Origin of the sequence: Psychroserpens sp., from assembly GCF_047633235.1 — a bacterium.
Taxonomy (GTDB): Bacteria; Bacteroidota; Bacteroidia; order Flavobacteriales; family Flavobacteriaceae; genus Psychroserpens.
This window is the reverse complement of the sequence record NZ_JBLIET010000006.1, coordinates 1-115,343: the sequence shown is the minus strand read 5'-3', so window position 1 is coordinate 115,343 and position 115,343 is coordinate 1. Positions and strand designations below refer to the sequence as shown.

Genomic DNA, 115,343 nt, shown 5'->3' with positions numbered 1-115,343 from the left:
GATTTGGTGACAGATTCTGCCGTGCGACGTTTGGTTTTTGATGCCGGAGATTTTGTGGAAGATTTGATGGTATTGTGTGAAGCAGATATCACGACTAAAAATTCTAAGAAATTTAATAAGTATCATAACAATTTTAAAATAGTGCGTCAAAAAATTGATGAAGTTGAAGCTAGAGATCATGTTCGTAATTTTCAACCACCAATTTCTGGAGAGGAAATTATGACCACTTTTAGTTTGAAACCATCTCGAGAGATTGGACAAATTAAAGAATTGATTAAAGAAGCAATTTTGGAAGGCGATATTCCAAATGAATATGATGCTGCTTATGAATTGATGCTGAAGGAGGGAAAACGCTTAGGATTAAAAGTAAACGTATAATTATGATTAAAATCATACGAACAGATTCAAAAAATAGAGATTTTAACAAGTTGGTTAAAGAATTAGATGCGTATCTAAAAATAACAGATGGCGACGAACACGACTTCTACAACCAATTTAACGGTATTGATATTTCAAATAATGTCCTCGTTGCCTATGTCAATGACGTACCAGCAGGTTGTGGTGCTTTTAAAGAATTTGAGAGCTTAAATGTTGAAATAAAGCGCATGTTTACCAAGTCTGAAATGAGAGGCAACGGAATAGCTTCGGAAATTTTAAAAGCATTAGAACTTTGGGCTTCAGAATTAAACTATAAGGCTTGTGTTCTCGAAACAGGTATTCGTCAAAAGGAAGCAGTTGCTTTTTATAAAAAGAATAACTATAAGAGTATTACAAACTATGGTCAATATGTAGATATGGAAAATAGTTTATGTTTTAAAAAGATAATTTAAAGTATGCAAAAACCGTTTATAAAATCCGCAAAAATAGCATTAGTTCTGGTTTACTTAGTAATCATTGCTGGAGCAGTTGTTCGCATGACAGGTTCTGGAATGGGTTGTCCAGACTGGCCAAAATGTTTTGGCTATTATATTCCGCCAACAGAAATTTCAGAATTACAATTCAAACCCAATCACGCTTACGATAAAGGTATAATCATCATTAAAGATGAGGCCTTGTTAGTGGCTACTGAGCATTTCAATTCTTCGGAAATTCTAAATCTAAATAATTGGGAATCTTACACAGCACACGATTACGCCCAATTTAATGCCACACATACTTGGGTTGAATATATCAACAGATTGCTAGGTGCATTATCTGGAATTCCGATTTTAATATTTACTATTTTATCATTTTGGTTATGGCGAAAAAACAAATGGTTGACCATCTTATCAATCGCCACAGTTTTTGGAATGGCATTTCAAGCGTGGTTGGGAAAAACAGTTGTTGATTCTAATTTAGCGCCTTTTAAAATAACTATTCACATGGTCATGGCAATGGTTATTGTTGCCATTATTTTATACTTGATTTACGCATCAAAACTCACCTATAGAAATCAGGTATTTGATATGGCCTTTAGAAATGTAATCTTAGTAGCTCTTACCTTATCGTTAGTTCAAATCGTGTTAGGTACTCAAGTGAGACAGCATATCGACGAACGTGTTAAAGATATTGGTTATATAAAATCCCTATGGATGGAGAATCCAACCTTGCAATTTTATGTGCATCGTAGTTTTTCTGTTGTAATCCTTGTGATCAATGGCTGGCTCTTTTTTAGAAGTAAAAAATTAAATTTAGGCTACGTGAAGACCTATCTTTTGATGTTGTGTATCCTTGCTGAAATCATTTCAGGAATTGCCATGTTCTACTTTGATTTCCCGTTTTTATCACAACCTTTACATTTAGTTATTGCGCTGATAATGTTTGGAATACAGTTTTATATTTATTTAGAAAGCAAGCGTAAAAAAGCGCTTCTAACATAAAACTTATTTGTACATTAACAGTACCTTTGTAATCTAATTAATGAACATGATTTACAGATTTAGAGCCATACTTGACAACGATACAGAAGACGATATTTTTAGAGATATTGAAATTCGGGAAACCGACTCTTTAGAAGATTTACATAATGCTATTACACAATCTTTTGGTTTTGAAGGATTAGAAATGGCCTCTTTTTATATAAGCAATGAAGATTGGGAACAAGGTGAGGAAATCTCGATGTATGATGTTAGTGAAGGTCATAATGACACGAGAACGATGAGCGAAACGATCCTCAATACTGTTCTTGACCAATCACAAACCAAACTTATTTATGTGTATGACTTTCTAAGCATGTGGACGTTTCTCGTCGAACTTGCTGAAATTGTTGAAGAAACAGAAGGCACAGACTATCCTAATCTCATGTTTGTTCATGGCCAAATACCAGACTCAGCTCCAGAAAAAACTTTTGAAGCCGAAAATTTTGATGACGATTTAAACGAATTTAATGACGACGAGCTAGATGTCGACGATTATAGCGATCTCGATTTTGATGAGAATTGGAATTAAGTATTTCTAATCTATGACTGATTTTTGGTTTTACTTAAAAGAGGGCATCATTCATATTTTAGACCTTGATGGCCTTGACCATTTCTATTTCATACTTTCATTTTGTATTCTTTTCTCATTTAAAGACTGGAAGAAAATTATAGGTTTAATTACTGCGTTTACCTTTGGTCATTGCATCACTTTATTTCTTTCTGGATTAGAATTGATGACCATTAATGCAGATACAATAGAACTCCTCATTCCTATTACCATTCTACTGAGTTGTATTAATAATTTTTATATACTGCTGAAAGACAAGCAGTCTAAACAACAATTAGTCGTTACTTATATCATTTTGTTAATCTTTGGATTAATCCATGGTTTAGGATTTTCAAACTATATCAAAATGATGCTGTTTGACGGTGAGTCTATTGTATTACCCCTTTTAGGTTTTAATGTTGGGATCGAATTAGCACAATTACTAATTGTGACTGGTTTATTGATTGTATTATCTGTATTTCAACTGCTTTTGAAATCTAAAATGAGATGGGTAAGATTGGTAATTAATACGATTATTTTTGTTTTAGTGGTTATGATGACGCTTTAATTGTGACATCTAATTTAAAGGTTGCTTATTTTTTCTGTAACAATTCCTGCATATGCTCGTCGTATTGATATAATCAACCACTGCTGAAAACTTTTCCGTAGAAAAATCAATCAAATTTTGGAACCAATTTTAACCATTACTAATCTCACCAAAAAATTTGGCTACCTCACTGCTGTCAAAGATTTATCATTTACCATTAATAAAGGCAATGTATACGGAATTCTAGGACCAAATGGAAGTGGAAAATCAACAACTCTAGGAATCGTTTTAAACGTTGTCAATAAAACCGAAGGGAGTTTCCATTGGTTTGATGGTAATACCACAACTCATGATGCGCTTAAAAAAGTAGGTGCCATTATTGAACGACCAAACTTTTATCCTTACATGACAGCTGAGCAAAACTTAAGGTTAGTTTGTAGGATAAAAGGTGTTGATAGAAGTAAAATAATAGAAAAGCTAGAGGTTGTAGGACTTTTAGACAGAAAAGACCATAAGTTTAGCACCTACTCGTTAGGTATGAAACAGCGTTTGGCAATTGCTTCGGCGTTGCTAAATGAGCCAGAGATCTTAATTCTTGATGAACCTACAAATGGTCTTGATCCTCAAGGGATTCATCAAATTCGTAAAATCATTAAAGATATAGCAAGCAAAGGCACAACCATACTATTGGCTTCACACCTGCTCGATGAAGTTGAAAAAGTGTGTTCTCATGTTGTTGTATTAAGAAAAGGTGAGAAGTTATATTCTGGTCGTGTGGACGAGATGATATCGAGTCATGGCTTCTTTGAACTTAAAGCAAAAAAGCATGATGAGCTTATCAAATTATTAGAAAATCATACATCCTTCGGAAATATAAAAGTTGAAGACCAGCTAATCACTGCGTTTTTAAATATTCCTATGGATGCTCCAGAATTTAACACGCTCATGTTTGAAAAGGGCATTATCCTTTCTCACCTTGTTAAACGCAAAGAAAGCTTAGAAGAACAATTCTTGCAATTAACAGACCACACAGAATTATAATCGTCAACCATAAAGCGTTCTGAATATTTTTTACTTCAGAATAAAAAAATCAACCACCATGTTAAGATTACTGCAACTAGAACTTCAAAAATTACTGCTTAATAGAGCTAGTAAGGTTCTCATTTTTATATCGTTTGTACTGCCGTTTTTTATTATTCTACTATCCTCTATACGATTTAATGTATTTAATTATTTCACTCTAGAAGTAGGACATTATGGCGTTTTTAATTTCCCTATTGTATGGCATATTGTAACCTTTTTTGCATCACAATTTAAACTCTTCTTTGCCATTGTCGTTGTAAGTATGGTTGGTAACGAATACAGCAACAAAACCATTAAGCAAAATTTAATTGACGGCTTGAGCAAAAAAGAATTCATACTCTCTAAATTTTATACCATTATTTTCTTTTCTGCATTGGCAACGCTGTTAGTGTTTATCATCTGTTTATTAGTCGGCTTATTTTACTCGAGCATTGACGAAGTACATCTTATTTTTAGAGACACAGAATTTCTTTTCGCCTATTTCATAAAACTAGTCGGCTTTTTCAGTTTATGCTTATTCTTAGGTATGTTAGTAAAACGGTCGGCTTTCGCATTGGCATTCTTATTCGTATTGTTCATTTTAGAGTGGATTATCTACGGGATATTAGCATGGAAAATTGACGAAAGTACTGCAACTAAAATTCAGAATTTCTTTCCATTAAAATCCATGTATAAACTTATTGACCAACCGTTTCAACGTATCGCCATCTCAAAAGCACCAAACGGTCAAGATTTTTTATATGACTTTGGAGTACATTGGTATGAAATAGCCATCGTTATGGCTTGGACTGCTTTATTTATCTTTTTATCGTATAGATTATTAAAGAAGCGAGATTTGTAATACCTTTAGAGGGTTAGTATTTTTGAAAAAGAAACTGTCTTGATTGATTAAAATGTCCGAAGAAAAAGTAGGAATTTTACGTAGTTAACTGTTCTATCAATAGACTTTCTAAGTTAATTGCGACGATTGCATGAAAAAAAAATCCCTCATATTATTAGTAGCACTCCTCTGCATTGCCTATACCTTTGCACAACAAGAAGCCTCCTACTGGTATTTTGGGCAAAATGCTGGATTGCGATTTAATGCAGGTAACGGGACGGTTACTGCAATCACCGACGGACAAATAGATACACTTGAAGGCTGTACTTCAATATCTGATACTACCGGCGAACTTTTATTTTATACTGACGGAAGAACGGTATGGAACCAAAACCACGACATCATGGCGAATGGTGACTACTTTGGTGGTACAGGACTTTTAGGTGACCCATCAAGCACCTCGTCAGGATTGATTGTACCAAAACCACAAGACCCAACGCAATACTATATTTTTACTGTTGATGAACCTCATCAATTAAATGCAGGTGCTTTTCCTAATCAATATACAGGAACATATCAAGGAGGAACTACTGCACCTGAAGCGGATGATGGTTTTAATAATGGTTTTGCTTACTCATTAGTCGATATTACTTTGGATGGTGGTTTGGGAGATGCAGTTGATACAGAAAAAAACATTCCGCTCATAACTTATGACATCACAAATCCTCTCGAAGAAGCCTACAAATGTTCAGAAAAAATCACTGCAGTAAAGGCTGATGACTGCTCTTCGTTTTGGGTAATTACACATTTTGTAGATAAATTTTATGCCTTTAAAGTAGATACCGCAGGAGTAGACACAACTCCAGTAGTGTCTACTGTTGGACCAGAAGTCCCAATTTCTGGATATCGTAGAAATGCTTTAGGATATCTTAAAGCATCGCCAGATGGATCAAAATTAGCAGTGGCTCATTTTGGTTTTGCTACAGTAGAAGGCGGCAATGCTGCAGGTGGTGTCTATTTATTAGATTTTGATAATGATACTGGTGTTGTTTCAAATTCTGTTGAATTATATAGCCCTACTGAAGACGATAGTCCTTATGGAGTTGAGTTTTCGTCGGAAAACAGAAAAGTTTATGCTAGCGTTAATGAAGGTATTGCAGGTAATGGAGCTAGCAGTATACATCAATGGGACCTCGAAAGTGCAGATATTCCTGGTTCTAAAATGCCAATTAATAGTTCTCCTACTCCTACTGCTGGAGCTTTACAACTAGGATTAGATAAACGTATTTATAGAGCACAATTTAGTTTTAGTAATGCTGAAACTTCTAAGTACATTGGTATCATCGAAAACCCAGAAGCTGCAGCAAATGAAGTTATTTATGATAGTCAGGGCATCTTGTTAGATGTGGATGATAACTTTACACATTTAAGTCAAATAGGTTTACCACCTTTTATACAGTCTTTATTCAATTCGCAAATTGATATCATCCAAAATGGGATTAGCACAACAGAACTTAAATTATGTGAAGGTGACAGTTATACTCTAACTGCTGAAGAAGTTGCTGGAGGTGATTATACATGGACAAAAGACGGTTTAGAATTAACCGAAACCACCTTTGAATTAGATATTAGTGGTCCAGGATTTTATGAGGTCTTTATAGAGCCCAATAATGGGGAATGTCCTATAGAGGGTGAAGCTTTTGTAGGTATATTTGATATCCCAACTGCAACACAACCTCAAGACATGGTCAATTGTGATGCTACCGTAGTTTCAGTTTTTGATCTTACCACCCAAGATACAGATATTTTAGATTCACAAGATCCCTTGCAATATGCTGTTCATTATTTTACTTCACAGGAAGATGCAGATAATAATACCAATGAAATTATTGGTGATTTTACAACGACTGAGAATCTGCAAACCATTTACGCTCGTGTAGATAATAATGATAACGCTAATTGTTACGCAACGACATCTTTTACACTGACAGTTTCTATTACACCAGTAATAAGTGCCCTTGATGACATAACAGTTTGTGATACCGATTTTAATGGGAATAATATGGACGGTTTTACGACCTTAACTTTAGATGAACTCAATGCAGGAATTCTATTTACACAAGACCCCTTGTTATACGCGATAACATTTCATCCATCGCAGCAAGATGCAGATGATAACACCAATATTTTTCTAAATTCTTATACAAATACAACAGCTTATACAGAAGAAATATTTGTGAGAATAGAGAATAATGCAAATACAGATTGTTTCTCTACAGGTTCATTTATTCTGACTATAAACGATGCTCCCGACGCTATTGACACCACATTAATACAATGTGATGAAGATGGGATTCCAGAAGGCTTCACAACCTTTGATCTCAATCAAGTATTTGATGATATTACTGGTGGTGGTGCTAATAGAACGATTCAGTTTTATGTGTCGCTAACAGATTTAGAAAATAACGAAGATGAACTCAATGCAGATGCTTTTGAGAATTATTTTAATCCGCATATTATTTATGCCTTAGTGACTAATACAGATACGGGTTGTACTAACATTGCTGAGCTTAGCTTGCAGGCGAGTTCTACATCTTCATATAGTACCACAATTGAAGTTTGTGATGATGATGGTACTGAAGATGGGTTCTATAATTTTAATCTCACCAATGCTTTAGACGCTATTCTTTTCGGAATTTCTTCAGATTTAGAGGTAACGTTCTATGACACCTATCAGGATGCGTTATTAGAAGATAATCCTTTGGGTAACAATTTCACAAATACAATAGCTTACAACCAAACTATCTATGCTCGCGTTGAAAACATGAATGCTTGCTTTGGAATAAGTAATATAGAACTCACTGTTTTTGAATTGCCTAATATCATCATCCAAGAAGATCTATATTATTGTTTAAATACATTCCCACAAACCATAATATTGACAGGAGGGTTAATTGATGATACGCCTAATAATTACTATTACGATTGGTCAACTGGTGAAGATGAATTTGAAATTGAAGTCAATGAGCCTGGAACTTACACAGTGAGAGTGACCTCTACAGAGGGTTGTTTTAAAGATAGAACGATTAATGTATTGGCATCAGATATAGCAACATTCGCAGAAATACAAGTGACAGACGCGACCTCAAATAACACCATTTCAGTCTTTGTAACTGGTGAAGGTGTTTATGACTATGCATTGGATAACCCTGCAGGTCCTTACCAAGAAAGTAATATTTTTGAGAATGTAAGTTTTGGATTTCATACTGTTTTTGTTCGCGATATAGAAAATGATTGCGGAACCGTTAACGAGATTATTTCAGTAATAGGGTTTCCTAAGTTTTTTACACCAAATGGAGATACTTTTAATCCTACTTGGCAAGTCAAAGGGATTTCTAGCAATTTTCAACCTAACTCCCAAGTTCTAATTTTTGATCGTTATGGAAAATTATTAGCTGAGATTGACCCACTCGGTCCCGGATGGGATGGTACATTTAATGGTTTCAATATGCCTGCAAGTGACTATTGGTTTGTTGTATCCTTAGAGGATGGTCGTACTTTTAAAAGCCATTTTGCATTAAAACGATGAACCCATCATGAACAAACTATTTTCAATTTTACTTTTATTTTTATTTTTTTCAACTACAGTTTTTTCTCAAACTCCTAACGATTGTATAAATGCAATTCAAATTTGCGGAAATTCTAATATTGATTTAGATGTTGCTGGTGTGGGGATTCAAGAATCTTTTTCTAATGCCTGCGGAATGGTTGAAAATAACACCATTTGGTTTAGATTAACGTTTGAACAAGCTGGTAATTTTGGTTTCATTTTGACTCCAAATAGTACTGCAATAACGGAAGATTATGACTTTTCTCTATTTGGTCCAACAGACTCCTGCTCTAATTTAGGTGCTGCTATTCGTTGCTCAACAACAAACCCACAAGCCGCTAACCAAGGTAATAATCTTACTGGCATGAATACGACTGAAACTGACGTATCTGAGGGTCCTGGAGTAGATGGAGATAGTTTTGTAAACGAAATTGAAGTACTAAATGGTGAAACGTATTATCTACTTATTGATAGACCAGTTGGAAATAGTCCGTTTAGTCTAGAATGGACTGGTTCTTCGCAGTTTCCAAATCCGCCAGAAAATCAATTGTCATTTGATGATGTCATCAATTTAAACGCATGTGACACCATAGCTCCCTTTGGAGATGGGATCACACAATTTGATTTAGAAATTAATACATTAGCGCTTGCTGGAAATCAAACTAATATTGTGGTTTCTTATCATGACTCAGAAGAAAATGCTGTTTTAGGTCTCAATCCCTTAGCAAGCCCATACACGAATACCAGTAACTCGCAAGCCATCTATGCAAGAATTCTAAACACCATTTCTTTGTGTTTTATTACTTCTAGAATAAATTTAAATGTCACTGAAATAGGTATCGTAACCCCTTCTGATTTTGAGCTTTGCGATAATGCTAATTTACCTAGTGGTATCTCAGAATTTAACTTAGCACTAAAAATTCCAGAAATATTAAACGGATTAAATCCTGATGAATATACATTTTCATTTCATGTAACTGAGGATAATGCCGCAACTAACTCTAACCCTATTCCATCAAATTTTCAAAACACAGCTCCTGAGATACAAGAAGTCTTCGCTCGAGTAGAAGAAATTACGACGCAATGTTTTGGATACGTAGCTATAAATTTAATTATAATCCCTCCTCCAGATGCTTTTGACACCACAATAATACAATGTGATGAAGATGGCATACCAGAAGGATTTACAACTTTTGACCTCAACCAGATCTTTGACGATATCACTGATGGTGCTTCAAATAGGACAGTCCAATTCTACGTATCGCTTGCCGATTTAGAAAATAACGAAGATGAACTCAATGCCGATGCTTTTGAGAATTATTTTAATCCGCATATTATTTACGCACTCGTTACAAATACGATTACAGATTGCTCTAATATTGCTGAGATCACACTTCAAGCCATTTCTACATCTTCAAATAGTACCACAATTGAAGTTTGTGATGATGATGGTACTGAAGATGGATTCTATAATTTCAACTTAAACGACACACTAAATGATATTCTCTTCGGCATTTCTCCAGGTCTAGAGGTTACTTTTTATGACAGCTATGAAGGTGCTTTAATTGAAGATAATCCATTAGAAAACAACTTTACCAATACCGTACCTTATCAACAAACCATTTATGCTCGTATAGAAAACATGAATGCTTGCTTTGGTATAAGTAATATAGAACTCACTGTTTTTAAATTGCCTAATATCGTCATTCAAGAAGATCTATATTATTGTTTAAATACATTCCCACAAACTATAATATTGACAGGAGGATTAATTGATGATACGCCTAACAATTACTATTACGATTGGTCTACAGGTGAAGATGAATTTGAAATCGAAGTTAATGAGCCAGGAACTTATACTGTGAGAGTCACTTCAACACAGGGTTGTTTTAAGGACAGAACGATTAATGTATTCGCATCAGACATCGCAACAGTCACAGAAATACAAGTCACAGATGCGACTTCAAATAACACCATTTCAGTATTTGTAACTGGAGAAGGTGTTTATGACTATGCATTGGATAATCCAGAAGGTCCTTATCAAGAAAGTAATATTTTTCAAAATGTAAGTTTTGGATTCCATACTGTTTATGTTCGCGATATAGAAAATGACTGCGGTACCGTTAGCGAGATTGTTTCGGTTATAGGGTTTCCGAAGTTTTTTACACCAAATGGAGATACTTTTAATCCCAGATGGCAAGTTCGAGGGGTTTCTAATGATTTTCAACCGAACTCTCAAGTTTTAATTTTTGATCGCTTTGGTAAATTAATAGCCGAAGTTGATCCATTAGGTCCTGGATGGGATGGCACCTTTAATGGTTTTACGATGCCTGCTAGTGATTATTGGTTCGTCATATCGTTACAAGATGGTAGAAGATTCACAGGCCATTTTGCACTTAAACGTTAAGAGTATTAGTGTAAAATAATTTATGTACTTTTAAAAATATCAATTACTTTCAATGAGGTTTATCAAATTTATACAAATCGTATTCCTATTTGTTTTTACAATACCCTCTTATGCGCAAGACATTGAATTATTCGAGCAGTTTAATGGTCGTTATGATTACACTGCTATTGGCAATACACTGAATCCTTTTGAGAATAATTTAGATGATAGTTTTTGCTTTCCATTAGAATCTTCGAGTGCTGATTTAGAGTTATCAGACTCGACAGTAATTACAGCTGCCTATTTATATTGGGCTGGTTCTGGGACTGGTGATACTAATGTAATGCTTAACGGATTTTCAGTTGATGCCGATGACACTTATACTGTTGACTATGTAGAAGTAGGTGGAACATTAACTTATTTTTCTTGTTACGCTGACATTACGAGTTTTATAATTTCCGAAGGAAATACAACCTACGAATTATCTAATCTTGACATCACAGAAGCCCTAACAACCAATGACCGTTACTGCAGCAATCGTACAAATTTTGCAGGTTGGAGTATTTATATCGTATATGAAAATGCTTCGCTACCATTAAACCAGGTGAACTTATATCAAGGTTTAGAAATCATCAATAGAAATAATCAGGAAAAAATTATCAATATTGATAATCTCAATGTTATTGACAATGTTGGAGCTAAAATCGGATTCCTGGCCTGGGAAGGTGACAACAGTTTGAATTTTGGAGAAAGTCTATCTATAAATAATAATATTATTGCCAATCCTCCTTTAAATTTAAGTGATAACGCTTTTAATGGTACTAATACGTTTACGAACTCTAACACTTTCTATAATTGTGATTTAGATGTTTATGATATTCAGGATAATATCGCTATTGGAGATACTAGTGCCTCTATTAAATTAACTACTGGTGATTTTGATGACAACGGTCAATTTAGAGCTGACTTGATTATTATTAATAATATAATCACGGTTTTAAATAGTCAGCTACCAGATGCCACAATTGTTTTAGAGGATTACAATGTTGATTGTGGTGATAGAACTATTTTGGCGGATTACATTGTATTTAACGTGAACAGCACAGAACTATTACCTGCAAACACACCAATTGCCTTTTATGCTGAAGGCACAATCATTGGGCAATCACAAACTCAAAATGACATTGCTATCGGTGGTTCCGAAAGTGGTACCATTTCATTAACACTACCAGATGAAATAGGTGACATTATCTTATTAACATTAGCTGTAGATGACGATGGATCAGGAAATGGTATTGTTGCTGAAATCACAGAAACAAATAATATTGATGATGTTATTTTAGAATTGTTAGTCCTACCTCCTGTACAAATTTTACCCAACCAAATTGGTTGTAATGAAGGTTTTAATAGCGCTACTTTTAATTTAATTGACATTTTTTTGATTTCAGAAAGCTCATTAACTGATATTATATTTTATGAATCATTTGAAGATTTGCAAGCAAATACAAACGAAATTATTAACCCAGAAAGTTATTCTAACGTTAACAACCCACAAACCCTATTTGTAAAAGTTGATAACTCACCTTGTTATGATATTTATGAGTTTCAAGTTTCTGTAGACAATTGTCCGCCTTTTGTTCCTCAGGGTTTTTCACCTAACGATGATGGCTCCAACGACTGGTTTAATATTCAAGGACTTTATGATATTTTTGAACATCATGAACTTAAAATTTTTAATCGCTACGGAACTTTAATTTTTGAAGGTAATAATGATAATAAATGGTATGGACGCGTCAATAGAGGATTAAATAATGATGGTAAGATAGTTCCTGTTGGGACATATTTCTATATTCTTAATCCTAATGAGACTAACTTTAGACCTCAAATGGGTTGGGTTTATGTAAATTATTAGGAGTTTAAAGTATTACCGTATTCTTTACTATTTATTGACCTCGCCAAATAAGAAACCATATATGTAGCAGTTTTCTTCTAATTTATCATACATATTTATTGCTCCAAAATGTCCTGTTCTTTTTTGTGTCCATAATAAAATAGGATGTTCTTGAGATGGATTATTTTGAAGTCTAGCAGCGAACTTAAATGAATGTAGAGGAGGTACTCGATTGTCATAAAGTCCAGTAGTAATTAACATTGATGGATAATTCACGTTGTTGTCAATATTATGATAGGGAGAATATGAATAGAGATTATCAAAATCTTGTTGATTTTCGACATCTCCGAATTCTAAAATATTTGTGAGACTAGCTCCAACGGTAAAATTTGAAAGTCTGAGCATGTCTAAAGCTCCAACATTAACTTCTACTGCTCCAAAAAGATCTGGTCGCTTTACGGCAGAGGCAGCAATTATGAGTCCTCCATGAGAGCTACCACGAATGGCTATCTTTTTTGCTGCTGTATATTTCTGTTGTATTAAAAACTCTGCTGCTGATATAAAATCTTGAATTCCGTTTTGTTTGTTTAGCCCTTTACCCTTTTCCCACCATTGCTTACCGAGCGTTCCACTTCCTCTAATATCAACATATGCAAAAGCACCGCCATTTTCAATAAAATATACAATACCTGGATCATATGATGATGAACTCACACTGCCATATCCACCATAGGTACTCATTAAAAAGGGTGTTACAGAATTTTGGGAGAGACTATCCTTATACACAATAGTGATGGGAACCTCTGCTCCATCTTTAGACGTAAAAGTTTTTTTCATAAACTTATATCCTTTAGGATCAAAGCCGACTTTAGTTTGATTAACAAGGTCGTAATTAAAAGTATCTAAATCTAGTTTATATAATACACTTGGGATGGTAAAAGATTGTAAATAAAAGAAGAACTCTTTAAAGGTGGTATTATAACTCATCCCATCAACAGATAAACCATTTGGTGTTTTTGTTTCTTTTATAACGCGCCCATCACGATCTACCAATGAAAAAAGATTACCCTCTTTAGTTAGGTACAACGACAAGATATTATCCTCGAGAACTCTAAACTCTAAAAAAATGGCGTCATCGTAGACTGCAGAGATCACTTTAAACTTAGTCGGTTCATTTTTAGGTATGGAAATAACTTGCTTTTTATCGCCAAGATATGTCGTTGCATAAATTTGATTCCCTTTAAAATTAAACCCTTCTAAATCATACTTAATATTCATTAAAAAGGGTTTGAAATTCAAATCATTATCAATAGCATCAAGGTAGAAATAACTAAAAATATGAGTCTCGATATTTTCCTTTTTAATAATGAAGAAGGACTCGTCTGGAGCTCCATACATACTAATATAATCGCTCTCTCTCCTTGATTTAAAAATGAGAACATCATCAGAAGGGTTTGAATCAATCTTATGATACATTATTGCTGGTTTTTGTGTCTTCGCTCTCAACGAATCAAATGGGAATTTCTCATAAAAAAAACCATTTCTTAACCAATGTAAATTAGATGATTTTGTGTGTTTTATAATTTCAGAATAAGAACGTCTTTTTTTTACTTTGACAATTCTAATCTCTTTCCAGTCACTACCATTGCGATTGTATTGAAATGCCACATGACCATTGGTCCTAGAAGGCTTATAATACGAAATATCTATGTCGCCTTTGGAAGGTATAGAAGAGGATTTCACCAAAACATCATAATCATCATCTAAGCCATATTTATAACATAGCGATCTTGTTGAGCCTGTACTTGTATAGCATGTCGAAAAATAAATTCGATCCTTAGAAGATTCGTCGAAATTTTGACCAGAATACCCTCCTGTTCTCTTAAACATTAATTTATTCATTTGAGGTTCAATCTCTGCTTGTCTAGATATTTTTCTCAAAAATCTTAGTGACAACTTATTTTGCGCCTTTATCCAATCTTTCACCTCATCAGTTTCTTGTGATTCTAACCATTGATAATCATCAATGACCTCAAGATTATGATATGTATTAATAACTGGTTGTTTCGGTGATTCTGGATATTCTATCTGAGAAATCACAAATTGTGGCAATAAAAAAATCAAAAATAATAAGGAATGTCTCATCAGTAGTTTGGAATAAAAATTCGAAAAACAAATATCAAAAAAATAATAAGCAATTAACTAATTGTTTCTAAATTGTATTCTAAATCTTCTAAAAATTACATAAATGTTAAAGTTTAATGCATTTCACCGTGTTAATTAGTATTTCGTCTTAAATAATGCTATTTTCACACTCGAATAGAAATGTTGTATAACACCCCAAATTATAATAGCGATAATGCTATAATTTAACCGCTTACAGATGATATTTTTAAAAAGATCCCTCAGTACTATCTTGTGCTTATTATGTTACGTAGTAAGTTCTCAACAGATTAGTGTCGATAATTCATTTACAGAGCAACAACTTGTAGAAAACAGTCTTTCTCTAGGATGTGTTGAAACGTCCAATATTCAATCATTAGTTAACGGCCAAGTCAACGGGTTTCAAAGTTTTGCATATTTTGAACGTGCTGGTTCCAACTTTCCTTTTGAGAACGGAATCATGCTGTCCACAGGAAATGCAACTTCTGGAGGAAACACTCAAAATACGGCTGTACTAAATGAAGGACAACCAGATTGGGCTACCGATCCAGATCTTGAAACTGCTTTAGGTATTACGGGAACTCTTAATGCAACATCAATAGAATTTGATTTTGCTTCTGTATCTAACCAAATACAATTTAATTACATACTAGCTTCTGAAGAGTACTTTGGAGATTTCCCTTGTAACTACTCTGATGGTTTTGCATTTCTAATTAAAGAGGCTGGCACTAGCGATCCTTATATAAATATTGCTATAATTCCAGGTACAACTACTCCTGTTAACACAAGTACCATTCATGACGAAATTGTAGGATTTTGTAGTGCTTCAAACGAGGATTTTTTTGAAGGTTATAATATTGGCGACACCAATTATAACGGTCGTACTAGTGTAATGACAGCCACAGCTAGTATTACGCCTAATGTAACCTACCATATTAAATTAGTTATCGCAGATCAAACAGATAAAAATTATGATTCTACAGTATTCATTGAAGGTAATAGCTTTAATGCTAGTGTTGATTTAGGCACCGATATTCAAACCTGTGCAGATACAGTTACACTTGATGGTAATATTGAAAATCCTTTAGCAACCTACTCATGGTTTCTAAACAATACTTTAATTACTGCAGAAACACAAGCTACTATTAATACAGCACAATCTGGTACTTATCGCGTTGAAATACAAATTCCGTTAGCAGGTTCTAATTGTCTTATAGAAGATGAGATTATAGTCACCTTAAGTTCTACGCAAGCGGCTCTACCTATTTCAAATTATGAATTATGTGATGACGCAAGTGGAGATGGTATTGAAATGTTCGATTTATCTACCAAAGATGCAGATGTATTAGCGTCAGTCCCCGCTTCTAGTTATAATATGTCTTATCATTTATCAGCAATAGATGCTCAAACTGGAACGAGTGCTGTGTCTGGCTCATTTCAGAATACATCAAACCCACAAACAATATTTGTTAGAATTGAAGACATTATAAATGGTTGTTTAGCGTTTCAAAACTTTGATTTAGTCGTCAATCCATTACCAGTTATTACGGCACCAACTATTTTAATTGAATGTGATGATATCACAGCAGACGGATTTACAACTATTGATTTATCTCAAAAAGATGATGAAATTACAAACGGAAATTTAGACTTAGTAGTTACGTATCACTTTACGCAAAACGATGCAGACGATGGAATGAATGCGATCCCATTACCCTATGTAAATACAAATCCCAATGAAACACTTTTTGTAAATGTTACTAATAGCATTACCGGTTGCTCTATAACGACAACATTAAATATTGAAGTACTTAATAATCCCGTTATTAATACAGACGAACACTATATTGATGCTTGTGACGCAGATCTAGACGGTTTTGCTATTTTTGATTTAACATCGATTATTGATGATGTTCTAGAAGGTTTAACTGGCGTAAATGTTACGTTTCATGACACACAAGAAGATGCTGATTTAGGAGTTAACCCTATTGCAGATGACACTAATTATACCAATATAATTATTAATGAACAACTCCTTTACATACGGGTTGAAAATGCGACTACGGGCTGTGCTTCTATAACACCTATTGAAATACACACTAATTTATTACTAACAGCTACAGATATTAAAGATTTCCGTGCCTGCGATGAGGACAATGATGGTCAAGAAGAATTTTATCTCCTTGATATCACTGAAGATATTCTTGATAATTTAGAAGGTATTATGGATTACGATATTGATATCGATTTTTATTTAACGGAAGACGATAGAGACAATCAAACCAATCCAATTGATACATCGGTTTCTTTTGAACCCACATCAAACCCACAAATTTTATACATTACATTAACAAGTCCTACTTGTCAAGAAGTATCGCAAATTGAACTTTATATCGATCCCATTCAAGTTTTTGATCCTATTGGTCCTCAGAACGATTGTGATACAGATCAAGACGGTTTTACGAGTATAAATTTAAGTCAGTTTGATAGTTTAATCACTAATGATCTGACAGATTTTACGGTTACTTATTTTTCTTCGGAAGCTGACGCAGAGGCAAATACAAACGCATTACCTACATTCTATACGAACATCTCTAATCCAGAAACATTTTATGCGAGAATTACTTTTGGAGAAACAGGTTGCTCAGATATTAATAGCTTTGACATTGAAGTGTTGCCTGCTCCGTTATCTAATGAGCCATCAAGTATTATCATTTGCGATGATAACCAAGACGGGGTTTCTAATATAGACTTAGACATCAAAGTTTCAGAAATTGTTAATGATACAACCAATAGGAGTATCACATTCCATAATACTATATCTGACGCACAAACAGCATCCAATCCAATTGCGACAACCTCATCTTATCCAGCAGTAACCGAAACAGTTTTTATAAGAATTGAAAATACAATTACAGGATGTTACTCAAATGAAAGTTTTGAAGTTATTGTAAATACACTTCCAAATTTTATACCGATCTCTAACTACAAAATCTGTGAAGATTCGAGTGATGACATTGGTGATTTTGTATTTTCCACTAAAGATATTGAAATTTTAAATGGTCAAACTGGTAAAGACGTATTTTACTTTTTAAATCAAACAGATGCAGATACTCATACAAATGCAATCGATAAAAATACAGCTTTTCAAAACACTTCAAATCCACAAACAATTTTTGTTCGTGTAGAAAACACTTCAGATTCAGACTGCTATGGTACTTCATCTCTCACGATAGAAGTTGGAACTAATCCCGTTATCAATGAACCTACAAACTGGTTTGTTTGTGATGATATTTTAAATGATGGTAGTGAATTATTTGATCTTAATGTTAAGGTAGAAGAAATTTCAGAAGGCATAAGTGAAGATTTAGACGTGACATTCTACGCTACATTAGCAAATGCAGAAAATTTAACAAATGCGCTTCCACTTCAATATGCTAATACGCTTAATCCACAACGTATTTTTGTCGTTGTAGACAATGGGACCATTTGTAATTCCATAACAAGTTTTGAACTCAATGTGATACAAGTGCCCGAAGTAAATCTTGCCCAGCCTATTGTGATGTGTGATGATAACTACGACGGTATTGTAGTATTCAATCTTACACAATCTGAGTTTGAAATTCTAGATGTGAGACACGATAATATTACAGTAACTTATTTTGAAACTATGGCCAATTTGGCTGCCGATACGAACCCTATTCAAAATCCAAGTACCTATAGCAATACTGCAAACCCACAAACGGTATTCATAAAAATTACCAATACAATTTCAAATTGCTTTGCCGTGGTTCCTTTGGAACTTATTGTTAATTTACCACCAGTAATTAATGATTTTCAAACCTTTGAAATTTGTGATAACGATTCCAATAGTTTTAATTTAAATACTATCCAACCTGAATTAGTAGATGATTCAACAGATAAGAATTTTAGCTATTACAGTAATTTAGCAGATGCTCAAGCCATGACAAATGCTTTAGATGCTAATTACACGTACGTAACAACAAGTGATTCTATATTTATTCGTGTATCCTTTATTTCTACGTCTTGTTTTGCTATTTATAATTTTAATTTAATGATTAATCCTTTACCAGTAGCTAATCACCCTGCAGACTTGCAAGCCTGTGATGATCAGTTAAATGACAATGTAGAAGGGTTTAATTTATACTCACAAAATAATGAAATTCTAGGTGCTCAAAACGCCTCTAACTTTACAGTGAGCTATTATTTAAATACAACCGAAGCCAATAACGCCTCCAATGCATTACCAAATAGTTTTACTGGACAAGCTGGACAAACAATTTTTGCTAGAGTAGAAAATAATATTACAGGATGTTACAGTATAACTCAATTTGATTTGATTGTTAATAGGTATCCTAACCAACCTAATGCATTACAAATGTGTGATGCAAACTTTGATGGATTTACAAGTTTTGATTTGACACAATCTGAAGTCGATTTATTTACCACAATAAATCCAGATATTATTATTACCTATTTTGAAACACAAGACGAATTGGATGCAAATAGTAATGCTATTTCAAATCCAAGTGATTATACAAACACTTCTAACCCACAAACAGTATTTATAAAAGTTTATAACCAAGCAGCAGATTGTACTACCTCTGTAAGTTTCGATTTAGATGTCAATTTGCCACCTGCTATTAATGCCTTTGAGGTTTACCAAGCTTGTGAAAACAATTCTAATACTACTGATTTAACCAACATTAATACTACGTTACTCGAGCAAACAGCAAATGTATTAGTTAGTTATTTTTCTTCTGAAAATGATGCTCGAAATCAAGAAAATATTTTAAACACAGATTACACATATCTTAGTAATAATGACACGCTTTTTGCTAGAGTTGAGTTTTCTACCACACATTGCTTCGTCATTCATCAATTCACATTACAAATCAACCCATCACCAATTGCAAACCAACCTAATGATATAGAAGCTTGTGATGATGATTTTGATGGTTTCTTTGAATTTAATTTAGCACAACAAAACGCTCAAATTTTAGGTAGTCAAAACCCAAATAACTTCACATTAACATTTTATCTGGATGCTATTTTAGCAGAAGAAGGAACAGATGATTTAGGAGTTACATACGAGGCTTTAACTGGTGAAACTATTCATACAAGAGTAGAAAATAATACGACTGGTTGTTTTAGTATAACCTCCTTTATGACAGTTGTATTTCAAAAACCTTTGGTAGAGGTTGGTGATCAAGTCATTTGCTTAGAAAACCTACCACTTATGGTAAGTGCGAATACAAATAATACTGGAGATTCGTACCAATGGTCAACTAATGAGGCAACATCAGAAATTGAAATAACAGAAATAGGTACCTACTCTGTGACGGTAACCACACCAAACGGTTGCGAAACAACAGAAGTTTTTACAGTTACAGAGTCTGAAGCTGCAACAATTGAAATAACAGAAACTATTGATTTCTCAGACCCAAACAATATTACAGTTACGGTTAGTGGAATTGGAAGCTATCTATATCAATTAGATAATGATCCACCTCAAGAATCTAATATTTTTGAAAATGTAAGCTTAGGGTATCATACGTTGAGAATTATAGATTTAAACGGTTGTGCAGAAGTCACCAAAGAAATTGTTGTTATTGATGCACCTAAATTTTTTACACCAAATAACGATTCATACTTTGATACATGGCATATTACAGGCGTAGAAACCTTAACTGGGACCATAATCTATATCTATAATCGTTATGGTAAATTATTGACTACATTAGATTCTAATTCTAGAGGTTGGGACGGCTTATATAACGGAAATCTAATGCCTGCTTCAGATTACTGGTTTGTTGCAGACGTTAAAAAAGGCAATATTGCTTTCCAAGTGAAAGGTCATTTCTCTTTACGTTTATAATCTTAACATTTTTTAAAGCATAACATTTCAATCTATACCTATCTTTACAATTGGAAAATTGTAAATGAATACAACCATTAAAATCTTATGCTTTCTATCTACTATATTGACTTTTGGTCAAAATATGATAGTAGACAGTCAATCTTTTACAGCACAAGAGTTAATTGAAAACATTCTAATTGATAGTAACTGTATTGATAATGTGACTGTTACCAATGTCGTAGGCGGTAATTTTTCTTCATCAGATCAAAGCTATGGTTATTTTGACGCTACAGGAACAACGTTCCCGTTTGATACTGGTATCGTTATGAGTACTGGGCGATTATCAAATGTACCAGGACCTAATACAACACTTAGTGACGACGATGCACCAAATTGGACCGGCGATACTGAGTTAGAAACTATCCTAAACGAAACCAATACAACCAACGCAACCATTTTGGAGTTTGATTTCACATCTGTCGCAACAGAAATTAGTTTTCGCTATATTTTTGCTTCTGAAGAATATCAAGAAGGCAACCCAAATACCTGCAATTTCTCAGATTTATTTGGCTTTTTAATTCGTCCTATTACCAGCACTCAGTATACGAATATAGCCTTAGTTCCAGGCACTAATACACCTGTAAAAGTAACCACCGTGCATCCTGAGATCCCTGGTGGTTGTCCTGCAGAAAATGAAGCTTACTTTGAAAGCTTTAACCCTTCTGACGCTCCAATAAATTTTAACGGACAAACAAAAATATTAACTGCTACCGCTCAAACGATGCCTAATGAAACCTACCATGTAAAATTAGTAATTGCAGACGAGCAGAATTTTAGATATGACTCTGCAGTATTTTTAGAAGCTGGAAGCTTTAGACTCTCAACAGATTTAGGTCCAAATTTATTAATAGAAAGTGGAAATGCTATTTGCGGTGATGTCACCTTCACTATTCAAACAAATGAACCAGGAACAAATAATACCTTCAAATGGTTTAAAGATGGTGTTGAACTTATTGGTGAAATTAATGACAACTTAGAGGTTTCTGAAACTGGAATATATTCTGTAGAACTCACAAAAGACACCTGTGTTTTATTTGGTGAAGTTACTATCGAGTATGCAGAGAATCCTATAGTTTTCGATTCGATTTTAGTTGAATGTGCTCTAAACCTAAACGGATTAGCATTTTATAACCTATTTGATAGCAATGATGAGGTCACTAATAATGATTCTTCAATTTTTATTTCAGATTTTTTCTTAACGGTAGGTGACGCAGAACAAGACATCAATGCGATTGTTGGCGCTAATAATTTTGAAAATTCGAATACGTTTCAAACGGTTTATGCACGTGTTGAAAATCAAGCTAATTGTTATAGTATTGCAGAAGTAGAACTTCAGGTCACCAACAACACTAATTTTATTCCAGCTCTAGAAGCTTGTGATGGTGCTATTGTAGATGGTTTCGCAGATTTCAATTTAAATGATATTACGAGCGCTATTGCAGATCAACTTCCGGCAGATGCCACAGTTACTTTTTATGCTAGCGAAATGGATCTTTCTACAGAAATCAATAACATCTCTGGCACATTTCAGAATACAATACCAAACACACAAACTCTATTTGTAAAAATAGAAAGCAACAATCAATGTAACTCTATTTCTACTGTAGAATTAATTGTTTTATATACACCTGTTTTATTAGAAGATGAATCCTTTATATACTGCTTAAACAGTTTTCCAGAAACCATTACTTTAATTGGAGGTGTTCTTAATGATGCGCCTAACAACTATTATTACGAATGGTTATTTAACGATACGACTACAGAAGTAAACACGACTTTCAATGACATCAACGAAGTTGGGAATTACACCGTCATCGTAACAGATCCAAATGGGTGTTCGTCTAGTAGAACGTTAACCGTTTTACCCTCTAGTAATCCAATGATTGAAGATGTGATTATAACGGAAGGCACACAAAATAGCACAGTTACTATTATCGCTTCTGGTGATGGTGATTTTGAATATGCCTTAGATGATCCAGATGGTGCTTTTCAAACTGAAAACACGTTTACCAGTGTCACTGCTGGTTTTCATACCATTTTTGTTCGCGATACTAATAGTTGCGGAATGACAGAACAAGTGATTTCTGTATTAGGATTCCCTAAGTATTTTACGCCTAATGGTGATACTTATAATGAGAGATGGCAAGTCAAGGGCGTGAATGCAGACTTTAATCAAGGTACCGCTATTACCATTTTTAATCGCTACGGAAAATTGCTTACGCAGTTCACCAACGAAAGTGCTGGATGGAATGGCACTTTAAATGGGCAACCTCTACCAAGTGATGATTACTGGTTTGTCGTAACACTTTTAGATGGAAGAACATTTACGGGTCACTTTGCGTTGAGACGATAATTAACTAACTTTACATATCCTTTTTTAACAGTATTATTTATTAAAAAAGTCATTCCTTAAAAGCACTTAACGTAGTCTAGGAACGATAAGGAATCGACATAAACATTTTTAAATTCTGCATAGAGAAGCAGAATGAATAACTATATGAAATTTAAAGTACAATCAGAATTCAAACCTACAGGAGATCAACCAGAAGCCATCAAACAATTAGTTAATGGTATAAACTCCAAAGAAAAGTTTCAAACCTTACTTGGTGTGACAGGTTCTGGTAAAACATTTACAGTAGCGAATGTTATCGAAGAAGTACAGCGCCCTACTTTAGTTTTGGCACATAATAAAACATTGGCTGCTCAATTATATTCTGAGTTTAAACAGTTCTTTCCAGAAAATGCTGTCGAGTATTTTGTGTCTTATTATGATTATTATCAACCTGAAGCTTACATCCCTACTTCTGGTGTGTATATAGAAAAAGATTTATCTATTAACGAAGAAATTGAGAAGATGCGTTTAAGTACAACCTCTTCACTACTCTCTGGTCGTCGTGATGTAATCGTCGTGGCTTCGGTATCGTGTTTATATGGTATTGGAAACCCTGTAGAATTTCAAAAGAATGTGATTTCGTTGGAAACGAATCAAGAAATTTCGAGAACAGATTTACTACATAAACTCGTACAAAGCTTATATTCTAGAACAGAAGCAGACTTCAAGCATGGAAATTTCAGAATAAAAGGAGACACCGTTGATATTTTTCCCAGTTATGCAGACGACGCGTTTCGCATTCACTTTTTTGGAGATGAGATTGAGGATATTGAGCAGTTTAATATTCAAACCAATGAGGTTATTGAACATTATGATCGACTCACCATCTATCCTGCAAATATGTTTGTCACGTCACCTGATATTTTGCAAGGTGCCATTCGCGGAATTCAAGATGACTTAGTAGAACAACACGACTATTTTAAAGAAATAGGTAAACACTTAGAAGCCAAACGCTTAAAAGAACGTACAGAATTTGATCTAGAAATGATTCGTGAATTAGGATATTGCTCTGGGATTGAGAACTACTCTCGTTATCTCGACGGTAGACAACCAGGTACGAGGCCATTCTGTTTATTAGACTATTTTCCAGAAGATTTTTTGATGGTTGTTGACGAAAGTCACGTCACCCTTTCTCAAGTACACGCCATGTATGGAGGTGATAGAAGCAGAAAAGTGAATTTGGTAGATTACGGATTTAGATTGCCCGCAGCCATGGACAACAGGCCTCTAAAATTTGAGGAATTTGAAGCGTTACAAAACCAAGTCATTTATGTAAGTGCAACGCCTGCTGATTACGAATTACAAAAAACAGATGGTGTCTTTGTAGAGCAAGTGATTAGACCTACGGGATTATTAGATCCAATTATTGAAGTTCGTCCAAGTTTAAATCAAATAGATGATTTAGTTGAAGAAATACACCAACGCATAGAAAAAGATGAGCGTACCTTAGTGACTACGTTGACTAAACGTATGGCTGAGGAATTAGCCAAATACCTAGACCGTGTTCAAATTAGATGTCGTTATATTCATAGTGATGTAGATACTTTAGAGCGTGTAGAAATTATGCAAGATTTGAGAAAAGGCGTGTTTGATGTTCTTGTTGGTGTTAATTTACTACGTGAAGGTTTAGATCTCCCTGAAGTATCCTTGGTTGCTATTTTAGATGCCGATAAAGAAGGGTTTTTACGCTCTAATCGCTCACTTACTCAAACTGTAGGTAGAGCCGCTAGAAACCTTAATGGTAAAGCCATTATGTATGCAGATAAAATCACCAATAGTATGCAAAAAACAATGGATGAAACCGAATACAGACGTGGGAAACAAATCGCCTATAATACAAAGCATAATCTCGTTCCAACTGCCTTGAAGAAAAGTCTAGCTAGTGCATTATCCAAAAACTCTGTGAGTACTTACAGTTACGAACTGGAAGCTGCTAGAGCTGCTGAACCTGAAAGTGAATACTTAACTAAGGGTGAATTGGAAAAAAAAATTCGTGAAAAACGTAAACTAATGGAGCAAGCGGCTAAAGCCTTAGATTTTATTATTGCTGCAAAATTGAGAGATGAACTAAAAGGCTATCAAGATAAACTGGAGAAGTTGAAGGTTAGTTAGCCTTTTTGACAAACACACGACGTGAATTTGGTTGCTGCCATTATAATGTATACTCCTTAAATTGACAAATTGAATAACTTCCTCTCTTTATAAGACATAAAATGCTCTATAATTAAAATTATAGAGCATTTTATTGCAGTTCTTAAGATTCTTTGAGACTCTATGAGATACAATCTGGAAAACTAATTATACTGAACTTTAAATATATCAATCAAGAAATCTGGCGGAACCATTCTGTTAGGAAAACTTTCCATTAAATCTAAAACACGATTAATAGAGTCATGACTTAAACCCATTCGTAATCCGAAATTATGTAGTTTAACTAATTTTTTTCTTGAGATATCACTATCAAGATTTGTAAGTAACACTAATCTATGAAACTGCACAATACGCTCACTGTGCGATTTTAAATTTACGTTTGTTACTGGGTGCTGACATAAATAGTCAAAGTCATCTTTTGAGATTTCTAATTGTTTGGCAATACTAAACAAAAATTTATATTCAAAGGATTTTATAGGATCGTCAGCTTTTGCAAAGGCTATCATTTCAGACAGCAGGCTTAATTTTTCAACGCGATTTATCATATTCGAGGGATTCTTCTTATTTTCTTTTATAAATTTACTTTGTTTGTTTCGATTATAATCATGTATAAATAGTCGCTTGTCGAAAAAAAGCACGCCATTCGTCGTGTTTTTCTTACATTTCTACTAAATTACAGCTTAAACAACTGATTTACAGCATTATAAAAACATTCTACCGTTCGTCGATTTTTAAACTTTCAAAATTAATTATCGATGAACTGCACCGTTAGTAATTATTAAAATTTATGTACTTTCGTTTTAATTACAAATTATGATCCACAGAGGCTCTAAAAAGAAAATATAAAGAGCTTTAAATTTCACATCAACAACACAATAGAGACCTTTTTAAAGGGCATATAAATCAAAATTGAGATGACAAACAACGATATATTCAAAAAATTAAGAGTCGCACATAAACTTCGTGATGATGATATTGTAAAAATATTAGAACTCGTTGATTTTAGAATTACTAAAAGTGAGCTTAATGCTATGTTTAGGCGTGAAGACCATCCTAATTATATGGAGTGTGGTGATCAAGTACTAAGAAATTTTCTTAATGCATTGATCATTCATTTACGCGGTCCAATGCCAAAACCTCAAAAAAAGAAGCCTTAAGTCATCAAAAGCATAAAAATTTTACACCACTACATAGTCTTCGGAAATGTATCGTAACTTCCCATATTATATTGAATCCCTATGTTCGAAACAACCTCAGTAAAAAAAGTCATTCCTAATATTTCAGAAGCAGAAATTAAAGCACTTAACAAAACGTACAAACGGTTATCTGCGACGGATCGTATAATACAATTATATAAAGATTTTGAGGTTTCTGAAGTGATGCTCACCAGTTCTTTTGCAGCAACATCTGCTTTCTTATTGAAGCTGTTTTCCGAAGTAAATAAAAATCAAACTGTCTTTTTTATTGATACGGGCTATCATTTTGAAGAGACACTGAAATACAAAGAAGAACTGACACAACGTTACGGATTAAAAGTAGCGTCTATTAGTGCTTTAAAAGAAGAGCACGAATTTACAACCAAAGACGAAACCTGGACAAAGCATCCAGATTTTTGTTGCTCTATAAACAAAGTAAAACCTTTAGACATAATTAAAAACCAATACAAAGTATGGGTTTCTGGTTTAATGGAATGGCAAAGTGATCATCGTTCTACACTTGATGTTTTTGAATTACGTGGTGATATTTTAAAGTTTTATCCTTTGCTGGATATTTCAAAACAACAACGTGACGCTTACATAGCAGCACATGATTTACCCTTTCATCCTTTAGTTGCAAAGGGATATAATTCTATTGGTTGTAAGCATTGTACAGTTCCTGGTGATGATCGTAATGGTCGTTGGAATAATAATCCTAAGACGGAGTGTGGATTACATTTATAATTAAAAACGAATCTAAAAAAGAACCATTTGGTCACATCTACAAACTAGTTAAACAGAAAATAAACGACTAGAATTCTTATTTAAAACTAGTTTAGGAGACTTAATAAAAAAAACACTTCATTAGGAACTGCTTCTATTTTAAAGTTTCTCATACTTTTCTTGGCAAGCCTCAATACATGCATAAGACAAAACGAAGTTTGAGCCTGTAATTTCAAAAAACAGTGTTGGTGGTATCATATCACAACCAGAAACTGAAATTATCATATCAGTTTCAAAGAAAGTCCCTGTTGACGAATCACCGATTTCTGAAAACATAAAGCATAAATCAGCATTTGAATTTATTGTTCCGCTAGATAAAAAAGTAAGTGTTTTTTCGCTATCGATACTTGTAAAATCTCCACTTCCATCACCTGGATCTGAGTAAACTTCTGAGAGTTTCCAAGTTCCTAATAATTCGATTTCTATACGTTTTGTCTTGTCATCATCTGAGCACGCCAATAAAGAGAATACATGACAATCCATACGCTACTATTTATCATGACTTGATTATTTTACTATAGATACAGAAAGATAAAAAAGGTTCCGTAAAAAAAACCTGTTACGTTAAAAACGTAACAGGTCAATATTATAAGATGCTTAGCTTTCGCACTTTAACTATGCTCAGTGCGACACTAGGAATGATAATAGTTTTAAGCTAAAACTTGCTGTACTTTATCTGCTGCTTCTTGAAATTCTGTAGCACTCATGACATCTAATCCAGAATCATCAATCAATTTTTTAGCGATGTCTGCATTTGTCCCTTGTAAACGAACAATAATTGGTACAGTAATGTTACCCATGTTTTTATAAGCATCAATAACACCTTGAGCAACGCGATCACAACGAACGATACCTCCAAAGATATTAATCAATATGGCTTTTACTGCTGGATCTCTTAAAATAAGCTCAAATGCAATTTCTACTCTTGCAGCATCTGCAGTACCTCCAACATCTAAAAAATTAGCGGGTTCTCCACCTGCTTGCTTAATTAAATCCATAGTAGCCATTGCTAAACCCGCACCATTAACCATGCAACCAACATTGCCGTCGAGGTCTACATAATTTAATCCATGTTCTCCAGCTTCTACTTCAATAGGATTCTCTTCACGTAAATCACGTAAATCTGCTAAATCTTTATGTCTAAACAAAGCATTGTCATCTATAGACACTTTTGCATCTACTGCCATAATTTTATCATCACTTGTCTTTAACACTGGGTTAATTTCAAATAATGACGAATCAGATTTGTCATAGGCGGTATATAACGCCGTAACAAATTTTGTCATGTCTTTAAATGCTGCTCCAGATAATCCTAAATTAAAAGCAATTTTACGTGCTTGAAATGGTAATATTCCCGTTGAAGGATCTATTTCTTCATGGAAAATTAAATGAGGAGTTTCCTCGGCAACAGTTTCAATATCCATACCTCCTTCTGTAGAATACATGATCATATTACGACCTGTTGCTCTATTTAAAAGAACAGACATATAATATTCTTCGGGCTCAGAATCTCCAGGATAATAAACATCTTCTGTAACCAATACTTGGTGTACACGTTTACCTTCGGCAGATGTTTGAGGTGTCACTAAGTCCATCCCAATAATCTGCTCTGTTATTGTTTTTACTTCATCAAGGCTTTTTGCTAGCTTAACTCCGCCACCTTTCCCACGTCCACCTGCATGAACTTGTGCTTTAATCACGTGCCAACCTGTACCTGTATCTTCGGTTAATTTCTTTGCCGCAGCCACTGCTTCATCAGCATTTTGTGCAACAATACCACGTTGAATACGTACGCCGAAGCTGCTTAATAATTCTTTTCCTTGATATTCGTGTAAATTCATAATAAATAATCAATTTATGTTATCCCTGAAATAGGAAATATTTTAAAATTTATGTTTTGGCTTCGCTAAAATTTCCGAAGTCAATATATTCATTGTTTTGGCTACAAAAATAAACATACTTAAGGTTTTTACCAATAGTTTTTATAGTGAAGTGATTTAAACTTTTTATTTTGCTTTAAATTCATCTTATTTACTCTGATTTGGGCATTTTCTCGTAACTTAACTAAGGCTTTGCTATTACAAAAAGGCTAAGTCAAAATAAAAGTTCTATAATTTTGGCTACCCTACAAAAAGTCTAAATCACCTTAAAGCCCTTAACTTTTATAATTTGAATAAAGAGAACACAGTAAGTATTGAATTTTATTTCACCAAAAGCAGGTTATTCCTTTAATCTTTTAATTACTGAAAATGCTTTATCAACCAAGTCGTCTTCGACCACAATTGTGAACTCATTCGTCGTAGAGACGACCTCATATAAGGTAATATTCTCCCATGCTAAACGCTTAAAAATTTGGTAATACAAACCGGCAATCCTTGAATTACCACTTGGCAAATAAAGACTAATAGCAGATAGTTTTTCCTGAAATCCTATTTGTGTTTCATTTTTGAACGCATTGAAAACACTCTCTTTTTCAGACGTTGATATAATTATATTGCTCTCAAACATACCTCTAGTAAACGCATAAAAAACTTGATGATTTGTGCTGATATGGTTCAAAACTTGAGAATGACTATCTATTAAAGTTTTAGAATTTTGAAATGTAAAATCACTTAAATTTGAACGTACAGTAATATCTCCTAATTGATTAAAAGTCTTTCTTAAACGCTTCGAATTTTCAAGATGAGATGGTTGCTGATAGCGTCTTAATGCCATCATTATCGCTCCATCTTTTACAGGTTTGCGTAGCATCTCAGAAATAGGCTGATTCAAGTCTTTTGCTAAGGCAGAAAAATTAATGATTTGCCTAGATAATCCTTCTTCTAAAAAAGGACTCGATACGATGATGTCTTGCACGCAAGAAGCTATTGTTCTCAATTTGTTAATTATTTAACATTTTGTGCAAAAATAGTAATTTTCTTTTATTTTTTATGTTTTGAGTAAGGATTACTTTTATTTTGACTCCTTAAACACCTTGAATATTAAGACTAAAAATCATGGAACACAACACCTTATTACAAATTGCTAAAGACTATGGAAGTCCGCTTTATGTTTATGACGCTGAAAAAATAAAATTTCAGTACAAACGTTTAACATCTGCATTTGGGAAGGTAAAACAGTTAAAGCTAAACTATGCTATGAAGGCATTGTCTAATATTTCGGTTTTAAAATTATTTAATCAATTGGGATCTGGGTTGGATACCGTTTCTATACAGGAAGTTCAATTAGGTTTAAAAGCAGGTTTTAAGCCTGAGCAAATTATTTTCACTCCAAATGGTGTTTCCCTAGCCGAAATAGAAAAAGCGGCAAGTTTTGGCGTTCAAATTAATATTGATAATTTATCAGTCTTAGAGCAATTTGGAACGAAACATCCAGAAACTCCGGTTTGTATAAGGATTAACCCACATGTAATGGCTGGTGGCAACACGAATATTTCCGTAGGACATATTGACAGTAAATTTGGGATTTCTATTCATCAAATTCCGCATTTATTAAGGATCGTTGAGAATACAAAAATGAATATCAACGGAATTCACATGCACACAGGAAGCGATATATTAGATATTGATGTTTTTTTATATGCTAGTGAAATACTCTTTGATACTGCTAAAAACTTCAAGAATTTAGAATTTATCGATTTTGGATCTGGCTTTAAAGTCCCTTATAAATTAGGAGATATTGAAACTAATATTGAAGAATTAGGAGAAAAACTCTCCATACGTTTTAATGAATTTTGTAAAGACTATGGGAAACCATTAACCCTAGCTTTTGAACCTGGAAAATTCTTAGTGAGCGAAGCTGGTTATTTTTTAACAAAAGTGAATGTGGTAAAACAAACCACCTCAACGGTTTTTGCTCAAGTAGATTCTGGTTTCAATCATTTAATTAGACCAATGCTTTATGGGTCACAACATGAAATTATTAATATTTCTAACCCAAATGGTCGCGAACGGTTCTACTCTGTTGTAGGCTACATCTGTGAGACAGATACATTTGCGAATAATAGACGAATTAATGAAATCACCGAAGATGATATCTTGGCGTTTAAAAATGCAGGAGCCTATTGCTACTCGATGGCTTCAAATTATAATTCACGTTATCGTCCTGCCGAAGTATTATGGTATGATAAAAAAGCGCATCTTATTAGAAAGCAAGAGACCTTTGATGATATCTTACACAATCAAATTGAAATAGATTTATAATCTAAAACGCAAGACGTACATCTTGCGTTTTTTAGTATCAAAATAGGATATGTAATTAAAACTTAATCCCTGAAAATCTTCTGTTTTAAGACTACCATAACACTACATATTTCTCCAACAAGTTAAGCTATTTCTGACGATCAATAAAATTAGTTCCCAAATTATATCTAAATAAGATCTTTTTAAAAACCGAAAATAACTTATTGTTTAACAGTTCCTTTAAAGTGGTTTACATTGGGATTGATAGGGTTTCCTGAAGCTCTTCTAAAAGATGCCAACTGCCCACAATGCCATATTGCGTCTGCTATAGGACCATTAATTTGATTCCAAAAAGGAATCTCATTCTCGCCAAAAATGATTTTATACTGCGAAACATCATCACTAGCTCTTAAAATATCTGCAGCAGTTTTTAAATTGATTAGAGCCTGTTCACGTTTATCTTCATAAGTCATTTTTGATTTATCGATGTCACCGTTAGTCTTTTTTAATGTCGAATTTACGATCACATAAGATAGATCTAAAATATGATCTATAGTTTCATCAGCAGAACGCACGTCATCATTTGGCTGATAGACTAAATCTTTTTCTACTAAGCCTTCACTAGACCAATAAAATCTAAAGCCTAGGGCATCCACCATGCGAGCAGCCATAGTTCCCGCTGTGAATTCATTGGCATATTCTGGAACTTCATAATAAGGGATTTCCTTATGTTTTGAATCTTGTGAAGACATCATCGTTGTTATTAAAATTGTTATTACTAAGCAAATATATTTCATTCAAATTGTGTTTTATTTCCTATTGTAATGTCGTCTTTCGTATTTGGAGTTTTATCTTTTCCGAAGGAAAACAAAGGACAACTCATGCGATCATCTGATAATTGATAGTTAATCTCATTATTCCAGTAGTCTTTAGTTACCTCTTTTAATAAAGGATTATTCCTAATAATAGTTTTCAATACTATGGGATATCCTCCTATATCTTTTTTCTCTTTTTCTAATAACCTTGCTATTTTTAAAAGTTGTTTTTCTGTTCTATTGTGAGGACTATCGGCAGATTTAAAGATCACAAAAGCAGAAGCAAAAAACAAAATCACAATAGCATAAATAAGAGACAACTTCTGAGAAGGATATCGCATTGTTTTCTTCGGAAGATGATACTCCTTATCGAGTTTTCGTCGTTTTCGTCGTTTTCGTCGTTTTCGTTTCTTAAACCAGTGCTTAATGTCAAGAAACCACAACCATAATTCGGCTAATATTTCAGCAAAAAAACTATGTAAATTTTGATATTAATTTTTTAATTCAACGTTGTTAGAAAGAGTCTCAGTTCCATATGTATCTATCAAATAAATTAAGGCTGTCATAGAGGCAGCTCCTAATTCTAATTCACGTTTATTCACGTGTTCAAACGTGTCGTTGGCTGCATGATGATGATCAAAATAACGCTGTGAATCTGGTCGCAAACCAGCTAAGACGATATTGTCATCTTTTAAAGGACCTATATCTGCTCCACTTCCACCTTTTTCAAAATAGTGGATTAAATACGGTTTGAATAACGGCTTCCAACTTTCAATTTTTGCAAACATAATATCACTACAATCAAAACTAAAGCCTCTAGGTGTAAATCCTCCAGAATCACTCTCTAGAGCAAATACATGCTTTTCTTTTTTTGATTTTGCAACCTCAGCATATTTTTTACCGCCTCTTAATCCATTTTCTTCATTCATGAACAAAACAGCTCTTATAGTGCGTTTTGGACGAATCCCACTTGCCTTTAACAATCGTAAAACATCCATAGATTGCACTACTCCTGCGCCATCATCATGAGAGCCATCACCTAAATCCCAAGAGTCTAAATGTCCACCAACAACCATGATTTCGTTAGGGAATTCACTTCCAGTAAGTTCACCTATGACGTTATAGGATTGTACATCTTCTAGTTGTTTACAATTCTGACTAAAAAAGAAATTAATATTGCCATTTAGTGCTAAAATTCCGCTTAATAATTCGGCATCATTAGTACTAATTGCAGCCGAAGGAATTCGTTTACTATTTGGTAAATCGCCGTAGCCCATACTTCCAGTATGCGGAAAATCATCCAGTCTTAAATTTAAAGATCTCACAATGGTCCCAACAGCTCCATACTTTGCAGCTTCTGCAGCACCAGCGTACCGCTCAACAGAACAACCACCATAAGCTTCAAAAGTATTTATCAAATCAGCTTGCATTGGTCTATTGATAAATACAATTTTCCCTTTTACTTTATCGGCTCCCAAAGCCTCTATTTCTGTATAACTTCCAACTTCAATGATTTTAGCTTTCAAACCGCCAGCAGGTGTTGCAACAGAACCACCAAGCGCACAAATATTCACATTTGTAGTGACTCCTGGTGAGGTTTCAAAGTATGCAAACTCAGGAGCACCTCTTACCCAACGAGGCACCATAACGGGTTGCAACCAAACCTTGTCCAAGCCTAACTTATCAAACTCTTCTTTGGTATATTGTACTGCTAATTCTGCATTTAATGAGCCTGACAACCGTCCACCAATTTGGTTTGACAAATGATCTAACCATTGATAACTCATTCCATCTGTTAGAGAATTTGTATAGATTTTTTTAAGATTCTCAGCATCTGTTTGTGCAGAGAATTGAACCGTTGTAAAAAGAAATACAACAATGAGTATATGCTTCATAAGATCGTTTTTTTCATTGAAGCTGAAAGATACTATTTTAAATATTTAGTAATTAAAAAGAAAACTTAAAAATGAACTAGTCGTTTTCTAATTGTTCTCTATAGAGATGTAAATTGGCTTTCACAGCGTCATCCATTTCTGGCTCCTTAATATCCTTATACATTTTTAAAGTATCTAATAAGGTTTTTGCCAAAATATATCTCGCCGTTGGTTTATCATCTGCAGGAATGGCATACCATGGCGCATGCGCCTTTGATGTTCTATTTAAAGCCTCTTCATAACAGTCTTGATAGCGGTCCCAAAGTTCGCGTTCTTTTAAATCTCCTGGTGAGAACTTCCAGTTTTTTTCTGGTTTATCTAAACGTCTTAATAGCCTACTTTTTTGTTCGTCTTTAGATAAGTGTAAAAAGAATTTAAAGATGATAGTTCCGTTTTCTGCAATATGTTTTTCAAAGTTATTAATCTGCTTAAAACGTTTATCCCAAAAAGAATCGTTTACGTCACTAACAGCGTTAACATCGGGTAAATTCTCGCCCATAATATATTCTGGATGTACACGTGTTACTAATACGTTTTCATAATGTGTGCGATTAAAAACACCAAATTTTCCGCGCGCTGGTAGTGCTAAATAGTGACGCCATAAGTAGTCGTGTTTGAGTTCTATTTCCGTAGGAACCTTAAAACTATGAACCACGACACCTCTTGCATTTAGGGCTTTAAAGACTTCACGAATTAAACTGTCCTTTCCCGCTGTATCCATTCCTTGAATACAAATAAGAACCGCGTACTTACCATGAGCATACATGGCATTTTGAATTTTTGCCAAATCTTTACAAACACCTTCTAATTCGTCTTCAATTTCATCTTTATCAGCGTCGAGATGATAGGTTGTGGCTATATCCTTTAACTGAATTGGTGTCCTTATTTTAAACTCATTTGTATTGATATTTTTTTTCATGATAGGACTATTTAGATGCAAATAATTTCACATCATTTTCACTCACTTCTTTTTCCCCTAAAATAATTAAACGTTCCACAACATTTCGCAATTCACGAATATTGCCAGTCCAATCATAATCTTGAAGTAATCTTATAGCTTTATCAGAAAATTCTTTTTTTGCTGTGCCCTGTTCTTCCGAAATTTTACCCAAAAAATGATTAATCAACAACGGAATATCCTCGCGTCTATCATTTAAAGCTGGCACTTTAATTAATATAACAGCAAGTCTATGGTACAAATCTTCTCTAAACCGACCTTCGGCAATTTCCTTTTTTAAATCTTTATTGGTCGCTGCGACAACACGAACATCAACTTTAATATCTTTATCGTTACCTACACGTTGGATGCGACTTTCTTGTAAGGCTCTTAATACTTTAGCTTGCGCCGAAAGACTCATATCTCCAATTTCATCTAGAAAAATCGTGCCACCATTAGCAGCTTCAAACTTTCCAGCTCTATCTTTAACTGCACTCGTAAAAGCACCTTTAACGTGACCAAATAACTCACTTTCAATTAACTCAGACGGTATCGCGGCACAATTAACCTCTATTAAAGGACCTTTAGCGCGATCACTTTTCTCATGCAGCCAATGCGCTACTAGCTCTTTACCTGTGCCATTTGGACCAGTAATCAAGACTCTTGCATCTGTAGCTGATACTTTTTCAATCATATCTTTAATTTGAGCAATGGCATCACTTTCACCTATCATCTCATACTTTTTGCTGACTTTCTTTTTAAGCATTTTATTTTCAACAACTAAAACTTTAGTATCGAGTGCTATTCTAACAGTATTGAGTAATCTATTTAAATCTGGTGGTTTAGAAATATAATCAAATGCGCCTAAACGCATCGTATTAACTGCAGTATCTAAATCACCATGTCCAGAAATCATCACCATGGGTATTTCTGGCTTTATTTTTTTTACAGCTTCTAAAACTTCAACACCATCCATTTTTGGCATCTTAATATCACAAAGGACTAAATCAAAATCTTCTTTTTTAATTTTTTCTATGCCGACTAATCCATCCTCTGCTTCATAAACTTCATAAGCGTCATTTTCTTCAGAAAGTATTTTAACCAATACTCTTCTGATCGCTGCTTCGTCTTCAATAACTAAAATCTTCGCCATTTTTATATTTTAAATTTTATACCTGTTCTTAGATAAAATGCATTTACATCATCTAATTTAAAAACTTCATCTTTATTTCCATCACGTAATACATTATTTAATCTAAATGTATAACCAGCGTACATGTATGCCACTAAATTCTTAGTGAAACAATATTCGTATCCAAGTCCACCTACCGCAACTGATAAGGAAATATTCTCCACTTGGCGCCCCTGAATAGCCAATGGCTCTTGTACATGTGCAAAATACCCGTCTAGACCTATAAACGTTTGTAACATGCTACTTTCAGTAAAAAAATACTTTATATTAGATTTTGGCACACCTGCTGAAAATGACCACCTTTCGTTAACTCGTCTAAAATAGCTAACAAATGGCAACGGGAAAGGAACTCCTGTAGTAGCATTGAATGTTAGTCCTAGAATTAGACGATAAGGTCTTTTGGAACTCTCATCTTTTGTTCTATCACTGATAGCAAATGCACCGCCATTAATAAAAAAATCATCAGATGTTATTTTTGTCGTCAGTGTTGAAGCTATTCTAGGATTAAATTTAAAACCTAAACGCCATTTTTCACTAGTCTTAAATGTATAGCCAAAATTTAAATCTATTATATTAATAGTTTTTAAACGAGACTTATCAAAAGGATAATCATCCTCTAAATTTAATATAATACGGTTATATTCTGCACCAATTATCAAATAGGAATCCTCTTTTGTTTGGATAGGATAATTAACCAATGCTCTTAACCTGGTGTATTGATCTTCTGAATTACTCTTAGGAATAAATGAATATTCTAATCTAGCTAAATCTGTAAGTTGTGCATTAGCGAGCTGTGATAAAAAACAGAATACCATTACAGATAATAACCTACTTGATTTATTACTCATATTTTTTATTCGTTCTAATTTAACCTTATTTCAACTCCGGTTTTTGAATGATATGAATATCTCTCTGAGGAAAAGGAATAGAAACGTTATGCTCTCTAAACAATCTATCAATTTCAAAACGTATATCACTCTTGGGAAATTGTGCTTTAAAACTATCTCCTAATGAAAAGATAAGTTTAAAGTCTAAAGAGCTCTCTCCAAAGTTCGTAAAAACGACAATAGGCTCAGGAGAACTAATGACATCTGGATGCGTGCTAGCCGCTTGTAATAATATTTTTTTCACCAACTGAATATCACTTCCATACGCCACTCCTACTTGTACATTTTCTCTTGTTACAGTTCCGTTTTGTGTCCAATTGTATAAACTGTTTTCTAAGTACAAATGATTTGGTATTACCAATACTTTATTATCAATAGTTACGGCCCTTGTAGTTCTCAATTTTATTTCTTCAACACGTCCAACCTTACCATCAATCTCAATAATATCTCCAACATGTACCGTCTGGTCTATTAAAATAAACACACCCGAAATAATGTCTTGAAATAAGGTTTGTAATGCTAAACCAACACCAATTAATAGTGCTGCAGAGGCAGCAAAAACAGCTGTAACATTAATACCTACCGTATGCAAGGTAACTAGTAAAATCACGACATAGATTAACCATCTAAAATAACTAAAAACAACATTAAATTTCCCTTTGTCAATTGGCGGAAGATTTCTTGTAATAATTCTCAAAACGAGTCTAAGAATTAGAGTTGTTATAAAAATGACAGTTATAACAATCACAACATCAAAAATAGAAATACTTATATCTTTTCCAAATTCGACATGCTGTTTCATAAATGCTTGAGTATTTCCCCAAACAGAGCTATCAGTTATCGCTTCTTCTATTGTAGAAAAGTCTTGAATCATATTTAATATTTAATCCATTTATACAATTCTTTATAACTAGGCTTCTTACCATACATCAAAATACCTACTCTATATATTTTAGCGGCGAACCATACTGTAAACACGAATGTACAAACCAATATAGCAAACGATAAGACTTGTTGCCAAATGGGAACACCAAAGGGGATACGCATTAACATGACAACTGGAGAGGTAAATGGTATAAAGGAAAACACAGTAGACACTGTGCCATGAGGATCTTCAATTACAGTAAAAATTCCAACATAAACTGCTAGAATTAATGGCATTAAAATTGGCATCATAAATTGTTGCGTATCTGTTTCATTATCCACTGCTGCTCCAACTGCTGCATACAAAGAACTATACAATAAATATCCACCTATAAAAAAGAACATAAAAGCAACAACTAAATTACCAATTGGTAAATTAAAGAAAGACTGCAACCCTAGTTGTATCTCATTAGCAATTTTAGGATTTTGCATTGCTTCGTTCATGATGTCTTGCTGCGGTGTTTGTAATTCCGTTATACTTACCCCAAGAATAGCAGACAATACGAGCATCAATACACTTCCCAAGAGAACCCAAATCGCAAATTGTGTAATTCCTGCTAGAGAGGTTCCTATAATTTTACCCATCATCAATTGTATTGGTTTTACCGATGAAATGATGACTTCAATTATTCTACTCGTCTTTTCTTCGATAACACTTCGCATGATCATGTTTCCGTAGATAATAATAAACATAAACAACAAGTATCCTGCTGCTCCACCAAAAGCGAGTTTCAAATAGCTATCAATTTTAGATGTTTTTTCGCCCGTGAATGTTTCTTGCGCAATAGTTATACTTGTTTTGGAAGCGGCTATCTTTTCTAAATCAACACCATCATTAAACAATTTATTATCTGATAATTTCTTTTCTATTTTCTCTTCCAAACTGGACATGATACCCAATGAAGGTGACTCATCTGAAAAAAACTGCACACGAGATAATACATTTGTAGGATCACTACTTTTTTCAATATAAAGTAAGCCAAAATCTTCTTTAGACTTTGTGAGTTCTTTAGCTATTTCCAAACTTGTATCGGTTAAGATTGTATACGTAGTATGCTCGGTATTTGCAAAAACATCACTTAAAACTCCTGTTTCGTCCAATACAGCGATAGTACGCTCTTTATCATTATTTAATTGAGATAAATATGCGACAACCGCAATTAAAGCGACCATAACTAAGGGACTTACAAACGTCATGATAATGAACGACTTGTTCTTCACCTTTGTGAGATACTCTCTTTTAATAATGAGTGGTAAATGGTTCATATTAGTTGTTCTTTACAGTTTGAATAAAAATATCACTTGCACTCGGAATCACTTCTACAAAATGATGTACCTGTGCTCTAGACGTAAGAAATGACAATAAATCATTAGAGGTATCTGTCCCATTAAGTTTAATATTAAGCTTTACATCATCATTGAGGTTTCTAAATGTTGCTGGTAATACTTCAAACTTTTCTTTTATAGTGTTAGTTACCATTTCAACCGTATCTGTTTGCAATCCTACCTCAAACGTATTGGTTTTAAATTGACGTTTAATATCTGTTAATTTGCCATCCAATACTTTATTAGATTTATGAATTAAGGCAATATGATCACATAATTCTTCTACTGATTCCATGCGATGTGTTGAAAAAATAACAGTAGCTCCTTCTTCTCTTAACTGGAGAATTTCATCTTTAATCAAATTGGCATTTATAGGATCAAACCCTGAAAACGGTTCGTCAAAAATCAATAGCTTAGGTTGGTGTAAAACCGTTACAATAAATTGAATTTTTTGCGCCTGACCTTTACTCAATTCCTGTATTTTTTTATTCCACCAACCTCCAATTTCTAATTTATCAAACCAATATTTTAAACGTTCTTTTGCTTCTGTTTTTGACAAGCCTTTGAGCTGTGCAAGATATAAAGCTTGCTCACCGACTTTCATAGACTTATAAAGCCCACGTTCTTCTGGTAGATATCCTATATTTCTAACATGCTCAGGTTTTAAAAGCTCACCATCTAATAAAACGCGACCTGTATCAGGCATCATAATTTGATTAATAATTCTAATAAGTGTCGTTTTACCTGCACCGTTAGGCCCCAATAATCCAAAAATACTTCCTTTTGGAACTGAAATAGAAACGTCGTTAAGCGCTCTAAAATCTCCAAAGTTTTTAGATACTGAATCAGCAACTAATAGGTCATTCATATATTATTTTAAATTGATTGATTGTAATAGCCGTAAAGATAAAAATGTTAATGACGTAAAGTATCCTTATTAACTTAATTTTTTTGACTGTATTAGTATTATGCCAGAGAAAAAATATGAATCTAAGGTCTCACACTTACAGCCATTTATACCTAAAAACAAAACCCACCCTCAAAACAAATTAAGGATGGGAAAAAAATTGCTATGAAAAAGAAAAATTACCACTAATCGAAATTAGTAGTGAATCAAATATAGTGTTTTTTATTAAAAATTGTCTTTTTTATGAAAACATATCTTTTACTTTTTCAAAAAATGATTTATCTGTACTTTCTGGCTTTGGGTCAAAATGCTCATCATTTTTCATACTTTCAAAAAAATCTTTTTGCTCTTTATTCAATGTTTTTGGTGTCCAGACATTAACGTGAACTAATAAATCTCCACTTCCATAACCATTAATACTCGGGATTCCTTTACCACGTAAGCGTAAAATTTTACCCGATTGCACTCCAGCATCTACCTTAATTCTAACTTTACCAGTAACAGTATCAATTTCTTTAGATGTTCCAAGCACAGCATCTGGTAGGCTCACATACATATCGTAGTGTAAGTTGTCACCTTCGCGTTTTAATGTTTCATGTTCTTTCTCTTCTATGACAACCAAAAGATCGCCAGAGATTCCATTTCCGGGTGCTTCATTACCTTTTCCAGTAACCTTAAGCTGCATAGAATCTACAACTCCAGCAGGTATTTTGACAGATACCGTTTCTTCTTGAACTTTTAAACCTTGACCATCAGCATCAGATGGTTTTTTATCTATACTCTGTCCTGCGCCTCCGCATGTAGGACAAGCAGCAGCCGTTTGCATACGACCTAAAATAGTATTGGTGACTCTAGTTACTTGGCCTTGCCCATTACATGTTGAACAGGTTTTATATGTTGTTCCTGGTGCTTGAACTTTACGTTTTACTTTTATTTTCTTCTCAACTCCATTAGCGATTTCCTCTAAAGTTAAAGACACTCTAATTCTTAGGTTACTTCCTTTAACACGTCTTTGACCTCCGCCAAAACCGCCTCCAAAGCCAGAGAATCCGCCTCCACCCCCAAAGCCTCCACCTCCAAAAATATCACCAAACTGGCTGAATATATCATCCATATTCATACCAGCTCCACCACCACCACCAAAACCACCAGAACCATCAAAGGCTTGGTGACCAAACTGGTCATAGCGTGCTTTTTTATCGGCATTACTTAAAACTTCGTAAGCTTCTGCAGCTTCTTTAAATTTTGCTTCTGCATCTGCGTTATCAGGGTTTTTATCCGGATGATATTTGATTGCCATCTTACGATAACCTTTTTTTACTTCTGCAGTAGATGCGCTTTTATCAACTCCTAATATTTCGTAATAATCTCTTTTTGCCATACTTGTATGCTTAACCTTTTCCGCAGAAAAGATTTTTAATTTTTATTATTAATTATTGTCCTATTACAACTTTAGGAAAACGAATTATTTTCTCTCCAAGTTTGTATCCTTTTTCAACAATATCAATAATTTTTCCTTTTAAATCATCTGTTGGTGCAGGGATTTGCGTTATTGCCTCGTGATCGTCTGCATTAAAAATATCACCTGGGTTCACTTCTATTTTAGCTAATCCTTTGTACTCTAAAGTTGCAATTAACTTACTGTAAATCAATAAAACACCTTTACGTAACTCCTCAGCTTCTTTATCGTCTTCAATATGTAATAAAGCACGCTCAAAATCATCAAGAACTGGCAATATGGAGACTATAACCTCTTCATTTGCAGTCTTAAATAGATCTATACGCTCTTTAGTTGTACGTTTTTTATAATTTTCAAATTCTGCAAAAAGACGCATAAACTTGTCTTTCTCCTTTACTAAGTCTTCTTTAAGCTGTTCTTCAACTGTCAACTCTTCGACTAAAGAACCTTCAATAATCTCATTTATATAGTCTTGAGTTTGCGATTCTTCTATATCTTGATTTTTATCTTTTTTACTCATTTTCCTGATTTTTTTCTCAATCTTTGATTACCATATGGCAAAAGTACTGCCATTATTATTAAAATGTCAAAATGTCACCAAAATATTTTATTCGGAATTGCAGAAGCTACGAGCAATACTTATTTTTGCTATCAGTAAACATCTAAAACAGAATATGACGACAAAATTTTTTAAAGTTCTCAATACTTTTGACCATTGCCATTGCCTTTACAAGTTGTAAAGATAAAACAACAGAAGCCACTACTAGTGATGCAGAAGCTGCGGCTGTGAGTGCAAGTACATCTCAAAAATACACAGCAAATGTTGTAGAATCTTCAATAGAATGAAGAGGTTTTAAACCTACAGGAGCACATAATGGAACTATTAATTTAGACAATGGAATTTTTAAAACAGACGATGGTAAATTACAAAGTGGTACTTTTCTAATTGATATGACATCTATCACTGTAACAGATCTTGAGTCTGGTGATGGTAAAGAAAGTTTAGAGTCGCATTTAAAAGGCACTATAGAAGGTAAATAAAATCACTTTTTTGATACCGTAAAATTCCCTAGTGCAGAATTTGAAATTACAGGAACTGAAGCTTTAGCTGTAGGACAATCAAGACTTTCTAGCAACTTATCATTAAAGGGTCAAAAGCATAACATTTCATTCCCTGCTACTATTACTAACAATCGAGACCTGATGACTATTGAAAGTGAAGCATTCACAATTGACAAAACGAAATGGGGAGTTAACTACGAATCAAAATCTATATTTGATGATCTTGGTGACAAATTCGTCAATGATGATATGGAATTGAAAATTATGATACTAGCCAAAAAATCTTAGATCGCTAGCCAACTCTTAAATGGCATATAATGATAAAAGCATCCACGTTTGTGGATGCTTTTTTTATTGACTTCGGAAATTTTAAAACTTAAAAATTTCTAATACAATAATTCAAAATGATTCATTGAGAATCAGATATGCTTCAACACCCATAGCTCTACCTCTTCCAATGCTCGCCAATGCTGATCTCTTTTAGTTTTACTAGAGGCGGGTTTTACTAGTTTTTTAAAATATCGCTCCAGTTGAAATCGATTACCGTTCATCAGTTCTGTTTTTATAGGATGCGCTGCAGTTACATTTGTTATTTGTGCTAAATTTGAAAATATGACCACCAGTTGACCTTCTGGTAATAATATCTTTTTCGCCTCGGCAAAGAAGTTTTCAAATAAAGTTTTATCATAAAAAATCGCTTGATCAATACGCTCCAATTCTCGAGTCTCTGGCAACCATGGTGGATTAAAAACTATTAATTCAGTCTGTTTTATCCATTTACCAAAAAGGTGTGCACAATCTAGTTCTATCTTTCTAGAAAGTTTTGTATTCCCCATGTATTCTTGAAGTCCAAAAATCGCATTGGGGTTGATGTCTGTTGCAAATACCTTTTGAAACTGGTGATTTACCATTTGCATAGACAATACACCACAACCAACTCCAACATCTATTGCTGTCTTTTTTTGACCTTTATAATGTTTTAAAAAATTATCAAAAAGAACTAAATGTTCAAAACGTGTAGGAAAATATGTGCCATAATAAGGTTTTAATTTATTTCGCAAAACAGGTAAAGAAACTCCTTTTTCATGCCACTGCCAAGCGCTATTTAAACCTTGAACTTGAGGAAATGTTAATAAAAAGTGTTCATTGTCTGGATAAAACTCACTTAACCAACCAATATTAGGAGATTTCTTTGGACTTAGTTTTTGATCCACAATTTCTAAAACAACTAAATTTGAAAGTTTGTGATATTCTGCACGATAAGCCTGCTGATCCTTAAAAGAAAAATTTGGCAACTTTAATTTGAGATCCTTATGCAATTCAGCAAGAAGACTAATTCCATCACTATAAAACGTTTGAATTAATATAAACTCACCTCGCCTCAGGCATTCAATAGTTCCTGCAACAGCATCTCCTTTTTGAAAGGTTTTTAGTTGTTCATCAACCTTAATCGGCTCTGGTTTGTTTATGTCTTGAACAGTAATCATGGTTGGTTTAATTTTGCGATAAGATAAACAATACTCTTTCGCAATTACCGTGTTTATCGTTTTATGTTAAAATGAATTATTTAAATAAATAAGTACTTTAGAATCAGGTTATTTTAAAACTTTACTTTAAAAAAAATAGTCTAACTTGAGTCTTTCAAGGTTACAACTGTCAATATTTTAACATTGCACCAAGCGCTAAAAACAACTGAGAAATGAAAAAGATAATATTAATACTACTAGTCTTAAGTTTGATTTTAAATGGCCATGCTCAAGATGACACCAACAAACTCAAACTTCACAGTATTTCACTCGCTCCTTTAAACCTATACTTTGCAAACAGGGATGGTGGTTTTGTTGTAAATTTAGATGTTGGTTTCAATCACGGGAAACATATATTTAAAGTGTATGCTGGTCAAGGATCTCAATTCAAAATAAATTTTATTGGAGAAGCAATACAGGATAGTTTTGACGAATACAATATTATGTATGGTCGAGAATTACAAATAAAAGAATGGCTTCATATTGACTTTTTTGGAGGACTTGGCTTTTTCAATTTTAAATATGATGAAAATTCTCGACGCGAATACACAAAAGGAAGCGTTGGACTTCCTTTACAAAGTAAAATTAGATTTAATATTAACAAGGATGTTGCTCTAGGACTACAATTACATAGCAATATAAATAGTGCTACTTCTATTTATCAACCTGGAATATTTGTGCAATGGAGGCTATAAACTCATTCTTCTAAAATTTAAAAGATTTCAACACTTGACGTTTAAGATAAATTGCAGAACTTCGTATCCTTGCAGCCATTGACCATAGTATAACAACACCACTATAAAAAAAACCGAAACTCATATTGTTCCTAAATTATTTGCCCCTATTCGGTTACAAGAGTATGGCGTAGGTGTTTTCGATGTAGCTTTAACAAAATCTGCATTAAAAAAAGCACTTAAGAAACGCTATATTAAGGTTAATGATGTTGTTGCAACCTCAGCTACTTTTATCAACGGTGGAGAACGCATTAGTTTATCCATTTCAGAAGAAATCAGTTTAAAAAAAAAATTAATCCTTCAACTCAAGGTGTTATTTGAAGACGATCATTTAGCCGTAATTCATAAACCCGCTGGCATTTTAGTTAGTGGCAATAGTTTTAAAACCATTACCAATGCATTGGTAAGAAATATAAAAAGAAGCACACTTCCTGACGCTACAAAACCTCAACCTGTTCATCGTTTAGATTTTGAGACGACAGGGGTTTTATTAGTTGGAAAAACGAGCAGTAGCATTCGAGCTTTAAATAAGTTGTTTGAAGATAAGGATATCAAGAAAACCTACTATGCAACTACTATTGGTGAAATAGACTCTGAAGGAGAAATCACTACCAACATTGATGGTAAGGCCTCAAAATCTAATTATACGCTTTGTAAAACTGTCCTTTCCAAAAGATTTGGAACACTCAACCTAGTACGATTAGAACCTCAAACAGGGAGACGACACCAGCTACGCAAACATCTATCACATATTGGCCATCCTATATTGGGAGATAAAGTGTATGGAGTTGAACCTTTAATTTTAAATGGTAAAGGCTTGTATTTACATGCGTATTCATTACAATTCACACATCCTTTCACACATGAACAACTATTTTTAAAAGAGGAGTTACCTGAACGGTTTAAAAAGATATTTGATTCATTATCTTCGGTACTTGAATAGCCTCAAACCAAAGTAAAATTACTATTTTTTTTGTTTAACACACAGACGTAAATACACGTATTGACTTTCTTAAAAAAAAGCCATTAACTTCGTTTTGAATTGAATTTTAACAATTGAAAGAATCGACATCCTAGTGCAACTTAGGTGTCATTATGAGCTTTGGATACATTTAAAAAAGGCCACCAGAAATTGGATTCTTGGTGTATACTATTTTTTTTATATCTGTTAGTTTTATTATATTACTATTAGTGAATGGATTTTTTAAATTTGAGTGGGTTGAACATTAAAAAATAACGATACCTAATACTAGACATCATTAATGGGTTGCTATGCATGTACTCTCACAATACTGTGCGTTCCTTTCTGTTTCTTTTTCTTTCTATCATTTAAAATTTAAGAAATTTCAAAGTTTGACTTTCTAAAAAAAAAAGTCGAACTTCGTTTAACTTTGGTTTTCACAATTGAAATAGCGGATATTACAATATAATGTGACCTATTAAAGTCAAAGGTGATATAAGTACGTATAAGACTTATCTCAACTCTAATATATTCCATAAATAAATTATTAATATTATGAAATTAAACTTATTGTCTTGTGATGCTCAACGTCCAGATAGAAGAGCCATAGCCAAATGCATTGTAGAGATTTCATCTAATGTTAGTGCCTCTTTATCCAATGAACTCACAGATATACTCTTAGAAGGAGACGCTGTAGATATTGAGATGGAAGACAAAAACTCTGGTTCTGCTTTAAGAGCTTTGCGAAAATTAAGTATTGATTATGAAATTGTAGAATAAACAAAACTACTAGTCAAAATCATTTCTTAGCCTTTCCATATAGTTTTCTCTTACACTGGTATCAACGTCATTAATTAAGTCTACCAATGTATGTGACCATGTTACTACAATTCTATTGGATCGTATTTAAAACTGATGACTACTATATTATTTTCTACTGCATAAAACAAAAACCTAACCAAATGAAACTGTTAATAGTCTTATGAATTATTGCATTCATTGCTTTTTCGGTTTGTTATGGCAAACGAAATGGCCTTACAGCAAACTACAAAACTCAATCAAAAGAAATTTTGACTAAACAAGACAAACCTATTGACTTTGGCTATAAAACTGTTTGGATTGCGGTGAAAACATCTGATAAGCAGCAAATAGCTAAAATTCTTAATATCAAAAATACCCGACCTTCAAACTGGAAAAGTGACATTAATCATGCTTATGAAAATAGTATTTTTATTACACCTCAAATAGGAGAATGGACTTTAGTCGTTGGAATGAAATTAGCAACTGAAGATCGTATAGAGAGTATAGAGAGTATAGAGAGTATAGAGAAACTAGAAAAAATATTAAATAAATTAAGTGCAAAATTCGGAGAAGCCCAGTCAGACGATTATTGGGAACGTGAAGACTTAGATTATGCAAATGAGGAGTTGGTCATGAAAATTGCTGAAAACTGGAGCATTAATCCCACAAAGTTAAAAGAGCGCAGTGATATCATTAATGAGTTAGGAATCATCGGAGAATAGAGATATTTATTTTAAACCTAAAAGAATTTAAAACTTGACTATCTTCAACAAATAGTCCAACTTTAAATATCCATAATTGAGACCATTGGTGGCTAAACGTCTGGCCAACATATTTAACATCTGGCCTATTCAATTAATTCTGACAATCTTCAAAACCCCATTTATCCATAAGTCTTAAAATACTCTCAAGTGATTTTCCTCTATTGCTTAACCTGTATTCAACTTTAGGAGGAACTACAGGAAAAACTTTTCTAAAAATAAGCCCATCTTTTTCTAACTGTCTTACTGTCTGAGTAAACATTTTATTTGAAATACCTGGAATTTTATTTTGCAGTATTCCTGATCGCAAATCACCTCCTAATAAATGAAATAAAATTAAAGGCTTCCATTTTGTTCCTATTAAATTCATTGTATAATTTAACGGACAAATATTATCTTTATTCAAAATCTATATAATTGATAATCATTATTTTACTCGTTTTAGTAAGTATCGTACTTTTTAGTAAGTTATTGCTTATAATACAAATATAAACTAATTTTATAATCTAAATTATAACGTATGTCAACGACTCAAAATTATCCTAAATCATTTTCACATATTGGACTAACAGTTCCAGATATAAAAGAAGCCCTAAAATTCTATTCAGAAGTAATGGGTTGGTACGTAATTATGGAACCATCAAAAGTCAAAAAGGAAAAGGAGACCGCTATTGGTAAAATGTGCATTGACGTTTTCGGAAACGATTGGACTGAATTTGAGATTGCTCATTTAGCAACTTCAGATGGCATTGGAATTGAATTATTTTCCTTTGCGAATGGAATTAAAGAAGCACCTGAATTTAGTCCTTTTAATACTGGTCTCTTTCATTTTTGTGTACAAGACCCAAATATTGAGGAACTCATTGATAAAATTATAGCTTATGGGGGAAAGCAAAGAATGCCCATTAGAGCATACTACCCTAATGACAAACCATTCAAAATGTGCTACGTTGAAGACCCATTCGGTATTGTTTTTGAAATCTATACACATAGTTATGAATTGACATATTCTTCAGGTGCTTATTCAAAATAAAAACCGGTTGACAACACTAAGTAAAATTCATTGCTAATGTTGTGTGTGCTCTCAAAATCCTAGAGATTTCTATCTGGATCGTTTTCTTTTACTTCTTTAGTTGCTAGATAATACAACTAATAGACATATTAGGCAGTGCTTATTTATGACCAACCCATAAGATTAAAGCTTTCTCGGAAAACACATATGATAAAAAATTTTAGAAAAAATCGTCAAAACACACTTACAGAGTGCAAAACTGAAAAGTATTTGAAGTATGCATTAGGAGAAATAATTTTAGTAATGATTGTGACTCTTTTGGCGCTACAAGTAAATAACTGAAATATAGAGCACAGAGAATGCACAAGAGACAAAGTATCAAGCGAATATAGTTCTCGACTTAAAGAAAGATTTATTAAGATTGGATTTCTTAATTGAATTTATAAAAAACAGACTGCGTGGTGACCAAAGATTGATACAACAAATCAATGTTACGGCTACTAACAGCTTAACTTAATTAACAAAAAAAGTTGTCAATACATTAATGGAATAAAATTTCTCACCAAAGAATACTACTTTTTAGAGCTATCAAATTCTGGAAACCTTAATCTCATCTCAAATGATTCTATAAAATTGCTTTTACTCGAATTAGAAGAACTTTATAAAAAAACACATTAGACATCGCTCATGAAACATTTGACTGCAGAGAGTACATTTCAAAACCTGCATCCAAACACTTAGATATAGACCAGCAATTCCCCGTATTTATAAAAACAAAAACCGTTGAAGAACAGAACATAACCTTAGATAGTTATAACGGTTTATTAGACAGTAGAGCGTATAAAAACGTTTTAGTTATCATGTCTTTTATGTCAAATCCTTATATCTCAGCATATGAAAATATAAAAGCAAAATCAGAAACCATAATTGAAAAAATACAACTTAAACAATAACGAAAACAAAATACCACTTATTATCTACACTAGTTTAGAGCTATTTATTTCATTGAAAAACGATCTCTTTTTAATTTAAAAAAGAAATTATTACTCTTTTAGCACAAAGCTAATAGAAATACTATAAGGTACACTTACAGCTATACCACGTTGTTTACCAGGTATCATTTTTAGTAAGGAGTTTATAATGCGTTCTGCTTCTTTTTCTAATATTTTATCTGAACCTCTGCTCTTAATCTTGGCTACATATCCAGTATTAGCTATAATGAATAGCACATATACCTTACCATATATCCCCAACTCTAAAGCTGCATCTAGATATTTAAAATTTTTTATAACATGAGCTTTTATAGCGTTTTCAAAACATTTTATTTGCTTTGCTTTTACCCTATTTTCACAACCTGGAAATACTGGAATATTTTCGATAACTGAAAAAGGCACTTCAATATCTTCTTCGACTTCTTCAACTTCTACATCTTCAACTCTCCCTATCTTAGCGATAATATCTGTTTGATTCATTTCACTACTTTCAATAACAGTTTCTTGAATATCAACAATATCTTCAATAACTTTAATATCTTCAGGAACGACGGCTAGAGTCGTTGTTGGTGGAGGTGTCGGTATACTTAGATTTATGTTTTCTATATCTTCGTCAAGATAATCATCAAGATCAAGTGCCTCTAAAATGACATCCTCTTTTTTATAGGATTTATACTCTCATATCAAATAGGTTGATAATAACGTTAAGTTTAAACCAATAGCAAAATACAGACTACTATTTCTACTCACATTGACCTCTGGGTTTTTTTTGACTTCCATAACTTTGAGAGTTATTACGAACTCTAAGTTACCCTGCAACAGGCTAAAAAAAAATGACAATTATCATGTTGGGCATCTCTAACGATAATACATTAAAGATCATTTAACTGGTTATCACTGCCATCTTCACTAATTGTCCAAAAGAAACCGATAAAGAAGAATTGATCTGCTGCTGGTTTTAAAGAGCGTCTTGCGAAATCACCATTGATATCTGGTGTATTTGCATATTGATATCCGTTGATGTTTTTAAACCCTAAAGCATTGTTTACAGAAAGGTATAGAATCTTTTGTGGTGATATTAAATATGCCCAATTAAGACTAATACTATTAAAACTCTGTGTCATGTCTCCTAAGAAATCCTCAGTATTTTGATTTGTAAACGGTCGTCCAGAGGCATACGTATAACTAAAACCTACTTGACTTTTCCAATCTTCAATCCAGTACTTAGCCACAGCAGAGAAGTTATGTGTATTTGCAAAGTTAGGTTGAGCTTGTGTTGGGAAATTACGATAATCACGTTCTGTATCTAAATACGAATAGCTCAACCAATAATCTACATTCTTGATGCTCTTATTATCTCTCCAAAAGATATCTAAACCTTGTGCAAAACCAGATCCAGAATTATCAAAATTACTTTCAAAACTTTCAAAATCGGTATCAAATTTCACTAAGTTATCATACTCTTTTCTGTAGAGTTCTGCCCGAAATAAGCGTCCGTCGTTTACAAATTGATAATTCATAATGTAATGCTTTGTACTTTGTGATTTTATATCTTGATCAAACTTCAAAGCACTACTATTTGCATTTTGGTAGAAACTACCGTAAGCCATTGATAACTGTCCATTTTTAGATGTTTTATAAGCAAATGATACTCTTGGCGCCACTTGAAACTCATCAGACAGCTCATATCTATCTCCTCTTACTCCTACTTTTGCTGCGAATTTTTTACTACATATGATATCTGACTCGACAAAAAGTGCAGAGTTATTACTATTAAAGCCATAGCTTACGGGTGAGACGATTTCCGAAGAAAAACGCTCATCAAACTTAGTTGTAAAATGCTCTACTCCAAAATACAATTTAAACCTGCTGTTGAATCGTTTTTTAAATTTCAATTTTACATGAGCAGAATTTTCAGTATCCTTAATATCATTATCAATAAACGAGAAATCTGTCTTAGCAATAGTATAACTCAATCCTGTGTTTATGGACCAACCTTTACCCAAAATACCTTGATATGAGGTGTTCCCATAAAAGTTTCTATTATTGAGTTTGAACCTCACACCTTCGGGAGTATTAATATTTTCTTGTATTACATCGAAACTAGCCGTGTCAAAAGCTGCGTAGAACTTTAGGATTCCGTTATTAAATCTCTGCCGAAAGACCGCTTCACCTTGAGCACCTTGATAGGGCTTTTTCCACTCGTTACGATCTGGAAACAAAGCAACATAAGGTCCTAAATTAGTGTAAGACGCTTTAACACTCACTGATGTTTTATCCCATTTCTCGGTACGACCAAGACTAGCTCCAACGGTCATAATCCCAATTTCAGTTTTTTCTTGATCTGGCTCATCAACGGTATTTAATAATAGAACGCTGGAGAGTGCATTACCATACTCTGCAGAGTAACCACCTGTTGAAAATGTGATCCCATCGAACAGAAAAGGCGAGTAACGACCGCGTGTTGGAATATTATTTGGAACTGGAGAATAGGGAGTAAACACACGAATACCATCAATAAAAATTTGAGTTTCATCGGCATCTCCTCCTCTCACAAACAGTCTACCATCCTCTGCCACAGTAGATGTTCCAGGCAATGTTTGTAAGGCTCCAACAAAATCACCTAATGCACTTGCTGTTGTTACGACGTCTAATGGTTTTAAAACCGAAACTTTGCTATTATCACTAGCTTCAAAAGTTCCTGCCGAAATGATAACGGCATCCAAAGACTCCATATCTTCTTGCAATACAATTTTAAGATCTTTAAAGGCTGACACGTCTCTTATCATGGTTTTTGTTTCGTATGATAAAAACGAAATGATTAAGCCTTGTGTTCCCGTTTCTTGCGTAGTAAACTTAAAGTTTCCGTTTTCGTCTGTTGTAGCTCCGTCATAGGTACCATCTAAGTAGACATTAGCTCCAAAAACGGGTAGATTTTTGGTGTCTATCACTTTTCCTTTAATAATGGTTTGTGCACATGTCATTGATGAGATGAAGATTGCGATAAGAGTGATTAATTTACTCATGGTTGATTATTTTAACTATTCGTTTCTTGTACTAAACTATTTTCAGTGTTAATTGATAGGTCAAAAATGAATAACAATCGCAACTAATAAAATTCTATATGACTCAATTGTCAAAAATCAATACTGAATTGCATATTTTTGAGAAATTCAATAGTGTATGCTTACATTTTCAGAAAAAAAATTCAGCGTTATTTATGGCTTCATTGTACTTGCAGAATTAATTACAGAGTCTTCAGAAGACTTCGCATCCTTTCATTATGGTTTTAAACCCGCAATCGTAATATCCTTGTTGATTTTCTTTTGGATGCACAGCAAAACGCTCAATAAAAACTTAAGATTAATTACAGTTGCTGCATTATTATTTTCACTAGTTGGAGATGTCCTTCTCATGTTTGTAGAGTCTTCTGCAACATACTTCTTATTTGGTTTGGTTGCATTTCTAATAGCACATGTGATGTATGTCATCGCATTCTTAAAGCATAGAAACAAAACCTTAAATCCATTTGGTTTTATAATGCTTTTAATACTGTATGCTTTGGGCTTGTTTTATCTATTAAATAAGGGTTTACATGAGATGTTTATACCTGTAATAATTTATATGCTCGTTATTTTAAGCATGTCAACATCTGCTTTTTTGAGACAAGGAAATGCGCCAAGACTGAGTTATATTTTGGTACTCTTAGGTGCCTTATTTTTCATGATTTCTGATAGTATATTGGCACTAAATAAATTTCATGAGCCACTAGCCTATTCAAATATAAGTATCATATGTACTTATGCTTTAGCTCAATATTTAATCATTATAGGGCTTCTGAAATTAGCCAAAGCCGGGCGTTAAACCTGACTTCCTGAAGACAAGGGCGGGAAGACCCCCTTTTTATGGCAACTGTGCGTCGTTAAAGTTTACAAATAATGTCGTGTAGAGCTTAAGCGTAGTTTATAAAAAAAGCCTGCCCAAAGGAAAGCTCAAAACATCTACTTCTTATAAGGCCTAATAATAAGTCGTGCCGCTTTATCAAAATTAATATAGTTATACGTCCAATTAAAGAATACAATAACGCGGTTTCGAAAACCTACAAGTGATATTAAATGAATAAACATCCAAATAAACCAAGCAAAGAAACCTCCAAATTTATAGTGTTTTAAATCTACCACAGCTTTATTACGACCAACTGTTGCCATAGAGCCTTTATCGTTATAGACAAAAGGTTTTGGTGATTGCTTGTTAATAATTCGCATTATATTTTTTCCAAGAAGTTTACCTTGCTGAATTGCAGGCTGAGCCACTTGTGGATGTCCATTAGGGTAATCAACTGTGCTCATAGAAGCGATATCGCCTAAAGCAAAAATAGTATCGTAACCCTCAATTTGATTAAAACGATTGACTACATATCGATTTGCTTTTTCTAACATAGACTCCACTTTAAGTCCATGTACCAGAGAACCTGTTACTCCTGCTGCCCAAATTAAAGTTTCAGTCTGTAATTTTAAATCAGAATTAGTGGTTACCTGTTTTCCATCATAATCTTTCACAAACACATTCGTATGCACACGAACACCTAACCTTTTTAGAAACCCTTCTGATTTCTTTGAAGCCGTCATACTCATTGAAGGCAATACTCTCTCTGTTCCCTCTAATAAATGAATTTGCATAATACTACTATCTAAGTCACGATAATCTCTTGGGAGAATATGGTTTTTAAGTTCGGCTATTGCTCCTGCCAGTTCGACTCCTGTTGGACCTCCTCCAACAATAACAAAATTTAAATAGGCTTGGCGGTCTTTTATAGAGCTTGTAACAGCTGCTTTTTCAAAATTTTGGAGAATCAAACTTCTAATATTGAGCGCCTGAGGTATGCTTTTCATTGGCATGCTATTAGCTTCGATTGTTTTACTACCAAAATAATTAGTTTTAGTTCCAGTAGCGATGACTAAAAAGTCATAGCTAAGCGTTCCAATACTTGTATTAATTTCATTTATTTTTGCATTCACATTGTCCACTTCAGCAAGTCTAAAAAATGTATTGCTATTTTTTTTAATGATTTTTCTCAGCGGATATGCGATAGAGTCGGGTTCTAATCCTGAACTAGATACTTGGTATAATAATGGCTGAAACGTATGATAGTTATGCTTGTCTAAAAGAACGACCTGCACCTCTTTTTTTGCTAATGACTTTACTAAATTTACGCCGGCGAAACCACCACCTATTATTACAATTCTGGGGAACTTTGATTCAGGGATATTCATATAAAAAACGACTTAAAATGTCAGGATCAAAGATACAGTTTATCCCATTTAAAATCCTATTTTTAATTTAATGTTGAACGAAATGTAACATTTTAAATTTAAATACTACTTATAAGTAACTAACTAATCAAATTTGAATAAAGAACTCGAACATAGTTTTGTAGAATTGCTTGAGAAACATCAGAACATTGTGCATAAAGTATGTAGATTATATACCAATAATCAAGATGCTCACAATGATTTGTTTCAAGAGATAACAATACAGTTATGGAAAGCATATCCAAAATTTCGAGGCGATGCGAAGTTTAGTACTTGGATGTATCGGGTAGGATTAAATACCGCAATTACATTATATAGAAAATCAAAGCGTACAATCAAAACGCAAGAGTTTGAAACTGTATCTTTTAAAATAAAATCTGTAGAATATGACGATACCGAAGAGCAGCAACTAAAATTATTATACGAAGCAGTACACCAATTAAATGATATTGAAAAAGCACTAGTGTTATTGTATTTAGAAGATAAAAATTATAAAGAAATAAGTGAAACCCTAGGTATTAGCGAAGTTAATGCTCGCGTAAAAATGAATAGGGTAAAGAAAAAATTAAGAACAATATTAAATCCGTGATATTATGGATGAGTTAGACTTATTAAAAAAAGATTGGCAAGCCAATACAACGCAAGTTAATCAACAACTATTGGGCAAAGATATCTACCCGATGCTGCATAAAAAATCATCATCGATTGTAAAAACACTATTCTATATAAGCATCGCAGAACTTCTATTTTGGATCATAGCTAATAGTTACCCTTTGTTTGCTTCAGAACAATACCGGGAAGAATTGGTTGCCATGTATGGCGGTTATACCATGCTAATAGGGCTTACTACATTTGGTAGTCTTGTAGTCATACTATTTGTCTATTTACTTTTTAAGTCTTATAAGTCAATCTCTGCAACTGATAGCGCAAAAAAACTTATGGAAACTATTCTGAAGACTAGAAAAGTAATAAAGTATTACGTGATATACAATCTCGTTATGGGGTTTTTATCACTATCAATTGGTTTATATTATACTATTAATTACAATCCAGAAGTGGCGGAACAATTTGCTCAATATTCTAGTAAGCAAATGTTTATTGTAACTGTTGTCATGATACTATTTATTGCTTTTTTCTTACTCGTATTTTGGTTATTCTATCGTCTTATCTATGGCATTTTATTGAAACGACTTAACAGTAATTACAAGGAGCTTAAGAAGTTGGAAGTGTAATAATGAAACAGATAAAACTCCATATTGAAGATTACGAAATCGGTTACAAATTAAATTGTCTAGGCGTAGATAAAGCAGGTTCTAAACACTAGTTAATACTAAGCTAAAATGGAAATTCTAGCGCGTATTTCATATGTCCCTATTGGTTGACTTTATTTAAGGATAAGATATCGCAACAAAAAAACCATAGTATACTTGAAGGAGAATACGAGAATAGTCATTATGTTGCTGGAGCAAGGTTAATCCTGAAAGCCTTTGGGATATTACTTTTTTCAGCATTATTAATATTCTTGCTGGTAGTCATTGGACGTTCACTATATGATGCTTTTGCTTAAAACAATAAGACAATTACCAATCGCGTAACTCTCGGTTAAGACGCTCCTTTTCTTCTAATTCATCTTGTGGAATCACCTTTAAAAATGATGGATGTTGCTCAATAGCATATTCGATTTTTTCAACAATAGAATCGATAGACTCATTGTCGTAATCAATCTCTAGAGGCTCTTTGATTTCAAAAGATTGATAGACATTTTTCTTCTTCACACGCAACCCTTTCTTATCAAATGACCGTCTAAACCCATCTATTACAATAGGAACAACTATTGGTTTATACTTCTTTATAATATGAGCGGTACCTTTACGAATAGGCTTAAAAGGCGTCGTAGTTCCTTGCGGAAAGGTTATAACCCAACCGTCATCTAAAGCCTTTCCTATACTAGAAATATCACTCATTTTAACCTGCCGATTTACATTTTGACCTTCAGCTCGCCATGTACGCTCGATACTAATTGAACCAACATATGCTAAAACCTTTGGTAATAAGCCAGATTTCATGGTTTCTTTAGCTGCAACGTAATAAATATTCAATTTAGGATTCCAGAGATAGCCTATATTTTTTAACGAATCTCCACGATTGCTTAAACTCGCATTAAATACATGAAACATTGAAATTACATCTGCAAAATAGGTCTGGTGATTTGATATAAAAAGAACATTGTTATCGGGTAGATTTTTAATGATTTCAGAGCCCTCTATTTGAAGCTCATTAAACCCTCTAAACCTGCGGTGTGTAAGAGCTCCTAAAATTCTAATCAACCATTTCTTCACAAAAAGTATATGCCCAAAAGGGTTTCTTTTAAATAATCCCATTAATTATTTTTGATTAGTAATCCAATTGAAATCATGCATTCATTCATTTCAATTAGTTAAAAAATTACTATTTAAATTTAATTTTCACTGCAAATAAAAATTACTAAAAATTTCAAAAGCAAAATTACAAAAAACTATATTTTATAGGACCTTTTTTAACAAGTCTTTTAATTCACTGAGCATCATAGCTGTTGCTCCCCAAACGATATGACCGTTGAGTGTAAATGCAGGAACTTCTAATTCTTTATTCATTGAGGTCATCACATTTACGTCACTCCTATTATCATCATCCAAAAAATGAGACAAAGAGACTTCTATCAAATCCTCAACCTCTTCATCTTGCTTAATAAACTGTGGTGTTTGTTTTGTAATTGCTATGTAAGGAGACACTGTGAAATTGCTTGGCGGAATATACAGCTTAGTCAGCGCCTTCAGTACTTTCATATCTATAATTGGCACGCCAACCTCCTCGTAAGTTTCACGTAACGCAGTATATTCTAAATCTGGATCATCGTCTTCATATTTTCCTCCTGGAAAACCTACTTGAGAAGAATGCACCCCTTTATACGTCTTTCTTAAAATAAGTATAAGATACGTTTCTCCAATGTCATCTGGATAAAATAATGCCATAACTCCTGCTTTTCTGGCATGTTTCATCTTCTCTCTATTTTCATCTATAAGATCTCTTCTAAAAGGAGGTGACATTTTAAATTGAGAGTCTTCTCCTGGAAGATTTAGATTTTTTATTTTTGAAGCAGATTTTATGAACGTTTCAAAATTCATTCCCTTATGAGGTTTTTTATAATGATAGTATTGTGTTTGGTGATTTTCAATTGTGAAGATAAACAATCTCAAAAGAAAATGCCTACCCAAGTAATAGATTCTACGCAGATAAAAAAGGAAACTATAGCATTAAAAACAGATACAATCACTGAGGGAAATCAAAAAGAATTTCTATTGAATAAAGACAACGCCATGGAGTTCTTTTTAGAATATGACAAAAAACATAAAGAGAATAAAGTTCGTATTGTGACTGATTATGGCAATATAGACATCCTACTTTTTAACGAAACAAAGTTTCACCGTTCTAACTTTATTTACCTAGCCAAAAAAGGTTATTTCAATGATACTCAATTTTACAGAGTGATAGAAAATTATATCATTCAAGGTGGTAGTACAGATAACAGGGAGGTGATGCGCAAGCGTCGCTATATTGGCAAATACTTATTACCAACAGACACAAAACGTGGTTTTCATCACGATCGAGGTGTCATTTCTATGCCTAGTAGTGATATTGAAAATCCTTATAAATTGGCGTCACCCTATGAGTTTTTTATCATGCTAAGAGATGTGCATGAGCTGGATGGAGATTATACCATCTTCGGAAAAGTAACCAGCGGTTTAGAAGTTGCTGATAAAATTGCAAATGTAGATACAGACGGTTCAGACTGGCCTCTTAAAAACATATACATACGACGTGTTGAAGTTTTGGATTGATTTTTCTCGCAAAGGTGCAGAGACGCAAAGCTTACTCTTATGACTTACTCGTTTTTTATGATGTATAATTAAATGTTTTTTTTCTTCGGAAGCACTTAATGTCTCACTGTTGTCCTAAAAACCCTCGTATTCAGCTTCGCTGAATTGTCCTCCCTTCCAACCGAAGGAAGGAGCACTATTCTGCTTATAATTTGACTTTGCCTTCTTTAAAAAATCAAAAGTAGCGATTGAACCAGCTCCTCCCTTCTTTTGGAAGGGAGAACAGATATACCGCAGATAAATACGAATCTAAATGAAAATGAGACTGCATATTCTACCCTATTAAGTGTGCTTAAATACTATAAAAATATCGTTGAGTTAGATTCTAGCTATAACAATTCTACTTTAGAAGAATATCTTGAATTATCAGAAAAGGAGTTTAGAAAAAAATTAGACGCTTATAAATTCTTTGAATTAACGCTCTCTATTTAAAACATGAAATTGACTCTTCTCACTTTAATTGTATCAATTGCCATATTACAGTCATGCCAATCAAACCTCGAGGTTAATTTTACTGAAGCATTACAAGATTGTTTATCCACAGAAGATATTAATCAATTAAACAAAGCTACTGCTCAATTTGAACGTAAACTTACGGAAACCTACAGTTCAAAAAACACGAACCAAAACTATTTAAGATTTCTGGAGGATTTTAGTGCCATGAACCTCAACCCAGATTTCATATTAGATTCTGATTCAAAAACCATTTTGGATGATTTGAAAGCCTCAGGAACTTTTGATAAAATTTGGATATCAAAATTGAATAATTATAAGGAACGAAATACAGAAAGTTTGATCATTGAATTTGAACCTAAAAAAAACGAGGACTACTATTGATATTCCTAAAGTAGATTATCTGTGTATAAACCCGACAGGCAATTTCAGAAAATGCCTCTCATTAAACAATACCATTCATAATAGCTTGAAGGACGTTATAGACATACAAATCAAAGGACCTAGCTTAAGTTACGGACTGACTTCAAAATCTGTAGCGAATAGCATCACAGTTAAAGACCTAGAAAATAATTTAAACAAAGTTGTTATTGCTATGCTTTTCTATTATGAAATAGTTCATTTGACCAATCAAAATCTATAAATTAATGTCACTATGATTAAAACACGACTACTCGTCATAATGTTGACCATTTCATTACCAGTGATTTCACAAAGTAAAACTGATGATTTCACACTTATATCGACTACCATTCAAAATTATTACAATGGCTATATAGAACGAGATATCGATAAACTCAGTACAGCTTTTGATACCGAATATGGAACTATGGAAGTGCCTGTTGATGACAAAAACAGTTCTAAAGGATATAAGAATGTTTACTTTAAGGATTTAATCCCAAAATGGGGAAACAGAGAAAAATTACCTGAGAGTGAGTTAAATAACTGTGTGCTTCATATCTTAAATATAGATATCGAAGCTGGCAACATCGCCAGTGCTAAAATGAGTATGAAGGTTGGAGATGTCACGTATATTGATATGTTATCTCTACATAACATTAATGGAGCATGGAAAATAACGAATACGATTTATTACGTCAAGTAATTAGACCTGTTCCTTTTTATACAAACTAGGTAAACTCACCTTAAACTTAACCGCAATAAGTCGTATTACAATCACAACTATTATGGCAATTATAAATATCAAGTTAGTATTTGCCATAAATAGACGAAGTGAAAAGTACGTTAGACCTCCGAGAATACAAGCGGTTGCATAGACTTCTTTTCTAAAAATCACTGGAATTTCATTACATAAAATATCACGAATCACACCACCAAAGCAAGCTGTCATTGTTCCAAGTGCAATACAAATAATGGGATGTAAACCTGCAACTAATCCTTTTTCTATGCCAACAACCGTGTATAATCCAATCCCAATAGTATCAAACAAAAAGAGAGACGTTCTTAGGTAGTTGATTTTATTCCGAAGTAAAATTGCAAATACGGTTGAACCAAAAATCACATACACGTAGGTCATATTAGTCATCCATGACACAGGATTAATCCCAATCATAACATCACGTAACGTCCCACCTCCTACCGCAGTTACAAAGGCAATAATGAGGACACCAAAAGGATCCATTTTTTTATCAAGAGCCACCAATACTCCCGAAATAGCAAAGGCAATAGTTCCTAAAATATCTATGACTTGAAAAAACATTACTATTTGAAATTTTGAAGTTAGCTATTTGAATTTGCAGTTACTTTTATAGAACTGTTCAATTCTAATATATTGCGCACAAAAGTATCATTTGTTTTAGGACTTATATAAATTTCATTGTATTTCCTGTATTTTATAATTAAACCGTTTCTAGCTGTAGCGGGTTTAAATCCAGACCAAAGGGTTTTGCCTTTAATAATTTCTAAAATATCTTTTATTGGGATGGCACCTCGTATTGGTCCGCATTTGTATTTTAATTCGATTGGAGTCAGTTCGTAAGTTGTATCTAAATACATCCATAATAATAATCCAGCCACAGCTAATAAAAGAACGCTACTACAAAAGGATATACTATTATTAAATCCATATTGAACAAATTGAAATAAAGCGACGCCAATAAAAAGGATACTAAACCCAAAAGTGGTTAGTTGGAATAAGATATCTTTTCTACTTTTAAATGTCATGTGTTATGTTGAAAGGATAAAATTAAAACGTCTACGAAACAAAACTCCCTTGCGTATAATAATTATAATCTTTTAAGATGGTGCCCACAAATTCCATATCGCTACCATTAAAATCTTTAATCTCTACAACCTGTATAATTTTAGTCCGTAATTTTACTAAAGTCTCATAGTCTCGAGCAGCTTTTGCTCGCACAAATGTTTCTTTAATGATTCGAGCATCATTATCTGATAATTTAATCACATTAGGATAGGTTGGCACATAACTATCGTCTAATTCTTCAAGAATAGTATGACTAATATTCACATTATTTTTCAGGGTAATCACAGAAGTTCCCGCAGTCATATCTCCTAAACGCTGACTCTTTTTACTGGTTACAATGGCAATTAATGCAATAATACCAGACATCATATTTAAATCTATAATTCTAAAAAACCAACGTACTAGATAATCAGCTAAAGAGGCTTGATAGCCATCTATTTTTACGACTTTTATTTTCATAATACGCTTACCAATTGTTTGTCCGTCAAGAAAAGTTTCAAAAAGTAACGAGTAAAATACAACAGGTAAATAAAAAGATACTAGTATGGCAATTCTAGACCAATCATCCATACCATTCACAATATCATCAATATGAAATAAATTAAAAGTTATTTGATAGACGACTACCACATAGGCAATCTTTATAATAAAATCGATTATATATGCCAATATACGCTCACCAACACTTGCTGCGATGAAATTTATATTGACGTTTTGTGTCGTATTTATTTGTAACTCTACCATTAATTTCTTTAACTTTGAATGCGTATGAGAGAAGTGGCATTTATTAAACAAAATAAAGAAAAATGGCTCAATTTTGAAGAGGGTATTTTTGGGAAAACCCTAAAAAACCCTGATGAATTGGCATCACTTTATATTCAGTTAGTAAATGATTTGTCTTACGCCCAAACTTACTATCCCAAAAGTAAAACAATTCTTTATTTAAACAACCTAGCTGCTAAAGCTTTTCAAAAAATTTATAAAACAAAACGCGAAGACACCAACAGGTTCGTACATTTCTGGAAGATTGAAGTCCCTTTAATTGTATACGAATATAGACGCTATGTCCTTTATGCTTTCGTTATATTTTTAAGTTTTGTTGGTATAGGAGCCTTATCCGCAGCACATGACGATTCGTTTGTGAGATTAATTTTAGGTGACGAGTATGTTAATATGAGTCTAGAAAACATCGAAGCAGGAGATCCTGTAGCAGTTTATAAAAGCGGAAGTAATTGGGGCAGTTTTATTGGGATTACGCTTAACAACCTATACGTAGGTATTAAATCATTTATTTACGGAATTTTCGGCGGATTAGGAACAGGATTAGTAATGTTATATAATGGTATTATGATTGGAGCATTCCAATATTTTTTCTACCAAGAAGGCGTCCTTTGGGAAAGCGTTCGTGGCATTTGGATTCATGGCTCTATGGAAATTTTCGCCATCGTTATTGAAGGCGCAGCAGGGTTAATCTTAGGTGCTAGTATTCTATTTCCTAAAACATATTCTAGAATGACCTCTTTTAAAATGGGTGTGAAAAATGGTGTGAAAATTTTAATAAGCACCTTCCCTTTCACTATTGCCGCAGGGTTTCTAGAAGGTTATGTAACAAGATATTCAAACACGATGCCCAATTGGTTATCTGTTGGTATTATTTTAATAACCTTAAGTTTAATTTCATATTACTATTTAATTTACCCTTTTATATTGAGCAAAAAACTAAAAAACCTACATGCAGTTATATAAATCTAGAGGCTTTGGCGAGTACTTTCAAGACACCTTTGCGTTTTTAAAACAAAACGGAAAACACCTATTTAAGCACTTCTTTATTATCAACGGAATTTTCTTGTTGATCCTTATGGTCATAGGATATTTCTTTAGTAAATTTTATACCGATGTTATTTTTGGAGGACTGATAAATGGCAATAGTTCCGGTATAGACGAATACATAAACCAAAACTCTGGTATATTTATAGCACTCATTTTAATATTTATAATCGTTGGTTTATTGGCTGCAATGATTTCCTACTCCTATATTCCTATTTATCTAAAACTATATAGCAAGCACGACGGCAAAAATTTCACAGCAACAGATATTATAAACACATACAAGGCTAATATTGGTAAAATATTCATCTTTTTACTCTGCGGAATACTAATCGTAATCCCATTGATGCTCGGCGTTGGCATTTTACTTTTTATTCTCGCCATTACTATAATAGGTATTTTTGCAATGCCTTTAGTTATAGGCGCTGTAAGTTTATTCTATCAAGGCGCACTTATGGAATATCTTGACGAAAAACGGAGTATTTGGGATAGTTTTGGATATTCTTGGAGAATGATGAGCTCAAAATTTTGGGCAGCTATAGCCTGTGTAGGTATCTTTTATTTAATAAGCTATGTGGCACAAAATGTCATTGCACTTATTCCTTATATTTTTGGTATGGTCAATCTGTTTACAGACATAGAGACGAATACTGTACCAGAGCCCATGGCCATTCAAAAAACCATGACGGTAATGATGCTCGCTATTTTTCTATTGACATTCTTAGTGAGTAGTATTTTAAATGTCGTTGTACAACTCAATCAAGGTATCGTGTATTATAGTCTTAAAGAAGACAATGAAAATATCAATACCAAAAGTGATATTGATCTAATTGGATCTGGTGAGTAGAATATTGTTCTTACATATCGTCCTTCTTTTCTTCGGAATTTCCTTGCATGCAAACGCGGTAACTATAGATACAACTGCACCATTGCAAACCATGCAAGACTCCGTATATGTAGACACAGCACCTATTGATAAACGCGAATTTGACAACCTCAAAGAGATCTATGAGGGCAATGAATTTATCTATGAGCGTACTGTAGACAATTCTGGAATATGGACACGATTTAAACAATGGCTATCAGATTTTTTTAAAAATTTGTTTGATATCAATAGTGATGCTAAAGCTGCAGATATTACTGACATCATCTTAAAGGTTTTTTATGTCGTTATTTTTCTATTGGTCGTATTCTTTATCGTGAAGGCTATTATTAACAAAGAAGGGAGTTGGATCTTCGGAAAGTCTAGTGATAAGACTATTATTCCTGTTACAGATATCGAGAATAACATCTACGAAACCGACTTTAAATCACTCATTATAGAAGCCGAAAAAGAAGACAATTACAGACTTGCTATTCGGTACTACCACTTATGGTTGTTAAAGTCACTTTCTGAAGCAGAAATCATAGACTATGATGTAGAAAAAACGAATAGTGATTACTATCTCGAAATAGAAAATAAAGATACAAAAGAAGAATTCTCATATACCTCCTACCTATATAATTACATTTGGTATGGCGAGTTTGATATTGATAACGCTCAATTTGAAAAGGCTAAAAAAGCATTTACTCAATTTTTAAGAACCCTTTGGAAATGAGTAAAACACTAAAAATATACATCGGCCTTTTAATACTACTATTCGTTGGAATTATAGCGATTGAATTCTCAACACCTGCCCCTATTAATTGGCAAAAAACATATAATGAGACTCAAAAAACACCTTACGGAACATTTGTTTTTTACGAAGAGCTCACAAATTTGTTTCCAGAGAGTAAAGTACAAGATATTAAAGTTACACCATATGAGTATTTTGACGACTATTACAATTGGGAAGATAGCACCTACTTAACCACTGGAACATACATTATCATTGATGAATATCCTGACTTAGATAATATATCTGCTCAAGAATTATTAGATTTTGCGTCTCATGGTAATGATATTTTTATATCGAGTAATTACTTTCCTGATCGTCTTTTGGACTCTTTAGGATTTGATACAAAAAATGAATTCACATTTAAAGGTAAAGCAGAATTCACATTTACAAATCCAGTTTTTGAAAGTGATTCCATTTCCGTAGAAAAAGGATTAAACAATATTTATTTCTCTAAAATTGACACGCTCAACACGACCGTTTTAGGACATCAAAAATTTGATGATGTGACCTATACCAATTTCATAGAAGTCCCTTGGGGAAGTGGTTATTTTTACTTGCATGTGCAACCTGTAGTGTTCACCAATTATCATTTGCTTAAAAAAGATAATCGCAAATATGCATCTAGCGTACTATCTTATCTTAATGATGATACCATCTATTTTGATTCTAGAAATAAATTCCGAAAAGAACTAGGAAGTTCACCAATGCGATTTGTTTTAAGTCGGGCAGCACTCCGTTGGGCTTGGTATATAGCATTACTGACGACTATACTGTTTATAATTTTTAATGCTAAACGAAGACAGCGTATTGTAAACGTTAAAGAACCCTTAAAAAACACAACTGTTGATTTCACTAAAACGATTGGTAATTTATATTACGAAACAAAAGATCATGATAATTTAATAGAGAAAAAAATCACTTATTTTTTAGAATTTATTAGACGTGTCTATTATTTAGACACTCAAATTCTCGATGATAAGTTTGTAAAGAATTTGTCTTTAAAATCTGGCAAAGACAAAGAAGATATTAAAAAATTAATTAATCAGATTGTATATTTAAAAGCTAAGAGCAATTGTAATGAAGCCAATTTATTACAATTAAACAAGGCTATAGAAGATTTTTATACCACATAAATTATGGAACATTTAGACGACAACCAAAACGAAGATACAACACCAAATACCGACCAATTTGACGAGTCGTTATTAGGAGATTCTAAAGCTACAGAATCTATTCAGCCTAAGGAAAACCTAGAAACAAATCTCAGTGACATCAGTTTTACAAACCGAATTGACTTAAGTGAACTTCAAGATGGTATTGCTTTAATAAAAGGTGAAATCAGCAAAGTAATTGTTGGCCAAAAAGGAATGATAGATATGCTCATCGCGTCTATTCTTGCGAATGGCCATTCGCTTATTGAAGGTGTTCCTGGAGTAGCAAAAACCATATCTGCTAAGCTCTTAGCAAAATCACTAGACGTAGGGTTTAGCAGGATTCAATTTACACCAGATTTGATGCCTAGTGATATTTTAGGAACCTCTGTCTTTAATATGAAAAACTCTGAGTTTGATTTTAAAAAAGGGCCTATTTTTTCTAATATGATTCTTATTGACGAAATCAACAGAGCACCAGCAAAAACACAAGCCGCTCTATTTGAGGTGATGGAAGAGCGTCAGGTTACTATTGATGGTAATAGATATCAAATGGATTTACCTTTTATAGTTCTCGCTACTCAAAACCCAGTAGAGCAAGAAGGAACGTACCGTTTACCAGAAGCGCAATTAGACCGTTTCTTGTTTAAAATAGATATTGATTATCCCAATATAGAGGAAGAAGTAGAAATCTTAAATCGTGAACATAATTTACAAGGTAAGGGTAAAACCGATCAAGTTACTGCGCATTTAAGTGCTGCTAAAATCATTAAATTTCAAGGTTTAGTAGAGCAAATCAAAATAGAATCACATCTCATTAAATACATTGCAGATATGATTGTGAACACACGTAACAATCCGTTTTTATACTTAGGAGCGTCACCAAGAGCCTCTATCGCTATATTAAAAGCCAGTAAAGCGTTCGCTGCTATGGATGGTAGAGATTTTGTAACACCAGAAGATATTAAGCGCTCAGCAATACCAGTATTGCAACATCGTGTGATTGTAACACCAGAACGCGAAATGGAAGGCGTAACAACGAAACAAATTATAAAGCAGATTATTGAAGCCGTAGAAATTCCTAGATAAATTTAGCAGTCACTGATTAATCCTCAGTATTCAAGGGGTTTAGCAGACTAAATTATTAGATAGATTGAATTAGAAATAACTAAATAAAAAAGTTAACAGCCTCAGCAACTGTTTCCTGTATATTTTTAATACTAGATATGTTAACAGATAAAATTGTATTAACAAAATGGATTTAACGCTACATTGCAAGTTATGTGATCATAAAATCATAGATTTTAAGACAGGTACGCTTTGCGGTTTAACGAATAGAAAACCTGATTTTAAAAATAAATGTAGTGTTATTAAAATACAAGATGATTTCAAAGAGCAAATTGAAACTGTCAATATAGAACATGATGCTATTTTAAAAACTAAGACAGATACTTACGGTCACTTAATAATGTATGTCTTACTTGCAATTGCTTTAGTTTTAGCTGCGTTTTTATTAGGTAAATTCATTTTAGATAAAGGTTTTATCTCCACAATTCCAATAATTATTGTAACCCTAGGATTTAGTGTTTTAGGGGTTGCTTTGGCACCTCTAAACGCCTATAATTCCAATCTAAAAAGAGCTGAGCGAAATAAAGAAGCGCTGGACACAATAGGTAATATGTATGGTTATAAATACGATATTGACATAACTCATTTAAAAGATAGTCTAGGTAATAAATCATACGAGACCGATTTAAAAATTAGAAAATCAAATAACTCACTTTAATATCTCAAGAACAATTTGAAACGTATAAAACCATTTTTTCTCCAAAATAGATTTTTCTATGCGTGCATTGCCATTATGGTATTGTTTGTTTTGAGTTTTATTTTTCCAAGAGGTTTTGTGATTGTTAAATTGCTCGTTCTTTTACTAGTAACGCTCTCTGTTTTAGATACGATCATACTATTTGTAGCTAAAAAAGGAGTTAAAGGTGAGCGCATATTGCCAGAGAAGTTCTCTAATGGTGATGAAAACCCGGTGAATTTAGTAATCAATAACTACTACACATTTAATATTAACACGACAATTATTGATGAAATCCCAGAGCAATTTCAAGTTAGAGATTTTAGTATTCTTCGGAAATTGGAAGCCTCAAGTACTTCTCGAATTGAATATAAATTACGTCCTATAGAACGCGGTGAATATCACTTCGGAAAATTAAATATCTATGTCACTTCGGTCTTTGGCTTAATAGCACGTCGCTTTACTACAGATGACAATGAAATGGTACCAACCTACCCTAGTTTTATGCAATTGCGTAAGTACGATTTGATGGCTATAAGTAATAATTTACATCAATACGGAATTAAAAAAATCCGTAAGATTGGTCATACTATGGAGTTTGAACAAATCAAAGATTATGTATTAGGTGATGATTTACGCACGATTAACTGGAAAGCTACCGCCAAGCGAAACCAATTCATGGTCAACCAGTTTCAGGACGAAAAATCACAACCTGTGTATTCGGTTATTGACAAAGGGCGTGTCATGAAAATGCCTTTTGATGGATTAACACTCCTAGATTATGCCATCAATGCATCCTTAGTGATTTCTAATGTAGCCTTAAAAAAACAAGATAAAGCAGGGATTTTAGCCTTCTCAAAAAAAGTAGAAAACATTGTTGTTGCAGAGCGCCGTACATCTCAAATGAACCTCATTCTAGAAACGCTGTATAATGTAAGTACAGATTTCTATGAGAGTGATTACAGCAGGCTCTACGCAGACGTTAAACGAAATATCAACCAACGAAGTTTAATGCTCTTATACACCAATTTTGAAACCTTAGACAGCTTACATAGGCAACTCCCTTACCTAAAAGGAATTGCTAAAAGTCATTTACTAGTTGTCATCTTCTTTAAAAACACAGAGCTTAATACGATTATTACAGAAAAAGCCGAAACCGTACAGCAAGCCTATGATAAAGTCATTGCTGAAAAATTTGCTTTTGAAAAGCGTTTGATTGTCAATGAACTTCAAAAATATGGTATCCAGTCTATCTTAACATCTCCTCAAGATTTAACTATTGATACTATAAATAAGTATTTAGAGATTAAGGCTCGAGGTTTGTTATAATTCTAAATAGATTGGATTGTATATTTAAAAATCACATAGGCAGACGCCATTAGGGCCAACCGCTCCCTAAATAATGAAATTTCTTATCACAATACGTCAAATCCAACTTATGGAACACAGGAACGTTTTAAATAAATAATTGGAATCAAAATCAAGAAATAAGTAAACAATGAAAAACTTACAGAACAAGTTCATTGTTGAAGACCAATAAAGGTTCGACCGAGTTGTAAAGATGATATTGTTTAAATTTTTCTTCTTCAAATAAAACAACACTTTTATTTCTATGACTCTCATGCGGCTGGGATTCATTCTCTGATTTAAAAAATCATTTACCTTTTATTCAGTTGGAATAACTTCCAATCAAATATTTACTCTGTTGATGAGCATATCGCAAGTGGTAATATTTCTTTTTTCACCCAAAAGGAAAAACTTGCTATTACTACATTAAAAAAGTAAATTGAGCTTTATACTTTTTACTTAAAGCGAGAGAAGCTAGCAAGCAATAAGACATAAAGTAACAAAAGGCTAATAACGTGTAAAAATAAGCGATCGGTTTTTCCCTATTTTGAAAATCTTATGGATTTCCTTATGGTTTGTTTTCTTTCACTAATTTAGTTGAGAGCAAGGGCAATTAACTCTGCCCTGCGCAAAACCTTATCCCTAATTTCTATAAATACGCATTCTAAAAGATAATATAAATGAAAAATATGAAAAGTAAAAAAGCAATAATTACTGGAGGTAGCAGAGGTCTAGGAAAAGCTACTGCTATGGCATTTGCAAAAGAAGGAATTGACATCGCTATAACGGGAAGAAATGAAACAGTTTTGAAAGAAACAGTTACTGAATTGGAAGCGTTTGGCATTAAAGCTATTTATTCAGTATTTGATGTAGGTAACTATGAGGATGTCAAAAAAGGCATCAAGACTATTGTAAAGAACTTAGGCTCTGTCGATATTTTAGTAAACAATGCAGGAATTGCTGCATTTGGGTCTTTTAATGAAATGGATGTTAGCCAATGGAGTCAAATTATCCAAACCAATCTTATGGGCATGTATTATGTAACTAAAGAAGTATTACCTTACTTAATAGATAAAAATGAAGGTGATATAATTAACATAGCTTCTACAGCTGGATTAAATGGAAATGCAAATACATCTGCCTATTCAGCATCAAAATTTGCAGTTATTGGAATGTCTGAGTCCTTAATGAAGGAAGTTCGAAAGAATAATATTAGAGTGTGTACATTAACTCCGAGTACTATAGCATCTGATATGTCTATTGAACTCGGCATTGCAAATAAAGATTCTCATGATAGTATGTTACAACCAGAAGATTTTGCAGAATTAATAGTTGCTAGTTTAAAATTACCAAGAAGAGCAATGCTTAAAGGTGCGTCTTTATGGTCTACAAATCCTTAAGTAATAAATGTGAAAAAAGTTTCCAAAATAATATGTTTATTGGTGATTTAGTAGATCTACTTATTTTATATATTCTTTATATAGACTCACTCATTACATGGGTATAGATCTTTCCAAACGCAGTAGCTATATACAATCACAGCATATAAAAATAATTATAGATCTATAGATTCAAAAATTAGGAATAATTTACTTAACCTTTATCAGTATAATTATAACTAAAAACCTTATTTTTCAAAAATAACACACTCAATTAGAGAATCGCAATTTGTGATGCTATGTAGCAAAGATTCTCAAAAAAATCTCAAAAAAACATAATGTTCACCATATGAAAGAAAATCCTTTAACTATGGAAATGCTGTTAGACCAACTTGTAGGGTTTGACATTATCCAAGTTGCGGCAATTCCAATGATTTTACTTGTAGTATTGGAATGGGTCCTCACAATTATTCAAAAAAAAGATTATTATGATGGCTTAGACACCCTATCAGCGACATGTATTGGGCTTGTTAATGTTAGTATCTCTGCTTTATTAAAAATAGGTATCTATGGAATAATTCTATTTTTCTATAATTTAGTTCCTTGGAGTATTCCAAGAGCGTGGTGGGCCTATATTCTTTGTATTATTTCTATTGATTTTTGTAGATACTGGTCACATAGATTAACGCATGTTAATCGTTTTTGGTGGGCAACTCATGTTACACATCACAATTCTGAAAAATATAATTGGTCTGTGTCTTTTAGGTTAGGCTGGACACAACATATTAAAATCATCTTTTTTATCCCTATAGTTTTGATGGGATTTGACCCTGTTCTTTTTTTTATATGTCATCAAATTGAAGTACTCTATCAGTTTTGGATTCACACTGAATATATTAGGAAATTACCTGCTCCAATAGAATATATATTTGTCACACCATCTCATCACAGAGTTCATCATTCAAGAAACGAAAAATACTTAGACAAAAACTTTGGATCGACATTTATCATTTGGGACAGGATATTTGGGACCTTTCAAGCTGAAGAAGAACAAGCAGTGTACGGCCTTACTAAACCTGTTAATTCATATAATCCCATTACTTTGAATTTTCATGAATGGAAAGACATCTGCATAGATGTAATAAAAAGTCGCTCATTAAAAGAAGCTTACGCAATGATGTTTACAAGCCCGTCTAAATTAGAGATGGTTAAATCTGAATTTAATTCCATTCACGTAGAAGAATATGAACAATTAAATAAAACTGACGCCGATTTCATAAACAATAATAACCGAGAAAAAAAAGGTTAAATAATAATCAACGGTAGATTTTTAAACAGAAAAAGCGATTTCTAAAAACGTGTATAAGCGATTACTGAGTTTGTGTTTATCTAGAAAATATTCGTGGATTTTATAACCGAGTTTTATATTTTTAATAGCTAATGTCAAGAGAAACAATGGCTCATAAGCATATACATTGCTAGTAATTATAAACAGATCATATTCAATGAAAATAAAAAAAATATCATTCGGACTTTTTTTGATTGTATTGGTTTCCTGTAACCAAAATACTAAATCGACTAACTTAGAACTAGAAAGATACTCTGATATTAAAATTACAGGAACTATGAAAAATGTGATGTGGAAAGGAGACTTGGAAGGTATTGTAAATCTTGATTCTATTACAAACAAAAAAGGTCTTTATGGCATTGGACCTGAGAGTTACTTGACAGGAGAAATTCTGATCAATGACGGACAGGCCTATGTATCAAAAGTATTAACAGATTCCACAATGAAAGTCGAAAAAAACTTTGAGGTATCTGCACCGTTTTTTGTTTATGGAAATGTAACTGAATGGAACAAAATTGATTTACCTCCTAGTATTAAATCAACACAAGACTTGGAAAAATTCATTGACGAAAAAACAATTGAATATAAACGACCATTTGCGTTTAAATTAAAAGGAGACGTATCAAAAGCAGTTATACATATCCAAAACTTACCGAAAGGAACTCACGTGTCCTCACCAGAGGATGCGCACAAAGGGCAAACAAATTATAATTTAAAAAACGAAGAGGTTGTAATTATAGGTTTCTTTTCAACCGAACATAAAGGCGTTTTTACTCATCATGACTCTTTTTTGCATCTACATCTAATTACAAAAGATGAACGTAAAATGGGTCATTTAGACATGGCTGAATTTAATGAAATGGAATTATACCTTCCGAAGAAATAAAAACTATAATCAGAAAACTATATAATTAATATCGCATTATTTGTGTACTATAAAAACCTTTTAGGTGTCCTTCTAGTTCATTTTCTTTTGCTAACTTAGTCCTAGTTAACGTAACTAACAATTTACAAATACGTTAGTTGCGCAGTATAGAGAAACAAAATGATACATTTAATAACAGGAAATACCGGTTCAGGAAAAACAACATACTCAGCGGAATTAAAGAGTAAAACGAACGGAATTATTTTTTCAATTGACCAGTGGAATAAGTCACTATTTCTTGCTGACAAAAAACCAAACGACGGACTGGAATGGTTTCTTGAAAGAATTGATAGAGCAGAAAAAATAATAATGGAGTTAGTTCAACAATTGGAAAACTCAAAAACTGATTCCATTCTAGACTTAGGGTTATCAAAATTTGAGCATAGAGAAAAATTTAGAAAATTTTCTAAATCTAATGGTTACGACACAAAAATTCACTTTTTGGATATTTCAAAAGAAACTCGGCTTAAAAGAATATTGAAAAGAAATAATGAAAAAGGAGCCACATTCGAATTTGAAGTAAGTCAAGAAAATTTTGACTTTATGGAAAGTTGGTTTGAGAAACCAACTGAAAAAGAAATTACTAATGGTATAATAATCACCGAGTAAATACACCTCACAAAGTCGCATACACCAAATTACTAGATTTTACTTAAATCCCAAAGCTGCCTATAGATTTCTCTCTCGTTAATTTCATTTAACTAATGTATCTCAAGCTTACCATTATCAAACAGTTTGTACTATTTTATAAGTAGACCAATAGAAATATATTTTATTACTAAATTTAATAAGCATTCATCTATAATTAAGAAGACAATAAGTAAAGTCTCAAATAGAATGGGTTAAACAAATATGAGTTCTATAATGTAAAAACACTAACAATAGTATTAGTTACTCACTAATACAATGTCACCATTTAAGGCTGTCTAAATTGTGATTTTTTAAGCTTTTCCTTAAACATAATTGCAGCACTTGTATAACCACCTTCTGTACCATCTACAAAGTGAATGTGTTTTTCTTCTCTATCTTCTATATAACAAGACATAATAGAAGCATGAGTGACATGCAAACCATATATAATTGTTTTATTAAACTCTAAATCATCGAGGAAACTTTTCAAACTAGCTACTTGTTTATCTGTTCCTGAAATCACAGTATTTAAAGAACCATCGAGCATTATAGTATCTGACAATTGGGCAACTCTATATTTATATAATTTACCCGCTTTAAAAAATTTAAAATAAAACGCTCCAATCTTAGTAATTAACCAGCTACTTGCTAAATAAGTAAGTTGATGTTTTCCAATTTTGGTATACATTTCTTTTCTGATTTTCGCCAAAGAGGTATTTAGTTTCAATTTAATTGTAGAAATTGGATTACGTTTTTCTAAATCACCGAAAATTACATCTATTTCTTTCATAATGGCGCCATATATCTGGGCTTGTTGTTTTTCCATATCACAATCTACCAGAAGACATATCACCTTTTTATCTATTTGATTAGGATAAATTTCATCCCATCGGCATTCCATTCCTTCCAAATTAAGTTTTATATTTTCTTTAGTACTTATCAAAGTAGGTCTAAAACTGTCCTTAATTATTCGTTCTGCATATTTCAATCCATTACCTAAAACTACAGGAGTAGTAAGATATTTATTATGTCTAATCTTAGTTATTTTTAATGTAACGTTCTTCTTATAAACTTTGCCAACCTCTAATTGTCCCACTCGCAAATTTAACTGCAAGGTTTTTTTAATATGCTGACTGTAATTATTCAAGGCCAATAAGACTGGCTCTAATACAGCAGTTGGGACAAGAAATATAGAACCATCCCCTCCAAAAAAATAAGGAATTTTAATTGTATTGTCTATAGTTTTTAAAGTGTTTAAAACTGTAACTATACTGCCTGTCGCACTTAGATTAACATCGTTATGTAAGCCCTTAGCAACAGCAACTGTAGAATTCTCTATATCTGTTATGACTATAGACCAATTTTCAGGGACATTGTAAAATAAACTATCATTTTTTAAAAGTTCTGTAAGAGGTAAATTATTTTTAGAAATATCTTTGTAAAAATTTAAATCATTTTCCATAGTAACGACATATCTCTTATTTAATAAGTCTTTTTAAAGATAATACTTAAGCTCAAGATAAAACTAGTTCTTAAAAATAATTATGAATTATTAAAAATAAATCTTCATCTTGGCAATACATCATAATTAGATATTAGCTGATGAGTATCAATACCCTTTTCTTTACCACTGTATTCTGAAATAGATAATTAGTGGTTTTGTAAAGTATGTAAACTTAATGTGTATATAATTAAGCCCCTATTACGAGCCTATTCATGAAAATCAACGCTCCAAATAATTTTGGATATAAACAAAGTTCTCCACAGTACGTTTGACTTCCATTTCTTTTTACTCAAATAAAGTTATATGACTTAGAGTGATTGCTATTTTTTTTTGATTCTGTAAAAATTAATAAGAGAAAAGTTATTGGTAAATAATTAGTGCCAAAACAAATACAAAAAGAGAATATAAATTTTCACTTATATGCTTCTTTTTTACAGCTCATCTATAAAAAATCACAGTTGGGTCAGCCTCTTTTAGTAATTATCTAGTGAAGTAATATATTTGGACCATCAATAACAAACAATTCTGCTAAATATAGCTTAAGCTAACCATTTAAAACAACCTATTATGAAATCAACAATTCACAAACTAATTAACAACGACCGAACTCTTGTAAGTAAAACTTTAGTCTTATCTATCGCATTAATACTAGTATCAACTTTAGGCTTTGCTCAAGAAACAAAAGGACAAACTATAACTGTAACTATAGAAAATGCGAAAAGTGATGAAGGTAAAATACTAGTATCACTAAATACAAAAGACAACTTTATGAAAGGTGCTGGAGTTCAAAATGCAGTATCTGAAATTAAAAACGGAACAGCAACTATTACTTTTGAAAACGTCCAGCCAGGAGAATATGCCATTATGGTAATGCACGACGCAAACGGAAACAATAAATTAGATTTTGAAGCTAACGGTATGCCCAAAGAATCTTACGGAACATCAAATAACCCAAGAAGTTTTGGACCTCCAAACTATGACGATGCCAAATTCAATGTGGAAAAAGAAGATTTAAAATTATCAATTAGATTCTAAAACAAATAGCATCATCAATAAATCCATTATTTAGTCAAAGAAAGAGCCTCGTTAAGAGGCTCTTTCTGTTATCAATTAGTTACCAGTTCAACCTGAACATTAGATTAGGTGTAAAACCTAATGAAAACTTATCAATTGTTTCGATATCTCCGTTAAAATCATTGTTTCCGCGATATTCTCGACTAATGAAATTAGTTTTATTATAGATGTTTCGAATAGATAAACCCACTTCAGCTCTCAGCTTACTAGTTTTTAAAAACTTAAAACTATAGGTACTAGAAAAGTCAAGTCTATGATAATTTGGCAATCGTTTTGTATTTATACCACTATTAAATTCCAAACCATCTTCTCCCGCTACGGCCACAGTATAGGGCTTTCCTGTTTGCCATCTCCAGCCAAGTGCTATTTGAAAATTAGACAATTTATAACTTACCGATGTTGAAAACGCATGTCTTACATTAGATCTAGAGTTGAAATAATTATTACCATTAAGAGCATTAAATTTACTTTTAGAATTATTAAATGAATAACTCACCCAAGTATTAAACCCATTAAACCGTTTTTTTAAAAACAAATCAACACCATATATATTTTGCTCACCTAAATTAAACGTACTATTTTCAGGATTCAAAAAGCCTAACGACAGCGCTGTTATATGGTCTAATGCCTTGTAGTAATTATCGATATCAATGGTCCAACCATTAGTTGTGTATATAAATCCTGCGGAAACCTGCCTACTATTAATAATAGGAAATTCATTACCATTTGCCAACCTCCAAACTCTATTCTCTAATGATAAGTCACTAATAATAGTTTCATCAATTTCACTAATAATCTGATTTTTTATTTCTGCAGAAATTTGAAGTTTCACATTTTTAAAGAGATTTTTATAAAGTAATAATCGAGGTTCAAACTTGAAGGCCTCTAATTCTTTAAAATAAGTGGCCCTTGCTCCTACCCTAATGTCAAATAGTTTCGGGTTTTTGTAATCATAGTTTCCATATACACTATGAGTTTGTACTACGGTTTTATCTTCGTCGAGAATAAACGCCAAATTAGTAGTGTTTAAAAACGCATAACCAACATCTTTTAAAACATACTGATAGCCAAATGTCGCTCTGTTATTCGAGTTAATTTCCCAATCTATTTCCGAAGATATACCAGAATCAAAAATGACATTGCGTTTTTCAAAATCTGACGTTTGCTCATCAGCTTCCGAAGTAATAAAATTATAATTGAGTTTATATTCTGAAAAATAGGCAGAGGTATGTTGCTTTAAATTAGCACGCCATAATTTTGTCCAACCTAGACCATAACCAGAGTTTTTTATCGACATCCGATCATTAAAGGTTTCATTACTTTGAGTTTCACTAACCGTATAATCTAATTGGTTATCAATAGAAATCACACTAGCATAGAAGTTATTCTGTGCGTTAGGTTTATAGTTTAGTTTGATATTATAATCTAAAAAATCAAAGCTATTATTAGGATTATCTCCATTTTTAATCTTCGTACTTTCAAATACCTTGTCTGCAAGTTTCTCAAAGGTATAAGATTGATATGTATTTGTATAGCTAGAGCGAACAGAAGCTTGAATAGCCAGTTTATCTTTGATAATAGGCACTTCAATATAAGCATCACCATTAATACCATTAAAGCCTAATTGAGCATTAAATTTGTTCTCAATTTTTGTTGTGGTGGTCATCGAGATCACACTTGATGCACGTTCACCATACCTAGGATGTGTTCCTTTATTTATAAAAGTGATATTTTTTGTTGCATTAGGATTAAATGGAGATATCATACCGAAAAGATGTCCTTTATGGTACATATTAATACCATCCCAGACTAACCTATTTTGGTCCATTTTACCACCTCTAACTAAAAAACCAGAGGCTGTTTCATTTGGACTAACAACACCTGGTAATAACTGAATACTTTCTAAAACATCTGGCTCTGTAAGTCCAGGTAAACCCCCTAAACTAGAAGGAATTAGTTGATAGGCCCCATTTTTATTTTTAGATATGCCTTTAGTGAGGTAGCTGGTAATAAGAATTCTATCCAGCTTCTCGATATTTGTATTATTTTTTAATTTATACACTATAATATAGCGTTGCCCAATAATCTCAAAAGTGAGCTTAGTTTGAACTTCAAGTTCAAACAATACCTGATTCAAGGTGCGTTGTTCTCGTTTTAGGGTAATTTTAAAATCATTTATGATGTCATCTTGATACGAAAACCTCACGTCATATACATCTTCAATTTTATCAAAAGCATCATCTAAACTACGGCTATTCATATAAATGAAAAATTTGGCCTCTTCTTGTGAAAAGCCCAAAAACGGTAGAATTAACAAAATTTTGATAATCAATTTCTTCACTTCGTGCTCAAATAGATGTTTCTTTTTTCTTTTTCAATATATCCTATTTGTAAGGGTTTAAACACAGTTTTTAATGCAGTATCTAAATCGTTATGAGTAAAACTACCTGTATAAATTATGTTGTAATTAATATCCTTTGAATTGATCTCTATATCGTATTGTGCCTCTAAACTCTTTATTACATATTTCAAAGGGACACTCTCAAATGAACTTTCTCCATGAATCCAAGAAGGATTTAAAACAATAGTAGCCCCTTTTTCTATCACACTACCATTTATTCGTCTTACAAACTTGGTAGGTAATAAAATATAGTCTTCATCTTTCGTGGTAACACTTACTTTACCTTCAAAACAAGTGACTTCAAATAGATTGCCCAAAGAATTCACATTAAATTGGGTGCCTAATACTTTGACATCTCCATTGTCTGTAAGGACAGTAAAAGTGCTTCCTTTTTTTACTTTGAAGTAGGCTTCACCTATTAAATTTAGTGTCCTATTATTTTTCCAATCATTTTCATTATAAGTCAAGGTAGATTTAGAGTTTAAGATAACTTCAGATCCGTCTAAAAGCACAATTGCTTTTTGTTCTCCAAAATTGGTCTCTATACTTATTATATCATCACCAAGAATAAAAAATAATCCAAATAACAAGATAACAGATGCAGCGATACCTAGTAACCAATTATTAGAATTTAAATTTCGCACCTTAGTGCTTTTGTTAGATATATGATTTTGAATTTTCACAAAAGAGGTATCTGTTGAGGATTCTAAGGCATCATAGGTCTGAATTCCTTTTCTAAGTTTTAAAAAAGAATTGTAATCTGCTCTAGAAACCATAGTTTTTAGCTTCTCGTCCGAGAGTTCTCCCGCTAACCATTTGGCTAGAAATGTATCTTTTTCGCTATGTAAATTTTGTTCTTTCATGATATTCTAATCCTAAGACAACTTTATTAAATAAAACCCTACCTCTACAGTTGACTAATTTAAATATTACCTATTTTTTCTCTCATTACTACTAAGGCTAAATGCATTCGCTTTTCTACTGCTTTAACTGAAATCTCTAAATGCTCTGCAATCTCTTTGTATTTCTTTTTTTCTATTCTATTCAATAAAAAAACTTCTTTTTGCTTTTCTGGCAGACCATTTATTGTGCGCTCTAGTTTTTCCATAAACTCCTTTTCTAACATGATAAACTCTGGAGATTCATTTGTACTGTGACTCACTAAAGTTTCGTGATGTTTTTTGACCACCTTGTCATGCTTTATTGTATTTAGAAAGGTATTTGTGGCAACTGTATATAAATAGCTCTTGACACTATTGTAGTCTACTTTACTACAATTATCCCACAACTTAATAAAGGTCTCTTGTAAAAGATCTTCAGCCTTATCAATATTTTGAGTTTTAAAAAATATAAAACGTCTTAAATCTTTTGAATACTGTTTGTAAATAGTTTCAAAAGTTTTAGTTTCACATATTTTCTGCAGATCTTTTCGCATGTGTTGGTTTGCATAATTATACGTCAAAATTAAACAAAAACTAATTATAGAAAAAAGTAGGGTTTTTTTAAAGTGTGTTGTCTTAGTAATGATTGATCACTAAAAAATTAAATCCAAATTTAAAAATTGAAACTATGAAAATTTTAAAATCAGCTTTTTTAAGCATCTTATTTGTCGCTTTTTGCTTGACCTCGTGTACGAACGATGAACCGGTAATAGAGCAACAGAGCATTGAGGAAAGTCTAGCTATCACGACCTCTTTATCTCAACTGAGTCTGCAGTTTAATAGTCAAGGTGATATAGAGACATCAGCAAACCCAGCAGGAAATATTGTATTCGATTTCTGTTTTGATTTTGTCTATCCATTAAATCTATCCTATAATACAGGAACAACAGTAACTGTAAATAGTCTTGAAGGTCTAGTTCAAATTCTAATCAATTCAAACCAAGATTTATTTATTAACGGTATCGCATTTCCTTTTGATGTTGAGGCTTATGATGATGACTCAGATTCTATAGTCATCGTGACCATCAATAATGAAGACGAGTTTATTAATCTTTTAGAAGATTGTGATTTTGATAATGAATTTGAATGTGAGTGTACTGAAGAGTACAGCCCTGTATGTGTCGAAATAACAGCACCAAATGGAGAAACATTCTTGATGACGTATCCAAATGCTTGTTCTGCAGAATGTGACGGTTTTACCGAAGCTGATTTTTCTAACACCTGTGAAGGAGATTATAACTGGTCTGGAGGAAACGAGTGTTTTACATATAACTTCCCTTTGACTATTATTACAGATAATGACGAAACCATAACTGTAAATTCGCAGGAAGAGCTAAACACTGCACTCTATAACTCATACTATTTTGATTTTGCATATTCATTTGACGTGACCTTAGCTGATGGAACATTACTTACAATTGGCAACGAAGAGGCCCTTATTGAGCTATTAGAAGGTTGTTTTGGAGATGATGATGATGATGATGATGATGATGATGATGATTGTAATTGCGATGAAGAATTTGCCCCAGTATGTGTTCAAGTTATTGAAGATGGTGTGACAGTAATTTCTGTATTCACTAATGCCTGTGTAGCGCTCTGCGAAGGATTCACTGAGGCAGACTTTGTAACATGTGAGGACAATAACAATCCTAACAATTGTAGTGAACAAGAAGTACTTGCTTATTTAGTGGAATGCGAATGGTATATAAACACTAGTCTGTATGAAAATGCAGCTTTGGAATATATAGAATTTAATCAAGATGGCACATTAGAAGTTTATAATGAAGGAACTGATGTTACTGTCCAAGGCTCATGGAATTTAGCTTCCAATCCTAATGCAGGAGATGTATTTATGTTCTTTAATATTGGAGCGCCTTATGCAACGGTATCTCAATTAGATTGGACTGTAACTCAATGTAGCGAAGGATTTATTATACTTGAATCTGGTAATGAGTTTATTCAACTAGTACGCGACTGTGATGATAATAATAATAATAATCCGGATGATTGCAGTGAGGAAGATGTTGCTGGTTTACTAGTAGTATGTCAATACTGGTCGGTAATCATAAATAATCAAGAATATGAATATGTATTTGGTAGCGATGGTACTGTGACTGTTAGTATAAATAACGCCTCTATTGCGTCAGGAACATGGTCAACCTCTACAAACGGAGATGGTGATGCAGTCGTTAGTATTAATACAAACTCAGATAACTTCAATAGTGACTGGACATTCTTAAGTTGCTCAGATGACAATATTATTGTTAGTAGTTCTGCAAATTGGATGTCTAATATAGAATCTGGTTGCCCATAAGAAAATAAAATTGATTTTTTTATAATTGAAAAGCCCTTCAGATATCATTTTTCTGAAGGGCTTTTTTTTATCTCTATTTTCCTTTAAATATTAGATACTTTCGCCTAACCAAGCTTTCATCATCCAAACTGTTTTCTCTTGTTCGGTAATAAAATCGCTCATCATTGAGTTTGTTCCTTCATCATTAGCTTCAGCAGAATCATCTAAAATTTGACGCTCTATCTTTAATAATTCATAAAGTGAACCCACGATGAGTTGTACTGCTTTTTCATCTTCGGAAATGTTCTTACCCACAGGTACTTTGGCTGCTTTAGAATAATCTTCAAACGTATGCAAGGGTGTTACACCAAGTGTTAAAATACGTTCTGCAATTTCATCTACTTTAAGATTGGCATCTGTATACAATTCCTCAAACTTAGGATGTAAATCAAAAAACCTTTTACCTCTAATATTCCAATGAATTCCTCTTAAATTTTGGTAATATATTTGAAAATTTGCTAAGAGCGAATTTAACTCATCAGCAATTTCTTTTGTCTTCTTGGTATCTAAACCTATACTATTAGTTTTCATAATCTTTATGTTTTGTTCTACGAAGTTAATATTACTTTAGCTTAACATATCATAGTTTTCATGAATGGTTGTTATATCTTTATAGCCTAAATCAATAACAATGACAATCACACAGTTAAAATACGTATTAGCAATTGCCGAACATAAGAATTTTACTAAAGCTGCAGAAAAATGTTTTGTTACACAGCCTACTTTAAGTACTCAGATACAAAAATTAGAAGATGAGTTAGACGTTCTAATTTTTGATAGAGGTAAAAAACCCATAGAACTTACAGATGTGGGACGCAAAATTGTACAACAAGCAAAAAATATTGTTGACGAATCTGAACGTATACAAGATATCGTAGATCAACAAAAAGGATTTATAGGCGGCGAATTTAGAATTGGTATCATACCAACGGTTATGCCGACCCTTTTGCCTATGTTTCTTAAAAACTTCATTAAAAAATATCCAAAAGTGCACCTTAAAATAGAAGAACTCACTACCGAAGAGATCATAACGCGTCTTATGGATGGTCACCTAGATGCTGCAATTGCAGCAACACCATTAGAAAATGACACTATAAAAGAACGTGTTCTCTATTATGAACCCTTTGTAGCTTACATCCCTAATGATCATAGATTAAAAGACAAGAAAAAAATTGATGTTACTGATTTAGATTTAAATGACATGCTTCTTCTAGAAGATGGACATTGCTTTAGAGACGGTGTCATCAACCTCTGTAAAGTATTTAAAAGTCACGAAGATGATAAATTTCAATTAGAAAGCGGAAGTATTGAAACACTAGTCAAATTATCTAATGAAGGCTTAGGCATGACGCTTCTACCTTATTTAAATACACTTGATCTCAATGAGAAAATGTCTGAAAAATTACGTCATTTTAAGGAACCTTCTCCAGCGAGAGAAGTCAGCATTATCTATCATAAAAACGAGCTTAAAATGCAAATTATAGAGGCTCTTCACAATGTGATATCTGGCGTTATTCGTGGTGCAATTGCGTTTCAAAATGTAGAAATTATTAGTCCGTTGCCAAATAACACGAAACCTTAATTATTTGAGATTTACACATTTCCGAATACCTCAATCGCAGTTATCATATAATATTATAACTGCGCTTTTTTATTGACCTTTTTGGGACATAAAAAAAAGCGACAATAAAGTCGCTTTTTTTTATGCTTTTAATAAGATTAAACATCGATCTAACTCTGGGTTTTGTAAAATTAAAGATTTAATATAAATCTTAAGCTCTTCAATTTCATAAGGTAATAATCGCTGAAGTGCTTTTTGTAATTCTTTACAAAACAATGTACTGTCAAAACTGACTTTACTGAGTACTGTTTTAGTGTACTCAAACATTGCTCTTGCCATTTTTTTTTAGTTTTTAGGTTAATTAAGAGTAGTCGTGCTATATAGGCTTTGTTTTAATTATTACACTCTAAATGTAATGAAAAAAAAGATCGAATTGACTAAGAGTAATAATTTTAACAGCCAATGAAAAGTTAAAACCTATTATCACCATCCAAAATATTACCCAAACCACCTAAAATACTTCCTTCACCTTTACTATTGCCTCCTTTTGGTAATGAAGCTATGACACGACCAGCTAATCTACTAAATGGTAACGATTGTATATATACAACTCCTGGACCTTGCAATTTCGCGTAGAATAAACCTTCCCCTCCAAAAACGGTGTTCTTGATACCTCCAATAAATTCAATATCATAATCTACATCTTGTGTAAACCCAATAAGACATCCAGTATCCACCCTCAACGTCTCCCCTGATGCTAATATTTTTCTTGCTGTGGTTCCACCTGCATGCACAAAAGCCATACCGTCACCTTCGAGCTTTTGCATGATAAAACCTTCACCTCCAAAAAGGCCGCGACCTAATTTTTTAGAAAATTCAATGCCTATGCTTACGCCTTTTGCTGCGCATAGAAAAGCATCTTTCTGGCAAATAAATTTCCCATTATATGCCGTAAGGTCAATTGGGATAATTTTTCCGGGATAGGGAGATGCAAATGATACATTACGTTTTCCATTGAGGTTATTATAAAAAGCGGTCATAAATAAGTTTTCTCCCGTGAGAATACGTTTTCCTGCTCCTAATATTTTTCCGAAGAAACCTGTATCTTTTTGAGAACCATCTCCAAATATAGTTTCCATTTCAATACCATCATCCATCATCATAAAGCTACCAGCTTCTGCAATGACCCCTTCCTCAGGATCGAGTTCTATCTCGACATATTGCATTTCTTCTCCGTAAATTCTGTAGTCTATTTCGTGTGAGTTCATAATGTTCTATGATGTTTAGGTATCTGCTGTTAAGTTGTGACCACTATATAAGTGGTCATACTTTACTATTTGTTACAAATAAATAAAAAAGCACTATTTTTTTGCACTAAAAACTGCAATTGCCATTATATACTGACAGTAAGCATTACGCTTTTACTTTAAGTGTCCACTCAAAGTTAAAATCTGAAACTTGTACACCTTCTTTATTAATCCCTTTAGCATTTAACCAAACGGTTTGTCCTTCTCCAGTTTGTATCGCCTGGGTAATAGCCTCATCAACCTTTTGTCCTTCATCACAAGAAAAAGTAATTCTGCCAGTAGCCTTTTTTGTAAAGGAGGCATTGTTAGTGGCCACTAATATCGACACTCTTTTACCACTTTCTTTAGCTTTAGACATCACCAGAGCTCCTGTTGTTAACTCTGCAGCCATACCTTGAACTGCCCAAAACATAGAGTTAAAAGGGTTTTGATTAATCCATCTGTGTTTTACAGATACGATACATGTTGTATCATTTAAAGACTTTGTACGCACGCCACAAAAATATGCAGCGGGTAGTTTAAATAATAAAAATGTATTGAGTTTACTTGGCGAAACGTTCATATATACTGGATATTTTAGCTAAAATATCAAAAATAATCGGAATTCCAATTTGTTAATATTGTGTTAAATTTAAGTACTATGCGTAACATAATACCTTTTTAAAGACATATATTTGTATAAGAAATTACTATATGCTTTTTCATCATGACAACTAATCATCAAAAAAACATCGCAACTTTTATTCATTTATCAACCTTTAGTAGGTTTATAATTCCGTTAGGAAATTATCTTGGGCCCATTATATTGTGGATAATAAACAAAGATAAATCTGAATTTATAGATACACATGGCAAACAAGCCATCAATTTTCAAATTAGTATTTTGTTGTATACGTTAATTATGGGTACACTTACTATTCCGTTTTTTGTTTTCAAGTTTTTTAACGGTTTAGACTTTATAGATTTTCATGGGTTTCATGATTTTCACATCAATATAGGAGAACCCTCTCCACTACTGTATGTAACAGGTGGTTTAGGTTTTATAGCCATTATTGGATTTATTCTAGAACTCGTATTTATAGTTATTGCTAGTTTAAAAGCTAGAGATGGTGAGTTGTATAAATACCCTTTAACTATTAATTTTTTAAAATAAAATCATGCGAATTAATCACTCGCTATCTATATATAAAAATCAATCAATCAAAAAATGAACAGTTTATTTAAATTTAATCTCATCCTGATATGACACGAGCATTATCTAAGTTATTGTTGAACTATCAAATCGTCAAAAATGCACACTGCAGAAGACCTTTGAAAAACATTAGAAAAATTTTATGAAAATAGAAAACACAAAAGCACAAATGCGGAAAGGTGTATTAGAATACTGTATTTTATCAGTATTAAAAGATGATGATGCCTATGTCGCAGAAATCTTAGGCACACTTAAAGATGCAAAACTGCTCGTTGTAGAGGGGACTATCTATCCACTTCTCACAAGGCTAAAAAATGCAGGATTACTCAATTATCGTTGGGAAGAATCCACCTCTGGACCACCAAGAAAATATTATGGTCTTACAGAGACAGGTCAGTTATTTTTAAAAGAATTAACAACAACCTGGACCGAATTACAAAACGCAGTTAATATAGTAACAAGACAAAAAAACACGAAATAATGAATAAAACAGTCAACATAAATTTAGCAGGTATATTCTTCCACATTGATGAAGATGCATACTTAAAATTACAACGCTATCTTGAGGCTATAAAACGTTCATTTACAGACTCTCAAGGTCGTTCTGAAATTATTTCAGATATAGAAGCGCGTATTGCAGAACTTTTTACTGAGCGTGTACAAAACACAAAGCAAGTTATTGGAAATAAAGAAGTTGAAGACGTAATCACCATCATGGGACAACCTGAAGATTACCTTGTTGACGATGAAATTTTTGAAGATGAACCTCAGCAACAAACCTATTCTAGTAAACGTAATGCAACATCAAAGAAACTATATAGAGATTCAGACAATTCTTATGTTGGAGGTGTTTCTTCGGGATTAGCTCATTATTTTGGTATTGATGCCCTTTGGATTCGTTTAATTTGGATATTACTCATATTTGGAGCAGGAACTGGAGTGTTACTTTATATATTACTTTGGATTTTTGTTCCTCAAGCAGTTACAACATCAGAAAAATTACAGATGAAGGGAGAGCAAGTAAATATCTCCAACATTGAAAAAAAAATCAAGGACGGATTTGATAGCGTCTCAAGCGCAGTTCAAAATGTAGATTTAAAAAAACATGGTGATAAAATCAAGGATAGCTTTGATCATGTGTCTGGTTCTATTTCCGAAGGAGTAAAAAAAGCAGATTTACCACGTCAAGGCGAGCGCATTAAATCAACATCCAGCTCATTTTTTGAAGCCATAGGTAGTATATTCATGTTCTTTATAAAAATTTTCGCGAAGTTTTTTGGTTTAATCTTAATGTTCGTAGGCGCAGTAACCATAATTTCATTAGTCATTAGTCTGTTTAGTGTCAACATAATGGATAATATTCATTTCCCAGGAGTTGATTTCTTTGATGTTACAGATGCCACAAGAATACCTGTTTGGTTGATGTCTTTGATGTTGTTTCTATTCTTCGGAATAATAGCATTCTTTGTTTTCTATTTAGGACTTAAGATTTTAATTACTAATCTAAAATCTATTGGTAAGACTGCGAAATACACATTATTGGGATTGTGGATAATCGCATTTATTACATTAGCTGTAACCCTCGCTAGGTTTGGAATGAGCTACAAAGATGAAGGATCATATATAAAAACCGAAAAAATAGCTTCTCTTACTAAAAAGGATACTATCATAGTAAGAATGAACAAAAATGATTTATTAACCACAAAATACAATAGAAATTACAGATTTAGAACTGCCTATAACGAGAATGATGAAAAAGTATTATTCTCTCAAGGTGTGAGGCTTATTGTAAAAACGACAAGTGATAGTATTGCTAAAATACGAATAGAGCGCGCAGCTAAGGGCTACAACATATCTGATGCTATGTCAAGAGCAGAAAAAATAGATTACACATATGAGATTAAAGGAAAGACGATATTATTAAATAGTTATTTCACGCTTCCTTTAAATGAATCTAGAAAAGATCAAGAGGTAAATATCACATTGTATTTGCCGGAAGGCAGCATCCTTTATGCCGATGAAAACACATTTAATTATCATTACAATGGCTCATATTATGACAATATTTTGGATCAAGACATGGAAGAACATCATCTTAAAATTATCACTAATGGAATTGAGTGTTTGGACTGCCCAATCGAAGAACCGTTTAAAACTGAAGTTAATGTGGAAGAAGAAAATGGATTAGAAATTAACGAGAATGGCATCAAAGCAACGTCAAATAACGGTAGTCTTCAAATTGATAACAAAGGCATAAAGGCAAAAACTGGCGAGGTCGAATACGAAATTGACGAGGATGGTATAAAAATAACAACAGATAATGACAATAATTAACACTTCATCGCAATTAATCAACGGTTCAAGTAATTAAAATTTAACTAACCAACTATTTTTCAAATATTTGAACCATCACAATCAATCAAAAAATGAAACAGTATTTATTTTTATTTTTCTTCGGAATAGGATTTAGTATCAATGCACAGACCTATTCCGAAGTTTATAAAACTTTAAAAGCTAATGATAGTTTAATATTTGAGCGCTCATTTAACAAGTGTGAATTGCAATACCTAGATCAACTCATCTCTGATGATTTTGAATTTTACCATGATACTGCAGGTATTACCAATTCAAAAGAACTATTTATTCAAACCATGAAAGACGGTGTCTGTAAATCTAACAGCGCAACAAAGCCAACTCGAGAATTAGTTGAGGGAAGCATAGAAGTCTTCCTATTAAAACACAATGGAAAAATTTATGGCGCCTTACAAAACGGGATTCACCACTTTTTTGAAACAACCAACGGACATAAAGTTGCTGGTAGTGCTGCAAAATTTTCTCACTTATGGCTTTTAGAAAACGATAAATGGTTTTTAAAGCGTGTCATAAGCTTTGATCATCAAATGAAATAATAATCATCATCAACAAAAAAAAATCAATCATGACAACACTTACAAAATTCACAATCGGAATCTTATTAAGTTTATTATTCGTCTCTTGCAATTTTGACATCAACTTAGATTCGGGTGTTAGGGGAAATGGTATTGTATCAACAGTAGAGAGAACTCTGGATGCAGACTTTAACCAAATAGAAGTTAGCAGAGGCTTAGACGTATATCTCACACAAAGTGACACGCCATCTTTAAAGGTACAAGCAGATGAAAATTTACATGAAATTATCATTACCAAAATTGAAAATGGCATATTAAAAATCTATGCTGAAGACAATATTAGAAAATCTGAATCAAAAAAAATAATGGTAAACATTACAACTCTAAATTCTCTAAGCGCTACTAGCGGTAGTGACGTGTTTTCTACAAATACAATTAAAGCAGAAACTATAAAACTAATCACGACGAGTGGAGCAGATATCGAGATAAATCTTGATGCACAACACGCAATACTCGCGTCAACTAGTGGAAGCGATATTAAAGTAAAAGGTGCTACCAATACATTAAGCGCGTCTGCAACAAGTGGAAGTGACATAGATGCTGAAGATCTTATTTCTCAAATATGTACAGCTTCTGTAACTAGTGGTGCCGATATTTCGGTATACGTTAAAGAAAAAATTACTGCTAGTGCAACGAGTGGCGGGGACATCAAGTATTATGGTAATCCTAAAAACACGAGTATCTCTGATGCTGTTTCTGGTAGTGTTAGAAAGCAGTAAATACATGTAAACAACCAGCAAATACGACGTTATTTTAAAACCATTTCAAACTCAAATCAAGTTTGGGATGGTTTTTGTTTTATATTTGTTCTAATAATGATCTGGTATTGACTTTTGTTTTAAACTAAATTATTTCTAAAAGCATAGCTTGAGCTATCGTTTTAAAATAATGATGTTAGGTTTCAAAATTTAGGCTTTAGAGATGAAAGAAAAAGCAAACACGAGTTCAACAAACAAATTATAATGAAAAATAGTACTTTAATTCTACTACTCGTTTTCGGTTTTGGCACATACAGTTTTGCCCAAGAGCTAGAAAAAATAAAAGGGGATAGAAATTTAACGATTGAACAAACTTACATCGATGGTTTTAAAACAATCGTTGTAGGAGAGGATTTTAATATTGAGTTATTTTATAGTAAAAAACCTTCTGTACAGATTGAAACAGATAGTAATCTCCACGAGTATATAAAAATTAATGTTATAGACAGTGTTCTTACGATTACAACCTCTCGTGAAATAAGCGCTAGAAGCCTAAATATCAAAGTAAATTACAGTAACGCTTTCTCTAATATTGAAGTTAAAGATGATGCCGAAGTACGCTCACTAACATCCTTAGAATTAACTGATGCGTCTCTAAAAACCAGTGGTTCTGCAAGAGCATATCTTAACATTAAAGCCAATTCTTTTAGTTTTGTAAGTACAGAAAAAGCCAAAGTAAAACTTAATGTTACTGCAACTGATGTTGCTTTAGAAATTAGTGATAATACTAAAATGGATGCACTCATAAATGCCACTGATATGAAAATGGATTTATATCAACGATCTAGTGCAACTTTAGAAGGAACTGTTACGAATCTTAATCTTAGAGCAGATAATAACTCTCAATTAAACGGAAAGAATTTCACAACCAAAACTTGCGCTATTCTTACTGAAATGAATAGCAACATTTATATAGACGTTATAGATGCTATTACAATTGACGCTTCTGGATCTAGTGAAATTTACCTCTTCGGAAATCCAAAAATCACACTTAATACCTTTATCGGAACAGTTAAACTACAAAAGAAAGAAAAGTAGAGTTTACACATTTCCGAAGTGCATATGATAAGAAACCCGAAGCTTTAAAAGTTTCGGGTTTTTTATTTATAGATGTTACTAAGTTTAGTAAACTGGAGTAGATATCTCAAAATCAGAGTCCTTAGCTGCCAAATAACGCTCTGCATCTAAGGCTGCCATACAACCCGTTCCTGCCGCTGTGACTGCTTGACGATACACATGATCTGCTGCATCACCAGAGACAAATACACCCTCTACATTTGTTTTAGATGTTCCTGGTGTATTGATGATATAACCCGTCTTATCTAGTGTCAAGAAATTCTTAAAAATATCTGTATTTGGTTTGTGACCAATCGCTACAAAAAATCCAGTTCCTGGAATATCAAACGTCTCATTCGTTTTATTATTTATAGCTCTCACACCTGTTACTACTTGTCCGTCACCTAAAACCTCGTCAGTTTCTGTATTGAAAAGTATCTCGATGTTTTTAGTGTTTTTCACTCTGGTTGCCATGATTTTAGAAGCTCTGAATTCATCCTTTCTTACCAACATGGTTACCTTGCTACAGAGCTTTGATAAATAATGTGCTTCTTCACAAGCACTATCTCCTGCTCCAACAATAACAACTTCTTGATTTCTATAAAAGAAGCCATCACAAACTGCACAAGCAGAAACACCCCCACCAAGTTTAAGATACTTTTGCTCTGAGTCTAAACCTAAATATTTAGCAGATGCTCCGGTTGAAATAATGATGGTTTGACAGTGAATTTCTTTAGTTTCATTAACCCAAATTTTATGAGTATCTCCAGAAAAATCAACTTTGGTCACCCAACCATCACGAATATCTGTACCAAAACGAGCTGCTTGGTTTTGTAACTCTATCATCATTGCTGGACCTGTGATACCATCTGGATATCCTGGGAAATTTTCTACATCATTGGTAGTTGTTAATTGACCTCCTGGTTGTGTGCCTTGATATAATACTGGCTCCATATTAGCTCTTGCAGCATATATAGCCGCTGTATAGCCTGCAGGACCAGATCCTATGATTAGACATTTTAATTTTTCTATTGTATCTGACATGTTATTTTAATTCAGTTTATTCTAAACAAAAGTAGGATTATTGATAGAATACTTACATTAAAAGTATTAAAAGTTATTATCACATCATAAGTAATTTATATCATAATAATTCATGTCATTATTTTTTTGTAAATTAATGGAACCATAAAAACTAACTTCATGAAAACACGTGTTACTTTTATTATCTTATTTGCGTTACTTTTCTCCTGTAAAGAGAACACAACTATAGTTGAAGAAGCTGTCGAAGTAGCAATCGTTGAGAAGCCTTCTCTTGAAGGTGCTTGGGAAATGATTGGACTTTATAATTATAAAAACAATGAAGTCGTAGACTCTTTCAAAACTAGAGAAGGTAATCGGCAAATAAAAATGTACACTAAGAGTAGAGTTATGTGGAGTAAACTTGTACCCGCTGATTCTACTGAATATTTTGCATATGGCGCCTATTCACTGAATGATTCAATATTAAAAGAAACCTTAGACTATGGTTCTACAACCATGAATCTTGTCATTGGTGAGCGGAGAGATTATATTTTTAAAATTGTTTTGGAACAAGATAAGTTCAGTCAAATCGAAATTGATGAAGATGGAGATAAAATTTATTCTGAAAACTACAAACGTGTAGATTAAAAAAAATCAAACTAACAATTGAGCTTCGATTATTAGATTAAGAGGGTTAATTAAGCTTACCCTAAAGTATTGGGCAATCCGATTATTCTTTTAAATTCTATTTAGATGTAAATAAAATAGGGTTTTTGAACAAAACCTTGTTTTAAAATCACTTACAGTTGTAGCAATACTATTGGGTTTTTTATATCTATGATTAATCAATTGCGTCAATCATTGTAGAGTATGAGCTAAGATCAAAACAAATTTAAAATTATTTTACTGTAGAAATAAAAAACAATGGGAATCATATCAAAACATTATAAAATGATAAAAATATATTATAGTTCAAAATCTAATGTAGGAAAGCAAACACTTGGTTACTTGCAAGCCTCATTAAAAGATTTATTAGATATTGATATCACGAAGACGAATGTTACAGGTACGCAATGGAAAGAACTGGCAGAGAACTTAGGGGTAACAATTGGAGAACTTATAGATTGTGAGCATCCTGCATTTACGACAAAGTATGATACAAAAACAAATCTTGACGAGCATGGCTGGATAAAAGTTTTAGATAACAGTCCTGAGGTTTTAAATTACCCTATTGTTATTATAGGTAAGGATTTTTACCAAATAACTAATCCTTCGGAAATTGAAAAACTATTAGAACCGAACAGTAAAGGAATAGACGAAAAGAAAACGATATAAAGCACCCTTATATGTTAACTATGTAGCAATTTTATAACTGTTAATTACAAATCACCAATTAGAATGATTAAGACTATATATATTGTTACGTAAAAATGCATGGGATAATATGATCACTATCTGAGCAATGAAGTATTGATTATACTAATGATGGCGATGACCACTGGATAGATGTTGATGATGCGTTTGGTAAGGGTTATATTAGAGGTATTCAATTCTCACATGGATTATCTGTTATTGAAGCTGGATTAACATCTCGCAATAAAATAAGACCTTACATAAAAAAGCTAGTGATGAAGGTGCAACTTCAACTCTTCAATTACAAAGCAGGTATCAACTAATCTTATCACAATATGTTGAGCATTTGTATACAGAGACCTTCAATAAAGAAGATTATTATAACATTTCACAATCGCAAATTCAAAAAATTTGAATAACTACAAATCACATTATTGATAACTTAGGGTTAGACCATTCTTAAGATAAGCTTTGCTCACAATTTTTTATTTCACAGTCAAAGTTACAGTTTGGATTTAAAGAATTTCATAAAACTACCACCTCGAACTCTACAAGAAATGTAAGATTAGAAAAATCTGAAGAATTGTTGTGTAACTCAGAATTAACTATGTTTAAAATTGCATATACTGTAGGGTTTACAAGTAGAAGTTATTTTAGTAAAAATTTTAAACTAAAGTAAAGTATGGTTGTAACACAACAGCATATAAACAAAGACTTCAAACTCACACTCCCCACCAAAAATTTATTGGTATAGCTCTAATTAATCTACTGCATCTGCGACATCTTCTACTACTAATTTCGTGACACTTTCATCATGGTATAAAAATTATCACTATTCACAATACGTTTAAAAATTATGGTATTATCATAAAAATTTTCCTTTATTGGATGTGATAAAAAATCATAGCGATCATGAGTTTTAATGAGACATCTCAAATCCTTTAATTCTAAATCAGAATTTAACCAAGATCGATAATCCTTCTTCTTTAAAATTAAAGGTTTTTGTTTACCAAAGTTTGGCACCTTTGAATACTCTAAACCAGAATTGGTTACTAACAGAGAACAAGTTAAAAACCCGTCACTAATTCTATTGTAAATTCCAGCTATGCAAAATGGTTTATGATTGCTCAAGTGAACATGATGAGTATATAGTTTTCCATTAATTAATTTAGATGTAAAGAAACCATTAACCACAATTAAACACCTTCTTTCGTTAAGGGATTGCGAATAAATTTCTTCATTCAAATGGTCATCATCAATATTGGTATTCAATGTATTCGTGAAGTTTTGAAATGCATCCCAGCTATCATCATAAGCCTCTGGGAGCAAGCCCCAAATCGCAAAATTTAATTCAGGATATGTTACAGACGTTATTATAGGTAAATTTGATTCTTTTAGACCATCAACTATTGCTTTCGGTTCATATAAATTAGGGTATTCAAATTTCGCATTGAGTTCATTTTCAATATCTGATAACTGACAAGTACTGGATAATTTATAAAACATTTTTTACTTTCAAGTAAGTAAAAATAGGAACAGCCCTTTAACTCAAATCATGTAAAAACGTCTTCAAATGAAAAAGACACCGTGAAGATGTCTTTTTCATATCAAAAAATAATTTTGATTATCTCAAATCTTCTAAAGATTTAATATTGGATAGTCCGTTTATAATGGTGTTCTTTTGAATAGTTAATATTGATTTTGTTGAAGTAGGTAAACTTGTCTCATTTAAAACTTCGTTATACTCTTCTATTGATGCTTTTTCGCCTCTAATTGCTTCTTCTAACATAGACTCTTCATTGTCTTTAGAAAATAATGATTTTACATCCATCCATGCTCTATGTACTGTACCGGTAACGCTTCCGCCTTTATCAATATCTTGGTTAAAAGCTTTAATCTCGGTCTTTAACTCATGACCAAAGTTATAACGTTCTTGTGCTTTTTGATTAAAGTAAGATTTTAACGATGCGTTTTCTATGTTTTGAGCAGCTGTTTTGAAACCTTTCTCAGCATCATATGTTTTTTTTAATAAATCGTTTAATCTTTCTCCAACCTCTTTTGTGTAAGTGCTCATTTTCATGTGTTTTAAATTGTATGACAATTTTCTTTATTGATGCTTATCGCTTAGCATCAGAGTTTAATAGATTTAATTATAAACTTTACCATAAATTTATAATATCTCTAGAAGTTGTATTAATTGATATGCTTGAAATTTTAACGCAATCCCATCGTTAATAAAAGTATTTTTAGCTCAAAAGTACTCTATGTCTGCAGATATTAACAACAACAAAAACTCAGTAATTTAACCAATTACTGAGTTCTACCTAACTAATCAACTTCATTAAGATTGAAGTGTGTACTGCCGATACAAAAGTATTTCAAGCAAGAGACATTAGAGTGCTTTTTTACATTTTATTTTAACTTTTTCTTTTAAACTAAGGTTAAATGTTTTTAATAATCAAGGGGATAAAATATTTAATATTAAATTTGGAGATATATTTATCAACTAACATTTTTTACATAAAATAGCCATGTTCGAAATTGATATCGTTGCTGCGAGCCAAAAAGATTCTTTACGTCAAATACAAGATGTACTTGGAGGAAAACTAGTAGAGACATCAAATGAGTTTAATCTTATTTTTGACAATGAGCATGTCAAAGGAACAATTAAGTATATCCCATTTGATTGGGGAGTTAACTTATTAGATTTTGATATTGAGTTTTCAAAAGATGTTATTCTAAAAATTGAAGCGTTCGAATTTAATCCAATTCGTTTTATCTATACTCATAACGGTGATTTCAAACATAGATTTGGGATTAATAATGACGAAAAACTGGTAGAACAATTTCATTCGTTAATTTTCACTAATAAGACAGGGGGATATAACTATGTTCATTTTCCGAAGAACAAAAAATTGGAAATAAGTATTATTCAAATTGTTAGAAAAAAATTTCTACAAAAAAGAACAACTAACGTCTCATTATTAAATGATCGATTATATGATGTTTTTGTAGATACAGACCATGACAATCGCTTCTCTCATTATGGTGCATTAAATTTGAGAATGTCTGACTACATAAAAAAACTGAAAAAGATAAAGTCTAAAGGGATGGTACGAATCCTAAAAATTGAGTCTATTGTTTACGATATGTTATCGTTGCATATAGAGCAACATAATAAATTTTTAAAAGGCGTACAGTTACCCGTATCACTATCTAAAACAGAATTAAAAGTTGTTAGAAAATTGGGTAATAAGATTATAAAAAATCCATCATTTAGCTATTCGCTAAAGCAATTATCACTTGAATCCGCTTTATCGCAGGCGAAATTACAAGATGGCTTTAGATTTTTGTATCATAGAACTGTCACAGAGTATGTTAGACATATAAGGCTAGAAGCCGCTCGTGAGCTGATGAGAAGTGCCGACCTAAATATTTCTCAAGTTGTTTATAGTATTGGGTTTACAAGTAGAAGTTACTTTTCTAAAATTTTTAAAGAAAAGTACAGTATCACCCCAAACGAATATAGAAAGAACACTCTCAATAATTTGATTGCAGAAGAATCTGCAGCATAAAATAAGGCTATTTCAATCTTTTAATTAATTATAGAAAACAAAAAGAACCTCAAAAGAAAGCTTGAGATTCAAACAAAAGTAATATCAACCTTTCACCTAATTATTTTTTTCAATAACATAATTGCCCCATACTTATAAGCATACTTCCAAATAGTTTGTAACCAAACAGAGGGTTTTAAATCTTCTTTGATTTCTCCTTTTACGCCTTTGAGCTCTTCAATAGCTATCTGTCTCTCAAGGCTCAGTCTCTTAAGATCAAGTTCAATCTCTTCAAATGTTTTATAATTATTCATAATTATTTATCAAAAAATTCATCAGCCATTGAGCTTATAATTTTACTGTTTATATGACTTCTTATTAGATAAACAATAAATGAAAAGAGTAAAAATAGAACTCCCATAATCAAATAACCTAATGACATATTCCCTAAGTACTCTCCTATCGCTATAGCTCCTGCTACAGCCATGAAGATTAAAGAAAAAGCGATCAAACCTCCTATGACTGCAAATTTCGTAACTAAACTTAAAGTCAAAGTTAATTGTTGAAAAACTTTTAACTTAAAATATTCCTTCGAGGTTTTTACATACTTTTCTGCAGTATCCGTAGCCCTATCTGTAGCTTTGTTTAAGGATTCAAAAACAGTCATTTATTATGAGGTTTTTTTGTGAATTCTTATTTTTAGCTTTAAGAATAGCTAATTTTTTTTCTAAAGTACTAATGATATCATCTGCTTTATAACTGGCATCTGTAACAATTGTCTCTAATTGAATATCAAATGTATCTTTTTTATTACCTACAGTCGAAGTCACTCGGTCTTTTAAATCTGTAGCTCCTTCAGCAACTCGATCTTTCAAATCACTAGCGGTATGCGCTAACCGATCTTTTTGTAATTGCGCTTCATCAGCTATCTTTTGTCTGGTAATAATACCCTTATCTGGAGCAAATAAAATTCCTAATGTTGCCCCAATTGCTGTTCCCGCTAGAATCCCTATAATTGTATTACTTTCTTTTCCCATGATATTAAATTTTTATTATTTATTGATTCCATACAAATATCACAAAAAACTAAAGCCTTGGTTAACGCTATAGATTTAAATATTAACTGGAATCGAAATGTATAACGATCAATACTTTTTTCTTATGAGTTAAGCTAAACTCTTATAAAACAATAACTTTATGAACACAATTTTATTTATAAATATGAAATGTCAAAAATAGAAACTACAAATCCGTACACTAATTTAAAAATAGACAGTTATAATACGTTCTCTATAGAAAAAGTGACTGCAATCCTCGAAACTAGTAAAGATGCTTTCAACAAGTGGAAATTAGTCGAGGTAAAAAAAAGAGTACAATTACTTGATAATTTGGCAGATGTGTTGTACAAAAACAGTAACATCTATAGTCAACTTATCACAGATGAAATGGGGAAACCTATTTCTGAAAGCAAGGCTGAAATAGAAAAATGTATTTTCCTCTGTGATTTCTACAAGAAAAACGCAAACGTACTACTTGCAGATGAACTAATAGAAACAGAAGCAAATGAAAGCTTTATTAGTTATGATCCTTTAGGTGTAATATTAGCGATAATGCCTTGGAATTATCCATTTTGGCAGGTTATGAGATTTGCCATTCCTGCGTTAACCTCTGGTAATACAGCTCTTTTAAAACATGCTACAAATGTCACTGGTTGTGCTTTAGTCATCCAAGATATTTTTGAAAAAGCAAAATACCCAAAAGGTTGTTTTCAAACACTTATTGTAGATCATGACCAAATTGAAAAAATTATTGAAAATGACCTTATAAAGGCTGTATCGCTAACAGGTAGTGAAAAGGCTGGAAGAAAAATTGCAGCAATAGCTGGTAAAAATTTAAAAAAGACAGTATTAGAATTAGGAGGCAATAACGCCTGTATTATTCTAGAAGATGCAGACTTAAACAAACACATGACTACTATTGTAAAGTCTAGGATGCAAAATACTGGCCAAAGCTGTATTGCAGCTAAACGCTTTATAGTAGTTGAAGCTATTTATGATAAATTTCTCAAAACCTTCACTTCAAAAGTAAAAGCTCTTAATTGTGGGAATCCCTCTAAAGAGAGTACAGATATCGGAGTTCTAGCAAGAGAAGATCTTGCCGATATTTTAGAAGAACAGGTTCAAAAATCTATCGAAAAAGGAGCAAATATTCACTTTGGAAATAAAAGAAATCAAACGTATTACCAACCTACCATTTTAACAAAAGTAGAACCAGGTATGCCTGTATTTGACGAAGAAACCTTTGGTCCAGTGGCCTCTATTATAAAAGTTAAAGATAAAAATGAGGCCTATGAAATGGCTTCAAATTCAAAATTCGGACTTGGTACTATGATTTTTACTAAGGATAGTGAAGATGCTAAGAAACATGTTTCAGATATAGAAGATGGATCATTCTTTATAAATGAATTAATTAAATCAGATCCAAGACTCCCCTTTGGAGGAACTAAAGCTTCTGGTTACGGCAGGGAACTGTCTAGGGAAGGCTTATTAGAATTCATAAATATAAAAACAGTTTACATTAATAAATAAAATTAAAAAAATGAAATTCATAAAAGAAAAAAACAAAAAAAACAGAGATTATATTTTACAAAAGGATGACACGACAAAAACAATGTCAACATTTGTAATCGTTGTATTAATTGTACTTGTAATCGCAGTAGTAGCATCTGGAGTATACTTTTTAAATAATTAATTTTAATATGCTAGAACGCACACATGCCTCATTTATCATAACTTTAGTATCATTACTCATAGGAACTAATTCATTATGAAAACGACTATGTCGTAAATAATAAGTAGGATTTTTATTTTACTCGTAAATAAAATCCTAAAACAGAAATTAAATAGATTACAATAAAAATTTCTTTTCTCATAGCTTCAAAGTTACCATGAGATATTTTTGGAGTAAAGGCCTTCTAAACATAAAGATGACACGTGATTTACACCCTTAAAGTATCGTAAGGACTTACTCATGATACCATGCACATGCCTAATAATATGTTGCGAAATAAATAAGTGTTTTGAGATTCAATAGAAGGGTTTGGTTGTAAAAAACTATCAATGAATTAAAACTTAAGGAGGCTCTAGAATATGGATTATCAAGGATAAAGATTGGAATAAAATTTAGGCAGCAAATTTAAAAATAGATAACAAAAAAAAGCCTAACTATAAAAGTTAGGCTAGAAGTCGGGGTGGCAGGATTCGAACCTGCGGCCTCCACGTCCCAAACGTGGCGCGATAACCGGGCTACGCTACACCCCGAATTGGTTATACTTTAAATTACTAATAAAATTTGCGGAGAGACAGGGATTCGAACCCTGGGTACCTATTTCTAAGTACGACGATTTAGCAAACCGTTCCTTTCGGCCACTCAGGCACCTCTCCGTTAAATTTATGAACTTAGCATTCTATCTCAAATGCGGTTGCAAAGGTAACTTATCATTATAAAGAACACAACAATTTTTAATTTTTTTTTTAATATTATTCAGGATATTCAATTCTTAAATGAAATATGTTTGCCAACTTCGTTTTCAGTACTTTCTTGATAGATTGTATCTCCTTAAATGTGATATTTGCGTTTAAAAATTGACCGTCTTCCATTTGTTTATCTATAATAGTTTCTACTAACTTATCTATCTTAGTACTGGTAGGCTCTTTTAAACTTTTCGATGCTGCTTCTACGCTGTCACACATCATTAATATAGCTGTTTCCTTACTATATGGTTGTGTTCCTGGATATCTAAAATCATCTTGATTGGTATCCTCAATTAAATCTTTTTCCTTTCTATAGAAATAATAAACTAAACTCGTTCCATGATGGGTTCTTATAAAATCAATTACGCGATCTGGTAAATTATTTTTTTTGGCAATCTCTATTCCATCTAAAACATGGTCAATGATAATCTTCGCACTTTCGCGTGGTGATAATTCATCGTGAGGATTAATCCCTGTTGCTTGGTTCTCTGTGAAATAAGTTGGATTTTTCATTTTCCCCACATCATGATACAAAGCTCCTACTCTAATCAACATGGCGTTTGCTCCCACTTCATTTGCAGACGCTTCAGCTAAATTAGCAACATTTAATGAATGATGAAATGTACCTGGCGCCTTATTAGACAGTTCTTTTAAAAGCTTTGTATTCGTGTCAGAAAGCTCTAATAGAGATACATCAGAGACTAGACCAAATACTTTCTCATAGATATATATTAATGGTTGCACAAACAAGGTAGCAAGTCCACATAAAACAAATAACCCAAAAGTAGAGGGGTCTAAATTTGATATATCGCCTTCTTGTATCACGAAAAAAGCAAAATAAGCAATGATATAAATCAGAGTGATTTGACCTACAGAAATAAACAAATTTGCTCGTTTATATAATTCTGAAACCGTTAATATGGTCACAATACCTGCTATTATTTGGAGAAACATATATTCATAGCTATTAGGCACTATGAACCCTAATAAAAGTACTGTCAAAACATGAGCAAACAAACCTAAACGCGCATCAAAAAACGCTTTCAAAACTAATGGAAGAATACATAATGGCACTACATAAACATATATTGAATTATAATTGATGACCAATGTCGTCAACAAAATCATGAGAAGAATGTTGAAAAAGATAAAAGTAACTTTAGTATTATCAAGAAATACTTCCATTCTATATTTCCGAAGAAATAATAAAAGCATTAATAATGCTAAGGACACAAGCAATGAATAAGCGAATATGATAAGGTTATAGTTAGACTCATTCCAAACTTGTGATTCATATTCTGTTTCGAGTGATTTTAAAACATCGTACTTATTACCCTCAACAATTTCTCCTTTAGAGATAATGAGTGTTCCTTTTTCAATACTACCTCTAACACTTGATATACTTTCAAGTTTTTCATCTAAAGCATTTTGTGTTAGTGACAAATTGAGTTTTAAATTCGGTTTAATGATATCAAAGAAAACAGATACAAATGCAGCTTCAAATTTCGATAATCCATTAATGTTCAACTCATTCTCAATGACAAGTCTAAAGCCATCTAATTTAGTGAGATTAGAGAATTGTGTTTCTCCATACTGGGTTTGATCGTCTAATAAAATAATAGTCGTACTCGCAGAATATTCATAATTTTCGTCTAAAACTCCAAATTCATAAATGGCATTGATGGCCGATTCTCCAGCATTAAATAAATTTATGTTGTTGGCAACAATGCTGTCTGCAAATGAGGATTTAAAGTTCTCAGAATACAAATCAATAACGTTTGATTGGACCGATTTATCGATATCGAAATACACAGCACTACTCTCTGACACCTCGATTTGTTCTTGTTCAATTTCTTCTGAAGATTTTTTTATCGCAAAATCAAAAGGCGCAAGGAGACTTTCAGATTGCCAAGGCTTGCCCTTATCAAAATCATATCTAAATTTTCCGCTCTTCGGAAATAAATAAACGATCAAAAACGTCGTACTAAAGAACAAAAGCACTTTATACAAAAGTGCGTGATTACGATACCATTTATTAATTAAATCATTCATTTTTAAAAAATTTAAGCATTCGAAGTAAACAAAATGCTTTCAAGTAGAGAGCTTCCGATTTCAAAAGTAAGAAAATATAATAGAACTGATGTTATTGGTTCTAAGCTACTCATTAATTAAAAAATGTTTAATTTTACAGCCTGAAAGTAAACAAGATTTAAAATGAGTAGAGAGGTCGTCATCGTATCAACTGCAAGAACTCCAATTGGAAGTTTTTTAGGATCATTATCAACAATTCCTGCGCCAAGACTTGGTGCTATAGCTATTAAAGGTGCTTTAGATAAAATACATCTAAATCCAGAACTAGTTGAAGAGGTATTAATGGGCAATGTCGTACAAGCTGGAACTGGCCAAGCTCCTGCTCGACAAGCAGCAATTTATGCTGGCATACCTAATACTGTTCCTTGTACAACAATTAATAAAGTTTGTGCTTCTGGCATGAAAGCCGTTATGCAAGCTGCACAATCTATTGCCCTTGGCGATACAGATATTGTTGTCGCTGGAGGGATGGAAAATATGAGTTTGATTCCTCACTATTTACAGGCAAGGTCTGCTACCAAATTTGGGCCAGCGACTTTAATTGACGGAATGCAAAAAGACGGATTAGTAGATGCCTACGATCAAAATGCTATGGGCGTTTGTGCAGATGCCTGTGCTACAGAATATAAATTCTCGAGAGAAGATCAAGATAATTTTGCTATTCAATCTTATAATCGTTCTGCGGCCGCTTGGGACGCTGGAAAATATGACGACGAAGTCGTACCTGTAGAAGTACCACAACGTCGTGGTGAACCCGTTTTTGTAACTAAAGATGAAGAATACAGTAATGTAAAATTAGATAAGATTCCAGGACTAAGGCCGGCTTTCTCTAAAGATGGCACAGTTACAGCTGCTAATGCCTCTACAATTAATGATGGTGCTGGAGCAATGGTTTTAATGAGTAGAGAAAAGGCAGAAGAATTAGGTTTAACTCCTCTAGCAACAATAAAAGGTTTCGCAGATGCTGCTCATGATCCAAAATGGTTCACAACAGCACCAGCAAAGGCATTACCTAAAGCTCTTAAAAAGGCAGGAGTATCTTTAAGTGATGTAGACTATTTTGAATTTAATGAAGCATTTTCAGTCGTTGGTTTAGCTAATATGAAAATTCTTGGATTAAATGATAGCAATGTTAATGTAAATGGTGGTGCAGTTTCTTTAGGTCATCCACTAGGATGCTCTGGTGTAAGAATCATTATTACCTTGTTAAGCGTTCTTCAACAAAATAATGCAAAAATTGGAGCTGCTGCTATTTGTAATGGTGGTGGTGGAGCTTCTGCAGTCATAATTGAACGTAATTAACATAATGTAATGCTATACGGAATTTGTAATCTGAGCATTGTACCTCTTAGAATTGAACCCAGTGATTCAACAGAGCTTGTGTCACAAGTGCTTTATGGTGAAATTTTTAAAGTTTTAGAGCACCGTAAATCTTGGAGTAGAATTCGATTAGCTTATGATAAATATGAAGGCTGGATAGATAACAAACAGTTTTTAGAAATTAATGAAAACGACTATAAGACTATTAAAAGTCAAGATCATAAATTGTCTTTAGATTTAATTGAATTCATTCAGGATACAGACGATAAATTATATACAATTCCTATAGGTTCTTCCTTAAATGGTCTTGAGTTATTACAGCATACTTTTGATGGTAACTCAATACATTCAAAACAAAAAAAATCAAATCTTATAACTACTGCATTTACGTATTTAAATGCACCCTATCTTTGGGGCGGAAAAACGCCTTTTGGTATAGATTGTTCTGGTTTTACACAAATGGTCTATAAATTAAATGGCTACTCCATTTTAAGAGATGCCTCTCAGCAAGCTACCCAAGGCCAAGCATTAAGTTTTATTGAAGAAAGTGAGCCTGGAGATTTAGCTTTTTTTGATAACGCAGAAGGAAACATCATTCATGTTGGTATCATTATGGAAGATAATTATATCATTCATGCACATGGAAAAGTTAGAATTGACAGATTAGATCACTCTGGAATTTATAATGCAGATAGAAAAATTCACACTCATAAATTAAGGGTGATTAAAAAAATCATATAAAAAAAGCGATTAGAATTTCTAATCGCTTTTTTTATAAAGTTACTATTTTTAGTTAATTCCCAGCTTGTAGAGTTTCCAATTTAGCCTTCATTTCCTTATACTTATCTGTTTGCCCACTACCTCTATAAATATTCATTAAGGTTTGAACTGCCTGAACATCTTTTGGCTTCAACTTTAAAGTCGTCTCAAGATAAGGAATCGCAGACTCAAGTATCTCAGTTCTTTTCAATCTTAGCTCATCATAACGTTTATTATCTTTACTTGAATTACCAAGAGAATTCATTTCTTCAACGATTGAACCTTCTTCAGATAAAATTAAAACAGCGATATTGTTATAGGCATCTGTATATGATGGATCTAATGCAATTGCCTTTTCATAATAGGTCATCGCATCCTCTTTTTGTCCTGCTTCTGCAGCAATAACTCCTAAGTTATATCGCAATTCAGCATTTTCAGGGTCTTTTAAAGTCGCTTCTTCCATAAGCTCTTTAAAACGCTCTTTATTCCCCATTTTTAATTGGACATTCGCTTCAGAAATCAACAACCCTAAATCATCAGGATTTTGCGCTCTGGCTAACTTCATTGCCTCTATAGCTTTTTCATCATTACCTTGACTTAAATGAATTAATGCTATATTTTTTACAATTTCAGCAGACTTAGATTCCGTTTTCTTTTCTTTTGGAACTATATGTGTTCCCGCTCTTAAAGATAAATCTCTTAGGGATTTGTTATCAAAAGTTTCTTCCACTCCAGTCTCCTTATCTACAGCTGTAAACTCCATAACAACACCTTCGTACTTTAAGTCTCTAAGCTCTTCATAGAATTTTAAGGAGGTTGTATAATCTTGTCCTGTAACTGCAGTCGATGCTGCATAATACAAGTAAGTTGTATCGCTAGGTGACATGCGGTAAGCGTTATCAAAACCTGCAGATGAAGACGCATAATCTTTACTTTGCAAGGCTGCATTAGCTTTAGTTAAAAAGTTATTAAGCATTTGACCTTTTAAGTCTTCAATCGTTGAACCATATTTCCCTTTGGAAGATCCTTCAACTTTTTGAACCATATTGAAGCTCTCAATTGCCTGGTCAATATCTGTATCAGAACCTGCACCATTAGCATATAATGCCTGGCCTTTTAAAAAATAAAATTTAGCCTTTAATTTGTCATCTGCAGTAGCTATTAAGGATTCTGCAGATTGAATTGCAGATTTAGCATCTGCAAAATTACCTGATTTAATCGCTTTTCCTGCTGTTTTAAGTTCACTCTTTTGTGCAAAAGAAAGCGTACTTACCAACAGTGCCAGTGCAACTATAAATTGTTTTTTCATTATTAGTTATTTTTAGGGTTTATTTATTCTTCTTCGTTAGAATCAAGAGTTGTGCCATTTTCATTCTCATCTTGAATGTCCATGTTTTCATCCTCTATTTCTTCAACCTCATCTTCCTTCATCACTTTAGCTACTGCAGCGATTGAATCATTTCCTTTTAAGTTAATGAGTTTTACGCCTTGTGTTGCTCTACCCATAACACGTAGATCTGCAACGGCCATTCTTATAGCTATTCCTGATCTATTTATAATCATTAAATCATCTTCATCAGTTACTGATTTAATAGCTACTAAATGACCGGTTTTTTCAGTTACAGAAATTGTTTTAACCCCTTTACCTCCGCGATTCGTAATTCTATAGATAGCTTCTCCATCTTCTGGATCATCGATATAGCTTCGTTTTCCGTAGCCTTTTTCAGAAACAACTAAAACAGATTCTTCTTGAGGATTTTCAATGGCGATCATACCAATAACCTCATCAGTATCACTAGCTAGCCTAATCCCTCTAACACCAGATGCATTTCGACCCATTGGTCTTGTTTTCTCTTCTTCAAAACGAATTGCTTTACCAGATTTCAATGCGAGCATCACTTGACTATTACCTGTAGTTAACTTTGCTTCTAGTAATTCATCGCCTTCTTTAATAGTAATAGCATTAATACCATTAGAACGAGGTCTAGAATACTGCTCTAAAGATGTTTTCTTTACCTGTCCCTTTTTAGTCGCCATAATAACATAGTGACTATTGATATACGCGTCATCTTTTAAATCTTGAGTACAGATAAAAGCCATTACTTTATCGTCTTGTTCAATATTGATTAGATTTTGAATTGCTCTACCTTTTGAAGTCTTACTTCCTTCTGGAATTTCATAAACACGCATCCAGAAACATTTTCCTTTTTGAGTGAAAAACAACATGTATTGGTGATTCGTACCAACAAATAAATGTTCTAAGAAATCCTCATTACGAGTGGTTGATGCTTTTTGACCAACACCTCCTCTATGTTGTGTTTTATATTCTGTAAGTGATGTTCTTTTAATATAACCAGCATGAGAAATCGTAATTACGACTTGCTCATCAGGAATCATATCTTCAATACTTAAATCACCACCGGCATATTCAATGACCGAACGACGTTCATCACCATATTTTTCTTTAATGAGATGCAGTTCTTCTTTGATGATTTCATAACGACGCTCTTTTTTATCAAGAATATCTTTTAAATCCTCAATGGTTTGCATCAACTCGTTATACTCATTACGTAATTTGTCTTGTTCTAGACCTGTAAGCTGACGTAATCGCATTTCTACGATGGCTTTAGCTTGTATTTCTGACAATTCAAAACGCTCAATTAATTTAGCTTTTGCTTCATCGGCATTTGATGATGCTCGAATGAGCGCAATAACTTCATCAATATTATCTGAAGCTATAATTAAACCTTCTAAGATATGTGCTCTTTCTTCTGCTTTACGCAATTCGTATTTGGTTCGTCTAACAACAACTTCATGTCTATGCTCAACGAAATAATGAATCATTTCTTTTAGATTCAATAACTGCGGGCGACCCTTAACTAATGCAATATTATTAACACTAAATGACGACTGTAATGCTGTATATTTATACAACATGTTCAGCACTATATTTGGAATTGAGTCACGTTTTAAAACGTAAACAATACGCATACCATTTCTATCAGATTCATCTCTAATAAGAGTGATACCTTCAATTTTTTTATCATTAACTAAGTCGGCCGTTTTTTTAATCATGTCTGCCTTATTGACTTGATAAGGAATTTCGGTCACAATAATACTCTCTTTTCCGTGTACTTCTTCTATTCTTGCTTTACCACGAATAACAATACGTCCACGTCCTGTCTTAAAAGCTTCACGAACACCGTCATATCCATAGATAGTTCCACCTGTTGGAAAATCTGGCGCTTTGACATGTTGAATTAATTCATCAATCTCAATGTCATTGTTTTCTATATAAGCGATTGTACCGTCAATAACTTCAGATAAGTTGTGAGGTGGCATATTGGTAGCCATACCTACTGCAATACCAGAAGCACCATTGATAAGAAGCCCAGGGACTCTTGTAGGAAGTACTGTTGGCTCTTGTAAAGTATCATCAAAATTTAATTTATGATCAACTGTTTCTTTGTCTATATCTGCCAACATTTCTTCAGATATCTTCTTCATTCTAGCCTCCGTATAACGCATTGCTGCTGGACTGTCACCGTCTATAGAACCAAAGTTTCCCTGTCCATCTACAAGCATGTATCGCAAACTCCATTCTTGAGCCATACGTACCATAGCATCATAAACTGAAGTATCACCATGTGGATGGTACTTACCTAAAACTTCACCGACAATTCTTGCTGATTTTTTATGAGCAGTATTTGACCTAACACCAAGTTCATGCATTCCATAAAGTACACGTCTGTGAACGGGTTTTAAACCATCTCTCACATCTGGTAATGCACGTGACACAATGACCGACATTGAATAATCAATGTACGCAGATTTCATTTCATCCTCAATGTTGATAGGGATCAATTTCTCTCCTTCTTCCATATATAATTTAAATTAGATTTTTGTAGGTTTTCAAATCAGGCTAAGGTAACAATTTCCACAGTGTTTATGCGACTTATTTGAGTGAAATTTAGAACTATTTATTAACAAAATTTTATGTAATTTTTAATAAGTCTTTTGTTAAAAACTTTGAATTTTTAAAGATTTTTCACTCTATTAGTGGCAACGCTATATTTAAGGTATAATTTTTGCCCATTTGTATATAGATTTTATTATTTTTAAAGCAGAAAGAGATTACTATGGATGATAATTTTTCCCCAAGAGTTAAAGATGTAATTGCTTATAGCAAAGAAGAAGCATTACGATTAGGTCACGATTTTATAGGTACAGAGCATTTAATGTTAGGCCTGCTTCGTGATGGTAATGGTAAAGCGATAGATATATTAAATGCGCTGGACGCAGACCTAAATCACTTACGCCGAAAGGTTGAAATTTTAAGTCCGGCAAATCCTAATATTACGGTGTCTTCAAATGAAAAGAAGAACCTACATCTTACAAGACAAGCAGAGCGTGCTTTAAAAACCACGTTCTTAGAAGCGAAGTTATTTCAAAGCACCTCTATAAATACCGCACATTTGTTATTGTGTATTTTGAGAAATGAAAATGACCCCACTACAAAACTTTTAAATAAGTTAAAAATAGATTACGATAATGTAAAAGAACAATTCAAATTTATGATTACTAACGATGATGATTATTTAGAACTTCCTAAGGCTGAGTCATTCTCAGATGATGAACCTAATCAGGAAGATGACTCCAAAGAAAATCCTTTTGGACAGCCCACTGGTAAATCCGCAAAAAAATCTAAGACGCCTGTTTTAGATAACTTTGGTAGAGATCTTACCGTAATGGCAGAAGAAGGAAAACTCGACCCTGTTGTTGGACGAGAAAAAGAAATACAACGTGTCTCACAAATTTTAAGTCGACGTAAAAAGAATAACCCGTTACTTATTGGAGAACCAGGTGTTGGTAAATCTGCAATTGCCGAAGGTTTAGCACTTAGAATTATAAAAAGAAAAGTCTCTAGAACACTCTTTAATAAGCGAGTAGTAACTTTAGATTTAGCAAGTTTAGTTGCGGGCACAAAATACAGAGGTCAATTTGAAGAGCGTATGAAAGCCGTCATGAATGAATTAGAGAAGAATGATGACATCATTCTCTTCATTGATGAAATTCACACGATCGTTGGTGCTGGTGGCGCTACAGGTAGCTTAGATGCCTCAAACATGTTTAAACCTGCACTTGCCAGAGGAGAAATACAATGTATTGGAGCTACTACTCTAGATGAATACAGACAATACATAGAAAAAGATGGCGCCTTGGAAAGACGTTTTCAAAAAGTAATTGTAGAACCAACGACTGTTGAAGAAACTATAGAGATCTTAAATAATATTAAAGGTAAATATGAAGAGCATCACAATGTTGATTATACAGATGAAGCTATTGAGGCTTGTGTAAAACTCACCAATAGATACATGACAGAGCGTTTTTTACCAGACAAAGCTATTGATGCTTTAGATGAAGCGGGTTCTCGCGTTCATATTACTAATATTGAGGTTCCTAAACAAATACTTGATCTAGAACATAAGCTAGAAGAAGTAAAGGAAACAAAAAATACAGTTGTTAAAAAACAAAAATACGAAGAAGCCGCTAAATTAAGAGACGATGAAAAACGCCTCGAAAAAGAATTAGCGATAGCGCAAGAAAAGTGGGAAGAAGATACTAAACAACATAGAGAAATTGTATCTGAAGACAATGTCGCAGACGTCGTTTCTATGATGACTGGTATTCCTGTAAATAGAATTGCTCAAACCGAAAGCAACAAACTCGTACAATTACCAGAACTCATTAAGGGAAAAGTCATAGGACAAGATGCAGCTGTTTCTAAGGTTGTTAAGGCCATTCAACGTAATCGTGCAGGACTTAAAGATCCAAACAAGCCCATAGGCTCATTTATATTTTTAGGACAAACAGGAGTTGGTAAAACGCAATTAGCTAAAGTATTAGCTCGTGAGCTTTTTGATAGTGAAGACGCCTTGATTAGAATTGACATGAGTGAATACATGGAGAAATTTGCTATTTCTAGATTAGTTGGTGCACCTCCAGGATATGTAGGTTATGAAGAAGGTGGACAATTAACAGAGAAAGTACGTCGTAAGCCTTATGCAGTAATTCTTTTAGATGAAATTGAAAAAGCCCATCCAGATGTCTTTAACATGTTATTGCAAGTTTTAGATGATGGGTATTTAACCGATAGTCTTGGTCGTAAAATTGATTTTAGAAATACAATCATTATCATGACCTCTAATATTGGAGCCAGAAAACTTAAAGACTTTGGTCAAGGCGTTGGTTTTGGTACGTCTGCAAAAACTGCTCAAGCCAGTGATAATTCAAAAAGCATTATTGAAAATGCACTTAAAAAAGCATTCGCTCCTGAGTTTTTAAACAGAATTGATGACGTCATGGTTTTTAATGCCTTAGAAAGAAAAGATATCAATAAGATTATTGATATTGAATTGGCAATTCTTATTAAGAGAATTAGAGATTTAGGATATGAACTTAACCTTAGTGATAAGGCTAAAGATTATATCGCAGATAAGGGGTTTGATAAAGAGTATGGTGCTAGACCTTTAAAAAGAGCGATTCAAAAGTATATTGAAGATGCCCTTGCTGAAGAGATCATTAACTCTCAATTACAAGAAGGAGATACCATTCATATGGATTTAGATGCAAAAGCTGATGAATTGACTATCAAAATAGTAAAGGCTGCCAAAGAGACTAAATCTTAAAATAGGAGTCTTATAAAAAAAAAGCCTCTTTAAATAAAGAGGTTTTTTTTTGTTTCATACTTTTTGAATGGTTAAATTGAAACGATGACAGAGCGCTTACGATTAGATTTTTGTGAAGTACATATTTTTGATAACTACATGATTGTTGTCATGGATGCAGGGGTTCACATCACCTTAAAAGAGAATTTAATATTAACCAATACTGCCTATTCTTATTTTAAGAATAAACCCTTTATTTATATCACTCATAGAATTAACTCATACTCTGTAGATCCAGCAATTTATAAAGAAACGTCTAAAATTAAAAACCTTCTTGGGTTTTGTGTCGTCTCTCAAAATTTCATGGCAAAAAGTACTGCCCAAATAGAGAAACTATTCTTAGATAGACCCTTTGAAATTTTTGACACCTTACCAGAAGCCATAGTGTGGGCTCAAAAAACACTCAAGTAAACTTTTTTTCTCTTCGGAAATTGGAGTACTCACCATATCTTATGAGTAATATAATACGTAGTACTCGTCTATTTTTAGATCTCGTGGTGACCTATTAAAAGCACCTCTATTAATTCATTATAAGATCTTTTTTTGCAAGGACTATTACGTATTGAACTAAAAAAGGCAGCTATAAAACTGGCCATTAGTAGAGCGCTTAGAGAAGCGCTATTATTATATCTATATCAATTGCTTATCTACAAAAAAAAGCTACACGCTTCTTAACCATAGTGACGTGACTAATCGTTAAATGAATATAGATCGCGTGACCCTAGTGATTAAATATACTGTTTATATTATTTGACAAATTTCCAGAAGCCATTATTTGGGCTAAAAGCCTCCTTTAGTAAATTTTATTTTCTTCAGAAACTTTACAACTCAACACATGTCATAATTTAATCTCTTGTAGTGCTTATCTATTTCCATGATCTATTCATAAATATGTAAGATACAACACGCATCTGTCTATACGATTACTGCAAAATACAAGGCACATTTCAGACTAAAAAAAGGCACAAAAAAAAAGGCAGCTATAAATAGCTGCCTTTAATATATACCCTTAGGGACTATCCCTAATTATTATGTATCAATTACTTTTTACCAGAAGATACAATCTTCTTAGTAACCGTACCTTGACTAGTCGTTAACTTCACATAGAACATTTGGCTTGAGTATCTAGATAAATCAAATGTTGATGTACCGTTAGATCCTGTAACATAATTCTTGTTAGTGTCACTGAAGACTTGTAAGCCTTTAGTATCAAATAACTCAATAGTTACATTAGTTTCAAACTCAAATGAGTAAGCAATATTTACTACATTATCAAATGGTACTGGATACGCAGTAAAGTCGATTTTAACCGCTTCTTCAGCTTGTCTAAGATCTTCTTCATAACCATCATTTTCTGGAGTCAATACTTCAGTCCAAGTATACACAACATCACAAGTAGACGTGTTATCACAACCATCGTTTGCTGTAAATGTTCTTACTAACGTATAGTCTATAGAAGAACTTCCACCAACTGAGTAAGTAAGGTTATCTAAGCAACCATAGTTGTTACCGAAATTTTGAACTTCAAAGTCTAAACTTGTAATTCCAGTTTCAGTAAGGGTAACTATATTTCCTGCATTTCCGTTTCCATTTATATTGTAAACAGATGAACCTCCATCATGATTAACTGTGATTTCAACTAAAGTATTATCTGCAATTGCAAATGACACACCAAATGCTGGCACTGAAAATGATAAACTTGCATTTGCTGTTGTACTACCACCAGTGTTCCATACCAATGAATTTGGATTAGAGAGCGCGTCACAATTAAATGTTGACGTATCTAATACTTCCCAAGTCCCTCCTGTCATTGACACATAAGGAGAAGTGAAATAATCATTTGTTGGTGTATTTTGACCAGAAAAGAGTGTTCCAGCAAATAGTCCATCAAAATTCTCTGTAAATGTTTCAGATCCATTTTCTTCATCACAACCTTCGAAACGAAGATCATCGATCCATAGAAATGAATTAGCTGATCCGAATCCATCAAAAAGTAACTGATCAAATGACACTGCACTTTCTAATCCAAAGAATTGACTACTTACGCCTGTAATGAATACTTCAGTAGCCATAACAACCCCATTAGAAATACAACTAACAGTAACTTCAACATCATCTGTCGCATTAGTTCCTAAATAGAAACCTACACGATTTATACCTGATTCAAAACTAAGCGTAATATTTCCATATTCATTTTGAGGTGTTCCATCATAAGGAGATAAATTATTTGGACTTGAAATAGGAGTACCAGCACCAATAGAAGCATAAGTATTTATACCAACTTCTTTATCACCAGAAAAAGTAAGACCTAAACTTTGGTATTCATCTCCTAATGTTACATAATCTCCTGCATTCGTTCCAGCATCAATATCATCAAAATTAATGAATGTCTCAGCACCACTAAAGTCAGCTTCACTTGTCAACAATCTATTTTCAAATTGACTAGCACAAGCATTACCTTCAGTTATCACAGACGTTAAAACATCTGTATAATCTAGGGTTAAACCATTAGCTTGACAGTTATCAGTATAAGGTGCCTTATCAGCAAATGCTGTTGGCGCTTCAGTTACAATACCAAAGTCTACATCTTCTGGACACTCAACTACTGGTGCTGTATCATCAATGATCGTATAGTTACATACAAAGTCTTCAGATTCATTTCCACAAGCATCAACTGCAACAAAAGTTATTGTCAATGTCTGGCTACAGTCATCTCCTACTTTAGTTTTGTTTTTTACTCGAATCACTAAATCTTCATCAGATGCACAAGTATCACTTACACAACCAGCTAATGAACCTATTTCTATACCACCTACTGTCCAGCCTGTATATACATCAATTTCTTGATTTATATCTAAACTGATCTCTGCATCATTAGGACATATAGCCCCTTCCATTGTACCAATAACTACATCTATCTGGCACTCTAGATTAAATACAGGAGCTGTAGCGTCACCACCTTGATAGTTCACTTTGATGACATCAGACTTGTTTCCACAAGCATCTTGAGCGATATATTCAAAAACTCTAATCCACTCACAGTCTGTACCGTAAGTTTTTTCGATCTTAGTAACAGTTACTTCACTACAGTTATCTCCGTAAAGTGAAGCGATATATAGTTCAGAAGGCTCTTCTAAATCAGAATCAATACATAAGTTCAATGAATTTGCATCCATTGGTATTTCACCTTCTAATACTGGAGCCATAGTATCAGCACCACTATTTACGATTACGATGTTAGCTGCATAGTTATCACATGCATCAACAACAGTATACCCATAAGTTGCAGTCCAACTACAATCGTCACCAGTAATTACTGGCTCTAAAGGAGTTATTGTTACCGTCCCACAGTTATCTGTGTAAGCCGCGTTAAGGGCATCCAATGATGGAGCACCAGGATTATCGCTTAAACACTGTAAACCTGTACTACCTTCTGGTAATGTTCCTGTTAATAAAGGAGCAGATTGATCTCCACCGTTGTAGAATACTTTTACTGGATTAGCAAAGTTCCCACAATCATCTTGGATGTCATATCTGTACATTACTGCCCAGCTACAATCATCTTCCTGAGGAGCAGATTGTGTTTTAGTAACATTTACGTTACCACAGTCTGTAAATAAAGCCGCTATTTCTGCTTCAGTTGGTCCTTCTGGACGAGTATCAAAACACAAGTCTAAGTTAGACTCACCTTGAGGCAACTCTCCAGTTAATACTGGTGCAGTTTCATCAATAACAGTAATTGTTTGACTTGAAGTAATTGGTCTTCCACAAGCATCAGTAAATGTAAAGTTAACTTCAAACGTACCACAGCTTCCGTCAAAAACATCAGCTACACCTTGAACAGATCCTGAGATCTCACATGCTCCAGTTCCACCATTTGTATATGATAAGAATTCTGGCTCATAAGTTGCTAACTCTTCACAATAAATAGAAGCATCCATGATTGTTGCAAACTCCGCTGTAGGCGCTGGTTCAACAGTAATGACTTTTTGTGCAGTAATTGTTCTACCACAATCATCAGTGTATGACCAGTCAATATATAAAGTACCACCACACTCATCGTATGCTCCACTTAATAATCCTGGTACAGCTC

General features: G+C 33.1%; 102 protein-coding genes, 2 tRNA genes and 2 pseudogenes (1 of these 106 running past the window's edge). 60 read left to right on the top strand and 46 right to left on the bottom strand.

Translation table 11 applies throughout. The features are described 5' to 3' along the window. The 10 genes from ACJAZK_RS03445 to ACJAZK_RS03400 all read left to right on the top strand — a co-directional run. On the top strand, positions 1-378 hold the 3' end of the coding sequence (locus ACJAZK_RS03445) for a CCA tRNA nucleotidyltransferase (RefSeq protein WP_415222627.1). It extends 1,050 nt beyond the left edge of the window; only the last 378 of its 1,428 coding nucleotides appear in the window; its start codon lies beyond the left edge, outside the window; it ends in the stop codon at positions 376-378. Between the two features lie 2 nt (positions 379-380). Then, entirely contained in the window at positions 381-830 is a 450-nt protein-coding gene (locus tag ACJAZK_RS03440) for a GNAT family N-acetyltransferase (RefSeq protein WP_415222626.1), read from the top strand. Positions 831-833: 3 nt separating this feature from the next. Further along, complete coding sequence (locus tag ACJAZK_RS03435) at positions 834-1,859, top strand: COX15/CtaA family protein (RefSeq protein WP_415222625.1); 1,026 nt, start codon at positions 834-836, stop codon at positions 1,857-1,859. 46 nt (positions 1,860-1,905) lie between these two features. Then, entirely contained in the window at positions 1,906-2,427 is a 522-nt protein-coding gene (locus tag ACJAZK_RS03430; protein ID WP_415222624.1) for an IS1096 element passenger TnpR family protein, read from the top strand. Between the two features lie 13 nt (positions 2,428-2,440). Continuing rightward, on the top strand, positions 2,441-3,013 hold the full coding sequence (locus tag ACJAZK_RS03425; protein ID WP_415222623.1) for a HupE/UreJ family protein: 573 nt from the start codon (positions 2,441-2,443) through the stop codon (positions 3,011-3,013). Positions 3,014-3,130: 117 nt separating this feature from the next. After that, positions 3,131-4,033, top strand: coding sequence for an ABC transporter ATP-binding protein (locus ACJAZK_RS03420; RefSeq protein ID WP_415222622.1), 903 nt, complete (start codon positions 3,131-3,133; stop codon positions 4,031-4,033). Positions 4,034-4,091: 58 nt separating this feature from the next. Next, positions 4,092-4,916 carry an ABC transporter permease gene (locus ACJAZK_RS03415; RefSeq protein WP_415222621.1) on the top strand — a complete coding sequence of 275 codons (825 nt, stop codon included), beginning with the start codon at positions 4,092-4,094 and terminating at the stop codon, positions 4,914-4,916. A 130-nt stretch (positions 4,917-5,046) separates the two neighbouring features. Next, on the top strand, positions 5,047-8,484 hold the full coding sequence (locus tag ACJAZK_RS03410) for a T9SS type B sorting domain-containing protein (RefSeq protein WP_415222620.1): 3,438 nt from the start codon (positions 5,047-5,049) through the stop codon (positions 8,482-8,484). A gap of 7 nt (positions 8,485-8,491) precedes the next feature. Then, the gene (locus ACJAZK_RS03405; RefSeq protein ID WP_415222619.1) at positions 8,492-10,912 is read left to right on the top strand and encodes a T9SS type B sorting domain-containing protein; all 2,421 of its coding nucleotides are present in this window, start codon (positions 8,492-8,494) and stop codon (positions 10,910-10,912) included. A gap of 52 nt (positions 10,913-10,964) precedes the next feature. Next, positions 10,965-12,803, top strand: a complete 1,839-nt coding sequence (locus tag ACJAZK_RS03400; RefSeq protein ID WP_415222618.1) for a gliding motility-associated C-terminal domain-containing protein — start codon at positions 10,965-10,967, stop codon at positions 12,801-12,803. A 27-nt stretch (positions 12,804-12,830) separates the two neighbouring features. On the opposite strand, the gene ACJAZK_RS03395 is transcribed toward ACJAZK_RS03400, so the two are convergent. Then, positions 12,831-14,927, bottom strand: coding sequence for a prolyl oligopeptidase family serine peptidase (locus tag ACJAZK_RS03395; RefSeq protein WP_415222617.1), 2,097 nt, complete (start codon positions 14,925-14,927; stop codon positions 12,831-12,833). A gap of 238 nt (positions 14,928-15,165) precedes the next feature. Here ACJAZK_RS03395 and ACJAZK_RS03390 point away from each other — a divergent pair, with 238 nt between their 5' ends. The 3 genes from ACJAZK_RS03390 to uvrB all read left to right on the top strand — a co-directional run bounded on the left by ACJAZK_RS03390 (position 15,166) and on the right by uvrB (position 25,390). Beyond that, positions 15,166-20,844, top strand: coding sequence for a choice-of-anchor L domain-containing protein (locus ACJAZK_RS03390; RefSeq protein ID WP_415222616.1), 5,679 nt, complete (start codon positions 15,166-15,168; stop codon positions 20,842-20,844). 124 nt (positions 20,845-20,968) lie between these two features. Further along, positions 20,969-23,239 (top strand): choice-of-anchor L domain-containing protein, encoded by a 2,271-nt coding sequence (locus ACJAZK_RS03385; protein WP_415222615.1) that lies wholly within the window; start codon positions 20,969-20,971, stop codon positions 23,237-23,239. A gap of 144 nt (positions 23,240-23,383) precedes the next feature. Beyond that, positions 23,384-25,390, top strand: coding sequence for an excinuclease ABC subunit UvrB (uvrB, locus tag ACJAZK_RS03380; protein WP_415222614.1), 2,007 nt, complete (start codon positions 23,384-23,386; stop codon positions 25,388-25,390). 182 nt (positions 25,391-25,572) lie between these two features. On the opposite strand, the gene ACJAZK_RS03375 is transcribed toward uvrB, so the two are convergent. After that, positions 25,573-25,974 (bottom strand): TerB family tellurite resistance protein, encoded by a 402-nt coding sequence (locus ACJAZK_RS03375; RefSeq protein ID WP_415222613.1) that lies wholly within the window; start codon positions 25,972-25,974, stop codon positions 25,573-25,575. A gap of 369 nt (positions 25,975-26,343) precedes the next feature. On the opposite strand from ACJAZK_RS03375, the gene ACJAZK_RS03370 reads away from it, so the two are divergent. Together ACJAZK_RS03370 and ACJAZK_RS03365 are read left to right on the top strand one after the other, a co-directional pair. After that, complete coding sequence (locus ACJAZK_RS03370) at positions 26,344-26,586, top strand: DUF1456 family protein (RefSeq protein WP_037052213.1); 243 nt, start codon at positions 26,344-26,346, stop codon at positions 26,584-26,586. A gap of 81 nt (positions 26,587-26,667) precedes the next feature. Beyond that, the gene (locus ACJAZK_RS03365) at positions 26,668-27,369 is read left to right on the top strand and encodes a phosphoadenylyl-sulfate reductase (RefSeq protein ID WP_415222612.1); all 702 of its coding nucleotides are present in this window, start codon (positions 26,668-26,670) and stop codon (positions 27,367-27,369) included. Positions 27,370-27,507: 138 nt separating this feature from the next. Here the strand turns inward: ACJAZK_RS03365 and ACJAZK_RS03360 are convergent, their stop codons facing one another. From ACJAZK_RS03360 to ACJAZK_RS03350, 3 genes are all read right to left on the bottom strand, one after another. Then, a complete protein-coding gene (locus ACJAZK_RS03360) occupies positions 27,508-27,891 on the bottom strand; it encodes a hypothetical protein (RefSeq protein WP_415222611.1) in 384 nt (127 codons plus the stop codon). 167 nt (positions 27,892-28,058) lie between these two features. Further along, entirely contained in the window at positions 28,059-29,249 is a 1,191-nt protein-coding gene (sucC, locus tag ACJAZK_RS03355; RefSeq protein ID WP_415222610.1) for an ADP-forming succinate--CoA ligase subunit beta, read from the bottom strand. 379 nt (positions 29,250-29,628) lie between these two features. After that, entirely contained in the window at positions 29,629-30,285 is a 657-nt protein-coding gene (locus ACJAZK_RS03350; RefSeq protein ID WP_415222609.1) for a hypothetical protein, read from the bottom strand. A gap of 119 nt (positions 30,286-30,404) precedes the next feature. Here ACJAZK_RS03350 and lysA point away from each other — a divergent pair, with 119 nt between their 5' ends. Further along, complete coding sequence (lysA, locus tag ACJAZK_RS03345) at positions 30,405-31,610, top strand: diaminopimelate decarboxylase (RefSeq protein WP_415222608.1); 1,206 nt, start codon at positions 30,405-30,407, stop codon at positions 31,608-31,610. A gap of 200 nt (positions 31,611-31,810) precedes the next feature. Here the strand turns inward: lysA and ACJAZK_RS03340 are convergent, their stop codons facing one another. From ACJAZK_RS03340 to ACJAZK_RS03290, 11 genes are all read right to left on the bottom strand, one after another. Then, the gene (locus ACJAZK_RS03340; RefSeq protein WP_415222607.1) at positions 31,811-32,386 is read right to left on the bottom strand and encodes a hypothetical protein; all 576 of its coding nucleotides are present in this window, start codon (positions 32,384-32,386) and stop codon (positions 31,811-31,813) included. After that, the gene (locus ACJAZK_RS03335; RefSeq protein WP_415222606.1) at positions 32,383-32,847 is read right to left on the bottom strand and encodes a type II secretion system protein GspG; all 465 of its coding nucleotides are present in this window, start codon (positions 32,845-32,847) and stop codon (positions 32,383-32,385) included. The genes ACJAZK_RS03340 and ACJAZK_RS03335 overlap by 4 nt, the downstream gene beginning before the upstream one ends. 48 nt (positions 32,848-32,895) lie before the next feature. Continuing rightward, positions 32,896-34,299, bottom strand: coding sequence for a M20/M25/M40 family metallo-hydrolase (locus ACJAZK_RS03330; protein WP_415222605.1), 1,404 nt, complete (start codon positions 34,297-34,299; stop codon positions 32,896-32,898). Positions 34,300-34,375: 76 nt separating this feature from the next. Further along, positions 34,376-35,257 carry a PPK2 family polyphosphate kinase gene (locus tag ACJAZK_RS03325; protein WP_415222604.1) on the bottom strand — a complete coding sequence of 294 codons (882 nt, stop codon included), beginning with the start codon at positions 35,255-35,257 and terminating at the stop codon, positions 34,376-34,378. Positions 35,258-35,264: 7 nt separating this feature from the next. Beyond that, the gene (locus ACJAZK_RS03320) at positions 35,265-36,428 is read right to left on the bottom strand and encodes a sigma-54-dependent transcriptional regulator (protein ID WP_415222603.1); all 1,164 of its coding nucleotides are present in this window, start codon (positions 36,426-36,428) and stop codon (positions 35,265-35,267) included. A gap of 2 nt (positions 36,429-36,430) precedes the next feature. Continuing rightward, positions 36,431-37,315, bottom strand: a complete 885-nt coding sequence (locus ACJAZK_RS03315; RefSeq protein WP_415222602.1) for a DUF6268 family outer membrane beta-barrel protein — start codon at positions 37,313-37,315, stop codon at positions 36,431-36,433. Between the two features lie 25 nt (positions 37,316-37,340). After that, positions 37,341-38,228: a mechanosensitive ion channel family protein gene (locus tag ACJAZK_RS03310; protein WP_415222601.1), complete on the bottom strand. Its 888-nt coding sequence runs from the start codon at positions 38,226-38,228 to the stop codon at positions 37,341-37,343. A 2-nt stretch (positions 38,229-38,230) separates the two neighbouring features. Beyond that, positions 38,231-39,544, bottom strand: coding sequence for an ABC transporter permease (locus tag ACJAZK_RS03305; RefSeq protein WP_415222600.1), 1,314 nt, complete (start codon positions 39,542-39,544; stop codon positions 38,231-38,233). Between the two features lies 1 nt (position 39,545). Then, entirely contained in the window at positions 39,546-40,472 is a 927-nt protein-coding gene (locus ACJAZK_RS03300) for an ABC transporter ATP-binding protein (RefSeq protein WP_415222599.1), read from the bottom strand. 280 nt (positions 40,473-40,752) lie between these two features. Then, positions 40,753-41,892, bottom strand: coding sequence for a molecular chaperone DnaJ (dnaJ, locus tag ACJAZK_RS03295; protein ID WP_415222598.1), 1,140 nt, complete (start codon positions 41,890-41,892; stop codon positions 40,753-40,755). 52 nt (positions 41,893-41,944) lie between these two features. After that, positions 41,945-42,490 (bottom strand): nucleotide exchange factor GrpE, encoded by a 546-nt coding sequence (locus ACJAZK_RS03290; protein WP_415222597.1) that lies wholly within the window; start codon positions 42,488-42,490, stop codon positions 41,945-41,947. 188 nt (positions 42,491-42,678) lie between these two features. Between ACJAZK_RS03290 and ACJAZK_RS03285 the strand changes: the two genes are divergently transcribed. Both ACJAZK_RS03285 and ACJAZK_RS03280 read left to right on the top strand, forming a co-directional pair. Beyond that, the gene (locus ACJAZK_RS03285) at positions 42,679-42,816 is read left to right on the top strand and encodes a hypothetical protein (RefSeq protein WP_415222596.1); all 138 of its coding nucleotides are present in this window, start codon (positions 42,679-42,681) and stop codon (positions 42,814-42,816) included. A gap of 210 nt (positions 42,817-43,026) precedes the next feature. Next, positions 43,027-43,320: pseudogene (locus tag ACJAZK_RS03280) on the top strand (YceI family protein); the annotation flags it as partial. Between the two features lie 131 nt (positions 43,321-43,451). Here the strand turns inward: ACJAZK_RS03280 and ACJAZK_RS03275 are convergent. Beyond that, a complete protein-coding gene (locus ACJAZK_RS03275) occupies positions 43,452-44,519 on the bottom strand; it encodes a methyltransferase (RefSeq protein WP_415222595.1) in 1,068 nt (355 codons plus the stop codon). Positions 44,520-44,731: 212 nt separating this feature from the next. On the opposite strand from ACJAZK_RS03275, the gene ACJAZK_RS03270 reads away from it, so the two are divergent. From ACJAZK_RS03270 to ACJAZK_RS03255, 4 genes are all read left to right on the top strand, one after another. Continuing rightward, the gene (locus ACJAZK_RS03270) at positions 44,732-45,253 is read left to right on the top strand and encodes a hypothetical protein (protein WP_415222594.1); all 522 of its coding nucleotides are present in this window, start codon (positions 44,732-44,734) and stop codon (positions 45,251-45,253) included. A gap of 349 nt (positions 45,254-45,602) precedes the next feature. Next, on the top strand, positions 45,603-46,235 hold the full coding sequence (locus ACJAZK_RS03265) for an RluA family pseudouridine synthase (protein WP_415222593.1): 633 nt from the start codon (positions 45,603-45,605) through the stop codon (positions 46,233-46,235). Between the two features lie 573 nt (positions 46,236-46,808). Beyond that, positions 46,809-47,033 (top strand): hypothetical protein, encoded by a 225-nt coding sequence (locus ACJAZK_RS03260; RefSeq protein ID WP_415222592.1) that lies wholly within the window; start codon positions 46,809-46,811, stop codon positions 47,031-47,033. Between the two features lie 290 nt (positions 47,034-47,323). Next, the gene (locus ACJAZK_RS03255; protein WP_415222591.1) at positions 47,324-47,776 is read left to right on the top strand and encodes a hypothetical protein; all 453 of its coding nucleotides are present in this window, start codon (positions 47,324-47,326) and stop codon (positions 47,774-47,776) included. 133 nt (positions 47,777-47,909) lie between these two features. On the opposite strand, the gene ACJAZK_RS03250 is transcribed toward ACJAZK_RS03255, so the two are convergent. Further along, the gene (locus ACJAZK_RS03250; RefSeq protein ID WP_415222590.1) at positions 47,910-48,185 is read right to left on the bottom strand and encodes a winged helix-turn-helix transcriptional regulator; all 276 of its coding nucleotides are present in this window, start codon (positions 48,183-48,185) and stop codon (positions 47,910-47,912) included. A gap of 150 nt (positions 48,186-48,335) precedes the next feature. Here ACJAZK_RS03250 and ACJAZK_RS03245 point away from each other — a divergent pair, with 150 nt between their 5' ends. Further along, positions 48,336-48,848: a VOC family protein gene (locus tag ACJAZK_RS03245; protein ID WP_415222589.1), complete on the top strand. Its 513-nt coding sequence runs from the start codon at positions 48,336-48,338 to the stop codon at positions 48,846-48,848. A 1,022-nt stretch (positions 48,849-49,870) separates the two neighbouring features. Here the strand turns inward: ACJAZK_RS03245 and ACJAZK_RS03240 are convergent. Then, on the bottom strand, positions 49,871-50,299 hold the full coding sequence (locus ACJAZK_RS03240; protein WP_415222588.1) for an energy transducer TonB: 429 nt from the start codon (positions 50,297-50,299) through the stop codon (positions 49,871-49,873). Positions 50,300-50,691: 392 nt separating this feature from the next. After that, complete coding sequence (locus tag ACJAZK_RS03235) at positions 50,692-52,845, bottom strand: TonB-dependent receptor (protein ID WP_415222587.1); 2,154 nt, start codon at positions 52,843-52,845, stop codon at positions 50,692-50,694. Between the two features lie 157 nt (positions 52,846-53,002). Between ACJAZK_RS03235 and ACJAZK_RS03230 the strand changes: the two genes are divergently transcribed. Further along, positions 53,003-53,683 (top strand): lysoplasmalogenase, encoded by a 681-nt coding sequence (locus tag ACJAZK_RS03230; protein WP_415222586.1) that lies wholly within the window; start codon positions 53,003-53,005, stop codon positions 53,681-53,683. Positions 53,684-53,820: 137 nt separating this feature from the next. Here the strand turns inward: ACJAZK_RS03230 and ACJAZK_RS03225 are convergent, their stop codons facing one another. Next, complete coding sequence (locus ACJAZK_RS03225) at positions 53,821-55,092, bottom strand: NAD(P)/FAD-dependent oxidoreductase (protein ID WP_415222585.1); 1,272 nt, start codon at positions 55,090-55,092, stop codon at positions 53,821-53,823. A 133-nt stretch (positions 55,093-55,225) separates the two neighbouring features. Here ACJAZK_RS03225 and ACJAZK_RS03220 point away from each other — a divergent pair, with 133 nt between their 5' ends. Further along, positions 55,226-55,720 carry an RNA polymerase sigma factor gene (locus tag ACJAZK_RS03220; protein WP_028872581.1) on the top strand — a complete coding sequence of 165 codons (495 nt, stop codon included), beginning with the start codon at positions 55,226-55,228 and terminating at the stop codon, positions 55,718-55,720. A gap of 4 nt (positions 55,721-55,724) precedes the next feature. Next, positions 55,725-56,363, top strand: a complete 639-nt coding sequence (locus ACJAZK_RS03215) for a hypothetical protein (RefSeq protein WP_415222584.1) — start codon at positions 55,725-55,727, stop codon at positions 56,361-56,363. A gap of 348 nt (positions 56,364-56,711) precedes the next feature. On the opposite strand, the gene ACJAZK_RS03210 is transcribed toward ACJAZK_RS03215, so the two are convergent. Then, on the bottom strand, positions 56,712-57,512 hold the full coding sequence (locus ACJAZK_RS03210) for a lysophospholipid acyltransferase family protein (protein ID WP_415222583.1): 801 nt from the start codon (positions 57,510-57,512) through the stop codon (positions 56,712-56,714). A gap of 141 nt (positions 57,513-57,653) precedes the next feature. Continuing rightward, the gene (locus ACJAZK_RS03205; protein ID WP_415222582.1) at positions 57,654-58,295 is read right to left on the bottom strand and encodes an NUDIX hydrolase; all 642 of its coding nucleotides are present in this window, start codon (positions 58,293-58,295) and stop codon (positions 57,654-57,656) included. 6 nt (positions 58,296-58,301) lie between these two features. On the opposite strand from ACJAZK_RS03205, the gene ACJAZK_RS03200 reads away from it, so the two are divergent. The 4 genes from ACJAZK_RS03200 to ACJAZK_RS03185 all read left to right on the top strand — a co-directional run bounded on the left by ACJAZK_RS03200 (position 58,302) and on the right by ACJAZK_RS03185 (position 60,606). Beyond that, entirely contained in the window at positions 58,302-59,009 is a 708-nt protein-coding gene (locus ACJAZK_RS03200; protein WP_415222581.1) for a peptidylprolyl isomerase, read from the top strand. Between the two features lie 249 nt (positions 59,010-59,258). Then, entirely contained in the window at positions 59,259-59,480 is a 222-nt protein-coding gene (locus tag ACJAZK_RS03195) for a hypothetical protein (protein WP_415222580.1), read from the top strand. A 3-nt stretch (positions 59,481-59,483) separates the two neighbouring features. Continuing rightward, positions 59,484-59,885, top strand: coding sequence for a hypothetical protein (locus ACJAZK_RS03190; RefSeq protein WP_415222579.1), 402 nt, complete (start codon positions 59,484-59,486; stop codon positions 59,883-59,885). Positions 59,886-60,156: 271 nt separating this feature from the next. Next, complete coding sequence (locus ACJAZK_RS03185; protein WP_415222578.1) at positions 60,157-60,606, top strand: nuclear transport factor 2 family protein; 450 nt, start codon at positions 60,157-60,159, stop codon at positions 60,604-60,606. Here ACJAZK_RS03185 and ACJAZK_RS03180 read toward each other — a convergent pair whose 3' ends face one another. The 3 genes from ACJAZK_RS03180 to ACJAZK_RS03170 are packed head-to-tail and all read right to left on the bottom strand — an operon-like array spanning position 60,607 to position 62,469. Then, the gene (locus ACJAZK_RS03180) at positions 60,607-61,221 is read right to left on the bottom strand and encodes a trimeric intracellular cation channel family protein (protein WP_028872571.1); all 615 of its coding nucleotides are present in this window, start codon (positions 61,219-61,221) and stop codon (positions 60,607-60,609) included. A gap of 20 nt (positions 61,222-61,241) precedes the next feature. Further along, on the bottom strand, positions 61,242-61,685 hold the full coding sequence (locus ACJAZK_RS03175; RefSeq protein WP_415222577.1) for a PH domain-containing protein: 444 nt from the start codon (positions 61,683-61,685) through the stop codon (positions 61,242-61,244). 31 nt (positions 61,686-61,716) lie between these two features. Further along, on the bottom strand, positions 61,717-62,469 hold the full coding sequence (locus tag ACJAZK_RS03170; RefSeq protein WP_415222576.1) for an RDD family protein: 753 nt from the start codon (positions 62,467-62,469) through the stop codon (positions 61,717-61,719). A gap of 24 nt (positions 62,470-62,493) precedes the next feature. Between ACJAZK_RS03170 and ACJAZK_RS03165 the strand changes: the two genes are divergently transcribed. From ACJAZK_RS03165 to ACJAZK_RS03115, 11 genes are all read left to right on the top strand, one after another. Then, entirely contained in the window at positions 62,494-63,471 is a 978-nt protein-coding gene (locus tag ACJAZK_RS03165; protein ID WP_415222575.1) for a stage II sporulation protein M, read from the top strand. After that, on the top strand, positions 63,458-64,399 hold the full coding sequence (locus ACJAZK_RS03160; RefSeq protein WP_415222574.1) for a hypothetical protein: 942 nt from the start codon (positions 63,458-63,460) through the stop codon (positions 64,397-64,399). The genes ACJAZK_RS03165 and ACJAZK_RS03160 overlap by 14 nt, the downstream gene beginning before the upstream one ends. Next, a complete protein-coding gene (locus ACJAZK_RS03155; RefSeq protein WP_415222573.1) occupies positions 64,392-65,150 on the top strand; it encodes a DUF4129 domain-containing protein in 759 nt (252 codons plus the stop codon). The genes ACJAZK_RS03160 and ACJAZK_RS03155 overlap by 8 nt, the downstream gene beginning before the upstream one ends. Next, positions 65,147-66,343, top strand: a complete 1,197-nt coding sequence (locus ACJAZK_RS03150; protein ID WP_415222572.1) for a DUF4350 domain-containing protein — start codon at positions 65,147-65,149, stop codon at positions 66,341-66,343. Before ACJAZK_RS03155 ends, ACJAZK_RS03150 begins: the two co-directional genes overlap by 4 nt. Before the next feature lie 3 nt (positions 66,344-66,346). Continuing rightward, positions 66,347-67,450: an AAA family ATPase gene (locus ACJAZK_RS03145; RefSeq protein ID WP_415222571.1), complete on the top strand. Its 1,104-nt coding sequence runs from the start codon at positions 66,347-66,349 to the stop codon at positions 67,448-67,450. A gap of 166 nt (positions 67,451-67,616) precedes the next feature. Continuing rightward, the gene (locus ACJAZK_RS03140; protein WP_415222570.1) at positions 67,617-68,147 is read left to right on the top strand and encodes a hypothetical protein; all 531 of its coding nucleotides are present in this window, start codon (positions 67,617-67,619) and stop codon (positions 68,145-68,147) included. 15 nt (positions 68,148-68,162) lie between these two features. After that, complete coding sequence (locus ACJAZK_RS03135; protein ID WP_415222569.1) at positions 68,163-69,494, top strand: DUF58 domain-containing protein; 1,332 nt, start codon at positions 68,163-68,165, stop codon at positions 69,492-69,494. Between the two features lie 698 nt (positions 69,495-70,192). Then, the gene (locus ACJAZK_RS03130; protein WP_415222568.1) at positions 70,193-70,912 is read left to right on the top strand and encodes a 3-ketoacyl-ACP reductase; all 720 of its coding nucleotides are present in this window, start codon (positions 70,193-70,195) and stop codon (positions 70,910-70,912) included. A 328-nt stretch (positions 70,913-71,240) separates the two neighbouring features. Beyond that, entirely contained in the window at positions 71,241-72,200 is a 960-nt protein-coding gene (locus tag ACJAZK_RS03125) for a sterol desaturase family protein (RefSeq protein ID WP_415222567.1), read from the top strand. 196 nt (positions 72,201-72,396) lie between these two features. After that, positions 72,397-73,125 carry an acetolactate decarboxylase gene (locus tag ACJAZK_RS03120; RefSeq protein ID WP_415222566.1) on the top strand — a complete coding sequence of 243 codons (729 nt, stop codon included), beginning with the start codon at positions 72,397-72,399 and terminating at the stop codon, positions 73,123-73,125. 159 nt (positions 73,126-73,284) lie between these two features. Then, positions 73,285-73,773 (top strand): AAA family ATPase, encoded by a 489-nt coding sequence (locus tag ACJAZK_RS03115; protein WP_415222565.1) that lies wholly within the window; start codon positions 73,285-73,287, stop codon positions 73,771-73,773. A gap of 307 nt (positions 73,774-74,080) precedes the next feature. On the opposite strand, the gene ACJAZK_RS03110 is transcribed toward ACJAZK_RS03115, so the two are convergent. Next, positions 74,081-75,256: a DUF3095 domain-containing protein gene (locus ACJAZK_RS03110; protein ID WP_415222564.1), complete on the bottom strand. Its 1,176-nt coding sequence runs from the start codon at positions 75,254-75,256 to the stop codon at positions 74,081-74,083. 609 nt (positions 75,257-75,865) lie between these two features. On the opposite strand from ACJAZK_RS03110, the gene ACJAZK_RS03105 reads away from it, so the two are divergent. Continuing rightward, positions 75,866-76,333, top strand: coding sequence for a DUF2141 domain-containing protein (locus tag ACJAZK_RS03105; RefSeq protein WP_415222563.1), 468 nt, complete (start codon positions 75,866-75,868; stop codon positions 76,331-76,333). A gap of 79 nt (positions 76,334-76,412) precedes the next feature. Here ACJAZK_RS03105 and ACJAZK_RS03100 read toward each other — a convergent pair whose 3' ends face one another. From ACJAZK_RS03100 to ACJAZK_RS03090, 3 genes are all read right to left on the bottom strand, one after another. Further along, the gene (locus ACJAZK_RS03100) at positions 76,413-78,632 is read right to left on the bottom strand and encodes a TonB-dependent receptor domain-containing protein (RefSeq protein ID WP_415222562.1); all 2,220 of its coding nucleotides are present in this window, start codon (positions 78,630-78,632) and stop codon (positions 76,413-76,415) included. A 77-nt stretch (positions 78,633-78,709) separates the two neighbouring features. Next, entirely contained in the window at positions 78,710-79,636 is a 927-nt protein-coding gene (locus ACJAZK_RS03095; RefSeq protein ID WP_415222561.1) for a FecR family protein, read from the bottom strand. 59 nt (positions 79,637-79,695) lie between these two features. Beyond that, positions 79,696-80,208: an RNA polymerase sigma factor gene (locus tag ACJAZK_RS03090; protein ID WP_415222560.1), complete on the bottom strand. Its 513-nt coding sequence runs from the start codon at positions 80,206-80,208 to the stop codon at positions 79,696-79,698. A gap of 134 nt (positions 80,209-80,342) precedes the next feature. On the opposite strand from ACJAZK_RS03090, the gene ACJAZK_RS03085 reads away from it, so the two are divergent. Continuing rightward, positions 80,343-82,028, top strand: a complete 1,686-nt coding sequence (locus ACJAZK_RS03085) for a hypothetical protein (protein ID WP_415222559.1) — start codon at positions 80,343-80,345, stop codon at positions 82,026-82,028. Positions 82,029-82,118: 90 nt separating this feature from the next. On the opposite strand, the gene ACJAZK_RS03080 is transcribed toward ACJAZK_RS03085, so the two are convergent. After that, complete coding sequence (locus ACJAZK_RS03080) at positions 82,119-82,598, bottom strand: Dps family protein (protein ID WP_415222558.1); 480 nt, start codon at positions 82,596-82,598, stop codon at positions 82,119-82,121. 100 nt (positions 82,599-82,698) lie between these two features. Here ACJAZK_RS03080 and ACJAZK_RS03075 point away from each other — a divergent pair, with 100 nt between their 5' ends. Continuing rightward, positions 82,699-83,649, top strand: coding sequence for a LysR family transcriptional regulator (locus ACJAZK_RS03075; protein WP_415222557.1), 951 nt, complete (start codon positions 82,699-82,701; stop codon positions 83,647-83,649). 120 nt (positions 83,650-83,769) lie between these two features. Here ACJAZK_RS03075 and ACJAZK_RS03070 read toward each other — a convergent pair whose 3' ends face one another. The 3 genes from ACJAZK_RS03070 to ACJAZK_RS03060 form a co-directional block, all read right to left on the bottom strand. Next, positions 83,770-83,967: a hypothetical protein gene (locus tag ACJAZK_RS03070; RefSeq protein WP_037052181.1), complete on the bottom strand. Its 198-nt coding sequence runs from the start codon at positions 83,965-83,967 to the stop codon at positions 83,770-83,772. A 131-nt stretch (positions 83,968-84,098) separates the two neighbouring features. Beyond that, positions 84,099-84,896: a TIGR00266 family protein gene (locus tag ACJAZK_RS03065; protein ID WP_415222556.1), complete on the bottom strand. Its 798-nt coding sequence runs from the start codon at positions 84,894-84,896 to the stop codon at positions 84,099-84,101. A gap of 145 nt (positions 84,897-85,041) precedes the next feature. Next, on the bottom strand, positions 85,042-85,497 hold the full coding sequence (locus ACJAZK_RS03060) for a DUF4442 domain-containing protein (protein WP_415222555.1): 456 nt from the start codon (positions 85,495-85,497) through the stop codon (positions 85,042-85,044). A gap of 144 nt (positions 85,498-85,641) precedes the next feature. Here ACJAZK_RS03060 and ACJAZK_RS03055 point away from each other — a divergent pair, with 144 nt between their 5' ends. The 6 genes from ACJAZK_RS03055 (at position 85,642) to ACJAZK_RS03030 (ending at position 90,871) form a co-directional block, all read left to right on the top strand. Continuing rightward, positions 85,642-86,088 carry a DUF4870 domain-containing protein gene (locus ACJAZK_RS03055; RefSeq protein WP_415222554.1) on the top strand — a complete coding sequence of 149 codons (447 nt, stop codon included), beginning with the start codon at positions 85,642-85,644 and terminating at the stop codon, positions 86,086-86,088. A gap of 181 nt (positions 86,089-86,269) precedes the next feature. Further along, a complete protein-coding gene (locus ACJAZK_RS03050; protein ID WP_415222553.1) occupies positions 86,270-86,608 on the top strand; it encodes a PadR family transcriptional regulator in 339 nt (112 codons plus the stop codon). Next, a complete protein-coding gene (locus ACJAZK_RS03045) occupies positions 86,608-88,461 on the top strand; it encodes a PspC domain-containing protein (RefSeq protein ID WP_415222552.1) in 1,854 nt (617 codons plus the stop codon). Before ACJAZK_RS03050 ends, ACJAZK_RS03045 begins: the two co-directional genes overlap by 1 nt. Before the next feature lie 92 nt (positions 88,462-88,553). Then, positions 88,554-89,036, top strand: coding sequence for a nuclear transport factor 2 family protein (locus ACJAZK_RS03040; protein ID WP_415222551.1), 483 nt, complete (start codon positions 88,554-88,556; stop codon positions 89,034-89,036). Between the two features lie 29 nt (positions 89,037-89,065). Continuing rightward, the gene (locus tag ACJAZK_RS03035; protein ID WP_415222550.1) at positions 89,066-89,794 is read left to right on the top strand and encodes a head GIN domain-containing protein; all 729 of its coding nucleotides are present in this window, start codon (positions 89,066-89,068) and stop codon (positions 89,792-89,794) included. Between the two features lie 243 nt (positions 89,795-90,037). Further along, a complete protein-coding gene (locus ACJAZK_RS03030) occupies positions 90,038-90,871 on the top strand; it encodes a GIN domain-containing protein (RefSeq protein WP_415222549.1) in 834 nt (277 codons plus the stop codon). Between the two features lie 84 nt (positions 90,872-90,955). Here the strand turns inward: ACJAZK_RS03030 and trxB are convergent, their stop codons facing one another. Then, positions 90,956-91,933, bottom strand: a complete 978-nt coding sequence (gene trxB, locus ACJAZK_RS03025; protein WP_415222548.1) for a thioredoxin-disulfide reductase — start codon at positions 91,931-91,933, stop codon at positions 90,956-90,958. A 159-nt stretch (positions 91,934-92,092) separates the two neighbouring features. Between trxB and ACJAZK_RS03020 the strand changes: the two genes are divergently transcribed. The 3 genes and pseudogenes from ACJAZK_RS03020 to ACJAZK_RS03010 form a co-directional block, all read left to right on the top strand. Then, positions 92,093-92,560 carry a hypothetical protein gene (locus ACJAZK_RS03020; RefSeq protein ID WP_415222547.1) on the top strand — a complete coding sequence of 156 codons (468 nt, stop codon included), beginning with the start codon at positions 92,093-92,095 and terminating at the stop codon, positions 92,558-92,560. A 303-nt stretch (positions 92,561-92,863) separates the two neighbouring features. Continuing rightward, positions 92,864-93,247, top strand: a complete 384-nt coding sequence (locus ACJAZK_RS03015; protein WP_415222546.1) for an arsenate reductase family protein — start codon at positions 92,864-92,866, stop codon at positions 93,245-93,247. Positions 93,248-93,746: 499 nt separating this feature from the next. Further along, a pseudogene (locus ACJAZK_RS03010) lies at positions 93,747-93,944 on the top strand (helix-turn-helix domain-containing protein); the annotation flags it as partial. Positions 93,945-94,057: 113 nt separating this feature from the next. Here the strand turns inward: ACJAZK_RS03010 and ACJAZK_RS03005 are convergent. Both ACJAZK_RS03005 and ACJAZK_RS03000 read right to left on the bottom strand, forming a co-directional pair. Then, complete coding sequence (locus ACJAZK_RS03005) at positions 94,058-94,771, bottom strand: SOS response-associated peptidase family protein (protein ID WP_415222545.1); 714 nt, start codon at positions 94,769-94,771, stop codon at positions 94,058-94,060. Between the two features lie 118 nt (positions 94,772-94,889). Then, positions 94,890-95,339, bottom strand: coding sequence for a ferritin-like domain-containing protein (locus ACJAZK_RS03000; RefSeq protein WP_415222544.1), 450 nt, complete (start codon positions 95,337-95,339; stop codon positions 94,890-94,892). Positions 95,340-95,796: 457 nt separating this feature from the next. Between ACJAZK_RS03000 and ACJAZK_RS02995 the strand changes: the two genes are divergently transcribed. Further along, complete coding sequence (locus ACJAZK_RS02995) at positions 95,797-96,840, top strand: helix-turn-helix transcriptional regulator (protein ID WP_415222543.1); 1,044 nt, start codon at positions 95,797-95,799, stop codon at positions 96,838-96,840. 92 nt (positions 96,841-96,932) lie between these two features. Here ACJAZK_RS02995 and ACJAZK_RS02990 read toward each other — a convergent pair whose 3' ends face one another. Genes ACJAZK_RS02990 through ACJAZK_RS02980 form a run of 3 tightly spaced genes read right to left on the bottom strand, consistent with a single transcriptional unit; the run spans position 96,933 to position 97,856 of the window. Beyond that, a complete protein-coding gene (locus tag ACJAZK_RS02990) occupies positions 96,933-97,133 on the bottom strand; it encodes a hypothetical protein (protein ID WP_415222542.1) in 201 nt (66 codons plus the stop codon). A 2-nt stretch (positions 97,134-97,135) separates the two neighbouring features. Then, a complete protein-coding gene (locus ACJAZK_RS02985; protein WP_415222541.1) occupies positions 97,136-97,486 on the bottom strand; it encodes a hypothetical protein in 351 nt (116 codons plus the stop codon). Further along, complete coding sequence (locus tag ACJAZK_RS02980; protein ID WP_415222540.1) at positions 97,473-97,856, bottom strand: YtxH domain-containing protein; 384 nt, start codon at positions 97,854-97,856, stop codon at positions 97,473-97,475. Before ACJAZK_RS02980 ends, ACJAZK_RS02985 begins: the two co-directional genes overlap by 14 nt. Positions 97,857-98,045: 189 nt before the next feature. On the opposite strand from ACJAZK_RS02980, the gene ACJAZK_RS02975 reads away from it, so the two are divergent. Then, complete coding sequence (locus tag ACJAZK_RS02975) at positions 98,046-99,407, top strand: NAD-dependent succinate-semialdehyde dehydrogenase (RefSeq protein WP_415222539.1); 1,362 nt, start codon at positions 98,046-98,048, stop codon at positions 99,405-99,407. 10 nt (positions 99,408-99,417) lie between these two features. Next, entirely contained in the window at positions 99,418-99,570 is a 153-nt protein-coding gene (locus ACJAZK_RS02970; protein WP_415222538.1) for a hypothetical protein, read from the top strand. Between the two features lie 494 nt (positions 99,571-100,064). On the opposite strand, the gene ACJAZK_RS02965 is transcribed toward ACJAZK_RS02970, so the two are convergent. From ACJAZK_RS02965 to ACJAZK_RS02955, 3 genes are all read right to left on the bottom strand, one after another. Next, positions 100,065-100,139 (bottom strand) — tRNA-Pro (locus ACJAZK_RS02965). A gap of 34 nt (positions 100,140-100,173) precedes the next feature. Continuing rightward, positions 100,174-100,262 (bottom strand) — tRNA-Ser (locus tag ACJAZK_RS02960). 96 nt (positions 100,263-100,358) lie between these two features. Continuing rightward, entirely contained in the window at positions 100,359-102,404 is a 2,046-nt protein-coding gene (locus ACJAZK_RS02955) for an HD family phosphohydrolase (protein WP_415222537.1), read from the bottom strand. 162 nt (positions 102,405-102,566) lie between these two features. Between ACJAZK_RS02955 and ACJAZK_RS02950 the strand changes: the two genes are divergently transcribed. After that, a complete protein-coding gene (locus ACJAZK_RS02950; protein ID WP_415222536.1) occupies positions 102,567-103,745 on the top strand; it encodes an acetyl-CoA C-acyltransferase in 1,179 nt (392 codons plus the stop codon). Positions 103,746-103,754: 9 nt separating this feature from the next. Then, the gene (locus ACJAZK_RS02945) at positions 103,755-104,504 is read left to right on the top strand and encodes an NlpC/P60 family protein (RefSeq protein WP_415222535.1); all 750 of its coding nucleotides are present in this window, start codon (positions 103,755-103,757) and stop codon (positions 104,502-104,504) included. 52 nt (positions 104,505-104,556) lie between these two features. Here the strand turns inward: ACJAZK_RS02945 and ACJAZK_RS02940 are convergent, their stop codons facing one another. After that, positions 104,557-105,831: a tetratricopeptide repeat protein gene (locus ACJAZK_RS02940; protein WP_415222534.1), complete on the bottom strand. Its 1,275-nt coding sequence runs from the start codon at positions 105,829-105,831 to the stop codon at positions 104,557-104,559. A gap of 23 nt (positions 105,832-105,854) precedes the next feature. Next, positions 105,855-108,404 carry a DNA gyrase subunit A gene (gene gyrA, locus ACJAZK_RS02935; protein ID WP_415222533.1) on the bottom strand — a complete coding sequence of 850 codons (2,550 nt, stop codon included), beginning with the start codon at positions 108,402-108,404 and terminating at the stop codon, positions 105,855-105,857. 257 nt (positions 108,405-108,661) lie between these two features. Here gyrA and ACJAZK_RS02930 point away from each other — a divergent pair, with 257 nt between their 5' ends. Next, a complete protein-coding gene (locus ACJAZK_RS02930) occupies positions 108,662-111,211 on the top strand; it encodes an ATP-dependent Clp protease ATP-binding subunit (protein ID WP_415222532.1) in 2,550 nt (849 codons plus the stop codon). Between the two features lie 84 nt (positions 111,212-111,295). After that, entirely contained in the window at positions 111,296-111,661 is a 366-nt protein-coding gene (locus ACJAZK_RS02925; RefSeq protein ID WP_415222531.1) for a hypothetical protein, read from the top strand. 629 nt (positions 111,662-112,290) lie between these two features. Here ACJAZK_RS02925 and ACJAZK_RS02920 read toward each other — a convergent pair. Continuing rightward, the coding region (locus ACJAZK_RS02920) for a T9SS type A sorting domain-containing protein (RefSeq protein WP_415222530.1) at positions 112,291-115,343 on the bottom strand (3,053 nt) is incomplete at its 5' end.

Bases quoted from the DNA above. Each gene is read 5' to 3' on its own strand.
- ACJAZK_RS03250 (WP_415222590.1), bottom strand. From the start codon at position 48,185: ATGAATTTAATAGGAACAAAATGGAAGCCTTTAATTTTATTTCATTTA.
- ACJAZK_RS03165 (WP_415222575.1), top strand. From the start codon at position 62,494: ATGAGAGAAGTGGCATTTATTAAACAAAATAAAGAAAAATGGCTCAAT.
- ACJAZK_RS03340 (WP_415222607.1), bottom strand. From the start codon at position 32,386: ATGAAATATATTTGCTTAGTAATAACAATTTTAATAACAACGATGATG.
- ACJAZK_RS03050 (WP_415222553.1), top strand. From the start codon at position 86,270: ATGAAAATAGAAAACACAAAAGCACAAATGCGGAAAGGTGTATTAGAA.
- ACJAZK_RS03020 (WP_415222547.1), top strand. From the start codon at position 92,093: ATGAAAACACGTGTTACTTTTATTATCTTATTTGCGTTACTTTTCTCC.
- ACJAZK_RS03060 (WP_415222555.1), bottom strand. From the start codon at position 85,497: ATGAACGTTTCGCCAAGTAAACTCAATACATTTTTATTATTTAAACTA.
- ACJAZK_RS03410 (WP_415222620.1), top strand. From the start codon at position 5,047: ATGAAAAAAAAATCCCTCATATTATTAGTAGCACTCCTCTGCATTGCC.
- ACJAZK_RS03430 (WP_415222624.1), top strand. From the start codon at position 1,906: ATGATTTACAGATTTAGAGCCATACTTGACAACGATACAGAAGACGAT.
- ACJAZK_RS03095 (WP_415222561.1), bottom strand. From the start codon at position 79,636: ATGAAAGAACAAAATTTACATAGCGAAAAAGATACATTTCTAGCCAAA.
- ACJAZK_RS03115 (WP_415222565.1), top strand. From the start codon at position 73,285: ATGATACATTTAATAACAGGAAATACCGGTTCAGGAAAAACAACATAC.
- ACJAZK_RS02945 (WP_415222535.1), top strand. From the start codon at position 103,755: ATGCTATACGGAATTTGTAATCTGAGCATTGTACCTCTTAGAATTGAA.
- ACJAZK_RS03030 (WP_415222549.1), top strand. From the start codon at position 90,038: ATGAAAAATAGTACTTTAATTCTACTACTCGTTTTCGGTTTTGGCACA.
- ACJAZK_RS03000 (WP_415222544.1), bottom strand. From the start codon at position 95,339: ATGAGCACTTACACAAAAGAGGTTGGAGAAAGATTAAACGATTTATTA.
- ACJAZK_RS03005 (WP_415222545.1), bottom strand. From the start codon at position 94,771: ATGTTTTATAAATTATCCAGTACTTGTCAGTTATCAGATATTGAAAAT.
- ACJAZK_RS03320 (WP_415222603.1), bottom strand. From the start codon at position 36,428: ATGGCGAAGATTTTAGTTATTGAAGACGAAGCAGCGATCAGAAGAGTA.
- ACJAZK_RS03235 (WP_415222587.1), bottom strand. From the start codon at position 52,845: ATGAGTAAATTAATCACTCTTATCGCAATCTTCATCTCATCAATGACA.
- ACJAZK_RS03440 (WP_415222626.1), top strand. From the start codon at position 381: ATGATTAAAATCATACGAACAGATTCAAAAAATAGAGATTTTAACAAG.
- ACJAZK_RS03125 (WP_415222567.1), top strand. From the start codon at position 71,241: ATGAAAGAAAATCCTTTAACTATGGAAATGCTGTTAGACCAACTTGTA.
- ACJAZK_RS03015 (WP_415222546.1), top strand. From the start codon at position 92,864: ATGATAAAAATATATTATAGTTCAAAATCTAATGTAGGAAAGCAAACA.
- ACJAZK_RS03040 (WP_415222551.1), top strand. From the start codon at position 88,554: ATGAAACAGTATTTATTTTTATTTTTCTTCGGAATAGGATTTAGTATC.
- ACJAZK_RS03315 (WP_415222602.1), bottom strand. From the start codon at position 37,315: ATGAGTAATAAATCAAGTAGGTTATTATCTGTAATGGTATTCTGTTTT.
- ACJAZK_RS02985 (WP_415222541.1), bottom strand. From the start codon at position 97,486: ATGACTGTTTTTGAATCCTTAAACAAAGCTACAGATAGGGCTACGGAT.
- ACJAZK_RS03085 (WP_415222559.1), top strand. From the start codon at position 80,343: ATGAAAATTTTAAAATCAGCTTTTTTAAGCATCTTATTTGTCGCTTTT.
- ACJAZK_RS03145 (WP_415222571.1), top strand. From the start codon at position 66,347: ATGGAACATTTAGACGACAACCAAAACGAAGATACAACACCAAATACC.
- uvrB (WP_415222614.1), top strand. From the start codon at position 23,384: ATGAAATTTAAAGTACAATCAGAATTCAAACCTACAGGAGATCAACCA.
- ACJAZK_RS02980 (WP_415222540.1), bottom strand. From the start codon at position 97,856: ATGGGAAAAGAAAGTAATACAATTATAGGGATTCTAGCGGGAACAGCA.
- ACJAZK_RS03210 (WP_415222583.1), bottom strand. From the start codon at position 57,512: ATGGGATTATTTAAAAGAAACCCTTTTGGGCATATACTTTTTGTGAAG.
- ACJAZK_RS03290 (WP_415222597.1), bottom strand. From the start codon at position 42,490: ATGAGTAAAAAAGATAAAAATCAAGATATAGAAGAATCGCAAACTCAA.
- ACJAZK_RS03275 (WP_415222595.1), bottom strand. From the start codon at position 44,519: ATGATTACTGTTCAAGACATAAACAAACCAGAGCCGATTAAGGTTGAT.
- ACJAZK_RS03365 (WP_415222612.1), top strand. From the start codon at position 26,668: ATGTTCGAAACAACCTCAGTAAAAAAAGTCATTCCTAATATTTCAGAA.
- ACJAZK_RS03090 (WP_415222560.1), bottom strand. From the start codon at position 80,208: ATGCGAAAAGATCTGCAGAAAATATGTGAAACTAAAACTTTTGAAACT.
- ACJAZK_RS03385 (WP_415222615.1), top strand. From the start codon at position 20,969: ATGATAGTAGACAGTCAATCTTTTACAGCACAAGAGTTAATTGAAAAC.
- ACJAZK_RS03150 (WP_415222572.1), top strand. From the start codon at position 65,147: ATGAGTAAAACACTAAAAATATACATCGGCCTTTTAATACTACTATTC.
- ACJAZK_RS03310 (WP_415222601.1), bottom strand. From the start codon at position 38,228: ATGATTCAAGACTTTTCTACAATAGAAGAAGCGATAACTGATAGCTCT.
- ACJAZK_RS03055 (WP_415222554.1), top strand. From the start codon at position 85,642: ATGACAACTAATCATCAAAAAAACATCGCAACTTTTATTCATTTATCA.
- ACJAZK_RS03240 (WP_415222588.1), bottom strand. From the start codon at position 50,299: ATGAATCAAACAGATATTATCGCTAAGATAGGGAGAGTTGAAGATGTA.
- ACJAZK_RS03300 (WP_415222599.1), bottom strand. From the start codon at position 40,472: ATGAATGACCTATTAGTTGCTGATTCAGTATCTAAAAACTTTGGAGAT.
- dnaJ (WP_415222598.1), bottom strand. From the start codon at position 41,892: ATGGCAAAAAGAGATTATTACGAAATATTAGGAGTTGATAAAAGCGCA.
- ACJAZK_RS03110 (WP_415222564.1), bottom strand. From the start codon at position 75,256: ATGGAAAATGATTTAAATTTTTACAAAGATATTTCTAAAAATAATTTA.
- ACJAZK_RS03065 (WP_415222556.1), bottom strand. From the start codon at position 84,896: ATGAACTCACACGAAATAGACTACAGAATTTACGGAGAAGAAATGCAA.
- ACJAZK_RS03395 (WP_415222617.1), bottom strand. From the start codon at position 14,927: ATGAGACATTCCTTATTATTTTTGATTTTTTTATTGCCACAATTTGTG.
- ACJAZK_RS03270 (WP_415222594.1), top strand. From the start codon at position 44,732: ATGAAAAAGATAATATTAATACTACTAGTCTTAAGTTTGATTTTAAAT.
- ACJAZK_RS03425 (WP_415222623.1), top strand. From the start codon at position 2,441: ATGACTGATTTTTGGTTTTACTTAAAAGAGGGCATCATTCATATTTTA.
- ACJAZK_RS03415 (WP_415222621.1), top strand. From the start codon at position 4,092: ATGTTAAGATTACTGCAACTAGAACTTCAAAAATTACTGCTTAATAGA.
- ACJAZK_RS03225 (WP_415222585.1), bottom strand. From the start codon at position 55,092: ATGAATATCCCTGAATCAAAGTTCCCCAGAATTGTAATAATAGGTGGT.
- ACJAZK_RS03140 (WP_415222570.1), top strand. From the start codon at position 67,617: ATGGATTTAACGCTACATTGCAAGTTATGTGATCATAAAATCATAGAT.
- ACJAZK_RS02950 (WP_415222536.1), top strand. From the start codon at position 102,567: ATGAGTAGAGAGGTCGTCATCGTATCAACTGCAAGAACTCCAATTGGA.
- ACJAZK_RS03390 (WP_415222616.1), top strand. From the start codon at position 15,166: ATGATATTTTTAAAAAGATCCCTCAGTACTATCTTGTGCTTATTATGT.
- ACJAZK_RS02925 (WP_415222531.1), top strand. From the start codon at position 111,296: ATGACAGAGCGCTTACGATTAGATTTTTGTGAAGTACATATTTTTGAT.
- trxB (WP_415222548.1), bottom strand. From the start codon at position 91,933: ATGTCAGATACAATAGAAAAATTAAAATGTCTAATCATAGGATCTGGT.
- ACJAZK_RS02940 (WP_415222534.1), bottom strand. From the start codon at position 105,831: ATGAAAAAACAATTTATAGTTGCACTGGCACTGTTGGTAAGTACGCTT.
- ACJAZK_RS03105 (WP_415222563.1), top strand. From the start codon at position 75,866: ATGAAATCAACAATTCACAAACTAATTAACAACGACCGAACTCTTGTA.
- ACJAZK_RS03405 (WP_415222619.1), top strand. From the start codon at position 8,492: ATGAACAAACTATTTTCAATTTTACTTTTATTTTTATTTTTTTCAACT.
- ACJAZK_RS03045 (WP_415222552.1), top strand. From the start codon at position 86,608: ATGAATAAAACAGTCAACATAAATTTAGCAGGTATATTCTTCCACATT.
- ACJAZK_RS03305 (WP_415222600.1), bottom strand. From the start codon at position 39,544: ATGAACCATTTACCACTCATTATTAAAAGAGAGTATCTCACAAAGGTG.
- ACJAZK_RS03360 (WP_415222611.1), bottom strand. From the start codon at position 27,891: ATGGATTGTCATGTATTCTCTTTATTGGCGTGCTCAGATGATGACAAG.
- ACJAZK_RS02975 (WP_415222539.1), top strand. From the start codon at position 98,046: ATGTCAAAAATAGAAACTACAAATCCGTACACTAATTTAAAAATAGAC.
- ACJAZK_RS03100 (WP_415222562.1), bottom strand. From the start codon at position 78,632: ATGAATAGCCGTAGTTTAGATGATGCTTTTGATAAAATTGAAGATGTA.
- ACJAZK_RS03175 (WP_415222577.1), bottom strand. From the start codon at position 61,685: ATGACATTTAAAAGTAGAAAAGATATCTTATTCCAACTAACCACTTTT.
- ACJAZK_RS03375 (WP_415222613.1), bottom strand. From the start codon at position 25,974: ATGATAAATCGCGTTGAAAAATTAAGCCTGCTGTCTGAAATGATAGCC.
- ACJAZK_RS03160 (WP_415222574.1), top strand. From the start codon at position 63,458: ATGCAGTTATATAAATCTAGAGGCTTTGGCGAGTACTTTCAAGACACC.
- ACJAZK_RS03130 (WP_415222568.1), top strand. From the start codon at position 70,193: ATGAAAAATATGAAAAGTAAAAAAGCAATAATTACTGGAGGTAGCAGA.
- lysA (WP_415222608.1), top strand. From the start codon at position 30,405: ATGGAACACAACACCTTATTACAAATTGCTAAAGACTATGGAAGTCCG.
- ACJAZK_RS03120 (WP_415222566.1), top strand. From the start codon at position 72,397: ATGAAAATAAAAAAAATATCATTCGGACTTTTTTTGATTGTATTGGTT.
- ACJAZK_RS03400 (WP_415222618.1), top strand. From the start codon at position 10,965: ATGAGGTTTATCAAATTTATACAAATCGTATTCCTATTTGTTTTTACA.
- ACJAZK_RS03230 (WP_415222586.1), top strand. From the start codon at position 53,003: ATGCTTACATTTTCAGAAAAAAAATTCAGCGTTATTTATGGCTTCATT.
- ACJAZK_RS03035 (WP_415222550.1), top strand. From the start codon at position 89,066: ATGACAACACTTACAAAATTCACAATCGGAATCTTATTAAGTTTATTA.
- ACJAZK_RS03260 (WP_415222592.1), top strand. From the start codon at position 46,809: ATGAAATTAAACTTATTGTCTTGTGATGCTCAACGTCCAGATAGAAGA.
- ACJAZK_RS03370 (WP_037052213.1), top strand. From the start codon at position 26,344: ATGACAAACAACGATATATTCAAAAAATTAAGAGTCGCACATAAACTT.
- ACJAZK_RS02990 (WP_415222542.1), bottom strand. From the start codon at position 97,133: ATGAATAATTATAAAACATTTGAAGAGATTGAACTTGATCTTAAGAGA.
- ACJAZK_RS03200 (WP_415222581.1), top strand. From the start codon at position 58,302: ATGAGGTTTTTTATAATGATAGTATTGTGTTTGGTGATTTTCAATTGT.
- ACJAZK_RS02970 (WP_415222538.1), top strand. From the start codon at position 99,418: ATGAAATTCATAAAAGAAAAAAACAAAAAAAACAGAGATTATATTTTA.
- ACJAZK_RS03215 (WP_415222584.1), top strand. From the start codon at position 55,725: ATGGATGAGTTAGACTTATTAAAAAAAGATTGGCAAGCCAATACAACG.
- ACJAZK_RS02995 (WP_415222543.1), top strand. From the start codon at position 95,797: ATGTTCGAAATTGATATCGTTGCTGCGAGCCAAAAAGATTCTTTACGT.
- ACJAZK_RS03185 (WP_415222578.1), top strand. From the start codon at position 60,157: ATGATTAAAACACGACTACTCGTCATAATGTTGACCATTTCATTACCA.
- ACJAZK_RS03075 (WP_415222557.1), top strand. From the start codon at position 82,699: ATGACAATCACACAGTTAAAATACGTATTAGCAATTGCCGAACATAAG.
- ACJAZK_RS03325 (WP_415222604.1), bottom strand. From the start codon at position 35,257: ATGAAAAAAAATATCAATACAAATGAGTTTAAAATAAGGACACCAATT.
- sucC (WP_415222610.1), bottom strand. From the start codon at position 29,249: ATGAATTTACACGAATATCAAGGAAAAGAATTATTAAGCAGCTTCGGC.
- ACJAZK_RS03245 (WP_415222589.1), top strand. From the start codon at position 48,336: ATGTCAACGACTCAAAATTATCCTAAATCATTTTCACATATTGGACTA.
- ACJAZK_RS03190 (WP_415222579.1), top strand. From the start codon at position 59,484: ATGAAATTGACTCTTCTCACTTTAATTGTATCAATTGCCATATTACAG.
- ACJAZK_RS03180 (WP_028872571.1), bottom strand. From the start codon at position 61,221: ATGTTTTTTCAAGTCATAGATATTTTAGGAACTATTGCCTTTGCTATT.
- ACJAZK_RS03080 (WP_415222558.1), bottom strand. From the start codon at position 82,598: ATGAAAACTAATAGTATAGGTTTAGATACCAAGAAGACAAAAGAAATT.
- ACJAZK_RS03330 (WP_415222605.1), bottom strand. From the start codon at position 34,299: ATGAAGCATATACTCATTGTTGTATTTCTTTTTACAACGGTTCAATTC.
- ACJAZK_RS03205 (WP_415222582.1), bottom strand. From the start codon at position 58,295: ATGAATTTTGAAACGTTCATAAAATCTGCTTCAAAAATAAAAAATCTA.
- ACJAZK_RS02930 (WP_415222532.1), top strand. From the start codon at position 108,662: ATGGATGATAATTTTTCCCCAAGAGTTAAAGATGTAATTGCTTATAGC.
- ACJAZK_RS03170 (WP_415222576.1), bottom strand. From the start codon at position 62,469: ATGGTAGAGTTACAAATAAATACGACACAAAACGTCAATATAAATTTC.
- ACJAZK_RS02955 (WP_415222537.1), bottom strand. From the start codon at position 102,404: ATGAATGATTTAATTAATAAATGGTATCGTAATCACGCACTTTTGTAT.
- gyrA (WP_415222533.1), bottom strand. From the start codon at position 108,404: ATGGAAGAAGGAGAGAAATTGATCCCTATCAACATTGAGGATGAAATG.
- ACJAZK_RS03435 (WP_415222625.1), top strand. From the start codon at position 834: ATGCAAAAACCGTTTATAAAATCCGCAAAAATAGCATTAGTTCTGGTT.
- ACJAZK_RS03070 (WP_037052181.1), bottom strand. From the start codon at position 83,967: ATGGCAAGAGCAATGTTTGAGTACACTAAAACAGTACTCAGTAAAGTC.